The organism is Paracoccus saliphilus, assembly GCF_028553805.1.
GTDB lineage: Bacteria > Pseudomonadota > Alphaproteobacteria > Rhodobacterales > Rhodobacteraceae > Paracoccus > Paracoccus saliphilus.
This window is the reverse complement of the sequence record NZ_CP067140.1, coordinates 3,830,001-3,943,732: the sequence shown is the minus strand read 5'-3', so window position 1 is coordinate 3,943,732 and position 113,732 is coordinate 3,830,001. Positions and strand designations below refer to the sequence as shown.

The 113,732-nt window shown below is 61.9% G+C and carries 107 protein-coding genes, 1 tRNA gene, 3 pseudogenes and 1 riboswitch (1 of these 112 only partly in view); of the genes and pseudogenes, 71 read left to right on the top strand and 40 right to left on the bottom strand.

Annotation, left to right across the window (positions count from 1 at the left end):
- Positions 1-141, bottom strand: the 5' portion of a protein-coding gene (locus tag JHX88_RS18905) for a TlpA family protein disulfide reductase (protein WP_176011476.1). The gene continues 408 nt to the left of window position 1, outside the view; only the first 141 of its 549 coding nucleotides appear in the window; it begins with the start codon at positions 139-141; its stop codon lies beyond the left edge, outside the window.
- A gap of 21 nt (positions 142-162) precedes the next feature.
- Between JHX88_RS18905 and argH the strand changes: the two genes are divergently transcribed.
- The 4 genes from argH to JHX88_RS18885 all read left to right on the top strand — a co-directional run bounded on the left by argH (position 163) and on the right by JHX88_RS18885 (position 5,526).
- Complete coding sequence (gene argH, locus JHX88_RS18900; protein WP_076527380.1) at positions 163-1,569, top strand: argininosuccinate lyase; 1,407 nt, start codon at positions 163-165, stop codon at positions 1,567-1,569.
- Positions 1,566-1,703 carry a hypothetical protein gene (locus JHX88_RS18895; protein WP_176011477.1) on the top strand — a complete coding sequence of 46 codons (138 nt, stop codon included), beginning with the start codon at positions 1,566-1,568 and terminating at the stop codon, positions 1,701-1,703. Before argH ends, JHX88_RS18895 begins: the two co-directional genes overlap by 4 nt.
- The gene (gene lysA / locus JHX88_RS18890) at positions 1,703-2,968 is read left to right on the top strand and encodes a diaminopimelate decarboxylase (protein ID WP_076527331.1); all 1,266 of its coding nucleotides are present in this window, start codon (positions 1,703-1,705) and stop codon (positions 2,966-2,968) included. The genes JHX88_RS18895 and lysA overlap by 1 nt, the downstream gene beginning before the upstream one ends.
- Before the next feature lie 116 nt (positions 2,969-3,084).
- Positions 3,085-5,526 carry a DUF4175 domain-containing protein gene (locus tag JHX88_RS18885; RefSeq protein WP_084203243.1) on the top strand — a complete coding sequence of 814 codons (2,442 nt, stop codon included), beginning with the start codon at positions 3,085-3,087 and terminating at the stop codon, positions 5,524-5,526.
- 23 nt (positions 5,527-5,549) lie between these two features.
- Here JHX88_RS18885 and JHX88_RS18880 read toward each other — a convergent pair whose 3' ends face one another.
- Positions 5,550-6,314, bottom strand: coding sequence for a zinc-ribbon domain-containing protein (locus tag JHX88_RS18880; protein ID WP_076527332.1), 765 nt, complete (start codon positions 6,312-6,314; stop codon positions 5,550-5,552).
- A gap of 92 nt (positions 6,315-6,406) precedes the next feature.
- Between JHX88_RS18880 and JHX88_RS18875 the strand changes: the two genes are divergently transcribed.
- From JHX88_RS18875 to JHX88_RS18860, 4 genes are read left to right on the top strand one after another with little or no spacing between them, the layout of a single operon-like run.
- Entirely contained in the window at positions 6,407-7,081 is a 675-nt protein-coding gene (locus JHX88_RS18875; RefSeq protein ID WP_076527333.1) for a cell division ATP-binding protein FtsE, read from the top strand.
- A 20-nt stretch (positions 7,082-7,101) separates the two neighbouring features.
- Positions 7,102-8,007, top strand: a complete 906-nt coding sequence (locus tag JHX88_RS18870; protein ID WP_176011479.1) for a cell division protein FtsX — start codon at positions 7,102-7,104, stop codon at positions 8,005-8,007.
- Entirely contained in the window at positions 8,004-8,771 is a 768-nt protein-coding gene (locus JHX88_RS18865) for a lysophospholipid acyltransferase family protein (RefSeq protein ID WP_076527335.1), read from the top strand. Before JHX88_RS18870 ends, JHX88_RS18865 begins: the two co-directional genes overlap by 4 nt.
- On the top strand, positions 8,768-9,370 hold the full coding sequence (locus JHX88_RS18860; protein ID WP_076527336.1) for a pyridoxamine 5'-phosphate oxidase family protein: 603 nt from the start codon (positions 8,768-8,770) through the stop codon (positions 9,368-9,370). Before JHX88_RS18865 ends, JHX88_RS18860 begins: the two co-directional genes overlap by 4 nt.
- 88 nt (positions 9,371-9,458) lie before the next feature.
- On the opposite strand, the gene JHX88_RS18855 is transcribed toward JHX88_RS18860, so the two are convergent.
- The 4 genes from JHX88_RS18855 to JHX88_RS18840 all read right to left on the bottom strand — a co-directional run bounded on the left by JHX88_RS18855 (position 9,459) and on the right by JHX88_RS18840 (position 13,090).
- Positions 9,459-9,689 carry a hypothetical protein gene (locus JHX88_RS18855; protein WP_076527337.1) on the bottom strand — a complete coding sequence of 77 codons (231 nt, stop codon included), beginning with the start codon at positions 9,687-9,689 and terminating at the stop codon, positions 9,459-9,461.
- 635 nt (positions 9,690-10,324) lie between these two features.
- Positions 10,325-11,284: an acetyl-CoA carboxylase carboxyltransferase subunit alpha gene (locus JHX88_RS18850; RefSeq protein WP_076527338.1), complete on the bottom strand. Its 960-nt coding sequence runs from the start codon at positions 11,282-11,284 to the stop codon at positions 10,325-10,327.
- 76 nt (positions 11,285-11,360) lie between these two features.
- The gene (locus tag JHX88_RS18845) at positions 11,361-11,909 is read right to left on the bottom strand and encodes a L,D-transpeptidase family protein (RefSeq protein WP_076527339.1); all 549 of its coding nucleotides are present in this window, start codon (positions 11,907-11,909) and stop codon (positions 11,361-11,363) included.
- Positions 11,906-13,090 (bottom strand): MalY/PatB family protein, encoded by a 1,185-nt coding sequence (locus JHX88_RS18840; protein WP_076527340.1) that lies wholly within the window; start codon positions 13,088-13,090, stop codon positions 11,906-11,908. The genes JHX88_RS18845 and JHX88_RS18840 overlap by 4 nt, the downstream gene beginning before the upstream one ends.
- An 82-nt stretch (positions 13,091-13,172) precedes the next feature.
- Between JHX88_RS18840 and def (JHX88_RS18835) the strand changes: the two genes are divergently transcribed.
- The 3 genes from def (JHX88_RS18835) to fmt all read left to right on the top strand — a co-directional run bounded on the left by def (JHX88_RS18835) (position 13,173) and on the right by fmt (position 15,210).
- Positions 13,173-13,694 (top strand): peptide deformylase, encoded by a 522-nt coding sequence (gene def, locus JHX88_RS18835; protein WP_076527341.1) that lies wholly within the window; start codon positions 13,173-13,175, stop codon positions 13,692-13,694.
- Positions 13,695-13,709: 15 nt separating this feature from the next.
- The gene (def, locus tag JHX88_RS18830) at positions 13,710-14,213 is read left to right on the top strand and encodes a peptide deformylase (protein ID WP_076527342.1); all 504 of its coding nucleotides are present in this window, start codon (positions 13,710-13,712) and stop codon (positions 14,211-14,213) included.
- 103 nt (positions 14,214-14,316) lie between these two features.
- On the top strand, positions 14,317-15,210 hold the full coding sequence (gene fmt, locus JHX88_RS18825; RefSeq protein ID WP_076527343.1) for a methionyl-tRNA formyltransferase: 894 nt from the start codon (positions 14,317-14,319) through the stop codon (positions 15,208-15,210).
- Between the two features lie 243 nt (positions 15,211-15,453).
- On the opposite strand, the gene JHX88_RS18820 is transcribed toward fmt, so the two are convergent.
- A complete protein-coding gene (locus tag JHX88_RS18820) occupies positions 15,454-15,882 on the bottom strand; it encodes an NUDIX hydrolase (RefSeq protein WP_076527344.1) in 429 nt (142 codons plus the stop codon).
- Positions 15,883-15,886: 4 nt separating this feature from the next.
- On the bottom strand, positions 15,887-16,483 hold the full coding sequence (locus tag JHX88_RS18815) for a GcrA family cell cycle regulator (protein WP_076527345.1): 597 nt from the start codon (positions 16,481-16,483) through the stop codon (positions 15,887-15,889).
- 116 nt (positions 16,484-16,599) lie between these two features.
- Here JHX88_RS18815 and JHX88_RS18810 point away from each other — a divergent pair, with 116 nt between their 5' ends.
- The 6 genes from JHX88_RS18810 (at position 16,600) to JHX88_RS18785 (ending at position 23,013) form a co-directional block, all read left to right on the top strand.
- Positions 16,600-17,418 (top strand): ABC transporter permease, encoded by an 819-nt coding sequence (locus JHX88_RS18810; protein WP_076527346.1) that lies wholly within the window; start codon positions 16,600-16,602, stop codon positions 17,416-17,418.
- Positions 17,419-17,562: 144 nt separating this feature from the next.
- Positions 17,563-18,735 (top strand): aspartate aminotransferase family protein, encoded by a 1,173-nt coding sequence (locus JHX88_RS18805; RefSeq protein WP_076527347.1) that lies wholly within the window; start codon positions 17,563-17,565, stop codon positions 18,733-18,735.
- Positions 18,728-19,204, top strand: coding sequence for a GNAT family N-acetyltransferase (locus tag JHX88_RS18800; RefSeq protein WP_076527348.1), 477 nt, complete (start codon positions 18,728-18,730; stop codon positions 19,202-19,204). The genes JHX88_RS18805 and JHX88_RS18800 overlap by 8 nt, the downstream gene beginning before the upstream one ends.
- Before the next feature lie 135 nt (positions 19,205-19,339).
- Positions 19,340-20,266 carry an ornithine carbamoyltransferase gene (gene argF / locus JHX88_RS18795; RefSeq protein WP_076527349.1) on the top strand — a complete coding sequence of 309 codons (927 nt, stop codon included), beginning with the start codon at positions 19,340-19,342 and terminating at the stop codon, positions 20,264-20,266.
- Between the two features lie 205 nt (positions 20,267-20,471).
- A complete protein-coding gene (locus JHX88_RS18790) occupies positions 20,472-20,828 on the top strand; it encodes a VOC family protein (protein WP_076527350.1) in 357 nt (118 codons plus the stop codon).
- A gap of 190 nt (positions 20,829-21,018) precedes the next feature.
- A complete protein-coding gene (locus tag JHX88_RS18785) occupies positions 21,019-23,013 on the top strand; it encodes a PhoX family protein (protein WP_076527351.1) in 1,995 nt (664 codons plus the stop codon).
- A 194-nt stretch (positions 23,014-23,207) separates the two neighbouring features.
- Here JHX88_RS18785 and JHX88_RS18780 read toward each other — a convergent pair whose 3' ends face one another.
- On the bottom strand, positions 23,208-24,803 hold the full coding sequence (locus tag JHX88_RS18780; protein WP_076527352.1) for a phosphoenolpyruvate carboxykinase: 1,596 nt from the start codon (positions 24,801-24,803) through the stop codon (positions 23,208-23,210).
- Positions 24,804-24,999: 196 nt separating this feature from the next.
- Between JHX88_RS18780 and JHX88_RS18775 the strand changes: the two genes are divergently transcribed.
- The 7 genes from JHX88_RS18775 to JHX88_RS18745 all read left to right on the top strand — a co-directional run bounded on the left by JHX88_RS18775 (position 25,000) and on the right by JHX88_RS18745 (position 28,903).
- Positions 25,000-25,422 (top strand): HPr kinase/phosphorylase, encoded by a 423-nt coding sequence (locus JHX88_RS18775; protein WP_272848106.1) that lies wholly within the window; start codon positions 25,000-25,002, stop codon positions 25,420-25,422.
- Between the two features lie 26 nt (positions 25,423-25,448).
- Positions 25,449-26,438: an RNase adapter RapZ gene (rapZ, locus tag JHX88_RS18770; RefSeq protein ID WP_419182350.1), complete on the top strand. Its 990-nt coding sequence runs from the start codon at positions 25,449-25,451 to the stop codon at positions 26,436-26,438.
- Positions 26,439-26,466: 28 nt separating this feature from the next.
- On the top strand, positions 26,467-26,889 hold the full coding sequence (locus JHX88_RS18765) for a PTS sugar transporter subunit IIA (RefSeq protein WP_076527354.1): 423 nt from the start codon (positions 26,467-26,469) through the stop codon (positions 26,887-26,889).
- The gene (locus JHX88_RS18760) at positions 26,886-27,164 is read left to right on the top strand and encodes an HPr family phosphocarrier protein (RefSeq protein WP_076527355.1); all 279 of its coding nucleotides are present in this window, start codon (positions 26,886-26,888) and stop codon (positions 27,162-27,164) included. Before JHX88_RS18765 ends, JHX88_RS18760 begins: the two co-directional genes overlap by 4 nt.
- 12 nt (positions 27,165-27,176) lie before the next feature.
- On the top strand, positions 27,177-27,794 hold the full coding sequence (locus JHX88_RS18755; protein ID WP_076527356.1) for a TetR/AcrR family transcriptional regulator: 618 nt from the start codon (positions 27,177-27,179) through the stop codon (positions 27,792-27,794).
- Between the two features lie 85 nt (positions 27,795-27,879).
- The gene (locus tag JHX88_RS18750) at positions 27,880-28,383 is read left to right on the top strand and encodes a hypothetical protein (protein WP_141225890.1); all 504 of its coding nucleotides are present in this window, start codon (positions 27,880-27,882) and stop codon (positions 28,381-28,383) included.
- 115 nt (positions 28,384-28,498) lie between these two features.
- Positions 28,499-28,903: a DUF2852 domain-containing protein gene (locus JHX88_RS18745; protein WP_084203239.1), complete on the top strand. Its 405-nt coding sequence runs from the start codon at positions 28,499-28,501 to the stop codon at positions 28,901-28,903.
- A 41-nt stretch (positions 28,904-28,944) separates the two neighbouring features.
- Here JHX88_RS18745 and betC read toward each other — a convergent pair whose 3' ends face one another.
- From betC to JHX88_RS18700, 9 genes are all read right to left on the bottom strand, one after another.
- The gene (betC, locus tag JHX88_RS18740; protein WP_076527384.1) at positions 28,945-30,414 is read right to left on the bottom strand and encodes a choline-sulfatase; all 1,470 of its coding nucleotides are present in this window, start codon (positions 30,412-30,414) and stop codon (positions 28,945-28,947) included.
- A gap of 20 nt (positions 30,415-30,434) precedes the next feature.
- Positions 30,435-31,379, bottom strand: a complete 945-nt coding sequence (gene choX, locus JHX88_RS18735; RefSeq protein ID WP_076527358.1) for a choline ABC transporter substrate-binding protein — start codon at positions 31,377-31,379, stop codon at positions 30,435-30,437.
- 73 nt (positions 31,380-31,452) lie between these two features.
- On the bottom strand, positions 31,453-32,328 hold the full coding sequence (locus JHX88_RS18730; protein ID WP_076527359.1) for a 3-hydroxybutyryl-CoA dehydrogenase: 876 nt from the start codon (positions 32,326-32,328) through the stop codon (positions 31,453-31,455).
- A gap of 173 nt (positions 32,329-32,501) precedes the next feature.
- On the bottom strand, positions 32,502-33,428 hold the full coding sequence (locus JHX88_RS18725) for an electron transfer flavoprotein subunit alpha/FixB family protein (RefSeq protein ID WP_076527360.1): 927 nt from the start codon (positions 33,426-33,428) through the stop codon (positions 32,502-32,504).
- A complete protein-coding gene (locus JHX88_RS18720) occupies positions 33,428-34,186 on the bottom strand; it encodes an electron transfer flavoprotein subunit beta/FixA family protein (protein ID WP_076527361.1) in 759 nt (252 codons plus the stop codon). Before JHX88_RS18720 ends, JHX88_RS18725 begins: the two co-directional genes overlap by 1 nt.
- A gap of 112 nt (positions 34,187-34,298) precedes the next feature.
- On the bottom strand, positions 34,299-34,871 hold the full coding sequence (locus JHX88_RS18715; protein ID WP_076527362.1) for a cob(I)yrinic acid a,c-diamide adenosyltransferase: 573 nt from the start codon (positions 34,869-34,871) through the stop codon (positions 34,299-34,301).
- The gene (locus JHX88_RS18710) at positions 34,871-35,071 is read right to left on the bottom strand and encodes a twin transmembrane helix small protein (RefSeq protein ID WP_076527363.1); all 201 of its coding nucleotides are present in this window, start codon (positions 35,069-35,071) and stop codon (positions 34,871-34,873) included. The genes JHX88_RS18715 and JHX88_RS18710 overlap by 1 nt, the downstream gene beginning before the upstream one ends.
- A gap of 24 nt (positions 35,072-35,095) precedes the next feature.
- A complete protein-coding gene (locus tag JHX88_RS18705; RefSeq protein ID WP_272848105.1) occupies positions 35,096-35,929 on the bottom strand; it encodes an SDR family NAD(P)-dependent oxidoreductase in 834 nt (277 codons plus the stop codon).
- A complete protein-coding gene (locus tag JHX88_RS18700; protein WP_176011478.1) occupies positions 35,919-36,443 on the bottom strand; it encodes an SH3 domain-containing protein in 525 nt (174 codons plus the stop codon). Before JHX88_RS18700 ends, JHX88_RS18705 begins: the two co-directional genes overlap by 11 nt.
- A 145-nt stretch (positions 36,444-36,588) precedes the next feature.
- Here JHX88_RS18700 and parC point away from each other — a divergent pair, with 145 nt between their 5' ends.
- From parC to arsJ, 4 genes are all read left to right on the top strand, one after another.
- Positions 36,589-38,811 (top strand): DNA topoisomerase IV subunit A, encoded by a 2,223-nt coding sequence (gene parC / locus JHX88_RS18695; protein ID WP_076527385.1) that lies wholly within the window; start codon positions 36,589-36,591, stop codon positions 38,809-38,811.
- Between the two features lie 416 nt (positions 38,812-39,227).
- Positions 39,228-40,067 carry an arsenate reductase/protein-tyrosine-phosphatase family protein gene (locus tag JHX88_RS18690; RefSeq protein ID WP_272848104.1) on the top strand — a complete coding sequence of 280 codons (840 nt, stop codon included), beginning with the start codon at positions 39,228-39,230 and terminating at the stop codon, positions 40,065-40,067.
- Entirely contained in the window at positions 40,064-41,065 is a 1,002-nt protein-coding gene (locus tag JHX88_RS18685) for an ArsJ-associated glyceraldehyde-3-phosphate dehydrogenase (protein ID WP_076529225.1), read from the top strand. Before JHX88_RS18690 ends, JHX88_RS18685 begins: the two co-directional genes overlap by 4 nt.
- Before the next feature lie 65 nt (positions 41,066-41,130).
- Positions 41,131-42,339, top strand: a complete 1,209-nt coding sequence (gene arsJ, locus JHX88_RS18680; protein ID WP_084203295.1) for an organoarsenical effux MFS transporter ArsJ — start codon at positions 41,131-41,133, stop codon at positions 42,337-42,339.
- Between the two features lie 260 nt (positions 42,340-42,599).
- Here arsJ and glnA read toward each other — a convergent pair whose 3' ends face one another.
- On the bottom strand, positions 42,600-44,006 hold the full coding sequence (gene glnA / locus JHX88_RS18675; protein WP_076528173.1) for a type I glutamate--ammonia ligase: 1,407 nt from the start codon (positions 44,004-44,006) through the stop codon (positions 42,600-42,602).
- 72 nt (positions 44,007-44,078) lie between these two features.
- Positions 44,079-44,417, bottom strand: a complete 339-nt coding sequence (locus tag JHX88_RS18670; RefSeq protein ID WP_076528175.1) for a P-II family nitrogen regulator — start codon at positions 44,415-44,417, stop codon at positions 44,079-44,081.
- Positions 44,418-44,572: 155 nt separating this feature from the next.
- On the opposite strand from JHX88_RS18670, the gene JHX88_RS18665 reads away from it, so the two are divergent.
- Complete coding sequence (locus JHX88_RS18665; RefSeq protein ID WP_076528177.1) at positions 44,573-46,207, top strand: bifunctional ADP-dependent NAD(P)H-hydrate dehydratase/NAD(P)H-hydrate epimerase; 1,635 nt, start codon at positions 44,573-44,575, stop codon at positions 46,205-46,207.
- Positions 46,208-46,325: 118 nt separating this feature from the next.
- On the opposite strand, the gene JHX88_RS18660 is transcribed toward JHX88_RS18665, so the two are convergent.
- Entirely contained in the window at positions 46,326-47,393 is a 1,068-nt protein-coding gene (locus JHX88_RS18660; RefSeq protein WP_076528179.1) for an alkene reductase, read from the bottom strand.
- A gap of 142 nt (positions 47,394-47,535) precedes the next feature.
- A riboswitch (TPP riboswitch) is annotated at positions 47,536-47,659 on the top strand.
- 97 nt (positions 47,660-47,756) lie between these two features.
- Here JHX88_RS18660 and thiC point away from each other — a divergent pair.
- The 12 genes and pseudogenes from thiC to gfa form a co-directional block, all read left to right on the top strand.
- Positions 47,757-49,580, top strand: coding sequence for a phosphomethylpyrimidine synthase ThiC (gene thiC, locus JHX88_RS18655; RefSeq protein WP_076528181.1), 1,824 nt, complete (start codon positions 47,757-47,759; stop codon positions 49,578-49,580).
- Positions 49,581-49,633: 53 nt separating this feature from the next.
- On the top strand, positions 49,634-50,563 hold the full coding sequence (locus JHX88_RS18650; RefSeq protein ID WP_076528183.1) for an FAD-dependent oxidoreductase: 930 nt from the start codon (positions 49,634-49,636) through the stop codon (positions 50,561-50,563).
- Complete coding sequence (gene thiS, locus JHX88_RS18645) at positions 50,553-50,750, top strand: sulfur carrier protein ThiS (RefSeq protein WP_076528185.1); 198 nt, start codon at positions 50,553-50,555, stop codon at positions 50,748-50,750. The genes JHX88_RS18650 and thiS overlap by 11 nt, the downstream gene beginning before the upstream one ends.
- Before the next feature lie 3 nt (positions 50,751-50,753).
- On the top strand, positions 50,754-51,512 hold the full coding sequence (locus JHX88_RS18640; protein WP_076528187.1) for a thiazole synthase: 759 nt from the start codon (positions 50,754-50,756) through the stop codon (positions 51,510-51,512).
- Between the two features lie 2 nt (positions 51,513-51,514).
- Entirely contained in the window at positions 51,515-52,126 is a 612-nt protein-coding gene (locus JHX88_RS18635) for a thiamine phosphate synthase (protein WP_076528252.1), read from the top strand.
- Positions 52,113-53,081, top strand: a complete 969-nt coding sequence (locus JHX88_RS18630; protein ID WP_076528188.1) for a HesA/MoeB/ThiF family protein — start codon at positions 52,113-52,115, stop codon at positions 53,079-53,081. The genes JHX88_RS18635 and JHX88_RS18630 overlap by 14 nt, the downstream gene beginning before the upstream one ends.
- 159 nt (positions 53,082-53,240) lie before the next feature.
- Positions 53,241-55,760 (top strand): cation:proton antiporter, encoded by a 2,520-nt coding sequence (locus JHX88_RS18625; RefSeq protein ID WP_076528190.1) that lies wholly within the window; start codon positions 53,241-53,243, stop codon positions 55,758-55,760.
- Positions 55,761-55,820: 60 nt separating this feature from the next.
- Positions 55,821-58,145, top strand: coding sequence for a Tex family protein (locus JHX88_RS18620; RefSeq protein WP_076528192.1), 2,325 nt, complete (start codon positions 55,821-55,823; stop codon positions 58,143-58,145).
- 14 nt (positions 58,146-58,159) lie between these two features.
- Positions 58,160-59,404 carry an AGE family epimerase/isomerase gene (locus tag JHX88_RS18615; protein ID WP_076528194.1) on the top strand — a complete coding sequence of 415 codons (1,245 nt, stop codon included), beginning with the start codon at positions 58,160-58,162 and terminating at the stop codon, positions 59,402-59,404.
- A gap of 292 nt (positions 59,405-59,696) precedes the next feature.
- Complete coding sequence (locus tag JHX88_RS18610) at positions 59,697-59,861, top strand: hypothetical protein (protein ID WP_176011498.1); 165 nt, start codon at positions 59,697-59,699, stop codon at positions 59,859-59,861.
- Positions 59,862-59,911: 50 nt separating this feature from the next.
- Entirely contained in the window at positions 59,912-60,436 is a 525-nt protein-coding gene (locus JHX88_RS18605) for a CAP domain-containing protein (protein WP_272848103.1), read from the top strand.
- 120 nt (positions 60,437-60,556) lie between these two features.
- Positions 60,557-61,132, top strand: a pseudogene (gfa, locus tag JHX88_RS18600) (S-(hydroxymethyl)glutathione synthase); the annotation flags it as partial.
- 170 nt (positions 61,133-61,302) lie between these two features.
- Here gfa and trpS read toward each other — a convergent pair.
- Positions 61,303-62,337, bottom strand: coding sequence for a tryptophan--tRNA ligase (gene trpS, locus JHX88_RS18595; protein ID WP_076528196.1), 1,035 nt, complete (start codon positions 62,335-62,337; stop codon positions 61,303-61,305).
- Positions 62,338-62,412: 75 nt separating this feature from the next.
- Here trpS and JHX88_RS18590 point away from each other — a divergent pair, with 75 nt between their 5' ends.
- Positions 62,413-63,114, top strand: a complete 702-nt coding sequence (locus JHX88_RS18590) for a rhomboid family intramembrane serine protease (RefSeq protein ID WP_076528198.1) — start codon at positions 62,413-62,415, stop codon at positions 63,112-63,114.
- Between the two features lie 174 nt (positions 63,115-63,288).
- Here the strand turns inward: JHX88_RS18590 and murJ are convergent, their stop codons facing one another.
- Genes murJ through JHX88_RS18575 form a run of 3 tightly spaced genes read right to left on the bottom strand, consistent with a single transcriptional unit; the run spans position 63,289 to position 68,817 of the window.
- Positions 63,289-64,815, bottom strand: coding sequence for a murein biosynthesis integral membrane protein MurJ (murJ, locus tag JHX88_RS18585; protein WP_076528200.1), 1,527 nt, complete (start codon positions 64,813-64,815; stop codon positions 63,289-63,291).
- 4 nt (positions 64,816-64,819) lie between these two features.
- Positions 64,820-67,558: a [protein-PII] uridylyltransferase gene (locus JHX88_RS18580; RefSeq protein ID WP_419182371.1), complete on the bottom strand. Its 2,739-nt coding sequence runs from the start codon at positions 67,556-67,558 to the stop codon at positions 64,820-64,822.
- 47 nt (positions 67,559-67,605) lie between these two features.
- A complete protein-coding gene (locus JHX88_RS18575) occupies positions 67,606-68,817 on the bottom strand; it encodes a penicillin-binding protein activator (RefSeq protein ID WP_076528204.1) in 1,212 nt (403 codons plus the stop codon).
- A 177-nt stretch (positions 68,818-68,994) separates the two neighbouring features.
- Here JHX88_RS18575 and rsmI point away from each other — a divergent pair, with 177 nt between their 5' ends.
- The 3 genes from rsmI (at position 68,995) to gshB (ending at position 71,366) form a co-directional block, all read left to right on the top strand.
- Entirely contained in the window at positions 68,995-69,873 is an 879-nt protein-coding gene (gene rsmI / locus JHX88_RS18570) for a 16S rRNA (cytidine(1402)-2'-O)-methyltransferase (RefSeq protein ID WP_076528257.1), read from the top strand.
- Positions 69,874-69,906: 33 nt separating this feature from the next.
- Positions 69,907-70,353, top strand: a complete 447-nt coding sequence (locus tag JHX88_RS18565; RefSeq protein WP_084203292.1) for a YraN family protein — start codon at positions 69,907-69,909, stop codon at positions 70,351-70,353.
- A gap of 65 nt (positions 70,354-70,418) precedes the next feature.
- A complete protein-coding gene (gene gshB, locus JHX88_RS18560) occupies positions 70,419-71,366 on the top strand; it encodes a glutathione synthase (RefSeq protein ID WP_076528206.1) in 948 nt (315 codons plus the stop codon).
- 71 nt (positions 71,367-71,437) lie between these two features.
- On the opposite strand, the gene JHX88_RS18555 is transcribed toward gshB, so the two are convergent.
- Positions 71,438-72,952 carry a YifB family Mg chelatase-like AAA ATPase gene (locus tag JHX88_RS18555; RefSeq protein WP_076528208.1) on the bottom strand — a complete coding sequence of 505 codons (1,515 nt, stop codon included), beginning with the start codon at positions 72,950-72,952 and terminating at the stop codon, positions 71,438-71,440.
- Positions 72,953-73,076: 124 nt separating this feature from the next.
- Here JHX88_RS18555 and coaBC point away from each other — a divergent pair, with 124 nt between their 5' ends.
- The 11 genes from coaBC to uvrB all read left to right on the top strand — a co-directional run bounded on the left by coaBC (position 73,077) and on the right by uvrB (position 85,617).
- Entirely contained in the window at positions 73,077-74,306 is a 1,230-nt protein-coding gene (gene coaBC, locus JHX88_RS18550) for a bifunctional phosphopantothenoylcysteine decarboxylase/phosphopantothenate--cysteine ligase CoaBC (RefSeq protein WP_076528210.1), read from the top strand.
- Positions 74,303-75,346, top strand: coding sequence for a cysteine desulfurase family protein (locus JHX88_RS18545; protein WP_076528212.1), 1,044 nt, complete (start codon positions 74,303-74,305; stop codon positions 75,344-75,346). Before coaBC ends, JHX88_RS18545 begins: the two co-directional genes overlap by 4 nt.
- A gap of 30 nt (positions 75,347-75,376) precedes the next feature.
- Complete coding sequence (gene sufB / locus JHX88_RS18540; RefSeq protein ID WP_076528214.1) at positions 75,377-76,897, top strand: Fe-S cluster assembly protein SufB; 1,521 nt, start codon at positions 75,377-75,379, stop codon at positions 76,895-76,897.
- Entirely contained in the window at positions 76,894-77,205 is a 312-nt protein-coding gene (locus JHX88_RS18535; RefSeq protein WP_076528215.1) for a heavy metal-binding domain-containing protein, read from the top strand. The genes sufB and JHX88_RS18535 overlap by 4 nt, the downstream gene beginning before the upstream one ends.
- 9 nt (positions 77,206-77,214) lie before the next feature.
- Positions 77,215-77,970, top strand: a complete 756-nt coding sequence (gene sufC / locus JHX88_RS18530; protein WP_076528217.1) for a Fe-S cluster assembly ATPase SufC — start codon at positions 77,215-77,217, stop codon at positions 77,968-77,970.
- A complete protein-coding gene (locus JHX88_RS18525; RefSeq protein WP_084203293.1) occupies positions 77,970-79,316 on the top strand; it encodes a SufB/SufD family protein in 1,347 nt (448 codons plus the stop codon). Before sufC ends, JHX88_RS18525 begins: the two co-directional genes overlap by 1 nt.
- 26 nt (positions 79,317-79,342) lie before the next feature.
- Positions 79,343-79,816 (top strand): hypothetical protein, encoded by a 474-nt coding sequence (locus JHX88_RS18520; protein ID WP_076528219.1) that lies wholly within the window; start codon positions 79,343-79,345, stop codon positions 79,814-79,816.
- Positions 79,813-80,412: a YIP1 family protein gene (locus JHX88_RS18515; protein WP_076528222.1), complete on the top strand. Its 600-nt coding sequence runs from the start codon at positions 79,813-79,815 to the stop codon at positions 80,410-80,412. The genes JHX88_RS18520 and JHX88_RS18515 overlap by 4 nt, the downstream gene beginning before the upstream one ends.
- Complete coding sequence (locus JHX88_RS18510) at positions 80,409-81,620, top strand: cysteine desulfurase (protein ID WP_076528225.1); 1,212 nt, start codon at positions 80,409-80,411, stop codon at positions 81,618-81,620. The genes JHX88_RS18515 and JHX88_RS18510 overlap by 4 nt, the downstream gene beginning before the upstream one ends.
- Positions 81,621-81,721: 101 nt before the next feature.
- Complete coding sequence (locus JHX88_RS18505) at positions 81,722-82,936, top strand: NAD(P)/FAD-dependent oxidoreductase (RefSeq protein WP_076528227.1); 1,215 nt, start codon at positions 81,722-81,724, stop codon at positions 82,934-82,936.
- Positions 82,937-83,433: 497 nt separating this feature from the next.
- Complete coding sequence (uvrB, locus tag JHX88_RS18500) at positions 83,434-85,617, top strand: excinuclease ABC subunit UvrB (RefSeq protein WP_076528229.1); 2,184 nt, start codon at positions 83,434-83,436, stop codon at positions 85,615-85,617.
- Between the two features lie 48 nt (positions 85,618-85,665).
- On the opposite strand, the gene JHX88_RS18495 is transcribed toward uvrB, so the two are convergent.
- Complete coding sequence (locus tag JHX88_RS18495) at positions 85,666-85,929, bottom strand: I78 family peptidase inhibitor (protein WP_076528231.1); 264 nt, start codon at positions 85,927-85,929, stop codon at positions 85,666-85,668.
- A 144-nt stretch (positions 85,930-86,073) separates the two neighbouring features.
- Here JHX88_RS18495 and JHX88_RS18490 point away from each other — a divergent pair, with 144 nt between their 5' ends.
- Positions 86,074-86,385, top strand: coding sequence for an ETC complex I subunit (locus JHX88_RS18490; protein ID WP_076528233.1), 312 nt, complete (start codon positions 86,074-86,076; stop codon positions 86,383-86,385).
- A 458-nt stretch (positions 86,386-86,843) separates the two neighbouring features.
- On the opposite strand, the gene JHX88_RS18485 is transcribed toward JHX88_RS18490, so the two are convergent.
- The 4 genes from JHX88_RS18485 to JHX88_RS18470 form a co-directional block, all read right to left on the bottom strand.
- On the bottom strand, positions 86,844-87,125 hold the full coding sequence (locus JHX88_RS18485) for a sulfatase/phosphatase domain-containing protein (RefSeq protein ID WP_076528237.1): 282 nt from the start codon (positions 87,123-87,125) through the stop codon (positions 86,844-86,846).
- A gap of 32 nt (positions 87,126-87,157) precedes the next feature.
- Positions 87,158-87,475 carry a hypothetical protein gene (locus JHX88_RS18480; protein WP_141225924.1) on the bottom strand — a complete coding sequence of 106 codons (318 nt, stop codon included), beginning with the start codon at positions 87,473-87,475 and terminating at the stop codon, positions 87,158-87,160.
- A gap of 1,014 nt (positions 87,476-88,489) precedes the next feature.
- Entirely contained in the window at positions 88,490-88,984 is a 495-nt protein-coding gene (locus JHX88_RS18475; RefSeq protein WP_076528241.1) for a GNAT family N-acetyltransferase, read from the bottom strand.
- Positions 88,985-89,358: 374 nt separating this feature from the next.
- On the bottom strand, positions 89,359-90,255 hold the full coding sequence (locus JHX88_RS18470) for a LysR family transcriptional regulator (RefSeq protein ID WP_272848102.1): 897 nt from the start codon (positions 90,253-90,255) through the stop codon (positions 89,359-89,361).
- A 143-nt stretch (positions 90,256-90,398) separates the two neighbouring features.
- Here JHX88_RS18470 and JHX88_RS18465 point away from each other — a divergent pair, with 143 nt between their 5' ends.
- The 4 genes from JHX88_RS18465 to JHX88_RS18455 are packed head-to-tail and all read left to right on the top strand — an operon-like array spanning position 90,399 to position 93,207.
- Positions 90,399-91,172 (top strand): SDR family oxidoreductase, encoded by a 774-nt coding sequence (locus tag JHX88_RS18465; RefSeq protein ID WP_076528245.1) that lies wholly within the window; start codon positions 90,399-90,401, stop codon positions 91,170-91,172.
- Positions 91,150-91,353: a DUF924 family protein gene (locus tag JHX88_RS22385; RefSeq protein ID WP_084203294.1), complete on the top strand. Its 204-nt coding sequence runs from the start codon at positions 91,150-91,152 to the stop codon at positions 91,351-91,353. The genes JHX88_RS18465 and JHX88_RS22385 overlap by 23 nt, the downstream gene beginning before the upstream one ends.
- A gap of 26 nt (positions 91,354-91,379) precedes the next feature.
- Positions 91,380-92,552, top strand: a complete 1,173-nt coding sequence (locus JHX88_RS18460) for a low temperature requirement protein A (protein ID WP_076528247.1) — start codon at positions 91,380-91,382, stop codon at positions 92,550-92,552.
- Between the two features lies 1 nt (position 92,553).
- Positions 92,554-93,207 carry a potassium channel family protein gene (locus tag JHX88_RS18455; RefSeq protein WP_076528249.1) on the top strand — a complete coding sequence of 218 codons (654 nt, stop codon included), beginning with the start codon at positions 92,554-92,556 and terminating at the stop codon, positions 93,205-93,207.
- 77 nt (positions 93,208-93,284) lie between these two features.
- On the opposite strand, the pseudogene JHX88_RS18450 reads toward JHX88_RS18455, so the two are convergent.
- Together JHX88_RS18450 and JHX88_RS18445 are read right to left on the bottom strand one after the other, a co-directional pair.
- A pseudogene (locus tag JHX88_RS18450) lies at positions 93,285-94,684 on the bottom strand (IS3 family transposase).
- Between the two features lie 52 nt (positions 94,685-94,736).
- The gene (locus JHX88_RS18445) at positions 94,737-95,057 is read right to left on the bottom strand and encodes a hypothetical protein (protein WP_272848101.1); all 321 of its coding nucleotides are present in this window, start codon (positions 95,055-95,057) and stop codon (positions 94,737-94,739) included.
- 71 nt (positions 95,058-95,128) lie between these two features.
- On the opposite strand from JHX88_RS18445, the gene JHX88_RS18440 reads away from it, so the two are divergent.
- Positions 95,129-95,886, top strand: a protein-coding gene (locus JHX88_RS18440) for an IS5 family transposase (protein WP_272848100.1) whose coding sequence is annotated in 2 segments (ribosomal slippage) — positions 95,129-95,453 and positions 95,453-95,886 — 759 coding nt in all. Because the reading frame shifts where the segments join, the coding sequence is not laid out codon by codon here.
- 476 nt (positions 95,887-96,362) lie between these two features.
- Here the strand turns inward: JHX88_RS18440 and JHX88_RS18435 are convergent.
- Both JHX88_RS18435 and JHX88_RS18430 read right to left on the bottom strand, forming a co-directional pair.
- A pseudogene (locus JHX88_RS18435) lies at positions 96,363-97,270 on the bottom strand (IS5 family transposase); the annotation flags it as partial.
- 436 nt (positions 97,271-97,706) lie between these two features.
- Positions 97,707-97,781: transfer RNA gene (locus JHX88_RS18430), tRNA-Gln, on the bottom strand.
- Between the two features lie 93 nt (positions 97,782-97,874).
- On the opposite strand from JHX88_RS18430, the gene JHX88_RS18425 reads away from it, so the two are divergent.
- Entirely contained in the window at positions 97,875-99,059 is a 1,185-nt protein-coding gene (locus JHX88_RS18425; RefSeq protein WP_076529024.1) for a BaiN/RdsA family NAD(P)/FAD-dependent oxidoreductase, read from the top strand.
- Between the two features lie 24 nt (positions 99,060-99,083).
- Here the strand turns inward: JHX88_RS18425 and kdsA are convergent, their stop codons facing one another.
- The 3 genes from kdsA to JHX88_RS18410 are packed head-to-tail and all read right to left on the bottom strand — an operon-like array spanning position 99,084 to position 102,332.
- A complete protein-coding gene (gene kdsA / locus JHX88_RS18420; protein ID WP_076529026.1) occupies positions 99,084-99,926 on the bottom strand; it encodes a 3-deoxy-8-phosphooctulonate synthase in 843 nt (280 codons plus the stop codon).
- Positions 99,923-101,695 carry a KpsE/RkpR family capsule polysaccharide export protein gene (locus JHX88_RS18415; RefSeq protein ID WP_076529028.1) on the bottom strand — a complete coding sequence of 591 codons (1,773 nt, stop codon included), beginning with the start codon at positions 101,693-101,695 and terminating at the stop codon, positions 99,923-99,925. Before JHX88_RS18415 ends, kdsA begins: the two co-directional genes overlap by 4 nt.
- The gene (locus JHX88_RS18410) at positions 101,679-102,332 is read right to left on the bottom strand and encodes an ABC transporter ATP-binding protein (RefSeq protein WP_076529053.1); all 654 of its coding nucleotides are present in this window, start codon (positions 102,330-102,332) and stop codon (positions 101,679-101,681) included. The genes JHX88_RS18415 and JHX88_RS18410 overlap by 17 nt, the downstream gene beginning before the upstream one ends.
- Before the next feature lie 153 nt (positions 102,333-102,485).
- Here JHX88_RS18410 and JHX88_RS18405 point away from each other — a divergent pair, with 153 nt between their 5' ends.
- Entirely contained in the window at positions 102,486-103,067 is a 582-nt protein-coding gene (locus tag JHX88_RS18405; protein ID WP_076529030.1) for a uracil-DNA glycosylase family protein, read from the top strand.
- 77 nt (positions 103,068-103,144) lie between these two features.
- On the opposite strand, the gene JHX88_RS18400 is transcribed toward JHX88_RS18405, so the two are convergent.
- Complete coding sequence (locus tag JHX88_RS18400; RefSeq protein ID WP_076529032.1) at positions 103,145-103,690, bottom strand: carboxymuconolactone decarboxylase family protein; 546 nt, start codon at positions 103,688-103,690, stop codon at positions 103,145-103,147.
- Positions 103,691-103,732: 42 nt separating this feature from the next.
- On the opposite strand from JHX88_RS18400, the gene JHX88_RS18395 reads away from it, so the two are divergent.
- From JHX88_RS18395 to JHX88_RS18365, 7 genes are all read left to right on the top strand, one after another.
- A complete protein-coding gene (locus JHX88_RS18395; RefSeq protein WP_076529034.1) occupies positions 103,733-105,064 on the top strand; it encodes an aspartate aminotransferase family protein in 1,332 nt (443 codons plus the stop codon).
- Positions 105,065-105,261: 197 nt separating this feature from the next.
- On the top strand, positions 105,262-106,233 hold the full coding sequence (locus JHX88_RS18390) for a TAXI family TRAP transporter solute-binding subunit (RefSeq protein WP_076529036.1): 972 nt from the start codon (positions 105,262-105,264) through the stop codon (positions 106,231-106,233).
- Positions 106,234-106,339: 106 nt separating this feature from the next.
- Positions 106,340-109,201 (top strand): TRAP transporter permease, encoded by a 2,862-nt coding sequence (locus JHX88_RS18385; protein ID WP_076529038.1) that lies wholly within the window; start codon positions 106,340-106,342, stop codon positions 109,199-109,201.
- Positions 109,194-109,619 carry a universal stress protein gene (locus JHX88_RS18380; RefSeq protein WP_076529040.1) on the top strand — a complete coding sequence of 142 codons (426 nt, stop codon included), beginning with the start codon at positions 109,194-109,196 and terminating at the stop codon, positions 109,617-109,619. The genes JHX88_RS18385 and JHX88_RS18380 overlap by 8 nt, the downstream gene beginning before the upstream one ends.
- Positions 109,620-109,666: 47 nt before the next feature.
- Positions 109,667-110,644, top strand: coding sequence for a threonine dehydratase (locus tag JHX88_RS18375; RefSeq protein WP_076529042.1), 978 nt, complete (start codon positions 109,667-109,669; stop codon positions 110,642-110,644).
- 42 nt (positions 110,645-110,686) lie between these two features.
- Complete coding sequence (locus JHX88_RS18370) at positions 110,687-112,354, top strand: formate--tetrahydrofolate ligase (protein WP_076529055.1); 1,668 nt, start codon at positions 110,687-110,689, stop codon at positions 112,352-112,354.
- Positions 112,355-112,442: 88 nt separating this feature from the next.
- Positions 112,443-112,913, top strand: a complete 471-nt coding sequence (locus tag JHX88_RS18365) for a GFA family protein (RefSeq protein WP_076529043.1) — start codon at positions 112,443-112,445, stop codon at positions 112,911-112,913.
- Positions 112,914-112,930: 17 nt separating this feature from the next.
- On the opposite strand, the gene JHX88_RS18360 is transcribed toward JHX88_RS18365, so the two are convergent.
- Entirely contained in the window at positions 112,931-113,716 is a 786-nt protein-coding gene (locus JHX88_RS18360; RefSeq protein ID WP_076529045.1) for an enoyl-CoA hydratase, read from the bottom strand.
- Between the last annotated feature and the right edge of the window lie 16 nt (positions 113,717-113,732).

The window sequence follows — 113,732 nt, the reverse complement described above, 5'->3', positions numbered from 1 at the left end:
ATCGGGCAAGGCGGGCGCATCTTCGGAAGGCACCAGCTTGGCCAGCCCGCCCTCTTTGACAGCGTCCCAATCGACTTCGCCCGCGAAGGCGGCGTTTGCACCTAAAACCAGTGCCGTATAAAGCAGAACAGAACGCAGCATTTGACCTCCGAAGGACTGACAATGACCGACCGGCCCGAAAACAAGGATGCCGCCAACAGCATGTGGGGCGGGCGCTTCGCCGCCGGGCCCGATGCGATCATGGAGGCGATCAACGCCTCGATCGGATTCGACCGGCGGCTCTACGCCCAGGATATCCGGGGCAGCCGGGCCCACGCCGCGATGCTCGCCGCGCAAGGCATCATCAGCGATAACGATGCAAGCGCGATCGGGGAAGGGCTCCTCACGGTCTTGTCAGAGATCGACGCCGGCAATTTTCCGTTCCAGACGGCGCTGGAAGACATCCACATGAATGTCGAGGCGCGGCTGAAGGAGATCATCGGAGAACCGGCGGGGCGCCTGCATACGGGGCGTTCGCGCAATGATCAGGTGGCAACGGATTTCCGGCTATGGGTGCGCGACCAATGTGATGCGGCAATCGAAGGGCTGGGTGCGCTGATCCGCGCTGCATTGTCGCAGGCAGAGGCGGGGGCGGATTGGGTCATGCCGGGCTTTACCCATCTGCAGACTGCGCAACCGGTCACATGGGGCCATCACATGATGGCCTATGTCGAGATGTTCGGGCGCGACCTGTCGCGGTTCCAGGACGCCCGCCGTCGGATGAACGAATCTCCCCTGGGTGCTGCCGCCTTGGCCGGGACGGGCTATCCCATAGACCGCGACGCCACGGCGCAGGAGCTTGGCTTTGACCGGCCCATGGCCAACAGCCTCGACGCCGTCAGTGACCGCGACTTCGCGCTGGAATTCCTGTCTGCGGCCTCGATCTGCGCGGTGCATCTGTCGCGATTGTCCGAAGAACTGGTGATCTGGTCCTCGGCGCAGTTCCGTTTCGTGTCGATGTCGGATAAATGGTCCACCGGGTCCAGCATCATGCCGCAAAAGCGCAATCCCGACGCCGCCGAATTGATCCGCGCCAAGATCGGTCGGATCCTGGGGGCGACGGTGGCGCTGTTCACGGTGATGAAGGGGCTGCCCTTGGCCTATTCCAAGGACATGCAGGAGGACAAGGAACAGGTATTCGACGCGGCCGACCACCTGATGCTGGCACTGGCCGCGATGGCCGGGATGCTGTCGGATCTGAGCGCCAATCGCGAGAACATGGAGGCGGCGGCATCAAGCGGCTTCTCGACCGCGACCGATCTGGCCGACTGGCTGGTGCGTGAGGCCGGGCTGCCCTTTCGTGAGGCGCATCATGTGACCGGTTCGCTCGTTGCGCTGGCCGAGAAAAAGGGCTGCGATCTGGACGATCTGTCGCTGACCGAGATGCAGTCGGTCAATCCGGCGATAAATCAATCGGTCTACTCTGTTCTTGGTGTTCACAATTCCGTCGCTTCGCGGCAAAGCTATGGCGGGACAGCACCCGATCAGGTTCGCGCGCAGATTGCGCGTTGGAAGGAGAAACTGGCATGAAATTCTTGGCATTGTTTGCGATACTCGCCGTGACCGCTTGCGGCGTTGATGGTCCGCCCGAACGCCCGGTCGAAAAGAACCCCAATCTATCCATTAGCGGTCATGCGACGGTCGGAGCCGTCACCGAACTCTGATGGATCACTTTAATTACCACGACGGCGCTTTGCATGCCGAAGAGGTGCCTCTGTCGCGTATTGCGGCAGAGGTAGGCACCCCGGTCTATGTCTATTCGGCAGCAACCCTGACGCGGCATTTCGGGCTGTTCCGGCAGGCGCTGGACTGGACCGGTCATCTGGTCTGTTTCGCGGTCAAGGCGAATTCAAACCTCGCCGTTCTCAAGCTGATGGGCGATATGGGCGCCGGGATGGATGTCGTCTCGGGCGGGGAATACGCGCGGGCGCGGGCGGCGGGCGTTCCGGGAGAGCGGATCGTGTTCTCGGGCATCGGCAAGACACTGGTCGAGATGCGGCAGGCCATCGAGGGTGGTATCCGCCAGTTCAACATCGAAAGCGAGCCCGAGATGCGGGCCCTGTCGGAGCTGGCCGTCTCGATGGGGGTCGAGGTTCCGGTGGCGATCCGGGTGAACCCGGATGTGGATGCCAAGACTCATGAAAAGATTGCTACGGGTAAATCCGAGAACAAGTTCGGCATCCCTATTTCTCGCGCTCACGAGGTTTATGCCGAGGCGGCAGGTCTGCCCGGCTTGCGCGTAGTTGGCGTTGACGTCCATATTGGCAGCCAACTAACCGATCTGGAACCCTACCGGCTGGCCTATCGCAAGGTCGCGGAACTGACCCGTGCCTTGCGTGCCGAAGGTCATTCCATCACGCGGCTGGATCTGGGCGGCGGATTGGGGATTCCCTATCGCCGCGACAACAATGCCCCTCCCTTGCCGCTCGAATACGGGCAGGTGATCCGCGATACCGTGGGGGATCTGGGCTGCGAGATCGAGATCGAACCGGGCCGCAATATCGTCGGCAATGCCGGGGTTCTGCTGACCTCGGTGATCTATTTGAAAGAGGGTGAGGGTCGCGATTTCCTGATCGTGGATGCGGCGATGAACGACCTGCTGCGCCCGTCCATGTATGGCGCGCATCATGATATCGTGCCAGTGACCGAACCTGCCCTTGGGGCCGATGTCCGCGCTTTCGACGTGGTCGGGCCGGTATGCGAATCGGGGGATACCTTCCAGAAGGGCACTCAACTGCCCGCCTTGGCCTCCGGGGACCTGGTCGCATTCCGCTCGGCTGGTGCCTATGGTGCGGTCATGGCGTCGGAATACAATTCCCGACCCCTTGTGCCCGAAATTCTGGTCAGTGGCGATCAATTCGCCGTCATCAGGGCAAGACCGACATTTGAGGAAATGCTGGCGCGCGATACCATCCCGGAATGGCTTTGACGCGGCGCAGGGATCGGATGTCACAGCCGGGGGCTGTCTGCCCCCGGACCCCCGAGGATATTTTTCTGAAGAAGAACGGGCGGGTTTTCCTTGCCCTCCGATTGACCCGTTGGGGCATGGTCTGGGAGCGTGCCGCACGGGCTTTCTGGCCATTGGCCGGGCTGCTGGCCTGTCTCTTCGCGGCATTCGCCTTTGGCGGAGTCGCTGCGGTGCCGTCTGCCGTTTTGCCATGGTTGGCGGGGGTAGCATTGGCTGCCTTGCTTGCCGCGGCAATATGGGGGGGGCTGCGTTACCGCCGGGTGGGTGAGGCCGAAGCGATCGGACGGTTGGATCGAACCATGCCGGGGCGTCCCCTGGCGGCGCTGCGGGACCGGGCGGCGATCGGCGGCGAGGGGGCCCTGTGGCAGGCGCATCTGGTGCAGATGCAGCTGCGGGCGGCCGAGGCGAGGGCGGTGCGGCCCGATGCGGACCTGGCGCGACGTGACCCTTTTGCCCTGCGGTTGGCTTCACTTGTCGCGCTGGTCATGGCGCTGCTTTTCGGTGGTGCCGCGCAGATGGGGCAGGGGATCTCGGCCATTGCGGCTACCATCAACCGGCCATTGGCGGAGAGTGAAGCGGGGGCAGACGGTCCCGGTTGGGAGGGCTGGGCCGAGCCGCCCGCCTATACGCGCCGTCCGACGATCTATCTTAATGCCCTGCCCGAAGGCGAGATGCTGGAATTGCCCAAGGGCAGCGTTGTAAGTTTCCGGTTATATGCCGAGACGACGAACCTGACGCATGATATCGGGCCGGAGCAGGGCGAGGATGCGCGCGCACCTGAAATCCGGGCCGAGCAATCGGGAATGATCGAAGTCTCCGGACGGCGCTTCGATGTGACCGTCCTACCGGATCGGCCACCTGTCATCCGTGCCGGATCGGTGGAGGCGCGTCGTGCCGATGGGCGGATGGTGCAGCCATTCGAGGCCGAGGACGATCACGGAATTGTCTCGGCCAACGCCCGGATCGAACTGGACTTGCCGCAAGTGACACGGCAATTCGGGCTTGCGGTGGCGCCCGAGCCGCGCGAGGCCCTGTCTCTTGATCTGCCCTTGCCGCGGTCGGGCAATCGCAGCGATGTGCAGGGCCGGCTGGTCGAGGACCTGTCTCGCCACCCCTGGGCCAACATGCCGGTCAAACTGACCTTGCGGGCAATCGATGGGATCGATCAGGAAGGGCAGGCTGCTCCGACGCAGTTGGTTCTGCCGGGCCGGCGGTTCTTTGACCCGCTGGCCGCCGCATTGATCGAACTGCGCCGCGACTTGTTGTGGTCGCGTCAGAATGCGGGGCGGAGCGCCGAGATCCTGCGTGCGGTCACCTGGCAGCCGGAGGGCTTCGTTGAGGAACCTCTATATCTGCAATTACGGGGTGCGGTGCGGATGCTGGAATCCGACTCGCTGAGCGAGGAAGCGCGCGACAAGCTGGCCGAGGCCTTGTGGAAGGCGGCCGTGCTGATCGAGGATGGTGGGCTGACTGACGCCCTGGAACGGATGAAGCAGGCGCAGGAGAAGCTGTCCGAGGCGATCCGCAACGGCGCCAGCCCAGACGAGATCCAGCGGCTGATGAACGAGTTGAAGGAAGCCACCGACGCCTATACCCAGATGTTGGCCGAGCAGGGCAAGGAGGACCCGTCCGAGAGATTTACCCAAAACCAGCAGCGGCAGGAAATCACCGGAGATCAGATCCAGCAGATGATGGACGAGATCCAGAGGTTGATGAACGAGGGTCGGATGGCCGAAGCCCAGCAATTGCTGGAGCAGTTCAACCGCATGATGGAAAATCTGCAGGTAACGCAGGGTCAAGGTGGCGAGGGCCGGCAAGGCAGCGGTCAGGGTAATCAATCGATGAACGGTCTCGCCGATACCTTGCGTGAACAGCAACGCCTGTCGGATGAAGCTTTCCGCGAGATGCAGGAACAATTCGGGCAAGGTGAGCTTGGAAATACCCCTGAAAATGCCGACGAGCTGGCGCGGCGTCAGCGCGAGCTTCGGGAGGAGCTGGGCCAACAGCGGGGCCTGCTGCCGGGGCAGGGCTCCGAGCCGGGCGATGACGCACGTCAGCGGCTGGACGATGCCGGGCGCGCCATGGAAGATGCCGAACAGGCCTTGCGCGACGGCGATCTGGGCGGGGCGTTGCAGCGACAGGCCGATGCGATCCAATCGATGCGCGAGGGTATGCGGGCGCTTGGCGACCTGCTGGGTCAGGACGGACAGCGCCGCCGCGCAGGCGATGATCGGGAAGGGCAGCAGGATCAGCCCGGTCAGCCATCCGGACCGTCCGGAGAGCAGGATCGGCAGAGCGGGTCGGCAACACCCCGCGATGGCCGCCCGATGCTGGACCCGTTGGGACGCCAGCAGCCTGGAAATGGCAACGTGATTACCTCGGGCGATCCTCTGTCCGAGGGGACCGATCCAGCGGCGCGGGCACGCGATCTACTGGATGAAATCCGGCGCCGCAGCGGCGAGCGTGAACGGTCGCAGGATGAACGTGACTATCTGGGGCGGTTGCTGGACCGGTTCTGATATTTTCTGGTCCGCGATATGCCTCAATCGCGCCGGATCAGGGCCGAGCCCTGTTGCTGCAACCATTGCCGCCCGGCATCCACATGCTGGCGATATTGCATCAACTGCTTGCCGAAATTCCCGTTCCCGGCCATCCCCGGCGCCATGACATACAGGGCAAGCGCGACTGCGGCGATCGCCGCCGCCAGTCCGAAACCAGCGAAATAGCCGCTGCCGGTTTTTCGGGATGGTTCGGCCTTGTCCTGTGCGACTGGCACGGGAATGTCGGTTGCGGGCCTGGATGCGGAAGGTGCAGCCACGGAAGGCGCCACGCCCGGATCGGTATGCGCACCCGTTGCGATATCCCCTGTGGGCAGGCTGTGGGGTAGGTCGCGAATGTCCGGGGTGATCCCGGGATCGGTTACGGTCGTCGCGGGCCAGTCTGGATCGGGAGCTTCCGATGAACTCTGCGTGATATTCTGTCCCTGCCGGGCACGGCGTTCGTATTCCACCTCCTCGCGGAGGATGTTGAGGACATTGTCGGGAAGGCGGCGCCTGAGTGGCGGAATATCGCCGGGAACGGGAGAGCGGCTCTCGTCGTCATCCGTCGTGGGAGGGGGGGCAGAGGGCGCGTGCCGCACGACAGTGGGGCTTTCTGATTCGGAAGTCGTTCCGGAGGTGGGAATGGTCGCCAGCCAGACCCGACCGCAGGCAGTGCATTCCACCTCTCGCCCGGTTTCGGGGATCGCATGTTCGGGCAGGCGGTATTCGGTTCCGCATTTCGGACAACCCAACCGTATTTCACCCATGCCACCCTCTCGCATTCGCTGTGCGCCTGTTCTATCAAGCGCGAGGCCGGCTTCCAAGCGGAAGACCGAGGGACAGGAATGGGAGAGCGCGCTTGATCGAGATGCAGGATGTGAGCTTTGGCTATCGTGCCGGCTCCGAACTGTTGTCGGGGATGACGCTGAGTTTGCAGCCGGGCATGTTTCATTTCCTGACCGGACCGTCGGGATCGGGCAAGACCACGCTGCTGCGGCTGTGCTATGCCGATCTCTTGCCGACGACCGGGCGACTGAGTGCTTTCGGCCAGGATGTCGCGGGGCTCTCGCGCGATGACATCGCCATGCTGCGCCGCCGGGTGGGGGTGGTTCACCAGGACACGCAGTTTCTGGACCACCTGCCGGTGGCCGAGAATGTCGCATTGCCTCTGAGCGTTTCGGGACAGGCAGTGGACATGGCTGCGCTGCGCGATCTGCTTGGCTGGGTCCAGCTTGCGCAACATGCCCGCGCGCTGCCGCCATCGCTCTCGGGCGGGGAACGGCAGAGGGCGGCCCTGGCGCGGGCGGTGATCCTGTCGCCCGATGTGGTGCTGGCCGACGAGCCGACGGGGAATCTGGATTGGGACATGTCGATGCGGCTGATGCAATTGCTGATCGAGTTGAACAAGACGGGCAAGGCCGTGCTGGTCGCAACCCATGATCTGAACCTGATTCGTGCCGTCAAGGCGCAGGTCTCGGCACGGGTTTTACGGATCGCGGGCGGTACGTTGCAACTGGCGGGGGCGGATCTGTGAAACGCGGTGAATTCCGGACGCTGAACATCAAGGCCCTGTGGCAGGGACTGGTCGGGCGCGATGGCGGGGCGGGAAACCGCATCGTCCCGCCGACCGGGTTCACTGCCCACCTGACCCTGTTCTCAGCCGGTGCGATGGCATTTCTGGCGGTGTTCGCCCTGGCCCTGGCGCTGGCGACGGGGCGGCTGGCCGAGCGCTGGTCGTCGGAACTGGCCCAGTCCGTGACGGTGCGAGTCAGCGCGTCGGAAGGAAACCAGGACACGCTGACTCAATCCGTCATGCAGATCCTGCAGACCACACCGGGGATCGATCAGCCCAAGCTCTTGCCCGATGAAGAGGTGGCGGAACTGCTCACGCCATGGTTCGGCCCGGACATGCCGGTAGATGCCCTGCCGGTGCCCGATCTCATCGAGGTACCGATCGCCAGCCCGGATTTCGATTCGGAGGGGCTGCGGCTACGGCTGGAGGCCGAGGCCCCGGGGGCGATCCTGGACGATCATACCGAATGGCGGCGACCGTTGGTGTCGGCCGCGCAACGCCTGCGGGCCCTGGGCGTGATATCGCTGATATTGATCGCGGCGGCTTCGGCGGCGATGATCACCCTTGCCGCCAAGGCTGCGCTGGCCGCGAACGGGCAGGTGATCCAGGTGCTGAGACTGATCGGTGCGCGTGACATCACCATCGCCATCGCTTTCGTGCGCCGCTTTACCCATCGTGCTGCCATCGGTGCCGGGGCGGGAACCGTATTGGGCATGGGCGCGATGGCATTAATGCCGAGTATGAGTGCTGCCGGAGGATTCCTGACGGGACTTGGGTTTCATGGCTGGGGCTGGCTGATGCCGCTGCTGATTCCTGTTGTGGCTGCCGCTGTGGGCTTTTTTGCGACCAAATGGGCGGCATTGAAAATGCTGGAATCGGTGCGATGAGCCGCAGGGATATGCCGCAGCCGGGCCCCTTGGGGCCGTGGCAATATCTGCAGAACCTGCTGTTCTATCTGCATGTGGGCGTGGCAACCCTGCTGATGGGGCTGGCCGGTATTCCCGAGGTGATGCGGCATGGCCGAACCGGGGCGAACCGGGTGGCGACGCGCTGGATCGGCTATGTGCTTTGGGCAGCGCGGATACATATGGGTGTCACTTGCGAATTGCGGGGCACGCCGCCGACCGGCGATTGCATCGTCGCTGCCAAGCATCAGTGTTTCCTCGATATCCTGGCTCTTGCCCATGCCCTGCCCGAGCGCAATTTCATCATGAAACGCGAGGTGATGCGGGTGCCGGTGATGGGCTGGTATGCCTACAAGGTGGGCTGCATCCCCATCGACCGGGCGCGTGGCCGCGATGCGATGCGCGCGATCGGTGCGACGATCAACAAGCGGATGGCGGGCGAGGGTCTCGGGCAGCTGATCATCTATCCCGAGGGTACGCGCACCCGTCCGGGCGAGCGCAGATCCTACAAGCATGGAGCCGGTACTATTCGTGGTGCGACCGGTTTGCCGGTGGTACCTGTCGCGGTGAATGCCGGATTGTTCTGGCCGCGCAAGGGCTGGGGCGTGCGTCCGGGGCGCGCGGTGATCGAGTTCCTGCCTGTCATTGGGCCGGAATTACCAACGGCGGCCTTCATGGCGGAATTGTCGACGCGGATCGAGGACAATTCCGACCGCCTGATGGCAGAGGCGGGGTTTCGTGCATGAACTGGCTTGAAGAGACTGATCTTGCAGGAATTTACGGCACTCCTGGTCCGGCGTCGACGCGCAAGGTGGCGGACCGGCTGACCCCGGATTACGCGCGCTTCATCGCGGCGGCGCGGTTCTGTGTCCTGGCGACGGTCGGGCCCGAGGGAACCGATGCCAGTCCTCGCGGCGATGGTGGGTCGGTGACGCGGGCGTTGGACGAGCGGCACTTGGCGATTCCCGATTGGCGCGGCAATGACCGGATCGACTCGATCCGTAATATCGTCCGCGACGGACGGGTCAGCCTGATGTTTCTGGTGCGCGGCTCTGGAAATGCTATCAGGATCAACGGGACGGCGCGGCTGACCGATGATGCGGAACTGCGCGATAGCTTTGCGCATCGGGGCAAGTTGCCTCGTACGGTGATCGTGGTGCGGGTGGCCGAGATATATTTCCAATGCGCGCGGGCGGTCATTCGCTCCGGGCTGTGGGAAGATCGCGACGATAGCAACGGGCTGCCGACGCCGGGGCAAATCCTTGCGAATATGACCGAAGGCGAAGTCGGTGGTGCGTCCTATGATGCCGAATGGCCACAGCGGGCGGCCAAGACCATGTGGTGAATTCGTTCAACTATCTGCTTTTCAACGATTTGATTCGCGAGGCCAGTGACCGGCCCCGCGATTCTTCATCGCGACCTGTTACGCCCGATTATCTCAGCTCGTAATATTTCGGCACATGCGGCGGTTCTGGAGGGATGCCGATGTCGCGCCGCAGATGCGGGCTGAGATGGTAGGGGTCGGGCGGCCTCGGCCGCCTTTTCCGTGGCATCAGGAGTGCCCGGATTGTGGCCCATAAGACGGGCATCGCACCATAACGATGGATCAGGCGCTCGATGGTGGGGCGCGGCGTCAGCACGCGTGCGGGAAGTTGCGCAATCATTGCGGTCTCCATATTTACCCATGCCGGGGCATGAGTTGCAGCTTGTTGAGATTGTTGAGAAATTGACATGAAGAGGCGCCGCGCAGGACGCGGTGAGTCAGATCATGTCAGTTCGGAATCTGCCCTTGCGGGACGGTTCAGCCTTGTCGGTTTACCGACAGGAAATCCGCCATGGGAAGGGTGTATGCGATGAAGCATTTAGTCATGCAGGCCCCTCCTTTTCAGCTTGAACAATGGGCAGGGTTATTGAGTGCCGCAGAGAGGGGAATACGGCAAGCTTTCAAGGCAAGGTTGAGATGAAAGAGCGAAAACTGTTGCCAGAATGTCGCAGCCGGATATTTAACCGGCTGCGCAACGCTTGCGTACGCCGCACGGTGCAACAGGGGGCCTGCAACGGCGTCGGGGCCAGCATTTTCCGGAGATTCCGGCTGCACAGCGCGTACACCGGATGTGCACAGACCGTACACCGCGCGTACACAGCTGTTGCGTCCCGCGAGGACGGGGATTTCGCACTTCGTCCCCGTATGACTCACGAAGCACCGCCGCGACCTGACGGCGAAGCCCGAAAGGTATTTGGGCAAAGAAGAAGAGCGCTTCGAAGCGGCGAACGGATTGCCCGAGAATGACGGCCAGTCTCAGGCCAGCGATTTCGAGCCCATCGACAGGAATTTCTGGCGGCGATCCTTGATCAGCTCGGCGGGTTTCTTCCCTGACAGGTCTTTCAGCATCGCGGCGATGCCTTCCCCGACGGATTTGATCGCGTCTTCGGGCTTGCGCTGTGCCCCGCCCAAGGGCTCGGGGATGATGCGGTCGATCACCTCGAGCTTCTTCAAATCTTGCGCGGTCAGGCGCAGGGCAGAGGCAGCGTCGCGCATCTTGTCGGAATCCTTCCACAGGATCGAGGCGCAGCCTTCGGGCGAGATCACCGAATAGATGGAATGTTCCAGCATCGCGATGCGGTTGGCGGTCGCGAAAGCCACTGCGCCGCCCGAGCCGCCTTCGCCGACGATCACGCTGACCAGCGGCACGCCGATTTCCAGGCATTTCTGGGTGCAGCGTGCGATGGCCTCGGATTGGCCACGCTCTTCGGCGCCCTTGCCGGGATAAGCGCCGGGTGTGTCGACGATCGAGATGACCGGCAGGCCGAACCTGTGCGCCATGTCCATCAGGCGAATCGCCTTGCGATACCCCTCGGGGCGGGCCATGCCGAAATTATGATCGATTCGGGACTTGGTATCGTGCCCCTTTTCATGACCGATCACCACGCATGGCGCGTCGTTGAACCGGGCAAGGCCGCCCATCACGGCATGGTCGTCGCCAAAGGCGCGGTCGCCAGCCAATGGGGTGTATTCGGTGAACAGCCCGTCGATATAGTTGCGGCAATGCGGCCGGTCGGGATGGCGGGCGACCTGCGTTTTCCGCCAGGGATCGAGATTCTTGTACAGGTCCTTGAGGAGATCGCCGGCCTTCTTGTCCAGCGCCGCCGCTTCCTTGTCGACATCGACCGCGTCTTCGGATTTCCGGGCCATGACGCGGAGTTCCTCGGCCTTGCCTTCGACATCGGCCAGCGGTTTTTCGAAGTCCAGATAAACCATACGCGAGATGCTCCGGGCTTGTTCGCTTTGGGCCTCTATATGCTTGTCTGCGACACGGATTGCAACGTGGGTCGCTTCACGGCCGGATCTCGACCTCGGTGCCGATGGCGGTGGCGGCGAAAAGTTCGCCGATCTCGGCATTCGAGATCGCGATGCAGCCTGCCGTCCAGTCTCCGGGCAATAAAATCCCGCGCGGCAACTGGTTGGGCTGGCCGTGGATGAAGATGTCGCCGCCGGGGTCGATGTCCTCGGCGGCGGCGCGGGCGCGATCCTCGGCTTGCGGATAGTCGATGCCGAGCGACAGATGATAGGCGCTGGCGTCATTGCGGCGGTCGATGCGGAAAATGCCTTCGGGGGTCTTGCCGTCGCCCTGCTGGCTCTTGTCGCCCTCGGGGGCGAAGCCAAGGGCGATACGGTAGGTTTTCAGTGCAGCGCCATCGCGGAAGGCGGTCATCTTGCGGGCGGATTTCTCGATCAGGATGCGGTCCACCGGCCCGGTCAGTGTTGTTTGATCGGAAGGGAGGCGATCCGGCGTGGTAGGGCGCTGAGGAAGCAGCGCAACCCAGATGGCACAGATCAGCGCCACCAGCGTCAGTGCCGAGAAAAGTCGGGCGAGCAGGTTCATTGCAGGTCGGAGAATGCGTCCTGAAGCCGTTTGACCGCCTCGGTCACGCGGGCACGGGGCGTGGCGATGTTGAAGCGCAGGAAGCTTTCTCCGCCCTTGCCGAAGCTCGTGCCGTGATTGACGGCGATGCGGGCGGTCTTTTCGACGCGGGCAGTGAACTCGGCGGTGCTCATCCCGGTGCCGGAGAAATCGACCCATGACAGGTAGGTCGCCTGCAGCGGCATCGAGCGCAGGCCGGGAATGGCGTTCAAGCCCTCGTCGAAGAGGCGGCGGTTGCCGTCGAGATATTCGACCAGTGCATCGACCCATGCCGCGCCCTCGAGGGAATAGGCGGCCGCGACCATATCCATGCCGAACAGGCCCGGAGAGACGCCGCGCGCCATCAGCGCGCCCTTGAATTTTGCGCGAAGGTCGTCATCGGCGATGATCGCGTTGCCGATATGGGCGCCGGCGATGTTGAATGTCTTGGTGGCGGCGGTCAGTGTCACCAGCCGGTCGCGGATATCCGGCACGACATTGGCGATCATGCGATGGCGCTGGCCGGGCATGAGCAGGTCGCAATGGATATCGTCCGAGACCAGGATCAGCTCGTGGCGGGTGCAGAAATCGGCTACCTCGCGCAGTTCCTCCTCGGTCCAGACGCGGCCGCCGGGATTATGCGGCGAGCACAGGATCAGCAGCCGCTCACCACCCGTCAGCATGGTTTCCCATTGAGACCAGTCCATGCGGTAGCCGCCATCCTCGATGGCCAGGGGCAGCTCGATCAGCTCGCGCCCGCTGGCGCGGATGACGCGGCCGAAGGCGTGATAGACCGGGCTCATCACGATCACACCGTCACCGGGGCTGGTATAGGCGTCCAGTGCCATCGCCACGCCATTGACCAGGCCGGCGCAGGTCAGGAGCCATTCGCGCTCGATCTGCCAGCCATGCCGGTTCGCCATCCACCACTGGATGGAGTCGAGATAGGGGGCATTCGCGCCCGGATAGCCATAGACGCCATGCGCCGCGGTCGCCTCGACGGCGCGCTGGACGGCGGGGGGGGGGCGGAAATCCATATCGGCTACCCACATCGCCAGCCCGCCCTGGCTGGGCGAGACGCCATAGGCGCCCTCCATGTCGTCCCATTTCGAGCAATGCGTGCCGATGCGGTCGATCACCTCGTCGAAATCGGGTTGGGTCATGGCGGGCTCCCTCGTTTTCGCGTTTCGTCATATGCATACGCTGCTTGTTGCGTAAGGTGAAGCCATCGCCTAAATCGCTGTCATGAACATTAGACCGATCCTGATCCATCCCGATCCGCGCCTGAAAAAACTGGCGGAGCCCATCGCAAGCGTCACGCCCGAGATCGAGGCGCTGGCCGATGACATGCTGGCGACGATGTATGATGCGCCGGGGGTCGGGCTGGCCGGGCCGCAGGTGGGCGTGCTCAAGCGGATTTTCGTGATGGATGCGAATCGCGATCCGGATGCAGAGCGCCAGCCGATGGTGCTGATCAATCCCGAGGTGACGTGGGCGTCGGAAGAGGCCAACACCCATGACGAGGGCTGCCTGTCCATCCCCGAGCAATATGCCGAGGTGACCCGTCCCGCGCAGGTGAAGATGCGCTGGCTGGGGCTGGACGGCAAGACGCATGAGCAGGAGTTCGACGGGCTTTGGGCGACCTGTGCGCAGCATGAGCTGGACCACCTGAACGGGGTGCTGTTCATCGATCACCTGTCGGCCATCAAGCGGCAGATGATCACCCGCAAGATGGTCAAGCTGAAGCGCGAGATGGCGCGTGGCTGAGGCGTGGGGCCGGGAATGACGGCCCGCCCCTTCCTTCCCTATGCCGACCGCCGGTTGCATATCTCTGCCGATCCGGTCGAGGCGGTGACCGAGACCGTGCGGATGATCTGGGACGACATGATCGACACGATGGAGGCGATGCCCGGTGTAGGGCTGGCCGCGCCGCAGATCGGCATCATGTTGCGGCTGGCGGTGGTGGATGCGTCCGAGGCGCGGGGGCAGGTGGTGCGGATGGCCAATCCCGAATTGCTGCATGCCAGCGTGAAAATGCGCAGCCACGAGGAGGCCAGCCCGAATCTGCCCGGCGTGTCTGCGCGGATCGAGCGGCCCCGTGCGGTGACGGTGCGGTTCCTCAACATGGACGGAGAGATCGAGGATCGCGATTTCGTCGGGCTCTGGGCGACCAGCGTGCAGCACCAGATCGACCATCTCGACGGGCGGATATATGTCGATCGCCTGTCGCCGCTGCGGCGCAAGATGCTGGTCCAGAAATCGGCCAAGTTGGCACGGCGGGGGTAATCAGGCCGGGGGGGAGCGCCCCGTCGTCGGCTGGTCGCCCGAACCAGTGGCGCGACTTGCTGGCGGGCCCCAAGGTATTTGGACAAAGAAGAAGGAGGCGGGCATGCGCGTTGTATTCATGGGAACTCCGGATTTTTCGGTTGCTGCCCTGCGGGCGGTGGCCGCAGCACATGAGGTCGTTGCCGTGTATTCGCAGCCCCCGCGCGCAGCGGGACGGGGCCAGAAGCTGCGACCCTCACCGGTACATGCCGAGGCGGGACGCTTGGGGATCGAGGTTCGGACGCCGTTGCAGTTGCGCGACCCTGAGGCGCAAGAGGCCTTTGCCGCATTAAAGGCGGATGTCGCGGTCGTGGTGGCCTATGGGCTGATCCTGCCGCAGGCGGTTTTGGACATGCCGAATTTCGGTTGCCTGAATATCCACGCATCGCTGCTGCCACGCTGGCGCGGTGCGGCGCCGATCCATCGCGCGGTGATGGCCGGCGATGCCGAAACGGGCGTCGCGATCATGCAGATGGAGGCCGGGCTGGATACCGGACCCGTGCTGGCTGAGGCGCGGACTCCGATTGGAGCGGGAGAGACAACCGCCGATCTGCATGACCGGTTGGCGGAAATGGGAGCTGACCTTGTCGTCGAGGTGCTGGCCGGACTGCCCATGCAGGCGCGCGCGCAATCCGAGCAGGGCGTGACCTATGCGGCCAAGATCGACAAGGCCGAGGCGCGTATCGACTGGAACCGCCCCGCGACAGAGCTGGATCGCCAGATCCGGGGCCTCTCACCTTTTCCGGGGGCATGGTGCGAGATCGACGGAGAGCGGGTCAAGCTGCTGCGCAGCCGGTTATCCGAAGGACAGGGCGCACCAGGGCAGGTTCTGCCCGGCTTCCGGATTGCCTGCGGCGAAGGTTCCATCGAAATCCTGCAGGCGCAGCGGTCAGGCAAGAAACCGATGGATGCTGCCGAATTGCTGCGCGGTTGGGAATTGCCTGACCGGCTTGATTGAACGCGGTCTGCCTGCAGTTGATCTGCGGGCCACGCGGTTTGATTCTCGGCAGCTATTTTGGCGCGGATGGTCCTGTCTTGCTCCCAACAAGATCAGGAGCACCGAATTTCTTCTTCACGTAAATATCCTCTGGGGGTCCGGGGGGCGAAGCGCCCCCGGCTATCGCGCGACGCAATCAAGCTTTGTCGCGTTTCGCCTCATATGCGCCGACATTCCTGATGCAAGCATTGCTGTCCGGCAATCTCAGGCCAGCTCCCGATGCCTGACGGCGCGGCGCAGGATGTCGGTCACATGCGCGCTGAGTGGTATATCCCCGTCAAGGACATCCGCGATTCTCCACCATCCGGCGTCCAGCGCGTCATCGGCGGCCACCGGCTCGCCCGAGACATAGTCGCATAGCACTGCCGCCAGCAGAAAATGAAACTCGATCTCACCGTCGGGACCGCGCCGGATCAGGTCGACATTGTCGAGATACAGTCGGGGAATCGCGGTGATGCCGGTTTCCTCGGCAAGTTCGCGGGCGGCGGCGGCCAACGCGGTCTCTCCCGGATCGACATGGCCGCCGGGAAAGCCCCACATCCCGGCATCGGGCGGGTTGCGCCGACGCGCGAGAAGAACCTGGTCACCGCGAAGCATGACGGCGAGTGCAGCCAGCCGGGGAAAACCGGGCATCGGATCAGCGACGGCGGTCGCGGCGCGAGCTCATCGGCTGGAAGGCAACCCCGACATGCGCCTCGCAATAGGGTTTGCCGGGCTGGCTCGGCAGGCCGCAAAACCAGAACTTGTCGGTTGCGGGGTCGCCGATCGGCCATTTGCAGGTCCGCTCGGTCAGCTCCATCAGCGACAGTTTGCGGGCCTTCTTCTCGACTTCGCGCACCGATGCCAGCGCCTCGGGGCTGATCTCGTTGGCCGAGGGCTGCGGCGGCAAGGGCTGGCCCGCCGGAACGATGGGACGGCGCGGCGAAGGGGTGAAGGCGGGCTGCGGCGCCTCCTCTTTCGGGGTGGCGGCAGGCTCGGGTTTGGCAGCAGCCGGTTCTGGCGCGGGCTCAGGCTTGGCCGCCGCCGGCTTTTTCTCGGGCCTTTTCTCGGCCGCCGGGGCAGGGGCGGGCTTGACCTCGGCCTCGTCATTGCGGTTCGACAGGCCAAGGCGATGCACCTTGCCGATCACGGCATTGCGGGTCACCCCGCCCAATTCCTTGGCGATGGCACTGGCCGACTGGCCTTCGGCCCACATGCGCTTCAGTGTCTCGACACGTTCATCCGTCCAGGACATGGTTGCCTTTCCGGGCGGACTCATCTGCCGCCCCATCTTGAAACCCGCGATTGACCCCGTCACAAACGGGATGCCGAGATTTAGCCTTCACGCGACGGGAATTCAAGGACAGCAGCATGAGCGGAATGATGTCAGAAAAGCAAACCGCCATGGGCGTGCGCAGATTCGGCCGGGTAAACTGGTTGGGGCTGCGCACGCTGGCGACCCGCGAGGTGATGAGATTCGTGGCGGTGTGGCAGCAGACGGTCTTTGCGCCGCTGATGACGGCGGGGCTGTTTGTACTGGTTTTCGCCCTCGCCCTTGGCCGCGGCCGGAGCGAGGTGATGGGGTTGCCCTACCTGCAATTCCTGGGTCCGGGCATCCTGATGATGACGGTGATCCAGAACGCCTTCGCCAATACCTCATCGTCGATCACCGGGGCCAAGGTGCAGGGCAATATCATCGATACGCTGATGCCGCCCCTGTCGGCGGGCGAGCTGCTGGCCGGTTACCTTGCTGGTTCAGTCGCGCGGGCCGGGCTTGTCGCCGTTGTGATCGGGACGGGCATGATGCTGGTGACCGGAGCGGGAATCACACATCCCCTCTGGGCGGTGACTTTCGTGCTGCTGGCGGCCCTGCTGTTGGGAGGGCTTGGTATCCTGGCCGGGATCATGGCGCAGAAATTCGACCAGATGGCGGCGATCACCAATTTCGTCATCACCCCGCTATCCTTCCTGTCGGGCACCTTCTATTCGGTCGAGGCGCTGCCCGAGCCCTTCCGCAGCTTGTCGCATTGGAACCCGATCTTCTACCTGATCGACGGGGCGCGCTATGGCGTGACCGGCGTCAGCGATGCGTCGCCATTGCGGGGGCTGCTGATCTGCCTGCTGGTGGTGGTGGCGGTGTTGTATCTGTGCTGGCGCTGGCTGAAATCGGGCTATCGGATGAAACCGTGATTGCAAGACCGGCAAAAGCACGCTATTGGCGTTGCCATGATCGCATGGACCGCCAGTTTTGCTCGCTCCCGACGTTGACGCTTCGTCACCGTCCGATCACTCCTGCCCTTCCTAAAATCTGTCATGCCATCCGGGGAATCCGCCATGATTTCGCATGTTCTGCCGACCTATAACCGTGCCCCCCTTGCGTTCGAGCGGGGGGAAGGAGCTTGGGCTATCGCCACGGACGGGACCCGATATCTTGATCTTGGCGCCGGGATCGCGGTGAATGTGCTGGGTCACGCCAATCCCGACCTGGTGGCCGCGCTGACCGAACAGGCGGGACGGATCTGGCATGTTTCGAATCTCTACCAGATCCCGGAACAGGAAAAGCTGGCCGGTCTGCTGGTTGAGAAAACCTTTGCCGACACGGTCTTCTTCACCAATTCCGGCACCGAGGCGGCGGAACTGGCGATCAAGATGGTGCGCAAGTTCTGGAGCGATGAGGGCGATCCCGAGCGCATCGAGATCCTGACCTTCGACGGCGCCTTCCACGGCCGCTCGACCGGGGCCATCGCGGCGGCCGGATCGGAAAAGATGGTCAAGGGTTTCGGCCCGCTCATGCCCGGTTTCCGACAATTTCCCTGGGGCGATATCGAGGTGCTGAAAGCCGCCATCACCGACCGCACCGCCGCGGTGATGCTGGAACCGATCCAGGGAGAGGGCGGCATCCGCCCGCTGGACGATGCGGAACTGCGCGAGATCAGGCAGCTTTGCGACCGGACCGGCACCCTGCTGGTCCTGGACGAGGTGCAATGCGGCATGGGCCGGACTGGACGGCTCTTCGCACATGAATATTCGGGGATCACGCCCGATATCATGATGGTCGCCAAGGGCATCGGCGGAGGGTTCCCCTTGGGTGCGGTTCTGGCGACCGAAAAAGCGGCGGCGGGGATGGTCGCGGGCACGCATGGTTCGACCTATGGCGGCAATCCACTGGCCTGCGCGGTCGGCGCTCGGGTGATGGAGATTGTCGCCGATGATGCCTTCCTCGCCGAGGTGAACCGCAAGGCCGCCCTGTTCCGGCAAAAGCTGGAAGGACTGGTCGCCGCGCATCCCGACCTGTTCGAATCCGTGCGCGGACAGGGATTGATGCTGGGCCTGAAATGCAAATCCGCGCCTGCCGATCTGGTCAAGGCGGGCTATGACCAGCATATCCTGACTGTGCCCGCCGGTGACAACACGCTGCGCCTGCTGCCGCCGCTTAACATCTCGGAGGAGGAAATCGCCGAAGCCGTGGCAAGGCTCGACAAGGCGGCGGAAAGTCTCGATGCCTGATTATGGCTTCAGGCCGGTGCGTCGTGACGACCTGCCGATGCTGGCCGAATGGTTGCGCGATCCGCTGGTCGCCGAATGGTGGACGACTCCCGATCACCAGCTGGCACTGGTGACCGAGGATCTGGATAATCCCGCGATGCGGCAACTGATTGCGCTGCACGGTGAAACCCCCATCGGCTATGCCCAGCATAGTCCGGCGCATGAGTGGAAAGCCCCGCATTTCCACGACCTTCCAAAAGATGCCATCGCCATCGATGTCTTTACCGCGCCTGAAGGACAGGGCCATGGCGGCGCATGGCTGCGCGCGCTCGGAGATCTGCTGCTGCGCGAGGTCTCGCTTCTGGTCATCGATCCTTCCCCGGAAAATCTCCGCGCCATCCGCGCCTATGAAAAGGCCGGCTTCGCGGGCGATACCATCCGTCTCGATTCCGAGGGGCAGCCCGCCAGGATCATGACCCGCCTCCGATGACACCCCTTCTTCTTCATGCCTTCTTCTTCATGAAAATATCCCGGGGGGGCCGCCGGAACGGCGGCGGGGGCAGCGCCCCCTTGACCCCGCTGCCACAAGCGGGCTTGTTGGCCCAAATCGCTGAAAGACATCCAGATGAAACATTTTCTAGACATCCACGCGACTTCCAAGGACGAACTCCGCTCGATCATCGATCAGGCCCATGCCATGAAGACAGCCCGCAACGGGCGGCCCAAGGGTACGCCGGATGACGAATTGCCGCTGGCGGGACGCATGGTCGCGCTGATCTTCGAGAAGCCCTCGACCCGTACGCGCGTCAGCTTCGATGTCGGCGTGCGGCAGATGGGCGGGCAGACCATGGTGCTGTCGGGCTCGGAAATGCAGCTTGGCCATGGCGAGACCATCGCCGACACGGCGCGGGTGCTGTCGCGCTATGTCGATCTGATCATGATCCGCACCTTTGAAGAGGCGACCTTGCAGGAGATGGCCGAATATGCGGATGTGCCGGTCATCAACGGGCTGACCAACCGCACCCATCCCTGCCAGATCATGGCCGATGTGATGACATTCGAGGAACATCGCGGCCCGATCCGGGGCCGCAAAGTGGTCTGGGTGGGCGATGGCAACAATGTCTGCGCCAGCGTCATCCATGCCGCCGGGCAATTCGGCTTCGACTTCACCTTCACCGGCCCTCCGCCCTTGGACCCCGAGGGCGGGGCGCTCGAATTCGCGCGGAAACAAGGGGTTGGCGTCACGATCGAGCGCGATCCGCAGAAGGCGGTCGAGGGCGCCGACCTGGTCTTTGCCGATACATGGGTCAGCATGCACGATCCTCAATCCGCCAGGGAGCGTCGCCACAACCAGCTTCGCGGCTACCAGGTGAACGAAGAGCTGATGGCGGGTGCCAAGCCCGATGCGCTGTTCATGCATTGCCTGCCCGCTCATCGCGAGGACGAGGTGACCAGCGCCGTCATGGACGGTCCTCATTCGGTGATCTGGGACGAGGCCGAGAACCGGCTGCATGCGCAGAAGGCGGTGATGCGGCACTGTCTCGGACTGTAAACCGGAGCCAAATAAACGGCCGCAACGGGAGCGTGCGTTGCGCGGTGCAACACCTGCCCGCGCGACGCGATTCCAGCCAGCAAATGCTGGGTTTTAACCTGCACAGCGCGTACACAACCCGTACACAGCCTGTACACAGGGCGTACACAGACAACGCGCGCTGCGATAGGGTTTGGGAAAGACTGGGCTGTCTGAGGAGGCGAACATGACCGTCAAACGCATCGTTTCCAACATTGCCGCAGATTCCGTCGAGGAGTTGCGCAAGTTCTATTCTGACCTGTTCGATCTGGATGTCGTCATGGATCATGGCTGGATCGTGACCCTGGCGTCGGGCGAGACGGCGCTGACCCAGGTCAGCATTGCCAGCGAGGGCGGCTCTGGCACAGCGGTCCCTGATCTTTCGATCGAGGTCGACAACGTTGATGCAGTTTACAGGCGCGCCAAGGACCTGGGCCATCGCATAGAATACGATCTGACGGACGAGCCATGGGGTGTTCGTCGCTTTTATCTGCTGGATCCGACCGGGAAGCTGATCAATATCCTCTCTCACGGCACCGGGTAAACTTGCTTCGGTCGCGCGATCCAAGGCGCCTTCAGGCCGGGCGCGGCACCGGCCAGGGCAAGGAACTCGAATACGCCATCTCCGTCACAAATCCTTCACGCGATATTTGCGGTCATGTTACATCGCGCCCCTAACTCTCTGGCGAGCGGCCCGCTTTGCGGGCCTGTTTTCCGTCAGCCAGGAGAGCGCCATGAGCGATCGCGAGCCTTCCCGTCATGTGTTCCGGACCAGCCAGCTTGAAGAAGCCGACGGTCCCGGCCTGAACCCCACCAATAACCGCACCATGGGCGAGATCATCGCCGCCCGTTTCTCGCGCCGCGGATTCCTGCGCGGCTCGATGGCGGCGACGGCGATCTCGGCCACGGTCAGCCCGATGGCGCTGCTGGCCGCCGATGATGCCCATGCGCAGGGCGCGGTCGAGGGTTCTGTCTTCAACTTCCCCGAGGTCAAGGCGGGGGTCGATGCCGATCACCATGTCGCCGAGGGCTATGACGCCGATGTGCTGCTGCGTTGGGGTGACAAGGTCTTTGCCGATGCACCGGATTTCGACCCGGCGAACCAGTCCGAGGCCGCGCAGGAACGCCAGTTCGGCTATAACAACGATTTCGTCGGATTCATCCCGCTGGAGGGGGCCGACGATCACGGGCTCTTGGTGGTCAATCACGAATATACCAACGAGCACCTGATGTTCCCCGGCATCGTGACCGTCCGCGATGGCGAGATCACCGTGAGCGAGGCGACCGAGGATCGCGTGAATATCGAGATGGCCGCGCATGGCGGTACGGTCATCGAGATCCGCAAGGAAGGTGGCAAATGGCAGCCGATTCTGGATGGCAAGCTGAACCGCCGGATCACCGCCAAGACCCCGATGACCATCAGCGGCCCCGCCGCCGGTCATGCCCGCCTGCAGACCAAGGCCGATCCGACCGGGACAGAGGTCCTGGGCACGATCAACAATTGCGCCGGGGGTGTGACGCCCTGGGGCACCTACATCATGGCCGAGGAAAACTTCCACGGCTATTTCACCGGCACCCTTCCCGAAGGCCATGGCGAGACGCAGAATTACCAGCGTTTCGGTGTGCCGGGCGGAAGCTATGACTGGGGCAAATACCACGATCGCTTCGACCTCTCGAAGGATCCGAACGAACCGAACCGCTTTGGCTGGGTCGTCGAGGTTGACGTGAATGACCCGAACTCCAAGCCGAAAAAGCGCACCGCGCTTGGCCGCTTCAAGCATGAAGGCGCGGAAAGCGCCTTGGCCAAGGATGGCCGTGTCGTCTTCTACCTCGGCGATGACGAGCGTTTCGACTATGCCTATAAATTCGTGACTTCGGGGACATACAATCCCGATGACCGCGCCGCGAATATGGATCTGCTGGATGAAGGCACGCTTTATGTCGCCCGTTTCCACGAAGATGGCTCGGTCGAATGGCTGCCGCTGGTGCATGGCGAGGGCCCGCTGACTGCCGAGAACGGTTTCGAGTCCCAGGCCGATGTGCTGATCGAAACCCGCCGCGCTGCCGATCTGCTGGAAGCGACGCCGATGGATCGCCCCGAGGATATCCAGCCGGATTCCGAGACGGGCCGCGCCTATGTCATGCTGACCAACAATACCAGGCGCGAAGAGGCCAATGCCGCCAATCCGCGCGTCGAGAACGCCTTCGGCCATATCATCGAGATCACCGAGGATGGTGGAGACCTCGCCGCGACCAAGGGCACATGGGAAATCCTGGTGCAATGCGGCGACCCTGCGATTGCCGATGTCGGCGCGACCTTCTCGACCGCGACCAGCGAGGACGGCTGGTTCGGCATGCCGGACAATTGCGCCATCGACAGCGACGGGCGGCTATGGGTCTCGACCGATGGCAATTCGGTGTCCAAGACCGGGCGTACCGATGGGCTGTGGGCGATGGATACTGAAGGCGCGGCCCGCGGAACTTCGCGGCTGTTCTATCGCGTGCCGGTTGGGGCCGAGATGTGCGGACCTTGTCCGACGCCGGACTTGACCACCTTTTTCTTGGCGGTGCAGCATCCGGCCGACGGTGGCGAGGATTGGGAAGAGTTCGGACGTCCGTCCTATTACGAAGATCTGTCGACCCGCTGGCCGGATTTCGACGATGCGATGCCGGTGCGCCCCTCGGTGGTGGCGATCACCAAGCAGGGCGGCGGGAAGATCGGCGCCTGAGCCGCATCCGGTTCATTCGTCACGTTGGAAACAAGCGAGGCCCGCGCAACGTCGCGGGCCTCGTGGTTCAAGGGGAGGGGACTCGGCTTGACCAGGTTCCGCAGCCCAATGCCCCTTCTTCTTCATGTAAATATCCCCGGGGGGTGCCGGGGGGCAGGCAGCCCCCCGGTCGTCGCGGGACGCAATAGGGACCGTCAGCCGATGGCCGCCGCACGGACCTCGTCATCGATACCGGGCAGATACTGCGCGAAATTGTCGCTGAACATCTGCACCAGTTTCCGGGCCTGTTCGTCATATGCTTCCGGGTCGTCCCAGGTCTTGCGCGGATCGAGCAGGACATCCGAGACATTCGGCACGCTGACCGGAACCTCGAAGCCGAAATTCGGATCGCGACGGAACTCGACACCGTTCAGGCTGCCATCCAGAGCAGCGGCCAGCAGGGCGCGGGTCGCCTGGATCGGCATGCGCGAGCCGGTGCCGAAGGCGCCGCCGGTCCAGCCGGTATTGACCAGCCAGCAGCTTGAACCGTGCTTGGCGATCTTTTCCTGCAGCAGCTTGCCGTAAACCTCGGGGCGGCGCGGCATGAAGGGGGCGCCGAAGCAGGTGGAGAAGGTCGGGATAGGTTCTTTCACGCCAACCTCGGTGCCCGGCGTCTTCGAGGTGAAGCCCGAAAGGAAATGATACATCGCCTGCGCCGGGGTCAGCCGGGAGATGGGGGGCAGCACGCCGAAGGCATCGCAGGTCAGCATGATGATGTTCTTCGGATGCCCGCCAAGACTGGTTTTCGAGGCATTCGAGATCGCGTCGAGCGGATAGGCGCAGCGCATGTTGTCGGTGATCGAGTTGTCCTCGAAATCCAGCTCCAGGCTGTCCTCGTCATAAACCATGTTCTCGATCACGGTGCCGAAGCGCGAGGTGGTGGCGTAGATCTCGGGTTCGGCCTTGGGCGACAGGCTGATGGTCTTGGCATAGCAGCCGCCCTCGAAATTGAAGATGCCGCGATCGGACCAGCCATGTTCGTCATCGCCGATCAGCACCCGCGACGGATCGGCCGAGAGAGTCGTCTTGCCGGTGCCCGAAAGGCCGAAGAAAACGGCGCTGTCATCGGGATTGCCCGGGGCGTGGTTGGCGCTGCAATGCATGGCCATGATGTTCTTGGTCGGCAGGAAGTAGTTGAGCAGCGTGAAGACGGATTTCTTGTTCTCGCCCGCATAGGCCGAATTGCCGATCAGGATCAGCTTCTTCTCGAAATTCAGCGCGATCACCGTTTCGCTGCGGCAGCCATGACGCTCGGGATCGGCCTTGAAGCTGGGGCAGTTGATGATGGTGAATTCGGGAGTGAAACCGGCCAGTTCGTCGGCTTCGGGACGGCGTAGCATGTGGCGGATGAACAGGCCGTGCCAAGCCAGTTCGTTCACGACCCGGACATCCAGCCGTTCCTCGGGATCGGCGCCGCCGAAGAGATCCTGCACGAAATAGTCGCGCCCCTTCATATGGTCCAGCATGTCGGCATGTAGCCGGTCGAAGGCTTCGGGTGTCATCGGCTTGTTGTTTTCCCACCAGATCGAATCCTCGACGGCGGGGGTGCGGACGACGAACTTGTCCTTGGGTGAACGGCCAGTATGCGCGCCAGTCGTGACGAGAAAGGTGCCGCCAAGGCCGATCTTGCCCTCGTCGCGGGCGACGGCCTCGGTCATCAGGGCAGGTTCCAGCAGGTTGTAATAAACCCGGCCGAGTCCCTCGATTCCCTGATCCTCCAACCGGCAATTCGGGTTTACGCGCGTGGTCATGTGATGTTGCTCCTGACTTACTGGGCGCCTGCAAGGAAATGTGACGCAGTAATTCGGGCCTATAGCACAGGGTTCCCATGAAAAAAGAAGCTAGCGATCCCAGTTAGCGCAAACTTTAAATGTTAACGCCATCATATGGCTTGCAGAGTGGTTAAAGCTGGAAAAGCTGGCAAGCTCGCCGATGATCGGAGGCAATGTGATTCGGACCGAGCAGCTACATGGAACCGCGGTCGCGCTGGACGGCAGGGGGCTTTTGATCCTCGGCCCGTCCGGTTCGGGGAAATCCACACTCGCGATGCAGCTCATGGCCGTAGGGGCCGCGCTGGTGAGTGACGATCGGACCGATCTGCACAGGGAGGGGGACAGGATCATCGCCGAGGCCCCCGCTACGCTGTCCGGCCGGATCGAGGCGCGAGGGGTGGGAATCCTGCACGCCACGGCCGCGGGGCCGGTGGCGTTGTCGCTTGTGGTGGACCTGGGGCAGAGCGAGGATATGCGTCTGCCGCTTCCCAGGTACTACGATTTGTTGGGAACCCGGCTGCCACTTGCACTGGGCCCCTATCGGTCGCATCTTTATGCCGCATTGCGGCAGTGTTTGCTGGCGGGACGCGCCGAATAGCAACGAGCGGAAGGAGACTGGATCGCATGGCCGAAAACCGGATGGTTCGCGAGGGTGACCGAAACGATCTCGACCCGACGGCGATGCAGCGCGTTGTCCTGGTGACGGGGCCGTCAGGTGCAGGACGTTCGACGGCTATCAATGTTCTGGAAGACCTGGGTTTCGAGGCGATCGACAACTTGCCCCTGTCGCTGGTTCCGCGCCTCTTGGACGGGCCGTCGCGTCCGGGTCCGCTGGCCCTGGGGCTGGATGTGCGCAACCGGGATTTCTCGGCGACGAACGTGATCGAGTTGATCGACCGCCTGACCCGCGATCCGCATTATGCGCCCGAGGTGCTGTATCTCGACTGTGCGCCGGACACCTTGCTGCGCCGCTATAACGAGACGCGGCGCAGGCATCCGCTGGCCCCTGACGGATCGCCGCTGATGGGGGTCACGAGCGAAATCGATCTTCTGGCACCGATCAAGGGGCGGGCGGATGTGCTGGTCGATACGACCGAATTGTCGCCGCATGATCTCAAGGCCGAACTTGCACGGTGGTTCGACACGCGCCCCGACCGGCGGCTGAGCGTTTCGGTTCATTCCTTTTCCTACAAGCGGGGCGTGCCGCGTGGTCTGGACCTGATGTTCGATTGCCGCTTTCTGGCTAACCCGCATTGGGAGGCGGGGCTACGTGAACTGAACGGAACGCAGGCCGAGGTCCAGGACTTCGTCTGTGCCGATTCGCGCTACGAGGAATTCTTCTCTCGGATACGCGATCTGATTCTCTTTTTGCTCCCGGCGCATATCGAGGAAGGCAAGACTCACCTCGCAATTGGCTTCGGGTGTACCGGAGGGCAACACCGTTCGGTTACTTTGGTTGAAAAAATGGCAGTAGCGCTTGCAGATGCGGCATGGCCGGTGTCAATAAGGCACAGGGAACTCGAACGCCGCATGACGGTGCCCTCGGCTATTGGCGATAACATGCCTGTCAGCAAGGCAGGTCAGGTGCCCAGTAACCCGGGGAACGCGTCGTGATGCATGGCTTTAGTACTGGTGGAACGCGTTGATCGGAATTGTCATCGTCGCACATGGTGGACTTGCACGGGAATATCTGTCCGCGGTCGAGCATGTGGTGGGGCCGCAAAGCGGCATCGCCGCGGTTTCGATCGAGGATGATCACGACCGGGCGGTAAAGACGGCCGAGATCCAGGCCGCCGCGAATGCCGTCGATCATGGCGATGGTGTGATCGTGGTGACGGATCTGTTCGGTGGCTCGCCCTCGAACCTGTCTGTGCCTGCTTGCGCGATGCGAAATCGTACGATCCTTTACGGCGCCAATCTGCCTATGCTGGTCAAACTGGCCAAGTCGCGGCATTTGCCTGTGCCCGACGCGGTGACTTTCGCCAAGGAGGCGGGCCGTAAATATATCAACTCCTACAACGTCCCGATCGAGGCCTTGCTCAACACGGGAACCCATGCAAGATGAGTTCTTCCGTTACCCGTGACCTGTCCATCATCAACGTCAAGGGTCTGCATGCGCGGGCCAGTGCGAAATTCGTCGATGTGGTCGAGCGTTTCGATGCGCAGGCCACGGTGGAAAAGGACGGGATGAGCGTATCGGGTGATTCGATCATGGGGCTCTTGATGTTGACCGCTCCGCGCGGCAGCGAGATCACCGTGACGACAATCGGACCCGATGCGGCGGCGCTGGCCGATGCACTTGAGGAACTGGTGGCCGATTATTTCGGCGAAGGCATGTAGGGCGGCAGTGAATTGGCTGACCGCAAGAGCTATCATCACGGAAATCTGCGGCAAGCGCTGGTCGAGGCGACTGCCGCGCTGATCGAGGAACTGGGCTCGCAGGCCTTCACCATGTCCGAGGCGGCGCGCCGGGCGGGGGTATCGCCTGCCGCACCTTATCGGCATTTCAAGGGGCGCGATGATCTGATCGAAGAGGTCGCGCGTCTAGGTTTCCTGGAATTCACCGAACGGCTGGACATGGCCTTTGACGATGGTCATCCCCGAACCCTGACCGCGTTCCTGCGGATGGGGCAGGCTTACCTGGATTTCGCGCGGGAACGGCCCGGTTATTACATGGCGATGTTCGAGTCCGGGATCTCGATTGCCGGGAACGCTGAATTGTCGCAGGCATCCGAGAAGGCGCAAGGCGTGTTGCTGCGCGCGGCAGAGGCCTTGGCCAGCCGCTTGCCCGAGAGCCAGCGCCCGCCTGCCCGGATGGTCGCCAATCATGTCTGGGCGATGAGCCATGGCGTGGTCGAATTGTTCTCAAGGGGCAGGCCCGGCAGGCGGGCTCCGGTCGAACCGGCAGAGATGCTGGAAAGCGGTGTAATCATCTATCTGCGTGGGTTGGGGCTGATCCCCGACGATTGATCGGTTCAAATGCTTTGCCATTATAGGCCAAGCCTTGTGTTGAGGCCGTCAAAAACCGTGGTGGAAAATGATGCGTGATATCCTGATGACATCGCTTGTGATCAGCTTCTGTGCTGCGACAGCTTTTGCTAAGGAAGCTTCGGACTGTTTTGGCCGAACCTATGATCTTGCGCATTTGAAGGCGAATCCAGAACAGAATGCTCGTGATATCAGGGCCAAACTGACGACCATTGAAGAGACCGGGGTTAGCGCCATCCATATGCGTATCCTGTTCCGTGACGATCCACGGGAATTTACGGCATATCCGGCTTGCTACATGGAGGATGGAAGCTGCGGAATCGATTGCGACGGAGGTCACGTCAAGCCGGAACTGATGGAAGATGGGCGTCTTCGCCTGACGACCGGTCATTTGCGCGCGGAAACATTCGAAACCTTGCCGGGAGACGATGACGAGGGCGGATGTGCCGGACCGGTGACCCGCAATATTGCCGACGGCCCCGGATACAGCGATGGCATGGACAAGCCGACGGTCTTTATTCTCTACCCGCGTGACAGCCGCGAATGTGGCTGGGAAGATGGCGACGGTTGAGGGATTGCTCTCCGAATTTGAGTTCAGGCAAAAAATCCGTAGAACCTCTTGACCTGCATATCACGACCCCTATCTATGTAAATGTGATTTACATTAACATGGAAGGATCACGGAAATGCACAGTGCCTCGCACAGCTTGCCCAACTATCAAATGCCGCGAAATGCGGGTCCGGGGCCTATCGGACGGGCGCGCGACTGGCTGGACGAACGCGGCAAGGCCGCATGGCTCATCGCCATGATTCTGGGCTTTGTCGTCTTCTGGCCCATCGGCCTCGCCCTTCTCGCCTATATGATCTGGAGTAAACGTATGTTCGGATGCAACAAGCGCAGTCACGGTTCCCGTTATCACGCGGTGCCGACCGGAAATTCGGCTTTTGACACCTATCGCGATGAAACGCTGAAGCGACTGGAGGACGAACACAGCGAGTTCATGAGCTTCCTGCAGAAACTGCGTGAAGCCAAGGACAAGGCAGAGTTCGACCAGTTCATGGAGCAGCGCGACACCAAGGCCGATCACTGATCGTGCAAGATGAAAGGGGCCGGGAGAACCGGCCCCTTCGCTTATTCACCGCGCGGAAACCTCTGGTTCTCTTCCAGAACGTTCAGGTCCATGTGGTTGCGCATGTAACGCTCGGAGGCCTGCATGAGCGGTTGGTAATCCCACGGGTAGTAGGAACCGTTCCGCAACGCCTCGTAGACGATCCAGCGCCGGGCCTGTGATTGCCGCACCTCGGCATCATATGCCGCCAGATCCCAACGCTGATGTGCCATCTCCCGCAAGCGAGCCAGTATATCCGCATGGCCGGGATCGACGGCCAGATTTTGCCGCTCGTCCGGATCGGCCTCCAGATCGAACAGCATCTCGGGATCGGCGTCACAGGCGATATATTTCCACCGCCCGTCACGGATCGCGACCAGTGGCGTGATACTGCCTTCCGCCGCGTATTCCATCGGGACCGGTCCGCGATCCGCACCGCCATCGGCCAGGGATTCACCATCGGTCCATGGCGCAATCTCGTCCATCGGCAGGTCTGCAAGATCGCAGAGTGTTGGCAGGACATCGATGGTGCTGACTGGTCGATCGACCCGCCCCGGCGCCATCGAGGGGGCCGAGATCATCAGCGGCACCCGCGCCGAGCCTTCGTAGAAGCTCATCTTGAACCACAAGCCGCGCTCGCCCAGCATATCGCCGTGATCGGATACGAACAGGATGATCGCTTCCTGCCCGGTCGTTTCCAACACGTCGAGGACTTCGCCGATCTTGTCGTCGATATAGCTGATATTGGCGAAATAGCCCTGCCGCGCCCGGCGGATGTGATCCTCGGTGATGTCGAAGGCCCGCCAGTCCGATGCATCCATCAGCCGCTGCGAATGCGGATCCTGGTCCTCGTAGGCGACGGCCTCGGGCGGAGACAACTCGGGCGCGTCCTCGTACAGGTCCCAGTACTTGCGCCGCGCGACATAGGGATCATGCGGATGGGTGAAGCTGACCGTCAGGCACCAGGGGCGTTCATCGGCCCCGCGAGCGAGATCATAGAGCTTGCGGCAGGCGTTATAGGCAACCTCGTCGTCATATTCGAGCTGGTTGCTGATTTCGCCCACACCCGCCCCGGTGACCGAGCCGAGATTGTGATACCACCAGTCGATCCGTTCGCCCGGCTTGCGGTAATCCGGCGTCCAGCCGAAATCGGCGGGATAGATGTCGGTCGTCAGCCGCTCCTCGAAACCGTGCATCTGGTCCGGGCCGACGAAATGCATCTTGCCCGACAGGCAGGTCTGATAGCCCGCGCGGCGCAGGTGATGCGCATAGGTCGGGATGTCCGAGGCGAACTCGGCGGCATTGTCATAGACCTGCGTTCGACGGGGCAATTGACCCGACATGAAGCTTGCGCGGCCGGGCGCACAAAGCGGGCTGCCAGTATAGGCATTGGCAAAGCGTGTCGAACGCTCCGCCAGTTTCTTCAGATTCGGGGTGTGCAGGAAAGAGGCGGGGCCATCGGGGAACAATACCCCTGACAGCTGATCCGCCATCAGGATCAGGATATTCGGTTTCACTCTGCCTCCGCTGCCATCAATGCGTCTTCCGCCGGTTCACCGTCCAGCGTGGTAACGCCGTCGAGCCATGGTTCGACCGCATCGGGGTTCGCTGCGATCCATTCCTTCGCCGCGTCCTTTGCGTCCATGCCGTCATCGAGGATCTTGCCCATCAGGACATTCTCCATGCCGATGTCGAAGGTCAGCTGGCTGAACAGCTTCGCGGCATTGGGGCAGGTGGCAGCCCATTCCTTGCGCGCCAGCGTATGCACGGTCGCGCCACCGAAATCCGGACCGAACTGTTCGTCGCCGCCCGACAGATAGGTGATGTCGATCGCTTCGTTCATCGGATGCGGAGCCCATGCCAGGAAGACCGTGGGTGTGCCTGCATCCTCGTTCCGGCTTACTTGCGCGAGCATGGCCTGCTCGCCGCTTTCGACGAGGTCCCAGTCTCCGAGCCCGAATTCATCCGACTCGATCATCGCCTGGATCGATTGGTTCGCGGGGGCACCCGGCTCGATACCGTAGATCTTGCCCTCGAAAGCGTCCTTCTGGGCATCGAGATCAGCGAAATCGGCCACGCCCGCATCGGCGCCGGCCTTGTTCACGGCAAGGGTGAATTTTGCGCCTTCGAGGTTCTGGACCAGTTCCTCGATATCGCCGGTCGCGTCTAGGTCGTCGCGGAATTTCTGCTGCGCGGGCATCCAGTTGCCCAGGAAGACATCGGTCTGGCCGTTCTTCAGCGCCTCGTAGCCCACCGGGACGGACAGCGTGGCAATGTCGGGCGTATAGCCAAGCGCCGAGAGGACAACGGCGGCGACGCCATTCGTGGCGGTGATATCGGTCCAGCCCGGATCGGATAGATGCACCGTGCCGCATGTCGCGGGGTCATCGGCCATCGCAGGTATCGCCGCGCCGACCGTCAGGATCAGCGCGGCGCTCATGCGTTTCAGAATCGGCATTGGTTTTCTCCCGTCGGTTTTTGATTGACTGTCCAATCAATGACAGATTCCCGACAAGATTTCATCCAAAAAGTTAACGTGTCGGAACCGGGGTTTCTCCGCGGTAATCATAGAAGCCGCGACCCGTCTTGCGACCAAGCCAGCCAGCCTCGACATATTTGGTCAAAAGCGGGCAGGGGCGGTATTTCGTGTCCGCCAACCCATCATGCAGCACGTTCATGATCGCAAGGCAGGTATCGAGCCCGATGAAATCCGCCAGTTCCAGCGGTCCCATCGGATGATTGGCGCCCAGTTTCAGAGATTCGTCGATCGATTTGACGTTGCCCACGCCTTCATACAGCGTATAGACCGCCTCGTTGATCATCGGCATCAGGATTCGGTTCACGATGAAGGCCGGGAAATCCTCGGCCGAGGCGGCGGTCTTGCCCAGTTTCCTGACGACCTCGTGCAGCGCCTTGTAGGTTGCCTCGTCCGTTGCGATGCCGCGAATCAGCTCGACCAGTTGCATCACCGGGACCGGGTTCATGAAGTGGAATCCCATGAATTTCTCGGGCCGGTCGGTGCGGCTGGCCAGCCGGGTGATCGAGATCGACGAGGTGTTCGATGTCAGGATCGTGTCGGGTTTCAGATGCGGCACCAGATCCTCGAAGATCGCCTGCTTGACCGTCTCGCGCTCGGTCGCGGCCTCGATCACCAGGTCGGTCTGGCCAAGATCGGTGAGGGTCAGCGTCGTCGAGATCCGGCCCATCGCGGTCTTCTTGTCCTCGGCGCTGATCTTTTCGCGGCTGACTTGGCGCTCCAGGTTGCGGTCGATCAGCGCGACGGCCTTGTCCAGGGCGTCCTGACTGATGTCATTGAGCAGCACCTCGAAGCCCGCCAGCGCAAAGACATGGGCGATGCCGTTGCCCATCTGACCTGCTCCGATCACGCCTACCTTTTCAATCGCCATGTCCGCCTCTCTTGTTTGATCGCCGCGACGATAGGGTGGCCGATCCGGTGTCGCAATGCAAAACCGCCCCCGATTGGTCGGAGGCGGTCGTGGTCAAAGAAGGGAGGGGCGCTGCCCCCGCCCAGCCCGGGAGGGCTGGCCTCCCCCGAGGTATTTTCACAAAGAAGAAGCGATCAGAGCTTTTCCGTCAGTTCCGGGACGACGTTAAAGAGGTCGCCAACCAGACCGTAATCGGCGATCTGGAAGATCGGCGCCTCTTCGTCCTTGTTGATCGCCACGATGACCTTGGAGTCCTTCATCCCGGCCAGGTGCTGGATCGCACCGGAGATGCCGACAGCCACGTAGAGTTCAGGCGCGACAACCTTGCCGGTCTGGCCGACCTGCCAGTCATTCGGCGCGTAGCCCGAATCGACAGCGGCGCGCGAGGCGCCCACGGCGGCGCCCAGCTTGTCGGCCAAAGCCTCGATGATGGCGAAATCGTCCTTGGAGCCGACGCCGCGGCCGCCCGAGACCACGCGGCCAGCCGAAGTCAGTTCCGGACGGTCGCTTTCGGCGAACTCGTCGGCAACCCATTTCGACAGGCCCGGATCATCCGCCAGAGTGGCGTCCTCGACAGGTGCCGGGCCGCCTTCGCCTGCCGCGTCAAAGCTCGCGGTGCGGACGGTCAGCACCTTCTTGGCATCCTTCGATTTTACCGTCTGGATCGCGTTGCCGGCATAGACCGGGCGCTCGAACGTATCCGCATCGATCACGGCCGAAACATCCGAGATCACCATCGCATCCAGCAGCGCCGCAACGCGCGGCATGATGTTCTTGGCGTCGGTGGTGGCCGGTGCGACGATATGATCGTAATCGCCCGCCAAGCTGACCAGCAGCGCTGCCGTCGGTTCGGCCAGACGATGGCCGTAGCGGTCATCCTCGGCGACCAGTACCTTGGCGACGCCGTCGATTTTAGCGGCTTCCTGCGCGGCATCCTTGGCCGCCGATCCGGCACAGAGCACCGTCACATCGCCGAGCGATTTCACAGCGCCCACGGCTTTCGAGGTAGCGTCGCGGTTCAATTCACCGCCGGTCACTTCTCCCAATAGCAGAACAGCCATTACACAACCCCCGCTTCTTTCAGTTTCGATACCAGTTCATCGACCGATTCGACCTTGATCCCGGCCTTGCGGCCCTCGGGCTCGCCGGTCGAGACGATCTCGAGGCGTGGGGTCACATCGACGCCGTAATCCGCCGCCGTCTTTTCATCGAGCGGTTTCTTCTTGGCCTTCATGATGTTGGGCAGCGAAGCATAGCGCGGCTCGTTCAGGCGCAGGTCGGCCGTCACGATGGCAGGCAGCTTGACTTCGATGGTCTGCAACCCGCCATCGACTTCACGGGTGACCTTGGCGGCTTCGCCCTCGATTTCGATCTTCGAGGCGAAGGTGGCCTGGCTCCAGCCCAACAGCGCCGAGAGCATCTGCCCGGTGGCGTTCATGTCGTTGTCGATGGCCTGCTTGCCGGCGATGACCAGCCTGGGGCTTTCCTCGTCGATCACGGCCTTGAGGATCTTGGCAACCGCCAGCGGCTCGATATCCTGGTGAACGTCATCGGCGGCAACCACCAGGATGGCGCGATCTGCGCCCATGGCGAGCGCGGTGCGCAGCGTCTCGGCCGCCTGTTTCACGCCGATGGACACGGCGACGACCTCTTCGGCCACACCCTTTTCCTTCAGGCGGATCGCCTCTTCCACGGCGATCTCGTCGAACGGGTTCATCGACATCTTAACATTCGCAAGATCGACACCCGATCCGTCCGCCTTCACGCGGGCTTTCACGTTGTAGTCGATTACGCGCTTGACCGGCACGAGAACCTTCATCGGCCTCTCTCCCTTAGTTTGCGTCATCTGTCGGGGGGCAGTGTTATCGACAGATTCTGCGGATTTACAGTATAAAAACGCCATCCGACGCGACGTTTGCGGCTGTCATCCGCTAACGGCTGGCCCCGGGGACCCACAGCACATCCTCGGTGCCGCCCCCATTCGCCTGACGGGCGGCCACGAAGAGCCAATCCGACAAGCGGTTGAGATAGCGTACCGCCGCCTGATTGACGTCGCCGTTCCGGGCCAGTTCGGTCGCGCAACGCTCGGCCCGGCGGGCCACGGTGCGCGACAGGTGCAGATGCGAGGCCAGCACCGAGCCGCCCGGCAGGATGAAACTGCGCAACGGTTGCAGATCGGCGTTCATCTCATCGATTTCCTGTTCCAGCCGTTCCACTTGCGATTGAATGATTCGCAGAACCGGATAACCCGCCTGATCGTCCGCCTCCATGTTCGGGCGGGCCAGGTCGGCGCCCAGGTCGAACAGATCGTTCTGGATGACCGACAGCCTTGCAGCCAGTTGGTCGGCGGCATGAAGGCGACACAATCCGAGCGTCGCATTCAACTCGTCCACGGTGCCATAGGCTTCGACGCGGGGATCGTGCTTGGCGACGCGGCTGCCATCGGAGAGCGCCGTGTCGCCCTTGTCGCCGGTGCGGGTATAGATCTTGTTCAGAACGACCATCAGGAGGACCTCATCCAGATAAACAACATGATCAGCGCGACGGCGATCGCCTGCGCGATGATCCGCCAGCGCATCAGCCGGTTGCCGTGCTTGCGATTGAACTCGCCGCCGCGGGCGAAGCCGCCGATCCCGGTTGCCAGAATGGCCAAGACCACCAGCCCCGCGAGGATGACGAGAAAGAAGAGGGGTTTGTCTTGCATGGGAACCGCCTTTCCCGCGCGAGCCTAGCTGCGGCGCGCGAACCAGTCCAGTGCGCGGGTCGGTAAAAGCCTGCGGCCGATCCCGGAAATCCAGGTCGGTGTTGTGACATAATAGCGTGGGGCGGGATTGGCCGCTGTCAGTGCCTGCAGGATTCGGTCGCTGACGGCCGAAGCGGGTAGTTCGAAACGATCCTTGCCGCTTGGTTCGTAGAGCCGTTTCAGTAGGTTGGCGCGATATTGATCCGCCCTTGCGCTATCCTGCCAGTTCACCCATCGCTCGAAATGCGGGATGGCGTTTTCGCGAATCCGGCTGGTGACCGGGCCGGGCTCGATCAGAACGACCTGAACGCCGGTTCCCCGCATTTCCAGTCGCAGCACATCCGTCAGCCCTTCCAGCGCGAACTTGGTTGCGACGTAGGGGCCGCGCCATGGGATGCCGACCAATCCGAGGACCGAACTGATATTCACGATCCGTCCGCCATTTTCTCGGAAATGCGGGATGAGCCGGACGGTCAGGTCATGGGTGCCGAAAAGGTTGGCCTCGAAAATTGCGCGCAAGGCACCGCGCGGCATGTCCTCGACCGCGCCGGGCAGGGCGAAAGCGGCATTGTTGACCAGCGCGTTCAGAGGGCCATCCGCCAATACCCGGTCCGCCAGTTCCGCGACGCTGTCGGGATCGGCAAGTTCCAGGTGATGGCATTGCATCCCCTCGGACCGGCGGGCGGCGATATCCTCGTCCTTGCGGCAGGTGGCGATGACCTGCCAGCCCTCGGCCTGCATCCGCCGCGCTGCATCCAGCCCGATACCAGAGGAGCAGCCAGTGATGAGAACCCGTCTTGCCATCCCGTTACGGGGCATCGGGGGACAGGAACTGTCCCGACATGTAGCCGATGCGCCCATCCATATCGCGGATATGCACCCAGTCACCGTCGTTCGGCCCCAGGGCCTCGACTGCCGCGCCACCATTCAGTGCGCCGATCACCCGGTCACCGGTAGACGGCCCCGAGCGGAAATTCACCCGTGAGCCGGTGATGTAGAGGATCGGCCCTTCCGCATCCGCGGGTGGCGCGGCCTGATCCGGGGTTTCGCCTGCATATTCAGGCGATGGGCGCAACTCCGGGCCGGGGAACTTCTGCACGCGTTCAGGGGTTTGCGCGGCCGCCTGAACAAGATCGGCGGGAGGTGCGCCATCCGCGCCGTTCGATTCGGGTGCTTTGGAAAGGTCGGGCAAGAGGTCCGTTGCGATTCCGCTCTCTTGCGATGCGGCCTGTTCGGTTTCGCTCGGCTGATTTTCTGTACGCAGGTTGCCCGTGCCGTAAACCGACAGCCCGATGAGAATCACCGCCAGTGTCGTTACCAATAAAAAAAACAATCGTATCATTCCGCTGCCATAATTCCTTGTTGGCCCGTAACGGCTTCGTTACCTTATTCGCGCTCCCAACGCCAATATCCGGCAGGATGTTCCCGGTATGAATTTCCGTCTGGACCGCCGGCGCGCGTCGGCCTATCCAAGCGACATGTCAGATGATCTGCCAATCGACCCCGAACGGAACACCCAGGCCGAGCCGCTCAGCCGCGCAATCGGCGAGCGCTACCTGACCTATGCTCTGTCCACGATCATGAATCGTGCCTTGCCCGACGCGCGCGACGGGCTGAAGCCGGTGCATCGCCGCATCCTTTACGCGATGCGCGAATTGCGATTGTCTCCGAATGGCGCCTTCCGCAAATCCGCCAAGATCACCGGCGACGTGATGGGCAATTACCATCCGCACGGCGATGCGGCGATCTATGACGCCATGGCGCGCCTGGCCCAGGATTTCGCGATGCGCTACCCGCTGGTCGACGGGCAGGGCAATTTCGGCAATATCGACGGCGATAACCCCGCCGCCGCCCGTTATACCGAGGCGCGGCTGGCGATGACCTCCGAGGCGCTGATGGACGGTCTGGCCGAGGATTCGGTCGATTTCCGGCCCAATTACGACGGCACCCTGACCGAGCCCGTGGTACTGCCCTCGGCCTTTCCGAACCTGCTGGCAAATGGCGCATCGGGGATCGCGGTGGGGATGGCGACGAATGTCCCGCCGCATAACCTGCACGAGGTAATCGACGCCTGCCTGCATTTGATCAAGACGCCCGATGCGCGTGACGACACGCTCGCCGGGATCATCCAGGGACCGGATTTCCCGACCGGCGGGGTGGTCGTCGAAAGCCGCGAATCGATTGCCGAGACCTACCGGACCGGCCGCGGGGCCTTCCGGGTTCGTGCCCGTTGGGAGCAGGAGGATCTGGGCCGCGGCCAATGGCAGATCGTGGTCACCGAGATTCCCTACCAGGTCCAGAAATCCAAGTTGATTGAACGGCTTGCCGAGCTGATCCAGACCCGCAAGATCCCGATTCTCGCCGATGTGCGCGATGAATCCACCGAAGATGTCCGCATCCTGCTGGAGCCGAAATCGCGCAGCGTGAATCCCGACCAACTGATGGCGGCCCTGTACAAGGTCAGCGATCTCGAGGTCCGTTTCAGCCTGAACATGAACGTGCTGATCGACGGGCGGGTACCCAAGGTCTGCAGCCTCAAGGAGGTTCTGCGGGCGTTTCTCGATCACCGCCGCGAGGTGCTGGTCCGGCGCGCGAATTTCCGGCTGCAGAAGATCGCCGCGCGGCTGGAGGTGCTGGAAGGGTACCTGATCGCCTATCTGAACCTTGACCGGGTGATCGAGATCATCCGCAACGAGGACGAGCCCAAGAAGATCATGATGGCCGAATTCGGTCTCAGCGATGTGCAGGTCGAAGCGATCCTGAACATGCGCCTGCGCGCATTGCGCAAGTTGGAAGAGATCGAGCTGCGGGCTGAGCGCGACAACCTGCTGGAAGAGCGCGAGGGGCTGGAAGCGATGCTGGCCGATGAGGGCGCGCAATGGGCGCGGATCGCGGACCAGCTGAAAGAGGTGCGGAATCTCCTTGGAAAATCAACGCCCGAAGGTCAGCGCCGCACGCAGATCACCGAGGCCGAGGATGTTGCGCCGATCGACATGGACGCCATGATCGAACGCGAACCGCTGACCATCATTCTGTCGAAGATGGGCTGGATCCGGGCGATGAAAGGGCATCAGCCGCTGGATGCCGAACTGAAGTTCAAGGATGGCGACGGGCCGGGCCTTGCGCTGCATGCCGAGACCACCGACAAGCTGATGGTGTTCGCCTCGAACGGACGTTTTTATACCTTGCCCGCCAATGGCTTGCCCGGAGGTCGCGGGATGGGAGAGCCGCTGCGGCTGATGGTCGATCTGCCCAATGAGGCCGAGGTGATCTCGGTCTTCCCGTGGCGCGAGGGCGAGAAATACCTGGTGGCTTCGAAAGAGGGCAACGGATTCGTGGTGCAATCGGGCGATATCCTGGCGCAAACCAAGACCGGCAAGCAGGTCCTGAATGGCGAGGCGCTGCTGTGCAGGCCGGTCAGCGGCGATCATGTCGCAGTGGTGGGCGAGAACCGGAAAATGCTGGTGTTTCCGCTGGATGAGCTGCCCGAGATGGGTCGCGGCAAGGGCGTTCGGTTGCAGAAATACAAGGATGGCGGGTTGTCGGACGCGATCTGCCTGACCCTGACCGACGGGCTGAGCTGGCCTATGACGGGCGGCAAGACGCGCACCGAAAGCGATCTTGGTGAATGGCTGGGCAAGCGTGCCGGGGCGGGCCGGATGGCGCCACGTGGGTTCCCGCGCGACAATAAATTCGCCTGACGCAACAGCAGCGTGCGTCGCTGTTGCGGGCGTGCGCAATTGATCATGCGATTGACACAGCAAATGCTGGGATTTTGGCCGCACAATGCGTACACCGCGCGTACACAACCTGTACACAGAACGTACACAGATTGCGCCTGTTGCGTGGCTGACGCTACGTAATCTGTGAACGCTTGGTGAAAAAACTGTTTCTTCTGGATTAACCGGGACGTAGCGCTCGCTTGGGCGGCCGTCGGGCGATTAGAGCAGGTTGAAGCTTCTCAGATTCTGATATTTCTTCTTCATGGAAATATCCCGGGGGTCCGGGGGCAGCGCCCCCGGCCATCGCGGGACGCAACCATCCCCCGCAGCCGATAGCGTGCGACCTGTTCAAGAAACGAGCTTGCCAATCCAAATATATCGAATATTCTCGAAATATGGATACGAATCGCATAGATCAGCTCGCCTCGCTCGCCCATCCGCAACGGCTGGCCCTGTTCCGCCTGCTGGTGCGGCGCTATCCCGACCAAGTTTCCGCCGGAGAGCTGGCCGAGGCAATCGATGCGCGACAGAACACCCTGTCATCCTACCTGGCCTCGCTGCGCGCGGCCGGGTTGATCTCGCAGGCCCGCGAGGGCCGATCATTGCTTTACCGTGCCGAGATCAGGCAATCCGCGGCGCTGATCGGCTACCTGGTCGCAGATTGCTGCCGTGGCCGCCCCGACCTTTGCCAGCCATTCATTCAACCCACCCTTTCCGGAGAAAGACCCATGTCCGATCGGAAATACAATGTCCTGTTCATCTGCACGGGCAATTCCGCCCGCTCGATCTTTGGCGAATCGATCCTGCGCTTCGAGGCCGGGGACCGTTTCAACGCCTATTCCGCCGGCACATATCCCTATTCCGAACTGAACCCGTTCGCCGTCGAGATGCTCGATCACAAGGGGCATGACATCAGCGCCCTGCGGGCCAAGAATATCGCCGAGTTCCAAGGGGATGATGCGCCAGTCATGGATTTCGTGTTCACCGTCTGCGACCGTGCCGCGAACGAGGAATGCCCGGCATGGGCAGGCCAGCCGATCAGTGCGCATTGGGGCATGCCCGATCCGGTGAAGGCAGAGGGGACCGAGGCAGAGAAGAGGCTGGCCTTCCAGCAGGCCTATGCCGGTTTACGCAACCGTATCCTCGCCTTTACCGCCTTGCCGCTGGACAGCCTTGATCGCATTTCGCTGCAACATCGCGTGGACGACATCGCCCGCGACCTGGAGGCACAATGACCGTCACCTATGCGCTGAACGGGCTTGGCCGGATCGGCAAGCTGGCGCTGCGGCCACTGCTGGAAAGCGGGGCAGAGATCGCCTGGATCAACGATGCGACAGGCGATCCCGAGATGCACGCCCATCTGCTGGAATTCGACAGTGTGCATGGCCGCTGGCCCGCCGAGTTCAGCCACGATGCGAAGAGTATCAGCGTCAATGGCACCCGCCTGCCGGTGCATAACGTGAAGCGCATCGAGGATTTGCCATTGGGTGGGGTCGATGTGGTGATCGATTGCACCGGGGTGTTCAAGAGCGAGGCGAAACTCGCCCCCTATTTCGCCGCCGGGGTGAAGAAGGTGATTGTCAGCGCGCCGGTCAAGGATGGGCCGGTCGCAAATATCGTGTATGGCGTCAATCACGCGACCTACGACCCCGCCCGGCATGACATCGTCACGGCGGCAAGCTGCACGACGAACTGCCTGGCCCCGGTGGTCAAGGTCATCCATGAGGGGCTGGGTATCCGCCACGGCTCGATCACCACGATCCATGATGTGACCAATACACAAACCATCGTGGACCGCCCGGCCAAGGATCTACGGCGTGCCCGCTCGGCGTTGAATTCGTTGATCCCGACCACGACCGGCTCGGCCACGGCGATCACGCTGATCTATCCCGAGCTCAAGGGGCGGTTGAACGGTCATGCGGTGCGGGTGCCGCTGCTCAACGCTTCGCTGACCGATTGCGTGTTCGAGGTGGCCCGCGAGACCAGCGCCGAAGAGGTCAACGCGATGTTGCGCGCCGCCGCCGAGGGGCCGCTGCAAGGCATCCTTGGCTTCGAGGACCGCCCGCTGGTCTCGGCCGATTACGTGAATGACACAAGGTCGAGCATCGTGGACGGGCCGTCGACGATGGTTGTCGCGGGGACGCAGGTCAAGATTTACGCGTGGTATGACAACGAGATGGGCTATGCCCATAGGCTGGTCGATGTCGCGCGCATGGTCGGGGCGTCGCTGTGAGTGCCGCAGCCCGGCCCGAGGGGCTTACCGCCTATATCACCGTGACCGCCGCCTATTGGGCCTTCATGCTGACCGATGGCGCCCTGCGGATGCTGGTGCTGCTGCATTTCCATACGCTCGGTTTCTCGCCGGTGCAGCTGGCCTATCTGTTTCTGCTTTATGAGTTGGCGGGCATCGTCACGAACCTGTCGGCGGGCTGGATCGCCGCGCGTTTCGGCCTGACCTCGACGCTTTATGCAGGTCTCGGCATTCAGGTGCTGGCGCTTCTGGCGCTGGCGGCGCTCGATCCGGGCTGGAGCCTTTGGGCCTCGGTTATCTATGTCATGGCGGTGCAGGGTGCGTCGGGCGTCGCCAAGGACCTGTCCAAGATGAGCGCGAAAAGCGCTGTCAAGCTGCTTGCCCCCTCGGGCGAGGGCGGGCTGTTTCGGTGGGTGGCGCTGCTGACCGGCTCCAAGAACGCGGTGAAGGGGGCGGGCTTCCTGCTTGGGGCGGTGCTGCTAGCCGTTCTGGGCTTCGTGCCCGCGATCCTGGCGATGGCTGCCGTGCTGGCGTTGATCCTGCTGGCGGTGCTGCTGAAGATGCCGGCGGGGCTGCCGCAGGGCAGGAAAGGCGCGAAGTTCCGCGAAGTGTTTTCCAAGGACCGGAACATCAACCGCCTGTCGGCAGCGCGGTTGTTCCTGTTCGGTGCCCGCGATGTGTGGTTCGTCGTCGGCATCCCGATCTATTTCTACGCGGTGCTGTCCGACGGGTCGGAAGAGGGCAACCGCGCCGCCTTCTTCATGATCGGCACATTCATGGCAGTCTGGACGATCCTTTACGGGGCGGTGCAGGCGGCTGCGCCGCGCATGCTCGGGGCCGCAAAACGCCCGGAGGCGGAATTGATCCGGGAAGCCCGGCGTTGGGCCGGGTTCCTGTTCGTCGTCCCGGCGGCTTTGGCCGTGCTGATCTGGAGCGTGGGCGCACCGGGTGCGGGACTGACCGCCGCGATCGTGATCGGCCTGCTGGTCTTTGGGGCCATCTTCGCGGTCAATTCCTCGCTGCATTCCTACCTGATCCTTGCCTTCTCGACCTCCGGGCGGGTGACGATGGATGTGGGGTTTTACTACATGGCCAATGCCTCTGGCCGGTTGCTGGGCACGCTGTTGTCGGGGCTCAGCTATCAGCTTGGGGGGCTGGCGCTTTGCCTTGCAACTGCTGCCGCGCTGATTGCCCTCAGTTGGGTGGGGGCAGGGCGGTTGCAGCCGGCCTGCTCTGCCGGGCATGGTGGCACCTGACCTCGGCGCCGGAATGGTAAAAACCGCTGGGGTTGCGAAAAAACGCCGTATAGCGCTCGCTGCCGGTGTACGCCCTGTGTACGCCCGGTGCACAGCTTGTGCAGGCGAAATCCCAGCAATTTCTGGCCTGAACCGCGTCCCGCGGCCAGCTGTTGCACCACGCAACGCACGCAGCCGTTGCCCGTGCGATGCAACGCATCACGGAATGCAAAAAGGCGCCTCCGGGGAGGCGCCTTTTCCTTTAATCCGTCCGCGCCGGATCAGACCGAGTAGTAAAGCTGATACTCGACCGGGTGAGGCGTGTGCTCGTAGGCATAGACCTCTTCCCATTTCAGTTCCATGTAGCCTTCCAGCTGATCGCGGGTAAAGACATCGCCCGCCAGCAGGAAGTCCATATCCTTCTCCAACTCTTCCAGCGCTTCGCGCAGGCTGCCGCAAACGGTTGGAATCTCGGCCAGTTCTTCCGGCGGCAGATCGTACAGATCCTTGTCCGAGGCCGAACCCGGATCGATCTTGTTCTTGATCCCGTCCAGCCCGGCCATCAGCAGGGCGGCAAAGCACAGATAGGGGTTCGCCGCCGGGTCGGGGAAGCGGGCCTCGACGCGCTTGGCCTTGGGGCTTTCCGTCCACGGAATCCGCACGCAGCCGGAACGGTTGCGGGCCGAATAGGCGCGCAGGACCGGTGCCTCGAAGCCCGGGATCAGCCGCTTGTAGCTGTTGGTCGAGGGGTTGGTCAGCGCGTTCAGCGCCTTGGCATGTTTTAGGATGCCGCCGATGAAATACAGCGCCTCTTGGCTGAGATCGGCGTATTTGTCGCCTGCGAACAACGGCTTGCCGTCCTTCCAGATCGACATGTTGACATGCATCCCCGAGCCGTTGTCGCCCTTCATGGGCTTGGGCATGAAGGTGGCCGACTTGCCATAGGCGGCAGCGACATTGTGGATGACATATTTGTATTTCTGCAGGTTGTCCGCCTGTTCTGTCAGCGAACCGAAGATCAACCCGAGCTCGTGCTGCGCCGAGGCGACCTCGTGGTGGTGCTTGTCCACCTTCATGCCCATGCGCTTCATCGTGGACAGCATCTCGCCGCGGATATCCTGGCAGGCATCGACCGGGTTGACCGGGAAATAGCCGCCCTTGTGTCCGGCGCGATGGCCCTGGTTGCCCATCTCGTATTCGGAATCGGTGTTCCAGGCGGCGTCAACGGCGTCGATCTCATAGGCCACTTTTTGCGGTGTGACCGAGTAACGCACGTCGTCGAACAGGAAGAACTCGGCTTCCGGGCCGAAATAGGCGGCATCGCCGATGCCCGAGGATTTCAGGTAAGCTTCTGCTTTCACGGCTGTTCCGCGGGGGTCGCGGCTATAGGGCTCACCCGTGTCCGGCTCTGCCACGTTGCAATGCACGCAAAGCGTCTTTTCGGCATAGAACGGATCGATATAGGCCGAGGCGGTATCCGGGATCAGTTTCATGTCGGACTGGTCGATCGATTTCCAGCCGGCGATCGAGCTGCCGTCGAACATGAAGCCTTCCTCGAAGAAGTCCTCATCCACCAGATCCTTGTCCAGCGTCACATGCTGAAGCTTGCCCTTGGGGTCGGTGAAACGGACATCGACATAAGCGACGTCTTCGTCCTCGATCAGCTTCAAAACCTCTTTGATCTGCATCTCTTCCCTTTCTTCGTAGATGCGGCCCGGCAGTCATCACGGCCGGGCGCAGATATCAGTCGTGGGTTATCCTTAAACTGCGTCGTCGCCGGTTTCGCCAGTCCGGATACGGATGGCCTGTTCGACGGGCAACACGAAAATCTTGCCGTCGCCGATCTTCTCGGTGCGCGCGGCATCCACGATGGCGTCGATGGCCGATTCGACCTGATCGTCGGGCAGCACCATCTCGATTTTCACCTTGGGCAGAAAATCAACGACATATTCAGCGCCGCGATAAAGTTCCGTGTGGCCCTTCTGACGCCCGAAGCCCTTGACTTCGGTGACCGACAGCCCCTGCACGCCCACTTCCTGCAGCGCCTCTTTCACGTCGTCCAGTTTGAACGGCTTGATGATCGCCTCGATCTTTTTCATCGCTATTGATCCTTCCTCGCGGCTTGCCTGAAGCCTGATTGGCGGGTTTCATGGCGCGGGTAAATGCGGCACGCTCAGGATCGGGCAGCAGAAACCGCGCTCTGGGCTTGTATGGCTATTTTTTAGGCATAATGCCCTCAATATAGGCAGATGCGATGCTATTTGGCACTGAAATTCTCACCACCGCCCAAATGCGCGCCATCGAATCCGCCGCCATGGAGAGCGGCGAAGTGACCGGGTTGACGCTGATGGAGCGGGCAGGCGCGGCTGTGGCAGGACAGATTCGCCTGCGCTGGCCCAAGCCGGGAAGCGCGACGATCCTGTGCGGGCCGGGCAATAATGGCGGCGACGGTTATGTGATCGCCCGGCTGCTGGCGCAAGCGGGTTGGCATTTGCATGTCCTGGGGGTGGATAATATTCCGGGCCCGGATGCTGCCGAGATGAAACGCCGCTGGAAACGGATCGGCCCCATCGCGCCGCTGACCGAAGGCGAACTGCGGCGGATTCCCGACAGCGATATTTGTATCGACGCGATTTTCGGCACCGGCCTGACCCGTCCACCAGAGGGCGAGATTGCGGCGGTCCTGCGTCGCCTCGGCCAGATGACGGCCAATGGCGATGGGCGCCCGCGTCTTGTCACCGTCGATTGTCCCTCGGGCCTCTGCATGGATAGCGGGGTCTGGTTGCATTCCGGCCTGGGGGATGATGCGGACCCGATGCCGCTGAACGCCACTTTGACGGTCGCCTTCGACAGCCCCAAGCCCGGACATCTCCTGCAGCGGGGCCCCGCTGCCTGTGGCAAGCTGGTAATCGCAGATATCGGATTGCGGCATTGGCGCGAAAGGCAAGTGGATCAGGCGGCGAATGCGAGGCGTTCGCCCATGCTTGGCGCCATCTGGCCGGAGTTTCCCGTCCGGGACAGCCGCATGGGCGATTTCAGCACGCGCGCCCGGATTGCCTTGGGCAAGGGGGGTTCTGCGGGACATCCCGCCGGGCACAAATACAGCCATGGGCATGCGCTGGTGGTGGCTGGTCCTGCAGGGCATGGCGGAGCGGCGAGGCTGGCCGCGCGGGCTGCGCTGCGTGGCGGGGCCGGTTTGGTGACGCTCTGCCCGCCCTCCGCCGCCATGGCGGAACATGCGGGACCGCCCGACGCGCTGATGCGGCGCAAATTGGACGATGCCGGGCAGGTGCGGGCGATGCTGACGGATCCGCGCGTTGCCGGGCTCTGCCTTGGTCCCGGCTGTGGTGTGGACCGAGCGGCAAGCTTGCTGCCGGTCGTGCTGGATCACGCCCGACCCTGCGTGCTGGATGCCGACGCGCTGACGGCGTTGGCACAGGCGCCGCATTGGCCGGAGGGGCTTTCGGATAACTGCGTTCTGACGCCCCATGCCGGAGAATTCGCACGGCTCTTTCCCGATCTCGCCGGACGGCTGGCCGAGACGCCCCGGCGCGGCCCCGCCTTTTCCCGCGTCGACGCATTGCGCGAGGCGGCGAGGCGCTGCGGTGCGGTCGTGCTTCTGAAAGGCCCCGACACGGTGATCGCCGCGCCCGACGGGCAGGCATATATCCATTCGGCCAGTGATGTACCATGGCTGGCCACGGCAGGGACGGGCGATGTCCTCGCCGGATTGATCGTCGGATTCCTGGCGCGCGGGATCGCGGCATTCGAAGCAGCCGCGCTTGGTGTCGCGATCCACGCCAAGGCTGCCCGACGCTTTGGCCCCGGTCTGATTGCCGACGATCTGCCCGAACAATTGCCCTTTCTGTTCCGGGAACTTGGACTCTAGGCCGGGGCAGATTTCGCCTGATTTCTGGTCGGCCCATGCACCGATCACGGTTTCCGGCATAGAGGTAATCTTAATGCCCGACTGCGCCCACCGGGGTGGCAGGCGCAGGAGGCGGTTCTTACTCTGCGGCGATCGATTCCGCGACCGGGTAATCGGTATAGCCTTCCGCTCCGCCGGCATAGAAGCTGTCCGGCCTCGCCTCGTTCAGCGTCAGGCCCTTGCGAAACCGCTCGGACAGGTCGGGCGTCGTGATGAAGTCGCGCCCGAAGGCGGCGGCGTCGGCATGACCCTCTGCCAACAATTGCGAGGCGCTTTCACGGGTCAGGCCTTCATTGGCGATGACCACGCCGCCGAAAGCCTGCTTGATCTTGGGCAGAAGGCTGTCTTCGGCGATCCGCTCTCGCAGGGCGAGGAATGCCACGCCGCGAGCCGCCATGTCGCGGGCGACTTGCGTGAACAGGGCGGCGGGATCGCTGTCGCCCAGGTCATGACTGTCCCCACGTGGCGCCAGATGCACGCCCACGCGCTTCGCGCCCCAGACATCGATCACCGCATCGGTGATCTCGTTCAGCAGTCGCACCCGGTTCTCGATCGAACCACCATAGCGGTCGCTCCGTTTGTTGCTGCGATCCTGCAGGAACTGGTCGATGAGGTAGCCATTGGCGGCATGGATTTCGACCCCATCGAAACCGGCGCGTTTGGCGTTCTCGGCGCCCTGGCGATAGGCCTCGACGATGCCAGGGATTTCATCGGTTTCCAGCGCACGTGGCGTCACATAGGCGGTTTTCGGACGCACCAGGCTGACATGGCCCGCGGGCTGGATGGCACTTGGCGCGACGGGAAGCTCTCCGTCCAGGAACATCGGATGAGAGATGCGTCCGACATGCCAGAGCTGCAGGAAAATCGTCCCGCCCGCCTCGTGCACTGCGCTGGTGACAGCCTTCCAGCCCTCGACCTGTTCTTCGTTCCAGATGCCGGGCGTGTCGGCATAGCCGACGCCCATCGGGGTGACGCTGGTTGCCTCGGACAGGATCAGTCCGGCTCCGGCACGCTGGCGGTAATATTCGGCCATCAGCGCATTGGGGACACGTTTGGCACCGGCACGGCTGCGGGTCAGCGGGGCCATGATGACGCGGTTCCTCAGGCGCAGCGGGCCCAGTTGCAACGGATCGAAAAGGGAAGCCATCGAACGTCCTTTCATCGTGACGAAATGCTTTGCCGATATGAACTGTGCCCGCCGGGAAGGGCTTTCAACGTGCTGCTGCGCATATCCGCTTCCCGCGTCGCGCAAAGCCGCGCTTGACAAGTCCTGTCGTGTTTGTGACGTTGCGTCACGTCAGGGGAGTCCCGCCCGAGGGACTGAGAGGCTGATTGGTGACGCGAGTCACGGTGCAGCGACCCTTTGAACCTGACCCAGTTGATACTGGCGTAGGAAGACCGAAGGGCATCCGCTCTTTGGGCCGTGGCGGCCCCGCAAGGACCGCAGTTCGGTCGCTTTCTGCCTCAACCATCATTCTGGGTCTTTTCGAGTGATGCTTGAGGAGACGCCATGAATAAGCACAGCCAGCCCGCCGCACCTGAAATCACCACCGGACCTCTGCCCGCCTCGCGCAAGGCCTGGCATCCGGGAGAGATGCATCCCGATATCCGCGTGCCGATGCGCGAGATCGAGCTGCACCCCTCGGCCATGGAGCCGCCGATGAGTGTATATGACAGCTCGGGGCCCTATACCGATCCGCAGGCGGTGATCGATATCGCCAAGGGATTGCCGCGCCTGCGCGAGGACTGGATCACCGGACGCGGGGATGTCGAGCGTTACGATGGCCGCGTGGTCAAGCCCGAGGATAACGGCTTTGCCACGGGTGAGCGGCTGGTGCCGGGATTCCCGCTGCGGCATGAACCGCTCAGGGCGAAAAGCGGGGCGGTGACGCAGATGGCCTATGCCCGCGCCGGTATCGTTACGCCAGAGATGGAATTCGTCGCCATCCGTGAGAACCTTGGCCGGAAAGCGGCGAAGGAAAAGCTGGTCCGCGACGGAAATGACTGGGGCGCAGCCATTCCCGATCACGTCACGCCGGAATTCGTGCGGCAGGAAATAGCCTCGGGCCGCGCAATCATCCCCGCCAATATCAACCATCCCGAGATCGAGCCGATGGCCATCGGCCGCAACTTCTTGGTCAAGATCAACGCCAATATCGGCAATTCGGCGGTCACCTCCTCGATGGAGGAAGAGGTCGAGAAGATGGTCTGGGCGATCCGTTGGGGCGCCGATACGGTCATGGACCTGTCTACTGGGCGCAACATCCACAATATCCGCGACTGGATCATCCGCAACAGCCCTGTGCCGATCGGCACCGTGCCGATCTATCAGGCGCTGGAGAAGGTGAACGGGGTGGCCGAGGACCTGTCATGGGAGGTGTTCCGTGACACGCTGATTGAGCAGGCCGAGCAGGGGGTGGATTATTTCACCATCCATGCCGGTGTGCGGCTGCCCTTCATCCACCTGACTGCCGAGCGGGTGACGGGGATCGTCAGCCGTGGCGGCTCGATCATGGCGAAATGGTGCCTGCATCACCACCGCGAGTCATTCCTGTATGAGCATTTCGACGAGATCTGCGACATCATGCGCGCCTATGATGTCAGCTTCAGCCTTGGCGACGGGTTGCGCCCCGGCTCTATCGCGGATGCCAATGACGCAGCGCAATTCGCCGAGCTGGAAACCCTGGGCGAGTTGACGCAGATCGCGTGGGAAAAAGACTGCCAGGTCATGATCGAGGGCCCCGGCCATGTGCCGATGCACAAGATCAAGGAGAACATGGACAAGCAGCTGACCCATTGCGGCGAGGCGCCTTTCTACACGCTTGGGCCGCTGACGACGGACATCGCGCCGGGATATGACCATATCACCAGCGCCATCGGTGCGGCGATGATCGGTTGGTTCGGCACGGCGATGCTGTGCTATGTCACACCCAAGGAGCATCTGGGCCTGCCTGACCGTGATGACGTGAAGACCGGCGTGATTACCTACAAGATTGCCGCCCATGCCGCCGATCTGGCCAAGGGCCACCCGGCGGCCAAGCTGCGCGACGATGCGCTGTCCCGCGCCCGGTTCGAGTTCCGGTGGGAGGATCAGTTCAACCTTTCGCTCGATCCCGATACCGCGCGTGACTTCCACGACCAGACCCTGCCGAAAGAGGCCCATAAGGTGGCGCATTTCTGTTCGATGTGCGGGCCGAAATTCTGCTCGATGAAGATCAGCCATGACATCCGCGCCGATGCGCGCGCCAAGGGCATGGAAGAAATGGCCGGGAAATATCGCGAGGGCGGTGATCTCTACATGCCGGTCGAAGACGTCGAGAAGGTCGAGGGATGACTCTTTCCTTCAAAATCTTCCCGCGGTGCCTGTTCGTGCGGGGGGACTGACTGATGTTTTCAGTCATCGGCTCCGGTGTAGCGGGCCTTTGCGTCGCGACCGTTTTGGCCGAGCGGGGCCTGCCCGTCGAGATTCTGACGGATGATGCAACCCCGGCCTCGCATTGGGCCGGGGGGATGCTTGCGCCGGGATGCGAAGGCGAATCCGCGCCGCCCGAGGTCGTCAGCGCCGGTGCAGGCGCCGCCGATTGGTGGGCGGCGCGAGTGCCGGGTGTGGTCAGGCGCGGCACATTAGTCGTGGCTCCGCCACGCGATGGCGCGGAGTTGGATCGCTACGCGCGGATGACAACGGGGCATGTGGGGACCGATCCGGGCAAGCTGGAGCCGGATCTTCAGGGTCGGTTTGTGCGCGGGCTGCTCTTTGCCGAAGAGGCACATCTGGACCCGCGCGCTGCCATGACCGCCCTGCGGGACCGCTTGACCGGCGAGGGCGTGCCAATCCGGCGGGGAGAGGCGCGCGGGCGGGTGATCGATTGCCGGGGGATGGCCGCGCGCGATCTGCTGCCCGATTTGCGCGGGGTCAGGGGCGAAATGCTGATCGTCGAGGCGCCGGAACTGGAGCTGACCCGAACGGTCCGGCTTCTGCATCCGCGCTTTCCCTGTTATGTCGTGCCACGCGGGCAGGGGCGCTACATGATCGGCGCGACGATGGTCGAGACCGACGATCCCGACCCGATCACTGCCCGTGCGATCATGGAACTGCTGTCTGCCGCCTATACCCTGCATCCCGGCTTTGCCGAGGCGCGGTTGGTCGAAGCGGGCGCAGGGCTGCGTCCGGCGTTCCCCGACAATATTCCTGCGATCCGCGAGGAAGGCGGGCGTATCCATGTCAACGGCATGTATCGCCACGGTTTCCTGATGGCTCCGGCTCTGGCCGAAGCCCTGGCGGATCGCCTGCAGATGGAGATGCGAGATGCGAGTTGAACTGAATGGCGAGCAGGTCGAGACCTCCGCCGCCACACTGTCCCAACTGATCGAAGAGCGGGGCCTTGCAGCGCCCTCGGTCGCAACCGCGGTGAACGGCGAATTCGTGCCGCGCGGCATGCGGGATGGAAAGGCACTGACCGAGGGCGCCCGGATCGAAGTGCTGTCACCGATGCAAGGGGGCTGAGCGATGTTTTACGGGATCACTCCGAAATCGCGGCTGATGCTGGGGACCGCGCAATATCCCTCGCCCAAGGTGCTGAGCGATGCGATTGCCGCCTCGCAGGCAGAGATCATCACCGTCAGCCTGCGCCGGGAAGGGGCGGGGGGCGCGGGGTTCCGCGACCTGATCAAGACCAGCGGTTGCCGGCTTTTGCCCAATACGGCGGGCTGCCATAGCGCTCGCGAGGCGATCACCACGGCGCAGATGGCGCGCGAGCTGTTCGACACCAACTGGATCAAGTTGGAGGTGATCGGCCATGCCGATACGCTACAACCCGATCCATTCGCGCTGGTAGAGGCGGCGCGAATCCTGTGTGCCGATGGCTTCGAGGTGTTTCCCTACACGACCGAGGACCTGATCCTGGGCGAGAAGCTGGTCGAGGCCGGGTGCAGGGTGCTGATGCCATGGGGCGCGCCGATCGGCTCGGGGCAGGGGCTGCGGCACGAGGATGCGCTGTGCACGATGCGGGCACATTTCCCGGATATTCCGCTGGTGATCGATGCGGGCTTGGGCGCACCGTCGCAGGCGGCAAAGGCGATGGAGATGGGTTTTGATGCGGTGCTGCTGAACACTGCCGTGGCCAAGGCAGGCGATCCAGTGACAATGGCCCGGGCTTTTGCCGGGGCGGTCGAGGCCGGGCGACTGGCACATGAGGCCGGGTTGATGGGGCAGCGCGATATGGCGGTGGCCTCAACCCCGATTTTCGGCATGGCGGCGCTGTCATGACGCTGGACCGGTTTTATCTCATCACTGCGAATGCCGATCTGTTGGAGCGGTTGGTGCCTCTGGGCGTGCGACTGGTGCAGTTGCGGGTCAAGGACGCCGAGGGCGCTGCTCTGCGCGATCAGGTGGCGCGGGCCCGCGATTGCTGCGCGGCGCATGGGGCGCAGCTGGTGCTGAACGATTTCTGGCAACTGGCATTGGATATGCGCGTGGATTTCGTTCATCTGGGACAAGAGGATATGGACGACGCCGATTTTGACGCGCTTCGGCGGGGAGGCGTGCGCTTTGGCTTGTCCACGCATGATGAAGTGGAACTGGATCGCGCGCTGTCCTTCGGCCCGGAATATGTCGCTCTTGGGCCGGTTTATCCGACGTTGTTGAAAAAGATGAAATGGGGTCCGCAGGGGTTGGACCGTGTCCGTGGCTGGAAGCGCCGGGTGGGTGATGTGCCACTGGTTGCCATCGGCGGACTCACACCCGAGCGCCTGCCCGGTGTTTTTGCTGCGGGCGCGGACAGCGCGGCCGTGGTGACCGACATTCAGACGGCCCCCGATCCCGAGGCGCGCTGCCGGGAATGGATCGCGGCCACGCGGGAGGGTGCTCATGTCCCGTTATGATCGCCAGATGATCCTGCCTGAAATTGGGGCAGAGGGGCAGGCACGGCTGGCCGCTGCCGATGTGCTGATCGTCGGTGCCGGGGGCTTGGGCGCGACCGTGATCCCGGCGCTGGCCGGGGCCGGAGTGGGGCGGTTGCGGATCGTGGATGGCGATTGCGTCGATGAGAGCAACCTTCATCGCCAGACGCTGTTTCGCAATGCCGATATCGGCAAGCCTAAAGCCGATTGCGCTGCACGCGAGGCCATGGCGCTGAACCCGGAAATCGCGATCGAGGCAATCCACGGGTGGCTGGACCCGGTCACGGTCGGCGCAATGCTTGAGGGTGCCGATCTGGTCATTGATGCGGCGGACAGCTTTGCGGTGAGCTATATCCTTTCGGATGCCTGCATGAGCCGCAGGCTGCCACTGATCGCTGCCTCGGTGCTTGGGCGGCAGGGATATATGGGCGGTTTCTGCGGCACCGGCCCAAGCTTGCGGGCATTGTTCCCGGATCTGCCGCAGCGGGCACAAAACTGTGCGACGGCAGGCGTAATGGGGCCGGCGGTCGCAGTGATGGGGGCGTTGCAGGCGCAGATGGCGATGTCCGTCCTGCTGCGAATGGAGCCTTCGCCCATCGGGCAGGCGGTGACGGTCGATCTGGCAGGGTGGCGATTTGGCGGCTTTCGCTTCGACGACGCCCCGGAACCCGACGGCCCGGCGCTGCCTTTCATCTCACGGAGTGATCTGCGCGACGCCGATTGCGTGGTAGAGCTACGCCCGGAAAGCGAGGCTCCGCGTGCTGTCACGACCGGTGCCCTGCGCCTGCTGCCCGAAGCCATGTCCGCGTGGCAACCTCCGGCCGGGCGGCGTGTGGTGCTGTGCTGCCGCAGCGGTATGCGCGCATGGGGTGCGGCAACGGAACTGGCCGGGCGTGGCCATCGAGACCTGGCGTTGCTGGCAGCCGGGATTAGCTGACGCCCAGAATAATATTGTCTGGCGATACCTATAGGGCCGGGTATCAATCCCTCCGGGGTTCGCCTGACACGCCTCGATGCAAGGCAGATTTCAAAATATCCGCCCTCCCAAGTGCTCCGTGATATTCCCTGCCCGGGTTTTTCCCGCTATCGCAGGGATATGGACATCGTTCTTTTGACCACCATCGCGGCATCGCTCTTCGTTGTCATCGGCCTCGCGGAACCGTTGGCGGCGCGATTATCGCTGCCTTACAGTGTGATCCTTGCCGTTCTCGGCACGATGATCGGCGCGGGGGCGATCTTTTTCCTGCGCACAGAGCTGACCGATGCGCTGAATCCGGTGGCCGAGGCGATCCTGGGGCTGCCGATCCGATCGAACGTGTTTCTCTATGTCTTCCTGCCCACGCTGATCTTTCAGGCCACATTGGGGATGAATGTCCGGCGGATGCTGGATGACTGGGTGCCGATTCTCACATTGGCGGTGGTGGCGGTTTTCGTCGCCACGGTGACCATCGGCTATGCCCTCTCCTGGGTCAGCGGGCTGCCGTTGGTGGTCTGTCTGCTGATTGGCTCGATCGTGTCGACCACAGACCCTTCCGCCGTAGTAGGGATCTTCCGGTCGCTGTCCGCTCCGCGCCGACTGGCGCGGATCATCGAGGGCGAGAGCCTGCTGAACGATGCGGCGGCCATCGCGTTGTTTGGCCTGTTCATGGGGTTCGTCATGCTCGGGCTGCCCGATCCGGGGCTGGGCGACGCGATCCGCAGTTTTCCCATGCTGTTCGTCGGCGGCACTGCCGCAGGATGGCTGACCGCGCGCATTGCCGTTGCCATGATGGCATTGTTCGCGCGCTTCGAGCTGGCGCAGATTTCGGTATCGGTCGCGGTGCCCTATCTGGCCTATATCATCTCGGAACAGCTTTTCGGCGCTTCGGGCGTGATCGGGGTGGTGGTCGCTGGACTGACCATGAATATCATCGGGCCGGGACGGCTTTCACCCGCCTTCTGGACCAATCTGCGCGAGGTCTGGGACCTGCTGGCGCATTGGGCCGGGGCGCTGATCTTTATCCTCGCTGCGCTGTTGATTCCCCGTCTTCTGGGCGAGGTGCGGCCCGGTGATTTTGCCTTGGTGCTGGTGGTTATCGGGGCGGCCACATTCGCCCGTGCCGTCGTGCTGTTCGGGCTGATGCCGCTTCTGTCGGTTCTGGGTGTCTCGCCGCATGTGGACAGGCGCTATCGCAGTGCGATCCTTTGGGGCGGTCTGCGCGGGGCGGTTACATTGGCGCTGGCGCTGGCGGTGACGGAAAGCTTGCGTGTGCCGGTCGAGACCAAGCGGCTGGTGGGTATCCTGGCGACCGGCTTTACCCTCTTCACGCTGCTGGTGCAGGGCACGAGTTTACGTTGGGTGATCGGCAAGCTGGGGTTGGACAAGTTGTCTCCCCTCGACGTGGCGCTGTCGAACCAGGTCATCGCAGTTTCCTTGCAGACAGTGCGCGAAGAGGTTGCCGAGACCGCCGAAAACTACAAACTGACCCGAGAAACCGTCCGCTCCGAGGCCAAGCGTTTTGCGGAACGGCTGGACGAAGCGGTAGAGCGGGCGGAAGCCGAGGACAACACCGAGATCCTTGACCGCGACCGTATCACCTTAGGGTTGATCGCACTGGCGGGATATGAACGCGAAGTGATCCTCGAACGCTTCCGCGAACGTGCCATCAGTGCACGGCTGTCCGAGCAGATGCTGTTTGACGCCGACAGGCTGATAGAGGCGGCGCGGACGGGCGGGCGCACGGGTTATCAGCGGGCTGCAAGGCGTAATCTGCGCTACGGCAAGGATTTCCGGCTGGCGGCGTTCCTGCGTAACCGGCTGCGGATCGCACGGCCCTTGGCACGGATGACTGCTGACCGGTTCGAGATGCTTTTGGCCAAACGGCTGATCCTGCGAGATTTGCACGGTTTCATTGATCACCGTATTCGCCGCATTCACGGCAAACGGGTGGCGGAATTGCTGCATGAGTTGTTGAACCGCCGGGTCGAGGCCGTAGGCACGGCAATCGAGGGGCTGAGGCTGCAATATCCCGGCTATGCCGAGAAGCTGGAGCGCCGGTTCATCCGTCGCACGGCCCTGCGGCTGGAAGAGCGTGAATACAATGCCATGCGCGAGGATGGGTTGATCGGAGCGGAGCTGCACACCGCCTTGATGCAGGATATCGGTCGCCGACGTACCGAATCCGAGGGGCGTCCGCATCTGGACCTCGCACTTCGCAAGGAGGAGCTGGTGCGGCAGTTCCCGCTTTTTGCCGATCTGGACGAGGCCGAGCTGCGACGCCTTGGCCGCGCCTTGCGCACCCGCTATGTCAATGCGGGCAAGGTCATCTCGCGCAAGGACAGTCCTTCCCGCAGCGTGTTTTTCGTGGCCTCGGGCGCTGTCGAACAGGAGGTTGCCGGTCAAACCACCCGCCTTGGCCGTGGCGACATGTTCGGGCAGATCGGGGTTCTGACCGGAAAGCCACGCAGGGCCGAAGTCACCGCGATCACGCCGACCAGCCTGCTGGAACTCAACGAGACCAGCTTTCGCCGGGTGCTGAAACGCTCCCGTGCCCTGCGGAAGGCGGTGCGTGACAGTGTCGGCGGCAAGGTCTTGCAGGAGGAGGCGGCGAAGCTGCCGGAGCTGCAGCTTGATTAGATGCTTGGCGCGAATGCTTGGCAACGCTAAGAGTTCGATCCCGGAATGAGAGAGGACCATATGGACTCAACCCAACGCATCGCTCGCCTCATCGCGACCGAGATCAACGCCAGTCCCGCGCAGGTGACGGCGGCGGCCGAGCTTCTGGATGGGGGCGCGACAGTCCCCTTCGTGGCGCGTTACCGCAAGGAGGTGACGGGCGGGCTGGATGATACGCAACTGCGGAACCTGGCCGACCGTTTGGGTTATCTGCGCGAGATGGAGGCGCGACGCGAAACGATCCTCGGTTCGATCCGCGAGCAGGGCAAGCTGACCGACGAACTGGCCCGCGCCATCGCCGGAGCCGGGACCAAGGCCGCGCTCGAGGATATTTACCTGCCCTTCAAGCCCAAGCGCCGCACCAAGGCGATGATAGCCCGCGAGAACGGACTGGAACCCCTGCTGCGCGCGATTCAGGACGAACGCGGCGCAGATCCGCAGGAATTGGCACAGAGCTATGTGACCGAGGCGGTGCCGGATGTGAAAATGGCGCTGAACGGCGCGCGCGACATTCTGGTCGAGGAACTGTCCGAGAATGCCGCGCTGTTGGGGGCCTTGCGCGAATTCATGCGGACCGAGGCCTTTATCGCGGCCAAGGTTGTGACGGGCAAGGAAGAGGTGGGGGCAAAGTTCTCGGATTACTTCGACCATCGCGAGAAATGGGCCGATATACCCGCGCACCGGGCCTTGGCCATCCTGCGGGCCGCCAAGGAAGAGGTCGTGACCATCGACATCGCTCCCGATCCCGAGGCGGGGGCAGTGCGAGCCGAAGGAATCGTCGTGCAGGCCATGGGTAAGCTGGGCGATCAGCCGGGCGATCAATGGCTGCGGCAGGTCGCGGGATGGACCTGGCGGGTGCGATTGTCCAACACCATGTATATCGACCTGTTGACCGAATTGCGGCACCGCGCCCATGACGAGGCGATCCGGGTCTTCGGCCGCAACCTGCGGGATTTGCTGCTGGCCGCGCCTGCCGGCGCCAAGGCGACTATCGGGCTTGATCCCGGGATCCGCACCGGCGTCAAGCTGGCGGTGATCGATGCGACCGGCAAGCTGCTGGACACCGCGACTCTGTATCCCTTTCCGCCCAAGAAAGATGTTGCGGGGGCAGAGGCTACTCTGTTGGCGCTGATCTCGCGCCACGATGTGGATTTGATCGCCATCGGCAACGGCACCGCCAGCCGTGAGACCGAACGGCTGGTTGCCGATGTGTTGAAGCGTCTGCCCAAGGGGGTGAATGCCCCGACGAAAGTGGTTGTGTCCGAAGCGGGGGCCTCGGTCTATTCGGCCTCTGAACTGGCTGCCAAGGAATTCCCTGACCTGGACGTGTCGCTGCGTGGTGCGGTCTCGATTGCACGCCGCTTGCAGGATCCGCTGGCGGAACTGGTCAAGGTGCCGCCTGAATCGATCGGCGTCGGGCAGTATCAGCATGACGTGGACCAGCGGCAGTTGACCAAGGCGCTGGAAGCGGTTGTCGAGGACGCAGTGAACGCGGTCGGCGTCGACCTGAACACGGCGTCGAGCGCGTTGCTCGCGCATGTGGCCGGGTTGGGGCCGCGTCTTGCCGAATCGGTCGTGGCGCATCGCGACGGCAATGGCGCGTTCCGCTCGCGTGCGGCGCTGAAGGATGTGACGGGCCTTGGTCCCCGCGCCTATGAGCAATGCGCCGGCTTCCTGCGTATCCGCGAGGGCGACGAGCCGTTGGATGCTTCGGCGGTCCACCCCGAGGCTTATGGCGTGGCGCGCCGGATCGTGAAGGCTTGCGGTCGTGATATTCGCGCGATCATGGGCGACGGCTCGGCGCTGAAGGGCCTCAGGGCCGAGGATTTCGTGGATGCGCATTTCGGCCTGCCTACCATCCGCGACATTCTGACCGAGTTGGAAAAGCCGGGGCGGGATCCGCGTCCCAGCTTTGTCACTGCGTCATTCGCGGATGGGATCGAGGATATCAAGGACCTGCGTCCCGGCATGTCGCTGGAGGGCACGGTGACCAATGTTGCGGCCTTCGGGGCGTTCGTCGATATCGGCGTGCATCAGGACGGGCTGGTGCATATCAGCCAGCTTGCCGATCGTTTCGTCAAGGATCCGGGAGAGGTCGTCAAAGTCGGCGACGTGGTGAAGGTGCGGGTGACCGAGGTGGATATCCCCCGCAAGCGGATCGGGCTGACGATGCGCAAGGACGGCGGCGCCCCGACGGAACGCCGTGATCCGGGACAAAAGGGCAAGCCCGCGCAAAAAGTCAAGACGGGACAGGGCAGGTCCAAGGGCGGCAAAGCTGCAACGCAAGGCGATGGCGGGCAGGGGTCTTTCGGAGCCGCGCTGATGGACGCCATGCGTAAACGCTGAATCTGGAGGAAGAGATGACAGACGGCCCCGGTGATATCGCAGCTTCGGGCTGCTGGCTGGAAGACGAGAAGCACCGCGCTTACCTGGTGCGGGATGCGCGGTGGGCGCTGGATTTCTTCGATGCCAGCCCGCGCGAAACCGACGGTTTCCATACGCTGGATCTGGCAGGCAAGCCTCTGGCCGGAGGCGTGCGGGAATTGCATGTGACCACCCGGCTGGTGCATTCCTATGCGCTTGCGCAGATGGCTGGGCGAAAGGACCGTGCCAGGATCATCGATCAGGGAATGGCCTATCTGTGGCAGGGGCATCGTGACAGGCAGCATGGCGGTTATCTATGGGCGGTCGATGGCGATGGCGTGACCGATGGCACCAAGCTGGCCTATGGCCATGTCTTCGTGCTGCTGGCCGCGTCCAGCGCGAAAATGGCGGGCCACCCGGATGCCGACCGGTTGCTGGCCGACATCGCCGAAGTGCTGAACCGGCATTACTGGGACGAGGAGCACGGGCTGTTCCGCGACGAGTTCACCCGCGACTGGCAGCCCTTTTCGACCTATCGCGGCATGAACGCCAATATGCATGGTGTCGAGGCGCTGCTGACCGCTCATGAGGCAACGGGAGAGGGGGAGTATCTGGCCCGCGCCGGTCGTATCCTGAACTTTTTCATCGCCGGACAGGCAGCGAATGAGAACTGGCGCATCCCCGAGCATTACGACGAGAACTGGCAACCCGATCGTGGATATGCGGGAAATCCGATGTTCCGGCCTGCCGGAACCACTCCGGGTCATTCCTTCGAGATGGCGCGGTTGCTACTGCAATACTGGGATCTGGCGGGACGGCCGGATGCCGAGATGCCCACGCATGCACGCGCGCTGGTCGAACGTGCCCTGGCGGATGCCTGGAACGAGGAAAGGCAGGGCTTCGCCTACACGCTGAAATTCGGCGGAGAGGTCGATAATCCGGCCCGCTACTGGTGGCCGGTGACCGAAGCCATCGGGGCACTGGCCGCGCTGAGCAAGCTGGAGCGCCGGGACAGCGATGAAACCTGGTATCGGCGGCTCTGGCAATTTGCCGATTCTTGCCTGATCGATCATTCACGCGGCGGCTGGTTCCCCGAACTGGGTGAAGACAATCGTCCTGCAGCGACGCAATTCGCGGGCAAGCCGGATATCTACCACGCCTTGCAGGCTGATCTGCTGCCATTGGCACCCGGGCTGTCGCGCACGGCAGAGGCGTTGAGTGAAACCCGGCCGTTAGCCTGACGGGTAGGTATACCCCGGTCTTTGCGCTTGTTGCGCGGCGGTTCGCTTGCCGATGCGGACATTGCTCTGCTCGCCGCGGTTCGGTCTCGATCTGCCATTTCTCATTCATGAAAATATCCCCGGGGTCCGGGGTGGAACCCCGGGCTTCGCAGGACATGAATTCCGATAGCTACTCCGTCTCGCATCGGCTCCAGCAAAAGGCTGCTCACCCTGGCGTGGGCTTTGCGCAACATCCGGCCATAGTGAAATCAACCTACTGCCGTTTCACAACTTCACGGGGTATCCTGCGCAGATGCCTATTCTGTTTTTACTTCCCATCGCGGTGATCGCCGCATTGCTGGCAGGGTGGGACCGCCAGGGTCTGCCCCGCTTCCTGTTGTTGACGCTTGGCGTATTCGCAGCCGCAATTTGGCTGTGGGTCGCGATTGCCTTTCTCGCCGTGAACAGGCCACTGTGACGGATGACAGGTCTTGTCTCGCGGTATATTTCCCTTGCTCATGGAGGGGGATGAGCCCGTCAGGCAGGTCGTCGTTGGCGGCACTGTGCTGCGTGGCACTTGGCGCATGCGCCGGGACGGTTGTCCCGGATGGTTCCGCGCCAAGGGAAAGCCTGCGGGGAGAGGTGACTTGCCTTGGAACCACGGCGGAGATGAACGGCGCGGCGGTGCAATCCACTAACGCGACCCGTGGTCGCGGCGGACTGCCACCGCTCCGTCCCAGCATGGTGCTGGCCGAGGTGGCGGCCGGACATGCCTGCGATATGGCCAAGCGGGGGCGCATGAGCCATCGCGGCAATACGACCAGCGGTCCGGGTGACCGTGTGAAAGCCCGGGGGTACAGGCCGAGCATGACGGCCGAGAATATCGCAGCGGGCCCATATGAGCGGGATCAGGTTCTGCGGATCTGGGCCGGTTCAGGGGGGCATATCGACAATATCATGATCCCTCAGCTGCGGGATTTCGGAATCGGGCAGGCGATTGGCTCGGACGGGAAGACACACTATTGGTCAGCGGTTTACGCGGCGCCCGGATAACCGTTATTTAGTTTTTCCAGCGTCATTATCAGCTTCGGGATGCTGCCACTTTCCGCTGACTTGCCGACTCTTCCCGTCTGCGCGACGCTATGCCATGCTCGGTCATCGGAGGAGAGGACCATGGCGAATACAGATGGGGTGATGATTCATCCCGCCGTTGATAACGGCATCAAGCAAACCGACTCGAATTTTTCGGGCGGAGTCCTGAGTTGTCATTGCAGCACCAATCCGGTCAAAGTTCGCATCAATGCCCAAACGGCGCATAACCATGTTTGCGGCTGCACCAAATGCTGGAAACCGGAAGGGGCGGTCTTCAGCCAGATCGCCGTCGTCTCGCGAGACGCGGTCGAGGTGATCGAAAACGAAGACAAGCTGGAAATCGTGAATGCCGACGCACCGATTCAGCGGCACCGCTGTCGGGATTGCGGCGTGCATATGTATGGTCGGATCGAGAACACGGATCATCCGTTTCACGGTCTGGATTTCGTGCATACGGAACTGTCATCCGAGGATGGCTGGTCAGCGCCGGAATTCGCGGCTTTTGTCAGCTCGGTCATCGAGTCCGGGGTAGACCCGTCGCGGATGGACGGCATTCGGGCGCGCCTGCGCGAGTTGGGCCTGCACCCTTTTGACACATTGTCGCCGCCGCTGATGGACGCGATCGCATCGCATGTGGCGAAAAGCTCTGGTGTCGTCAGTAGAGCCGCGCCGCGAGAAGAGCCGCCTGCCACGGCTCAGAGCGAGGAGGCGGCAGGGTCAAGTGCAACGCAAGGCGCAGCCGCGGCCAGCGCGCCGCAGCCTGCCGAAACCGGTTCGATCTTCAGCAAGCTTTTGAATCGCTTGTTCGGAGGCGGCCGCTAAAAGGATCAGGCGCGGCTGCGCAGGAGGCCCATGATCTCTTTCGTGCGTTCGAGAATCGGGGTTGCCAGTTCATCCGCGCGGTTAGCGCCATCGCCCAGGATCCGGTCGATCTCGGCCGGATCGTCCATGAATTCGCTCATCTTGCGGGTGATCGGTGAAAGCGCCTCGACGGCGACTTCCGCCAACGCAGGCTTGAATGCGCCAAAGCCCTGCCCTTCGAACCGGGCGAGAACCTGGTCTGGGGTCTGATCCGCGAGGGCAGCAAAGATATTGACCAGATTCCGCGCCTCGGGACGATCCTTGAGGCCCTCGATGCTGCCGGGCAATGGCTCGGCATCGGTGCGGGCCTTGCGGATCTTTTGCGCGATGGCATCGGCATCGTCAGTCAGGTTGATACGGCTGGCATCCGACGGATCGGATTTGGACATCTTCTTCGAGCCGTCGCGTAGCGACATGACACGGGTGGCGACGCCTTCGATCAAAGGCTCGGTCAGTGGGAAATGCTCGACCTTGTAGTCATGGTTGAACTTGGCGGCGATGTCGCGGGTCAGTTCCAGATGCTGCTTCTGATCTTCGCCCACGGGAACGGCGGTGGCCTGGTAGACCAGGATGTCGGCCGCCATCAGCGCCGGATAGGCCAGCAGGCCGAGACTGGCATTCTCGCTGTTTTTGCCCGCCTTGTCCTTGAACTGGGTCATCCGGTACATCCAGCCGACCCGCGCCACGGTGTTGAACAGCCACGCCAATTCGGCATGGGCGCTGACCTGCGACTGGTTGAACAGGATCGACTGTCGAGGATCGACGCCCGAGGCCATGAAGGCCGCAGCGCCTTCGCGGATACGCTGGCGCAGGATATCCGGCTCCTGCCAGACGGTGATCGCGTGCAGGTCGACGATGCAGTAGATCGTCTCTGAGCCGCTGCCCTGTAGTGCCGCGAAACGCTTCAACGCGCCCAGATAATTCCCGAGTGTCAGCCCGCCCGAGGGTTGAATCCCCGAAAAGATGCGGGGGGTAAAGCGCGTATTGCTTGTCTCGCTCATGTCTGGCCTGCTTGGCATTTCATCGAGCTTGGCTTAGCTGTTGGCCGCCGCAACCGCAACCGTGAAGGAGCGCCCATGCACCAGGGGACCAATGAATCACCCATCAACCCGCTGCCCGCCGTCGTTTGGCTGCTGGCGATGCCCATCATTGCCAGCGAGGCGGTATTCGGCTTGGGCCGACTCGGGCTGATCGGTGGGGCCGAAGGGGTGGGGCTGCGTCTGTCCGGGCTGCAGATGAGCGCCTATGCGCCCGAAATGGTGGAACGGATGTGGGCCATGGGTGCCATCGATTGGGGACAGGTTTACCGGCTGCTAAGCTATCCCTTCGTCAATTCCTCGATGGTACAGGCTTTGTTTGTGCTGGCCTTCACGCTGGCGCTCGGCAATCTGGTCGCGCGGGAGTTCCGGCCCTGGGCGGTCATCGCGCTGTATCTGGGATCGGCGGTTGGCGGGGCGCTGGTCTATACCGTGGCGATGTCCTTCCTGCCGGGACGGCCCGCGCCGCTGATCGGCGGCTATCCTGCTATCTATGGCCTGGTCGGCGCCTTTACCTTCCTGCTCTGGACAAGATTGGCTGCGGCGAACGCGAACCGGATGCGCGCCTTCACGCTGATTGGCATGCTGCTACTGTTTCAACTGGTTTTCGGTATCGTCTTCGGTGGCACGGGTTATGGCTGGATCGCCGAAATATCCGGTTTCGCAATGGGCTTCGGGTTGAGCTTCCTGCTGGTCGATGGCGGGGTGGCGCGGGCCTTGCGGCAGCTTCGGCAACGGTGACGTCGTGACGATACGGGCAGGGGCTTACCCTCGTCTGTTCTTCTTCATGCAAATATCCACCGGGGTCGTCGGGTGGTGCGCCACTGGTTCGAGAACCACCCGGCGACGGGGCGAAGCGCCCCCGGGCATCGCGGGGCGCAATGAGCAGCCGGTTCCATTTGGCCCCGACCTTTCCTATCGACGAACCGCGGCCTTCAATTCCGACAACCGATAGGCGCCGGTGACGAAGGCCAGGGTAAAATAGATCGCGGCGCCGCCGAAGACGAGGATCGCAAGTCCAAGGATGCGGCCGATTCCCGCGGCGTCGATCCAGCTCTCCATGAACCAAAGGGCGAAGGCCATCAATGCAGCGGCCAGTGCGATCCGTGGGGCTGCACGCAGCAGGCGAGCATCGGCGCGGGCAGCCTGCCCCATGTTGCGGGTGCCCCACCAAAGCTGACCGACCATGACCCATGCCGCGACCGTCGTACCGATCGCGGCCGCGAGGAAGCCGATCATCGACATCAACCCGAAGGCGACGACTGCGTTCACAACCATCGACATGGCGGCGAAGCGGAACGGGGTCCTGGTATCCTCGCGCGCGAAATAGAGCGGCTGCAGGATCTTCTGTAGCACGAAAGCGGGCAGGCCAAGGGCGTAGACGATCAGCGCCTTGGCAGTCTGGCTGGTGTCATGGGCCGTGAATTCGCCCCGCTCGAATAGTGTCGCGACCATCGGTTCCGCGATCACGGCGATGGCAAAGGCGGCGGGCAAGGTCAGGAACAGCCCGAATTCAGTGGCGCGGGAATAGGCGGATTGACCGCCCGCGTGATCCTCGGCCCGCAGGCGGCGGGCCAGCTCCGGCAACAGGACCACGGCGACTGCCGCGCCGACAACGCCGAGCGGCAGTTGATAGAGGCGGTCGGAAAAGGCGAGCCAGCCGATAGCACCCTCGAAACGCGAGCCGACCTGGCGTCCGATCAGCAGGTTGAGCTGTACCACGCCCCCGGCAAAGGCGGCGGGTAGGGCCACGGCCAGGAGCCGGCGCATATCGGGCGAGAAGCGTGGGCGGCGCGGCCAGAAGGTCCAGCCATTGCGATGCGCGTCCCACCAGACGAGCCCGAGTTGCGAGATCCCGGTCAGCGGGGTGGCCCATGCCAGCGTCAGCCCCAGATCCCAGCCCAGCCAACGGCCCAGCCCCATCGCCACGATGAACAGCAGGTTCAGCAGGACGGGCGCTGCCGCGGCGGCGGTGAAGCGGCCATTGGCGTTCAGCACGCCCGAGATCATCGAGGCCATCGAGATCAGCAGGATATAGGGAAAGGTGATGCGGCCATATTCCACGGCCAGCGCAAAGCGTTCATCTCCGGCAAAACCCGATGCCATCAGCCAGACCAGTCCCGGCATGGCGATCATCGCCAACGCGGTCAGGACCAGAACGACCGTGAACAAACCCGAAAATGCTTGGGCAGCAAATCGCTCGGCATCGGCACGGTCTTCCAGTTTCTTGGAAAAGATCGGCACGAACGCGGTATTGAACGCGCCTTCCGCGAAAAAGCGGCGGAACATGTTGGGCAGGGACAGGGCGATCAGGAATGCCTCGGCCACTGGGCCGGTGCCAAGCCATGCCGCGATCAGGATGTCGCGGATGAAACCCGACACGCGGGAAATGAAGGTCCAGATCCCGACCGACAGGAACCCGCGCACCAGCCCCGATTTCATTCGCCTATTCCTCTGCCCGTTTTGCCCCATCGGCGATTGCCGAGCGCAGTTTCTTTTCCAGCGAGAGACGCTTGGTCTCGCTGTGCAGCTTCAGTCCGAACATGTCCTTGACGTAGAAACTGTCAACCACCTGCGCGCCATAGGTGGCGATCACCGCGCTCACGATCTGGATATGATTGACTGCGAGCGTCCGGGTCAGGTCGTAAAGCAGGCCCGGACGGTCACGCGTATCGACCTCGATGATCGTGTAGATGTCGCTGCCCTCGTTATCGAAGGTGACATGGGTCGGGAACCTGAATTCCCGGTTTCGCTTTCTCGGCTTGTCGCGGGTGGCGAAAGCGTCGCGCGTGACGATTTCTCCTTTCAGCGTGCGCAGGATGGTCTGGCGCAGGCGCGGCAGCCGGTCCTCGGCGAAAGGGTGGCCCTCGGCGTCCTGAATCCAGAAGACTGCCGTGGCATAGCCGTCGCGGGTCGTGTAGGTGCGCGCATCCACGACATTCGCCCCCATCAGTGTCAGTGCCCCGCAAAGGCGTGAAAAGATGCCCGGATGGTCGGCCAGCACGAAAGCCGTGCGGGTCGCGTCACGATCGATATCGGGATGCAGATCGATACGGATCTCGTCATGACCGATCTGGTGCAAAAGCTGAGCGAAAACCGCCTGTGTCTCGGTCGGCAATCCGGGCCAATAGGCATCGTAATGGCGTGCGATCTCCGAGCGGATCGCCTTGGCTTCCCATCCCTTGGCGATCAGCAGATGACGCAAGGCGCGTTTTGCCTCGTTCTGACGCTTGTCGCGGTTCAGTTCTTCCAGCCCGTTATCCAGGGCGGCGGCGGTCTCTTGGTGAAGCCTGCGCAGCAGAACTGCTTTCCAGTTGTTCCATGTATTCGGCCCGACACCGCGAATGTCGCAGGTGGTCAGCACCAAAAGCAGGTCCAGCCGCTTGCGGGTTTTCACCGCCTTGGCGAAATCGCGCAGGGTGCGGGGATCCGAGATGTCGCGCTTCTGCGCCACGTCCGACATCAGCAGGTGATTGCGCACCAGCCATTCCACCGTCTCCACATCCTCGGGAGAAAAGCCGAAGCGGGTGGCTATGCGGCGGGCGATACGGGCGCCGAGGATCGAGTGATCCTCGGGCCGGCCCTTGCCGATATCATGCAGTAGGGTCGCCAGGTAGAGGACCCGGCGGTTGATGCCCTCCTCGATGATCTCGCTGGACAGCGGCAGGTCCTCGGGATGCTCGCCCCGTTCGATCTCGGCCAGGGCGGCGACGCATTGGATGGAATGCTCGTCCACAGTGTAGTGGTGATACAGGTTGAACTGCATCATCGCCACGACCGGCTCGAATTCCGGGATGAAGGCGGCCAACACGCCAAGCTCGTTCATCCGGCGCAGCGAGCGTTCGGGATTGCCGTGCTTGAGCAAAAGGTCCATGAAGATGCGGATCGCCTCGGGAGCCGAGCGGACATTTTCGTCGATCAGATCCAGATTGGACGCGACAAGGCGCATGGCGTCGGGATGGATCAGGATGCCGGTGCGCAGCGCCTCTTCGAACAGGCGCAGGATGTTCAGCGGGTCCTGGAGGAACGCGGTCTCGTCCTGGATCGCCAACCGACCATGCTGATCGATAAAGCCTGCCTTCAGCTTGCGCCGCCTGCGGAAGAGGCGGCCGAGGAATGGCGCGCTGCGGACATGCCGCGACTCGAGTTCGGTCAGGAAAACCCGTGTCAGTTCGCCGACGCGTGTGGCGTGGCGGAAGTAATCCTGCATGAAATACTCGACCCCGCGCCGGGCGGCGCTGTCGGCATAGCCCATGCGTTTCGCCACCTCGACCTGCATGTCGAAGGACAGCATGTCCACAGGCCGACCGGCGATCAGGTGAAGATGACAGCGTACCGCCCAGAGGAAATCCTCGGCTTGCCAGAAGGCAAGATGCTCTTCGCGGGAAAACACACCCAGATCGACCAGTTCCACGGCGCGATCGACATGGTGGATATATTTCGCGATCCAGTAGAGAGTCTGCAGATCGCGCAACCCGCCCTTGCCCTCCTTGACGTTGGGCTCAAGCACATAGCGCTGACCGCCCTGCCGCTGGTGCCGAGCATCCCGTTCCTCCAGTTTGGCCTCGACGAATTCGGGAACGGTCTTATTGAACAGTTCCGACCATAGCCGGGCGTCTAGTTCCTGCGCCAGTGGGGCATGGCCAGTGACGAGCCGGTGCTCCACCAGAGAGGTACGGATCGTCATGTCGCTGGTGCCGAGGCGCAGGCAATCATCGACGGTGCGGATCGAATGGCCGATCTTCAGTTTCAGGTCCCAGAGCATGTAGAGCATGGATTCGACCACGCTCTCTGCCCAGGGGGTGATCTTGTAGGGGGTGAGGAACAACAGGTCGACATCGGACGCCGGAGCCATCTCGGCCCTGCCATACCCCCCTACAGCCAGAACGGCCAACCGCTCGGCATCAGAGGAAGAGTGCAGTGGGTGCAGATGGGTTATGGCGACGTGGTGGATGGCCGTGACGATGCCATCGGTCAGCATTGCGATGGCGCGGACGGATTCGCGCGCGGCGCGCGGATGGCCCTGAAAGCCAGCCTCGATATCGGCCATCGCAGTGGCGCGCGCATCGGCCAGCGCCGAGACCGTCGCGACCCGGATGTCGCGTGGCTGATCCAGCTCCGACAATATTGCGTCAAGCTGGGGCAGGAAATTGTCGGGATCGAATATGGCATGCGCCCCGGGCAGTGCCGGGGCGCTTTGAACGACGGTGTCGGTGTTCGCGTCGCTCAAGATCAGAAGCCGAAGCCGCCAAAGCCGCGGGGAGCCGGATCAAGGACAACCAACTGGTTGCCGCGGATCGTTGCCACGGCCAGTCCCCGTTCGACCGTGCGGTCGGGCCGGAGCCGGAATACCCCGCCGACACCCGAGAAGCCCGAGCGCTGAGTCAGTCCGCTGGTGGTCAGGGCATTGCGCTTGCCGGCGCGAACCTGCGAGGCGATCGCCGCGATGCTGTCATAGGCAAGGCTGGCCAGATCATGCGGGGCTTCGCCATAAGCGGCCTGGTAGCGGGCGTTGAACTGCTGAGCGAGCCTCTGATCGGGTATCGCGAACCAGCCATTCTGCAATTGTTGCAACGTCATGCGCGACCTGGGCTCGTCCCAACGTGTCAGCCCCATGAACTGGGTAACCTGCGAGGTGACGCCGGCGGCCGCCAGCTTCTCAGTGAGATAGGGCAGCACCGCCTGATGATTGGCGGTCATGAAGATCGCATCCACCTGACCCGATTTGGCTGCCGCGGTGATCTGCGGGGTGACGGAGTCGATGCCGGTGATCGAGACCGGGTGATTGCTACGCCCGGCCAGGCGCGCGCCATTGCGGGCGATGGCGGCTTCGATGGCACGCCCCCCGATCTGGCCTGCGACGTCGTTCTCGGCCACGACATAGACATCGCGTTTGCCCTGGCGAACACCATAGCCAACCAGCCGGTTGGCGATATTGGCGAAATTGGTGCCCATCACGAAGACATTGCCACCCGCGACCTCGGTGTTGTTGGAGAAGGACAGGACGTTGATATTGCGAGGCATCATGGCGTTGCCGACGGCATTCGCAGCTTCGGCGTAAAGCGGACCGACGATGATCTTGGCCCCGGCATCGGCGGCGGCATTCGCCCGTGCTACGGCTTGTTCGGTGCTTCCGCCGGTATCGTAAATGCTGAGATCGATGCTCGCTCCCTGGGCATCGGCGGCAGCCATCCGGGCGGCGTTCTTCAGGCTGCGCGCCAGGGTTTCGATACTGGGGTTGCCGCTGCCTCCGGGTACGAGCAATGCCACCTTCACCGGCTGGTTCGGGTCGATCATCTGGCCGGCCTCCGGCCCCACCGACGTCACATTGCCCCCACCGGTCGGCTCGCAAGCGGCGATGACGAAAGCGGACAGAATGGCCCCGGTGCGCAATGCCAGGCGGCGAAACATCTCTGGTCCCCGGCTTGTGATAATTGCGGACATGTGAAATTTCCCTGATGTAATGTAGATATCGGCGGATCACGGGCAGCGTATGTCTATCGCCCGCGAATGGCAATCAGGCGGAAGGTCCGAGAGCGACAAAAGGAGATGCCTGTGAGCGAATATCCGGCAAGCAGAAACCAAGGCGAGCGCCCGAAAGCGGATGAGCCGCCCCGACGTATCGCGGCGCATGTCGAGGCAGTCACGCTGGAGCCGGGCCTTCACCTGGTCGCCACTCCGATCGGCGCGGCGCGGGACATCACCCTGCATGCGCTGGACGTGCTGAATTCGGCGGAATTGCTGGCGGCCGAGGATACAAGGGTGATGCGGCACCTGATGGACATCCACGGTGTGCCCCTGCGCGGGCGCAGGATCATAGCCTATCACGATCACAATGCGGAACGGCAGCGTCCGGCGATTCTGGCCGCGCTGCGCGATGACCGCAGCGTGGCCTATGCGTCGGATGCGGGCACGCCTCTGGTGGCCGATCCCGGTTACCGGCTGGCACGGGATGCTGCGGCACAGGGCAGCCGCGTGCATGTGGTTCCCGGCCCCTCAGCCGCGCTGGCCGCACTGAGCCTGTCGGGCCTGCCAAGCGATCGCTTCCTGTTTGCCGGCTTCCCGCCCTCGACCAAGGCGGCACGGGCGTCATGGTTACGGCAATGGGCGATGATCGATGCAACCGTGATCCTGTTCGAAAGCCCGAGGCGGGTTAACCAGACAGTGCAAGAGTTGTTCGAAATCGAGGCGAATCGAGTTATCGTGATGGCCCGGGAACTGACAAAGAAATTTGAAGAGGTGATTCGGGGAACGGCGGCAGAATTGGCGGCCGATCCACGTATGAAGAACCTGAAGGGCGAGGTGGTCCTGATCCTAGATCGACCGACTCCGGTTGTCGCCGGTGAGGATCAGGTCCGGGCGGCTCTGCAGGAAAGGCTGAAGAACATGACGGTCAAGGATGCTGCACGAGAGGTGGCGCGCGATCTGGGGCTGCGCAGAAGAGATGTGTATCAGGCAGCTCTTGCTCTCTCGGCGAGGGACGGGACCTGCGAGGATTAAGGCGATTTCTTGCCTTTAGTGAGGGTATTTGGGATGGGTTATCAAGCGCGGAGTTTCGACGGGCAGGCTTATATCCATGGCGAGCGTGACATCGGGCGATCGCGCCGGAAATCTGTGGGCCGTGCAAGGCGAGGCGCGGTCGCAGCGGTATCGGGGTTGCTGGCGGAGGATCGGGTGGCCGCCGATTACGAGACGCGCGGTTACAATATGCTGGCAAGGCGATGGCGCGGCAAGGCGGGCGAGGTTGATCTCATCTGCCAGAGAGGTGGTTGCCTGATCTTTGTCGAGGTGAAATCCGCACCCACCCACGCGGAGGCTGGACAGCGCCTGTTCCGAAAGCAGATGGATCGCATCTGCATGGCGGCCTGTGAATTCTGCGGGGATCGTCCCGCCGGATTGTTGAGCGAGATGCGCTTTGACGCAGCGCTGGTCGATGCCATGGGCCGCATAGAGGTGATCGAGAACGCCTTCGGCGGTTAGCATGGGCCACTTGCATCCGTCCCGTTGCCGGGCGACAAGCGAGCGACGAATTTCAGGAGGGCGAGATGAGCCTTTACGTCGCATTGCAGATGGACCCGATTGAGGCTGTTGATATCAACGGCGACAGCACCTTCCGGATCGGATTGGAAGCCGAGGCGCGGGGGCATCGGCTCTTTCAGTACACGGTCGATCAACTCCGCTATGACGAGGGTCGCGTTCTCGCACGGGGCCGTCCGGTCACATTGCGGAGCAGCAAGGGTGACCATGTTACCTTCGGCGATTGGGCAGAGGTCGAACTGACGGAATTCGACGTGGTCTGGCTTCGGCAGGATCCTCCGTTCGACATGGGATATGTTACCTCGACCCATCTGCTGGACCGGGTGCATCCCGGGACATTGGTGGTCAATGATCCGTTCTGGGTGCGTAATTGTCCTGAAAAGCTGATGGTCCTGGATTTTCCGGAACTGACCCCGCCCACCATGATCGCACGCGATCTGGCGGATTTCCGGTATTTCCGCGAGCGTCACGGAGAGATTATCGTCAAACCGCTTTATGGAAACGGCGGGGCAGGGGTGTTCCACCTTCGTCCGGAGGACCCGAATCTTTCCGCCCTGCTCGAGACCTATGCCGGAATCAATCGGGAGCCGATGATCGCGCAGAAATACCTGTCGGCGGTTAAGCGCGGCGACAAGCGGATCATTCTTGTCGATGGCGAGCCCGTCGGGGCGATCAACCGTGTTCCGCAAGAGGGTGAGGCGCGGTCGAACATGCATGTTGGCGGGCGAGCCGAGAAGGTTGATCTGACGGATCGGGAACGCGAAATTTGTCAGCGGATCGGGCCGATGCTGCGCGAAAAGGGACTGATCTTTACCGGTATCGACGTCATTGACGGCTGGTTGACCGAGATAAATGTCACTTCGCCGACCGGGATCCAGGAACTGGAGCGTTTCGATGGAATCAACGCGGCGGGCTTGATCTGGGAAGCAATCGAGAGGCGGGTTTCCGGGAAATAGTATAATGGCAGCCTCAATCCCGACGCTGTCGCCGCCGTGAGGCTCCCCGATCAGTTCTGACAAGAAACCTCTCAGCCGCCCGCGATGAAGGGCAGGCGGTAGCTGATGGCTTCGGCCAGATGCGGCGCCCGGATACTCTCGGCACCATCGAGATCGGCGATCGTGCGGGCTGTACGCAGGATGCGATGATAGCCGCGAGCTGTCAGCCCGAGCCGTTCGGAGGCCTTGGCGATCAGGTCGCGCCCTTCGCTGTCGGGGCTGGCGATGTCGTCGAGGATCGCGCCGGAGGCCTCGGCATTCACGCGCAGGCTGGGATGATCACGGAAACGTCGTGTTTGAACCGCGCGAGCGGCGGCGATCCGGGCGGCTATCTCGACCGAGCTTTCGCCGTCGGTGGTCAGTTCGAGATCGTGGAAGCTGACAGCGGGGATTTCGAGACGCAGATCGAAGCGATCCATCAACGGGCCGGAAATCCTGCCCAGGTAGTCGGTGCCGCAATTCGGTGCGCGCGAGCAGGCCCGTGCTGCGTCCGCCAGGTATCCACAGCGGCAGGGATTGGCGGCGGCGATCAACAGAAAGCGGCAAGGGTAGCGGATATGGGCGTTTGCGCGGGCGACCGTGACTTCGCCTGTCTCGATGGGCTGGCGCAGGGTCTCCAGCACTTGCCGGGGGAATTCGGGGAACTCGTCCATGAACAGCACGCCGTTATGGGCGAGGCTGATCTCGCCGGGTTTGGCGCCGCGCCCGCCTCCGACGATCGCGGCCATCGAGGCGGTATGATGAGGTTCACGAAACGGGGCGAGGCGTGATATGCCCCCGTCCTTCAGTTGACCGGCCAAGGAGTGGATCATCGAGGTTTCCAGCGCCTCGCTTGGGGCAAGTGGCGGCATCAGGCCGGGCAAGCGGGCGGCCAGCATGGATTTTCCCGCTCCGGGCGGTCCGACCATCAACATATGATGTCGCCCGGCTGCGGCTATCTCGGCAGCGCGCTTGGCACGTTCCTGCCCCTTGATCTCCGACAGGCAGCCAGTGGTCGGAATATCGCCGATCGTGCCGGGAGCGGCGCGGGCCAACGGGCGTCGATCGGTCAGGTGATCGACCGCATCGCGCAGCGTGGCCGGGGCAAGGACCGGAACCGCTTCGACCCATGCCGCCTCGGCACCGCAGGGGCGGGGGCAGATCAGGGCACGGTCGTCTTCGGCAGCCGCCATGGCGGCTGGCAGGGCACCCGCGACTGAAACCAGACGGCCGTCCAGCGCCAGCTCCCCCAGGCAGACGCAGCGGGCCAGCTCGTCGGCCGGAACGATCTCGAGCGCGGCAAGAATCGCTAGGGCGATGGGCAGGTCGAAATGCGAGCCCTCTTTCGGCATGTCGGCGGGAGACAGGTTCACCGTCAGCCGCTTGCTGGGCATGGCGATGGATAGCGCACCAAAGGCGGCCTTGACGCGTTCGCGGGCTTCGCTGACGGCCTTGTTGGGCAGCCCCACGATGGCAAAGCCCGGCAGCCCGGCCGTGACCGAACATTGCACCTCGACCAGGCGCGCCTCGACCCCTTCGAAGGCGACCGAATAGGCGATTGCGACCATCTTGTTTCCTGCTGCATCCTTCGTGCAGGTGTAACGGCCCACGCTTAAGAAGGTGTTAATATCCGGCTTTCCTTGCGGGGGGGCGGTTGGGTCGCTATCTGTTTGGGCAGGATTTGGGGGCGACATGAACGGCAAGCGTATCCTTCTGATCATCGGCGGCGGTATCGCGGCCTACAAGCTCCCGCAGCTGATTCGGCTGATCCGTGCCGAGGGCATGGCGGTCACGCCCGTGCTGACGCGGGCGGGGTCCGAATTCACCACCGCAATGACCGTCTCGGTCCTAGCCGGAGAGGCCGCGCATGAGGGGCTGTTCGACATCAGGGCAGAAGCCGAGATCGGGCATATCCAACTTACCCGCGATGCCGATCTGGTGGTGGTCGCACCTGCAACGGCCGATCTGATGGCCAAGATGGCGCATGGACTGGCCGATGATCTGGCCTCGACTCTGCTTCTGGCGACCGACAAGCGGGTGCTGATCGCGCCGGCGATGAATGTGCGGATGTGGAATCACCCGGCCACGCAGCGCAATCTGACGACGCTGCGCGATGACGGAATCCTGACCGTAGGGCCGGACGAAGGCGACATGGCCTGCGGCGAATTCGGGCCGGGTCGGATGGCCGAACCCGAGGCGATCATGGCGGCGATCCGCGAGGCTTTGGACGCTCCGCTGAAGTTGCTACCGGAGGCGCAGGTGGTTCCGGGGCCGCTCTTGGGGCGGCATGTGGTCGTGACCTCGGGGCCGACGCATGAGCCGATCGATCCGGTGCGCTATATCGCCAACCGCTCTTCGGGTGCGCAGGGGACGGCAATCGCGGCGTCGCTGCGTGATCTGGGCGCGAAAGTCAGCTTTATCACTGGACCTGCGACCGTCCCGCCGCCCGATGGTGTCGATGTGATCCGGGTCGAGACGGCGCGGCAGATGCGCGATGCCGTCGAGGCGGCTTTGCCTGCCGATGCCGCCGTCATGGCGGCGGCGGTGGCCGATTGGCGCGTCATCAATGCTGTGGACCGGAAAATCAAGAAGGACGGCTCGGACAATCCTCCGGCGCTGGAGATGACGGAGAATCCCGATATCCTGTCCTGGGTCAGCGGGTTGGAGCAGGGCAGGCCTGCGCTGGTCGTGGGGTTCGCAGCGGAAACCCATGACGTGATCGAGAACGCTACTGCCAAGCGCGGGCGCAAGGGCTGCGACTGGATCGTCGCCAATGATGTCAGCCCCGAAACCGGGATCATGGGCGGGGACGAGAACGCGGTTACGCTGATTCGTCCGGATGGGGTAGAGGCATGGCCGCGCATGGGCAAGGATGCAGTTGCCCGGCGTCTGGCCGAGGCCATCGCGGGCGCGCTGGAATGAACCGGGCCTATCTTGATTGGAACGCGACCACGCCGCTGCGGCCCGAGGTCAGGGCGGCGATGACTGACGCGATGGACCTCACGGGCAACCCGTCCTCGGTCCATGCCGAGGGGCGGGCGGCCAAGATGGCGATAGAACAGGCGCGCGAACGCATCGCCGCCGCTCTCGGGGCCGAAGGGGCAGATATCGTCTTTACCTCCGGCGCGACCGAAGCGGCGGCGATGGTTTTGGCCGAGGCCGGGATGGCCTGCGCGCCGGTCGAACACGAGGCGGTCAAGGCATGGTGCGCGCCATCCCTGCCGGTTGATCGTGACGGCGTCGTGACGGTTGCCCATCCAGGCCGTTCTGCCTTGCAGCTTGCCAATAGCGAGACGGGCGTGATCCAGTCCCTGCCCGAGGGGCTGGCCGTCAGTGACCTGACCCAGGGGTTCGGAAAAATTCCCTTTGCCTTCAACTGGCTGAATGTGACGGCCGGCTTTGTCAGCGCGCATAAGCTGGGCGGCCCGAAGGGGATCGGGGCGCTGATCCTGAAGAAGGGTACCGATATCGAGGCGCGGATTCGCGGCGGCGGACAGGAACAGGGCCGCCGCGCGGGAACCGAGAACCTGATCGGCATCGCCGGATTTGCCGCCGCCGCAGAGGCAGCGCAGCGCGATCTGGAGGCCGGATTGTGGGACGAGGTCGCCGCCCGTCGCGACGCGCTGGAGGCACGATTGGCCGCTTTCGCGCCGGAAACGATTATTGTCGGAAATACCAACAAGCGCTTGCCGAACACGACATGCCTTCTTACATCGGGGTGGAAGGGTGAAACGCAGGTCATGCAGATGGATCTTGCGGGTTTTGCCGTGTCGGCAGGTTCGGCCTGCTCATCGGGCAAGATTCGGGCCAGCGGGACGCTTCAGGCAATGGGTTTTGACGACGCGCAGGCGCAGTCCGCGATCCGGATCTCGATAAGTCCAACTTTGGACGAGGATCAGATGAACCGATTTGCGGATGCGTGGGAATCCGCGTATTCACGCTGGCGCGACAGGAATGGTTAAGCTGCTGCTTGACCCGAGGAAGGACAAGAGATGACCGAGACCACCGATCTTGACGTTCGCGAAGGCGTAGACCGCGAAACGGTCGAGACTGTCCAGAACATGGGCAGCTACAAACACGGCTGGAATACCGAGATCGAGATGGAATATGCCCCCAAGGGGCTCAGCGAGGATATCGTCCGCCTGATCTCGAAGAAGAACGAAGAGCCCGAATGGATGACCGAGTGGCGTCTGGAAGCCTATCGCCGCTGGTTGACCATGAAGGAACCGGGATGGGCGATGCTGCACTATCCCAAGATCGATTATCAGGACCAGTACTACTATGCCCGTCCGAAGAGCATGGAAGAAAAGCCCAAATCGCTGGATGACATCGATCCCAAGCTGCTGGCCACCTATGAAAAGCTGGGTATCCCGCTGCAAGAGCAGATGATCCTGGCCGGGGTCGAGGGCGCGGCCGACACGCCGGCCGAAGGCCGCAAGGTCGCCGTCGATGCGGTTTTCGATTCGGTCAGCCTGGGCACGACCTTCAAGGACGAACTGGCGAAGGCCGGGGTGATCTTCTGTTCGATCTCCGAGGCGATCCGCGAACATCCCGAACTGGTGAAGAAATATCTCGGCACGGTGGTGCCGCAATCGGACAATTACTTCGCCACGCTGAACTCTGCGGTCTTTTCGGACGGTTCGTTCGTGTATGTCCCGCCCGGCGTGCGCTGCCCGATGGAGCTGAGCACCTATTTCCGCATCAATGCCGAAAACACCGGTCAGTTCGAACGGACGCTGATCATTGCCGACAAAGGGTCGCATGTCAGCTACCTGGAAGGCTGCACCGCGCCCAAGCGCGATACGCACCAGCTTCATGCCGCGGTTGTCGAGATCGTCGTGCTGGAAGATGCCGAGGTGAAGTATTCCACCGTCCAGAACTGGTTCCCCGGCGACGAGGAGGGCAAGGGCGGCGTCTACAACTTTGTCACCAAGCGTGCCGATTGCCGCGAGGCACGGGCCAAGGTGATGTGGACGCAGGTCGAGACCGGTTCCGCGATCACTTGGAAATACCCGTCCTGCATCCTGCGCGGCGACGAAAGCCAGGGCGAGTTCTATTCGATCGCCATCGCCAACAACTATCAGCAGGCCGACACCGGCACCAAGATGGTGCATCTGGGCAAGAATACCCGCTCGCGGATCGTCTCCAAGGGGATCTCGGCGGGGCAGGCGCAGAATACCTATCGCGGGTTGGTCAGTATGCATCCGCGTGCCTCGAACAGCCGAAACTATACGCAATGCGACAGCTTGCTGATCGGCGACAAATGCGGCGCGCATACAGTGCCCTATATCGAGGTCAAGAACACCAGTAGCCGGGTCGAGCACGAGGCGACGACCAGCAAGGTGGATGACGACCAGCTGTTCTATTGCCGCTCGCGCGGGATGGACGAGGAAGAGGCTGTTGCCCTGGTAGTAAACGGTTTCTGCCGCGAGGTTCTTCAGGCGTTGCCGATGGAATTCGCCATGGAGGCGCAAGCCCTAGTGGCAATTTCTCTGGAGGGCAGCGTCGGATGATCGTTACCACGACCAATACCGTCGAAGGCCACAAGATTACCGCCTATCACGGTATCACGACGGGCGAGACCATCATCGGTGCGAATGTGTTCCGCGATGTTTTCGCCGGCATCCGCGATATCGTTGGCGGCCGGTCGGGTGCTTATGAGACCGCGCTGGCCGAGGCGCGCCTGACTGCCCTTGCCGAGATGCAGGATTACGCGACGACCCTGGGCGCTAATGCCGTGGTCGGAGTCGATCTCGATTACGAGGTCATCAACAATATGCTGATGGTGTCGGCCTCCGGCACCGCCGTCACCATCGACTGAGGTAAGAAAATGCTGAAGATCAACAATCTGCATGTGAAACTGGAAGAAGAGGACAAGCAAATCCTCAAGGGCCTTTCGCTGGAGGTCCCCGCCGGTCAGGTCCATGCGATCATGGGGCCGAACGGGTCGGGCAAATCCACGCTCTCCTATGTGCTCTCGGGCCGCGATGGCTACGAGGTGACCGAGGGCGGGGCGACCATGGATGGCGAGGATCTGTTGGATATGGAACCGGAAGAGCGCGCCGCGGCGGGCCTGTTCCTTGCATTCCAATACCCGGTCGAGATCCCCGGCGTAGGCAACATGACCTTCCTGCGCACCGCGGTGAATGCGCAGCGCAAGGCGCGGGGGCAGGAAGAAATGTCCTCGGGCGAGTTTCTCAAGGTCATCCGCGCGCGCGCCGCCGATTTGAAGATCGACGCCGAGATGCTGAAGCGTCCGGTGAATGTCGGCTTCTCGGGCGGTGAAAAGAAACGCAACGAGATCCTGCAGATGGCCATGCTGGAGCCGCGCATGTGCATCATGGACGAGACCGACTCGGGTCTTGATGTCGATGCGATGCGGCTGGTGGCCGACGGCGTGAACGCCCTGCGCTCGCCTGACCGCAGTTTCCTGGTCATCACCCATTACCAGCGTCTGCTGAACCATATTCAGCCCGACGTGGTGCATATCATGTCGAATGGCCGGATCGTGAAGAGCGGCGGGCCGGATCTTGCGCTGCAGGTCGAGGATGAAGGCTATGGCGATCTGTTGGCGGAGGCCGGCTGATGACAGAGGCCGCCGTCAAGAACAAGGATGTGACTCCGCAGGTCAGCGGTGCGCCCAAATCCGTCGACGCCTTGCAAGCGCGTCTGGATGCGATGTCCCTGCCCAAGGGCGGGTTCACCGCCGGTGCCCGTGCCGACGCATTGGCGCGGCTGCGCGAGATGGGGCTGCCGGGGCCGCGTGACGAATACTGGCGCTACACCGATCCGCGCCCCTTCAACGCGCCGCTGCCAGAGCCCGTTGCAATCGAGACGGATCCTCCGGTGCATGCCGAAGGCATGTTCGCCGAAAACGATAGCCTGTCATTGGTTTTCGTCGATGGTGTCTTCGACCCCGATGCATCAGACGCGTTGGAACTGGCAGGGATCGAGATCGACAGCCTCGCGCAGGCAGACCAAAACGGCGAGCATTGGGCGTGCGATTACTATGGCGTTCTCGAGGCGTCGGGCCAGAAGCCAGTCTACCGTCCGTTTGCGGCCCTGAATACGGCTGCGGCGCGTGATGGCGTGCTGATCCGCGTGATCTCCAGTCCCGCCAAGCCAGTCCACATCATCCATCGCCGTGCGACCGAGGACGCCGATTCCATCTGGCACCACCTCGTGCGCCTCGAGGGAGGTGCCGAACTGACCTTGCTGGAAACCGGAATGACCGGTGCACGCTCCAATTCTGTGCTCGAGGTCGATATGGCCGCGTCCTCGCGGATGCATTACATCTCGACCAGCCGGGCCGGACCGGAAAAGCTGAGCACTGCGCATATCTTTGCCCGTGTCGAGGCCGAGGCGCAGTTCAAGGCGTTCTCGCTTGCGATGAACGGCACGCTGATGCGCCACGAGGCGGTCATAGATATCGTCGGCGACGATGCGGGCGCGCATATCGCGGCGGCCGTTCTGGGCGATGGGAATCGCGGCCCGTTCCACCATGATGACACGGTCTTCATCACGCATGCGGCGGAACGCTGCGAAAGCCGTCAGGTCTTCAAGAAGGTCCTGAAGAACGGCGCCGAGGGCGTGTTCCAGGGCAAGATCCTGGTCAAGCCCGGTGCGCAGAAAACCGATGGCTACCAGATCAGCCAGGCATTGCTTCTGGACGAGCGCAGCCAGTTCCTCGCCAAGCCCGAACTCGAGATCTATGCCGACGACGTGCAGTGCTCGCACGGTTCGACCACCGGTGCCATTGACGAGACCGCGCTGTTCTACCTGCGTTCGCGCGGGGTGCCGAAGGAGCGCGCCATCGTGTTCCTGATGCTGTCCTTCCTCGCCGATGCGCTGGAAGAGATCGAGGACGAGGTGCTGCGCGGACAAATCAACGATCGGCTGGAAGCTTGGCTGACCCGGCACGGCAACCAGTGACGCACCGCTCCGGTGCAGGGGGCGGCATGCTGCCGCGCATCCTGCAAAGCTGGTGGGCCCCGCGCCGGGTGGTGCGGGGGTTGTCCGCTATGCCCGAGCGGGTCAAGCTGGTGGTGCTGATGGCCGCGATGCTGATCTTTCTCATCGCGCAGACCCCGATGCATGCGCGGGCGGCAGCGCTGGATCCGTCGGTGCCTTTCGAGGCGCGCATGGGTGGCTCGCTTCTGGCGGTGATGTTCCTGATGCCGCTGATCGCCTATGCCGTCGCCGGGCTTCTGTCATTGCTTTCACGGGCGACGCCGTGGCGGTTGACGCAAGAGGATTCGCGGTTGGCGCTGTTCTGGGCCTTCCTGGCGGTGGCCCCCGCGGTGCTGCTGTCCGGGCTGGTCGCCGGGTTGATCGGGCCGGGCGCGGCACTGACCTTGACGCGAGCCCTGTCGGGGATCGGTTTTCTGATGATATGGGGTGCCGGTATCGCGGCGTTGGCGAGGCGAGCATGACTTTCGACGAATTCAAGACTCTGGTCGGTCTGACCTTCCGCAATCCCGAAGCCGCCGCCACGGCGCTGCTCGGGGCCGGTTGGCCGGTCTCTGCCCGCTGGATGGGGCTGATGCTGGCGGTGACGGTATCGGCCTTGCTGGCCTGGCTGTCCTCGCAATTGTTTCCCTTGCCGCAGGGCACGGCTGAGGGCAGCCCGATCCTGACCCTGACCTCGCAACCCATGGTGCTGGCCGGGATGCAACTGGTGGCGGTACTGTTGGCCGCCGGGTTGCTGGCCGGGGTGGGGCGGATGTTCGGCGGCCATGGCACATTCGAGGATGCCCTGCTGCTGACCGTCTGGATCGAGGTGGTGCTGCTTCTGGTGCAGGCGGTGCAGATCGCCGCCACGCTCATCCTGCCGGGAGTGGCGGGCATCCTGGGCATCCTTGCCATTGCCCTATTCTTCTGGCTGACCGTGCAATTCGCCAAGGCGCTGCATGGTTTCACCAGCGGCCCCAAGGTTTTCCTCGGCGTGATCGGCACCGCGTTCGCCGTGGGCTTCGTTCTTTCCCTCTTGGCCGCCGGTTTCGGCCTCATACCCGAGGTGCCGCAATGAACTATGATCTCGCGAAAATCCGCGCCGACTTCCCGATCCTGTCGCGGCAGGTGAATGGCAAGCCGCTGGTCTACCTGGACAATGGCGCCAGCGCGCAGAAACCCCGGCAGGTGATCGAGGCGATTACACGCGCCTATGAGGACGAATATGCCAATGTCCATCGCGGGCTGCATTTCCTGTCCAATCTCGCCACCGATAATTACGAGCGTGTCCGGGCTACCATCGCCCGCTTCCTGAACGCCCCGCGCGAGGACGAGGTGATCTTCACCTCGGGCGGGACCGAGGGGATCAATCTGGTCAGCTATGGCTGGGCCGCCCCGCGCCTGCAGCCGGGCGACGAGATCGTGCTTTCAGTGCTGGAACATCACGCCAATATCGTGCCCTGGCATTTTCTGCGCGAACGTCAGGGCGTGGTGCTGAAATGGGTCGAACCCGAAGCCGATGGCAGCCTGCCGCCCGCCAAGGTGTTGGAAGCCGTGGGGCCAAGGACCAGGCTGATCGCCGTCACCCATATGTCGAACGTGACCGGCACCATCGTCGATGTCTGCGCCATCGCGCGTGGGACTGATGTGCCGGTGCTGGTCGATGGTTCTCAGGCGGCGGTGCATATGCCGGTCGATCTGTCGGCGCTCGGCGTCGATTTCTACTGCATCACCGGGCACAAGCTTTACGGTCCCTCGGGCTCGGGCGCGATCTGGATCCGGGCGGATCGCCAAGCCGAGATGCGCCCCTTCATGGGCGGCGGCGACATGATCCGCACCGTTGCCCGCGACGAGGTGACCTATGCCGATCCGCCCCTGCGCTTCGAGGCGGGCACCCCCGGCATCGTCAACCAGATCGGGCTGGGCGCGGCGCTGGAATACATGATGGATATCGGCATGGAGAATATCGCCGCGCATGAGCGCGTGCTGCGCGACCATGCCCGCGCCCGGCTGCGCGAGTTGAACTGGCTGAGCGTGCAGGGCGACGCGCCGGACAAGGGGGCGATCTTCTCCATGACCATGGAGGGGGCACATGCACATGACCTCTCGACCATCCTCGACAAACGCGGCATCGCGGTGCGCGCGGGGACCCATTGCGCGATGCCGCTGATGGAGCATTATGGAATCACCGCCAGTGCCCGCGCCTCCTTCGGGATGTATAATTCCGTCGAGGAAGTGGACGCCCTGATCGAAGCTTTGACCTTTTGCCGCGAGCTTTTCGCCTGAATCTTGCAAATTTTCGGGTCGATGCCGAAGATTGCCCGATATTTCTTGCCGCCCACGGTAGAAATCTGCATCCGTGATACAAGTTGTTCAAGGAGGCAGGCATGGCCGAGATTCTGGTTCTGGGTGCGGGCATGGTCGGCGTCAGCACGGCGCTGGCGTTGCAGGCTCGTGGACATGATGTCACCATCGTCGATCGCAATGCGCCGGGGCGCGAGACCAGCTATGGCAATGCCGGGCTGATCCAGACCGAGGCGGTGGAACCCTATGCGATGCCGCTGGCCCCCGGCGCGCTGCTACAGATCGCCATGGGGCGCGGCTATGACGTGAAATGGAACATTCCCGGCCTGCTCGATCAGGCATGGGCGGTTCTGGCCTATGCGTGGAACTCTCTGCCCGCCGCGCATAAACGGGCCTCGAAGGTCTGGGGCAAGCTGATCCGGCAATCCACCGACCATCACGGCCCGCTGATCGAGGCGGCGGGGCTCGACAATATCATCCGCCGCAACGGCTATATCGAACTTCACCGTACGCCCGCCAAGCTGGACAAGGCCCGCGCCGCGGTCGAGCGTTTCAGGACGGAATTCGGTGTCGAAGGCACCATGCTGGACAGTGCGGAACTGCGTGCATTGGAACCCTCGATCAAGATCCCGGTCGAAGGCGCAACCCATTGGTCCGATAGCTGGAACTGCTCGGATCCCGGCGGGCTGGTCGCCGGCTACGCGGCGCTGTTCCAGAAGCGGGGCGGGCGGATTCTCAATGGCGATGCGGGCGATCTGCATCGCAAGGGCGCGGCATGGGTGGCGGACGAGGCCTCGGGCGAACATGCCGTCATCGCGCTCGGGCCTTGGTCGCCGATGATGCTGGCGCGCTACGGGCTGAAAGTGCCGATGGTCTTCAAGCGCGGCTATCATCGTCATTTCCACATGGACGCGCCGCCGCATCACCCGGTTGCCGATTTCGCCAATTCGGTCGTTCTGTCGCCTATGCGCCGGGGCTTGCGCATCGCCACCGCGGCCGAGCTGACCCGCAATCCGCGCCTGACCCCGCCTCAGTTGAAACATGGCGAAGAGGCCGCGCGCGAGTTGTTCGATATTGGCGCCCCGGTCGAGGCCGAGCCCTGGACCGGCCGCCGCCCCTGCATGCCCGACATGCTTCCGGTGGTGGGGGCCGTTCCCGATCAACCCGGCCTCTGGGCGCATTTCGGACATGGGCACCAGGGGTTCACCCTTGGCCCCGTCACGGCGGAGGTCCTCGCCGAAGAAATGGATGGCGGGCAGGGCTGGGCAGAACTGCAACCCGGCAGGCTGAAGCGGTAAGGCTGCGAGGCTGGCGTGGGGTTGCGCAATGACGCAGCCTGCGAGAACGCGTCAGGGTTCAGCCGGGCCCACCAATTTGCGTCCCGCGACGGCCGGGGGCTGCCTGCCCCCGGACCCCCGGAGGTATTTGGACAAAGAAGAAGGGGCAGTCATGAGTGCTGCCCCGTCCAGTATGTTTTTCGTACTGGATTTGGCGTGCTGGCAGCAGGTTCGGGCGTCCGGCGCTTCCGGGAAGCATTCCGGTTGCGTATTTCCGCCAGCGGCGTGCGCTGCCTGTGTACGCCCTGTGTACAGGCTGTGTACATCCGGTGCACGGGTTGTGCAGCCAGATTCCCAGCATTTGCTGGCCGCAACGCGCTCCTGTTGCGCATGGTGACCGATGCAACGTACGGTGGCGTTGCATCCGCTTGGCCTGCTGCCCTGTTCTGACAGCAACCCCGGTTGACTTTCCCGCCCGAAGTCACAGGTTGGAAGCATCCGTCCGGTTCGGAAGTACCATGGCCCATAACAACACCAACGCCCCCACGACACGCTTTCCCGAAGTCACCCGCCCCAAGCTCGAGGGCGGCAAGCGCTTTGTCATGCATAGCGAATTCCAGTCCGCAGGCGATCAACCTACCGCGATCACCGAACTGGCGCAGGGCGTGCGGGATGGCGAGCGCGACCAGGTGCTGCTGGGAGCGACGGGGACGGGTAAGACCTACACCATGGCCAAGGTGATCGAGGAGACTCAGCGCCCCGCGATCATCCTTGCCCCCAACAAGACCCTGGCTGCGCAATTATACGGGGAATTCAAGGGCTTCTTCCCGGAAAACGCGGTCGAATATTTCGTCAGCTATTACGACTACTACCAGCCCGAAGCCTATGTCGCGCGCTCGGATACCTATATAGAGAAGGAAAGCCAGATCAACGAGGCCATCGACCGGATGCGCCACTCGGCCACCCGCGCATTGCTGGAGCGCGACGATGTGATCATCGTGGCCTCGGTCTCCTGCATCTATGGCATCGGCTCGGTCGAGACCTATTCGGCGATGACGCAGGACATGGTCGTCGGCGACAGCTATGACCAGCGAGAATTTCTCGGGCAATTGGTGGCGCAGCAATATCGCCGCCTCGACGGCTCGTTCCAGCGTGGCGGCTTTCGAGTGCGCGGCGATCTGGTCGAGGTTTGGCCCGCCCACCTCGAAGACCGGGCATGGCGTTTCGATTTCTTCGGCAACGAGCTGGAGGCTATCACCGAGTTCGATCCGCTAACCGGTTCAAAGACAGACAATTTCCGCCAAATCCGCATCTATGCGAACAGCCATTACGTCACCCCGCGCCCGACCATACAGCAGGCCATCAAGGGTATCCGAACCGAGTTGCAGCACCGCCTGAAACAGTTCCAGGACGAGGGCAAGCTGCTGGAAGCGCAGCGGCTTGAGCAGCGGACGAATTTCGATCTGGAAATGCTCGAAGCGACAGGCGTCTGCAATGGCATCGAGAATTATTCCCGTTATCTGACCGGGCGCGCGACGGGCGAGCCTCCGCCGACGCTATTCGAGTTCATCCCCGACAATGCCATTGTTTTCGCAGACGAATCCCATGTTTCGGTGCCGCAGATCGGCGGCATGTATCGTGGCGACTTCCGGCGCAAATCGGTGCTGGCCGAACATGGTTTCCGGCTGCCGTCCTGCATGGATAACCGGCCGTTGAAATTCGAGGAATGGGACGCGATGCGGCCGCAATCGGTCTTTGTCAGTGCCACGCCGCAAAGATGGGAGATGGACCAGACCGGCGGTGTCTTCACCGAACAGATCATCCGCCCGACCGGGCTTTTGGACCCGCAGATCGAGATCAGACCGGTCGAGATGCAGGTAGACGATCTTTTGGACGAAGTGCGCAAGGTCACTGCCAAGGGCTATCGCACGCTCTGCACGACGCTGACCAAGCGCATGGCCGAGGACCTGACCGAGTATCTGCACGAGCAGGGGATCAAGGTCCGCTACATGCACAGCGACATCGACACGATAGAGCGCATTGAAATTCTTCGGGATTTGCGCCTTGGCGCATTTGATGTGCTGATCGGGATCAACCTTCTGCGCGAGGGGTTGGATATTCCCGAATGTGGTCTTGTGGCCATTCTGGATGCCGACAAGGAAGGCTTCCTGCGCTCCGAGACCTCGCTGATCCAGACCACCGGGCGTGCGGCGCGGAATGCCGATGGCCGGGTAATCATGTATGCTGACCGCATTACCGGCAGCATGGAGCGAGCGATTGCCGAAACCGAGCGACGCCGTGTCAAGCAGATGGCCTATAACAAAGAGCACGGCATCACCCCGCAGACGGTTCGCAAGAATGTCGAGGATGTGCTGGCGGGTCTCTGGCAGGGCGATACCGATCAGTCGAGGATCACCACTCAGGTCGACAAGCCGCTCGTGGGTGCCAATCTTGCCGCCCATCTGGACGCGCTGAGAACCGAGATGCGCAAGGCAGCCGAGAACCTGGAATTCGAGGAGGCCGCCCGGTTGCGTGACGAGGTCAAACGCCTGGAAGCGGTCGATCTGGCGGTGGCCGATGATCCGCTGGCGCGTCAATCTGCCGTCGAGGCTGCTGCTGAGGCGGCGGTCAATGCCTCGGGCCGCTCGACGGCGGGCAGGGCCGGGCAACGGGGCGGAAACAAGCGGCGAAAACGTAAGTAACTTGCTGATAAACCGTGCTTATCGTTTCTTGCAACCGTTTGGCTTCACTCAACCGCAGCTGACCCGTCCGATCCAGCCCTTGGGATCGACGAATATGTTCAGCCGTGCCGGGTTGTAATCCTGCGTGACCATATCACCCGGGCTGATGACGCGCTGCGGCAGCTCACTCGGCAAACTTACCTCGCCGATATTCTTGCCAACCAGTGTCTGATGCGCTTGCGGGTCGCAAACGGGTTTCGACACGGTTTCACTAGGCTCGCAGGCGGCGAGCACGGATGCAGCGGCGATCAGCGGAATCATGCGGCATGTCATCTTCAGACCCTCCTGTCTCGGGAGGGAACTCTGGTTCAGGCCATTGTGTTCCCACGCCGGGTGTTAAGGTTGGTATTTCTGGGGCTTGATCCGGCTGCCGCTATTGGCGATAACTCGGGCGGTTCAAACCGAAGGAAGCCCGCCATGCGAATCCGCATCTATCAGCCTGCCCGCAACGCCATGCAATCCGGCACTGCGCGCTCGAAGGGATGGGTGCTGGAATTTCCGCCGGCCGACCCGCGCGAGATCGACCCGCTCATGGGCTGGACAAGCAGCGATGATACGCAAAGTCAGGTGCACCTGCGCTTTGATACCCGCAAGCAGGCAGAGGATTACGCCAAGGAACGCGGGCTCGATTATATCGTGCAGGAACCCCACAAGCGCGCCGTGAATGTGCGTCCTCGCGGCTACGGAGAGAATTTCGCCACTGACCGCCGTGTACCCTGGACGCATTAGGGGTTTGTGAATCGGGGTAAAGTTACCGCCGACTGGGGCAAGGTTTGTCCAGCCCTTGGCTCCAATCAAGATATGATGTCATCTGAGAATTTCATCATTATGTAGGATTGCTGTAGGAAGGCATTTGCACCAGCAGAGTGCGTCATCCTGCTCCCGCGAAGACGACCCTGCACCCGGCAAACGTTCAGATGGTATGTGCAAAGTTTTCCGAGCCGATATTTCAAGCATCCTCGCCCCCGATCTCCGGTCAGGGCGCGAAACCCACGAATAAAATGCTTGCAAAACTCGCTGCGATTAGACGACGTCATCAGCAGGGCCCGGACCGAGGCAAAATACGTATCCGTCGTTGTTTTCGAGGTGATAATCGTCTTGATCGTGCCTGTAATGTCTCGGTGAAAAACCGCGCGGACATCGCTGACAATCCAAACCATGCCATTCGGCGATTTTTCATACGCGTGTCAGCTACTCGGATCTTGCGTGTCTAGATCAAATCGATTGGGAAGGCGCAGCCCCTTATCCATGTGATGTTCCACGGCCCGCACGGAAATCCCGTCCCTATAGAACCACGGATCGAGCGTGTCCTGTTGCCAGGTCTCAAGCTCTTCACGAAATCCAGCGAGCAATGCTGCGTAATCCGGATCATCGGCCAGATTGTGGACCTCTGCGGGATCGTCGGTGAGGTCGTAGAGTTCCTCCGGCGGGCGATGCACATAGTTCCTCAGGCTACGCTCTCCGATCATGACAATATCTAATCAAAAAATATAAGTTATACTCAGTTATTCAGATCGACGACACTTCCTTGCTCGACGAAATGCACAGGGAGGTAGTGGATTTGTGGTGACGGCCCCTCGCCACACATACGGGACCAGACAACCTCTTCGAATAGATTGGGCAAACCCTCCGAGGCACAGAGCCGCTTGTATTCCCGCCGGGCCATGGCGATCTGCCGTGCGGGATGGCCCGAAGTGAAATACGCGATCTTCTCATGTCCCGCGTTGCGCAATCGTCGGAATGCCTGGGCGAGCGGTTCGCGCCAGTTCGTTCCGATTGCATCTACTCCGATACCCGTGGCAGAAATTCCGTCAAGCACTATAGAATCGGCATGAGTGCTCAGCGCTGCCAGAAAGCTGATCGGAAGCGGTTCGAAATGTAGCTGTATGAGGCAACATCTGAACCGACCCATGCGGCTCATAACAGCCTGTGCTTGTTCTTCCGAGGAATAGCCGAGCTTCAGGATCGACGCCCCGTGCCTTCAAACGCTGCTCGAGTTCATGAAGAAGCGTGTTGGCGAGGCGGCTATCCGAAAGTCGATAAAGGATAAGCAGATCCGCGTCATGTTTGCCTTGTCGCCCGGCAGGCTCGGCTATGGTTAAGCCCGCACCACGGCGTGACATCAGTCGGCCAGCGGCAACATGCGGTTTCAGCACGCGTTCCACGACCCGCTGCGCGATCCCAAACCGCTTCATCAAATCGCGCATCGTTGGCAGCCGATCACCAGTGCTGCCGTTCTCCAGGCATCCGGTTAACCAAGCGGCCATAGCGGCCTCACCACGCGATCGCTTCATCCATTTACCTTTTCAGTGCCAAGCCTGAGTGTGTCCCGAGAGGCATCCAATGGCAATCCGGACGCACATGGTGATCTGAGTTCCGCGGCACTGACGCCATCTCTCGGCATTTATGTGGGTTGGATAGCCCCTCCTGGCGGCATCTGTACTAATCATGATTCAGGATCACTTTTTCTGTCCGCCGCACCCGCGTGCTCCGCCATGAAGTGCCATCAGACCTGCCAGTGTTTGACACGGGTCGCCTGGCAGACTCTGCCGGGGCGGGGTTTGTGCCGCTGGTGTAGACTGCGTGACCGGAAACAGCTCGAGTGGTGTCGTCAACTTGTGCGGCATTGGGCCCACTCCGAGTCTCGTATTCAGAGTCCAATGGCGTTGATGATGTAACCGCCCGCCGACGGCATTGATGTGCCAATGTCGGTCTGCAACGATCCACCGGCGAGGTTTGATCCGCGTTCAGTCGGCACGTGGATCAGGTTCTCACTTTCGGGCCAGATCGTTCTCGATTCTGGCAGCCAGCTTTCGTGGCAATTCCGCGAGCGCTACGCTCCAAGGTCCGAGACGGTTTTCTCATAGCGCCATACTTCAAGCTCGAAAATGCCATCAGGTGTTTTCAGCGCACTGATCATCGGGCCGACGCGGCACCAGCCTTGCTTTTCGTAGAATCGCGCGGCTCGCTCGTTGCCGATTGCGCAGGCGAGCCACGCTCTGGCCACCCCAGCTACGGCCAAGTGGTTTTCGGCATCTGCTAGAAGCGTCTTTGCCACGCCTGTTCCCCTGGCGTTCTTCGAGACATAGAGTTGATAGAGTTCGTCCTGCCTGACCATGCTGAATCCCGTCGGCCGGCCCGGTGCACCCGCCACGCGAACAGTCGTCAGATCCTCCTCAAGCCTTTGCCGGAAACTTTCGAGCGTACGATGCCGGGCCAACTCTGAGGGCAGGATGCTGGCATGGGCGTCCTGCCAGCCATCATGCCAAAGCTGTGCAAGTAGGTCGATTTCGCCAATTTGCGCTGATCGTATTTCGACGGAGTGCATGAAACCTCACGTTAGAGAACTTCTGGCAACAAGCTAACATTCATCAACCCACACAGCGATTTCAATTTAGGCTTGGAGCAACCATGCGGCGGAGCGGCGCATCGTGTGGGACATTCTTGCTTGGCAAAATGACGGGCTCGGCCTTCACCTGCCTTGACCACTCTTTGAAGATACCACAGGGTGGCCATTCGTGCATGGTACAGCATTTTGTCGGCCGAGACGACGATGTACAGGACATAGGATGAATTCGCTGCAAGCGCGCAATGGCGATAAACTACAGATTTCGAATGCAGCGAAGGATTGCATGGGCGGCTTCCGCAGATATGTTGCGCCGGAAACAAGGCGCGACGGTTCCCCAAACGCTACAACAACTTTCATCTCCGGGCCTCCACGAAGCCTTCATCGCGCAATAATTCCGCCAGCCAGTCCATGAATGCCCTCAAGCGCGGCGCGAGATGTCGCCTGCGTGCATAGAGGATGGAAATCGGAATCGGTGTGGGGCGGAAATCGGCCAGAACCTCTACCAGACTTCCGGCGGCTATGTCCTCGGCGACGTCATGCGCTGGAACCTGGATCAAGCCATGTCCATGTAGCGCCCCGGCGACATAGCTTTCGGCATTGTCGACGCAGAGGTGGCTGCGCATGGCAACAGTGATCCCACGCCCGTTTTCCAACCCATCCCATTCGATCGAGAGCGCAGGCATACGCTGCGCGTAGTTGACGAGATGGTGATCCTTCAGATCCCCGGGCAATTTCGGTACTCCGTGGTGAGCAATGTAATCGGTACTGCCGCAGGTCAGAATCGGTACATCTCCGATCTTGCGGCAGATCAATTCGCTGTCTTCCAGCTCGGCCAATCGGACCACTGCGTCCACTCCCTCGGATACGAGATCGATCATTCGGTCCGTGGCACTGATGTCCAGCGTCACCGCCGGGTAACGGGTGCGGAAGTCGTGCAGATGCGGGATCACCATACGCCGGGCAATCCGACTCGGCATATCTATGCGCAGCCGACCAGAGATTTCTTCGGGGCGGTGCCGAAACTGCGCTTCGGCCTGTGCGACAGCGTCAACCAGATCACGGGCGGTGCCTGCGAATTGAAGCCCCTCCTGCGTCGGGCGCACCACGCGGGTCGTGCGCTGCAAGAGCTGCACGCCAAGCCTGTCCTCCAGCGCTTGCACCGTGCTGGAGACGGTAGAGCGCGGCAGGCCGAGCGCTTCGGCCGCACGGGTGAAGTTCCCGCTTTCCACGACTTGAACGAAGACTTGCATCTGATGAATCCGGTCCATGCCGATTGTTCGCTATTTCTGGCGAATGATGTCAAGAACTGCATGTTTATCTACGCAACGAGACAGGTCATCTCATGTGCAAGACGCCGAACCGAGCGGCGTTCTCAGAGCGGAAAGGAAATGACATGTCGAGAAACGGGATCGAAGGAAAAGTGGTTCTGATCGCTGGCGGGGCGAAGAACCTGGGCGGGCTGCTCGCACGGGAATTCGCAAACTCCGGTGCCAGGGCCGTCGCCATTCACTACAACAGCGATGCCACCAAATCCGCAGCGGAAGAAACCGTGGCAGCGGTCAAATCCGCGGGTGCCAAAGCCGTCGCCTTCCAGGCCGATCTGACTAGCGCCGCGGCAATGGAGAAGCTTTTTGCGGATACGGTTGCCGCAGTCGGGCGCCCCGACATCGCTATCAACACCGTCGGCATGGTGGTGAAAAAGCCGATGGCCGAGATAACCGAAGAGGTCTTCGACCAGTCCTGCGCAGTCAACGTCAAATCCGCCTTCTTCTTCCTGAAAGAGGCGGGCAAGCACATCAATGACAACGGCAAAATCTGTACGATCGTCACCTCGCTTCTGGGTGCCTATACGCCCTTCTATGCCGCCTACGAGGGGCTGAAAGCGCCGGTGGAGCATTTCACTCGTGCCGCTTCGAAGGAACTGGGCGATCGCGGCATATCTGTTACCGCGATCGGGCCGGGGCCGATGGACACCCCGTTCTTCTACCCGGCGGAAGGCGAAGATGCGGTTGCCTATCACAAGACGGCTGCGGCTCTCTCTCCCTTTTCGAAGACCGGCCTGACCGACATCGAAGATATTGCGCCGTGGATCATCTTCATGGTCTCTGCCGGATGGTGGATAACCGGTCAAACGATTCTCGTGAATGGCGGCTACACGACCAAGTAATCGGTGTGCATGGCGACGGAGTGGCCGCCGTCGCCATCTTCCATCCGGGTTGCACAGGGCCAGACGTTATCGTGACATTATCGCTCGTTTCGGCCGGTTTCCTCATCGGCAGCCGATTTTCGGCCGTCCCCTGGCGCCCGAAGAAATCGGATATTTGAATGCCGGTGGATTTCAGGGATAATTTCGCAAACATCTCAGGGAGCATTCATGTCCAGTATATTGTACCGCCTCGTACCGCTCGGAGCTCTTCGTGACCTCGCCCCCGAAGAAACACCCCGCGTCACAACGATGGAGCTGTTCTTCGACCTCGTTTACGTTTTCACGATCATCCAGCTGTCTCACTACCTTCTGGAACACGCCACCTGGCTCGGCGCGCTGGAATATGTGACGCTCTTCGCCGCAGTCTGGTGGGCGTGGAACTACACTGCCTGGGCCGCGAACTGGGTGAATCCGGACCATCCTAGCGGACGCGGGTTGATGATCGTGCTGATGGGGTGCGCGCTGTTAATGGCGGTGGCGGCACCGCAGGCCTTCGGCGATCGCGCGGGGCTTTTTGCGGTCGCCTATGTCGCGATGGCACTGATCCGCGCAGGCTACATGGCTTTGGTCTTTCGCGGTCAGGTCATGGGGCGCAACTATACGCAGCTTGGCACATGGAGCGTGATTTCCGGTGTCTTCTGGATTGCTGGCGCGCTTATCGAACCCGTTCGGCTGGAGCTTTGGATTGTCGCCGTTCTGATCGACTACGCCGCGCCTTATGCCGGGTTCTGGCTGCCAGGCAAGGGTGCGACCCCGATGTCAAGCTGGACGCTGAGGGGACTGCACCTGTTCGAGCGCAACCAGTTGATCTTCATCATCGCACTTGGCGAATCCATCCTGCTTCTGGGCGGTTACCTAGTCAGCCATGAAGTTCATTTCGACACCGGCCTGGCCGCACTGATCGGTTTTCTGCTGATCGTGACCTTGTGGTGGGTTTATTTCGTGGATCTGTCCGAACCCGGCGAGCATCGGTTCGAGCACGAGACCGACCACACCAGCCTTGCCCGCGCAGGGTTGGCCTATGCCCACGGTGTCGCTGTCTGCGGCGCCATCGTCACTGCCGTCGCCATCGAGATGATCGTGGCGCATCCGCTCGATTCGATCCATGCCGAGACCGCGCTCATCGCCTTTGCCGGACCTTCACTGTTCCTGCTGGGCTGCACGATTTTCCACCGGGTCACGGCGGAACGGCTACGGATGCTCTACCTTCTGGCGTTGGCAGCGTTGGCGGCGTGGGCTTGGATGGCCTTGAGCTTCCATCTGAACGGGCTGTGGCTGGGCGCGGGAGTCCTTTTGATCATGATGGCCATGGCCGCGCTCGGTCACCGGAAGGCGGGCTGAGATGCTGTCTCTGCCCACGGCCCAAAACAAGGTCACTGCCAATGCAGTTTTTCTTGCCGCGCTCCTGATCCACAACCTGACCTATCCGCTCTCGGCGGCGGGTGGGCCATGGCCCACCCTGTTCTATGGCTTCTACGCGGCAATCTTCGTTGCAGCGACATGGGCGCTGACGGAGCTGAAGCAGCTGCGCCTCTTCGTCGGATGTGCCGGGCTGGCGGTTTTCGTCGCCGGAGTGCTGAACTCCTACGCCCCGTCCTCCGGCGCAGCCCTGACCGTCTACCTGACCTCCATTGCCTATCACCTCGGCATGATCGTTGTGCTGGCACGCTATACTTTCGGGGCCCGCACAGTGATGACCGATGTGCTTTTATCGGCGACTTCGCTCTATCTCGTGATTGGATCGGGTTTTGCCGCGGCGCTGGCGTTGATCGAATGGTGCTCACCGGGATCCTTCATAGCCAGCTCCGGCACGGCGATAGACTGGCAACAGATGATCTATTTCAGCTACGTGAGCCTGACGACCCTGGGCTATGGTGACATCACCCCGGTCGGATTTTACGCCCAGTCCTTTGTCACCTTCGAGGCAATTGGCGGCACGCTCTACACTGTGATCCTGTTGTCTCGCCTGGTGGGATTGCATGCCAGTCGAGGCTAGTCCTGTCCGTCGTCAGAACATTATGCGCAGATGGTTGCGTAAATTAGCGGAGTATAGGCCTCGTCATTGGGTTAATGTTACGCGGCGAGCTTGCGGTGTTGCAAGCGCCGGTGTTGGATGGTCTTTCGCTTGATCCTTTCGCGTTGTTTGATGATGGTGTCGGCCTTGTCAAAGTAGGCGTCGGCGGGTGTTACGTTGTTCAGGCTCTCATGGTATCGCCGGTGATTGTAGTGTTCGACGAAGGCCTCGATTTGGGCTTCGAGATCGCCCGGCAGGAAGTAGTTTTCCAGCAAGATGCGATTTTTGAGTGTCTGGTGCCAGCGCTCGATCTTGCCTTGGGTCTGGGGATGCAATGGAGCGCCACGCACATGGCTCATGCCTTGCGCCTCGATCCATTCAGCCAGTTCGCCGGCGATATAGCTCGGACCATTATCGCTGAGTAGCCGAGGCTTGTGGCGCACATGGGCCTGATCACAGCCTGAAGCACAGAGCGCCAGTTCCAGCGTATCGGTCACATCCTCGGCACGCATGGTGGTGCAGAGTTTCCAGGCGATGATGTAGCGCGAGTAATCGTCGAGCACGGTCGACAGATACACCCAGCCCCAACCGATGATCTTGAAATAGGTGAAATCGGTTTGCCACATCTCGTTGGGGCGGCTGGTCTTGCGTTTGAACTCATCAGCCGCCTTGATCACCACGAAGGCTGGGCTGGTGATGAGGTCATGTGCCTTGAGCAGGCGATAGACCGTGGCTTCCGATACAAAGTAGCGCTTTTCGTCGGTGAACCGCACTGCCAACTCTCGGGGGGACAGCTCGGACTGCTCCAGCGCCATCTCGATGATCTGGTCATGGATCGCAGTGGGGATTCGGTTCCAGACCCGGCCTGGCGCGGATGGACGGTCCTCCAGCGCTTCAGGGCCGCCTGCCAGATATAGATCATACCAGCGGTAAAAGGTTCGGCGTGCGATGCCCAACTGCTCCAGCGTGCGCTTTGTCGGCAGGTGGGATTGCTCGACGATCCGGATAATCTCGAGCTTCTCAGCTGCGGGATACCTCATTCGTCGACCTCCCCATCCGCGATCATGCTTTTTTTAAGCAGCCGGTTTTCCAGCGTCAGATCGGCGACGCATTCCTTCAGGTCATGTGCCTCACGGCGCAAGCCCTTCACCTCGTCGGTGGTTGCTGCCCGGACCGTGTCACCAGCCAGCCGACGCTTGCCGTTCGGCGTGGCCTCGAACCGGTGGCGGCTCACGCCTCACTCCATGAACTCCTTGGACCATGTGTAATACAGGCTTTGGGCGATCCCTTCGCGGCGGCATAGCTCCGCAATGCTGTCATCGCCACGTAAGCCTTCCAGCACGATCCGGATCTTGTCCTCCGCCGAGAAGTGGCGCCGCGTCTTGCGGCGGATATCTTTCACCACCTGTTCGGCGGGGGCTTTGGAGGGTGATTTCGATTTTGAGGATTTGGGTCTCATCTGCGTTCCTTCGTCACTCCGACGAGACCCAAATCCTCCTTAAATCACAACCTCAAATCTGTGCCATGGGTGCTGACGGCCAACAAATTCCCATACTCAAGTTTTTTTCGCCGGCGAAAGGGTCGAGACTGGCTGGCTGTTTGAGTCTTGCCGCAGTATTTGATAAGTGGCTTCTAAGTTTTTTCAAATCCTCTTGGGTTGATGGTCCAAGGTATTCATTGTTGTACCCAAATGGTTGATAATTGTTTTCGCGCCAAACTTTTGGGTCAAAAGGGCGATTGTCCTCAGGCTTGATGATTCCGTACTGTTTTTCATATTTGTCAAATAAATCATGCTCTCCCAAAGTCGTTCTTTTAACAAGAATATCCAGCATTCCATTTAGGCTCAGGACCCATTGATTGACTTTTGGGTTTGTGATTCATCGCCAGAAAAAAGAGCGGTGACATGAGCAATCTCTTCTGGCTGACTGACGCGCAGATGGCGCGCCTCGAACCTTACTTCCCGAAGTCGCATGGTCGCCCCCGGGTGGATGACCGACGTGTTCTGAGCGGGATAATATTCATTAATCGCAACGGCTTGCGGTGGTGCGATGCACCGAAGGAATATGGCCCGGCGAAGACACTCTACAATCGCTGGAAACGTTGGAGCGACCGCGGGGTCTTTGCGAGGATCATGATGGGCTTGGCCGCCGAAAGCACGGACCACAAGACGATCATGATCGACGCGACATATCTGAAAGCGCACCGCACGGCCTCGAGCCTGCAGGTTAAAAAGGGGGGCGAAACCGCCAGATCGGGCGCACAAAAGGCGGCATGAACACCAAGCTGCATGCGGTCACAGATGCGAAGGGCCGCCCGATCCGGTTCTTCATGTCGGCGGGACAGGTGAGCGATTATACCGGCGCGGCGGCCCTGTTGGACGGCTTGCCGAAGGCGGATTGGCTCCTGGGGGACCGGGGATACGATGCCGGCTGGCTGCGAGAAGCATTGAAAGACAAGGGGATAAAGGTTTGCATCCCGGGTCGAAAGTCCCGCAAGAAGCCGGTGAAATACGACAAGCGGCGATACAAACGCCGCAATCGGATTGAGATCATGTTTGGTCGGCTGAAGGATTGGCGGCGAGTCGCAACCCGATATGACCGCTGCCCGGAGACCTTCCTCTCCGCCATCGCACTTGCCGCGACGATCCTATTTTGGCTCTGAAACGCAATGAGTCTGGAGCCTAGAGCTTGCTTATCAACTGTATTGCTCATTTTTTTGTTCCATTGATAAGAGATTTCACCGACCTATAAATAGTGAAGGAAGTTATTGCTATTAATACAAGGATTTCAAGAAATGAATCTGATTCGCTTGACCAGTGAAGTATTATCCAGAATGAAAATGGATATAGCGTCAACACTATCATCCAATGAATCAATCGGGCTATTGATCCCCTTCCCTCCTTTAAAGAAGTGAGAGCCTTGCCAATAATGGCAAACGGATTATCAGCCATACCCATGCACCTCCATCAATGACCTGCCTTCTGACATTTCCAATGTACTCTTTCATCCCACCTTTGAAAGAAGAAATGGGAAGTCTGATTAACGCGTTCGGCGGTGCTAAGATGGCGGCTTGATCGCCTTTTGGGACTGGAAGCCGGGTTCTGGGGGCGGATTTCGCCCCATCAAGCGCGCCGGAGTGGCGGTCTGGCGGTCGGGGTCTCGTGACATGATCCTCTCGCCGAAGAGCCTAAGGCAGCTCATCCTAGCCTCGACCCTGCTTCAGACATGGTATCGCGCCCATTTTCTCCAGAGCGCCCGACCCAGATGCTGGGCTGCCCGCAAGATCCCGCTTCGCGCAATGGCAGCGGGACAATCTGCCTTCCAGACGCGAGTGTTGCGGCGGATCGGTATGACCGCATCGGCACCTCGTTCAATGATCGCACCATGGCACCGTCGTGTGTCATAGGCCCCATCTGCGGTGACGGTCTCCATCGGTCGGTCCGCCGGGATCTGCGCCAACAGCTCTGGTAGCAGGGGGCTGTCGCCCTGGCGACTTGACGTGAACTCAACCGCGCGCACATCTCCCGTGCCCGTGCCCGTGCCCGTGCCCGTGCCCGTGCCCGTGCCCGTGCCCGTGCCCGTGCCCGTGCCCGTGCCCGTGCCCGTGCCCGTGCCCGCGTCCATGGCGATATGGACCTTCCTCGATTGCCTCCGCCGCGAGGAACCATGCTTGCGAACCAGCCACTCACCATCGCCGCGAAACTTGATGCCAGTGCTGTCAATCAGCAGGTTCAGCGGTTGTCCGGAGGCGCGATCCGTGCCCGGGCAGTCGGCAAAGTGTCGAGAAGTCCGGTACCGGCCAATCGAGCCCAGCCATCCGGATCAAGCTCTCGACCAATTCAGCCGTCTGGCGCAGCGGAAGACCGAAAAGCACTTTGATCGTCAGGCAGGTTTGGATCGCGGCATCCAAGAAGGTCTCTGGGCATCCCCGCATGCCAGGCCATGTCGGGATCGAACCAGACCGACAGAGAACCCCGTTTGCGCAGCAAGGCGTTGTAGGCTGACCAGTTCGTTGTACGGTAACGGGTCGGAGAAGGCTTTGGCATGTGCCAGATCTAACTGTCAGGATTTACCAAGTGAATCCCTCAAAGCGATTTGCGCAACAACGCTCTACCCACATACTAACAAATTCGTAAAATATAGTGCAGTCATGTGCTGATCCTGTCAAGCTGGCATGGTTTTCACCCTGCAGGAAGAATCGGGTGTGGCTGGCGACGAAGCCTTGGCTGGCTGGGATATCGTTGAAAATAAGGAATGCGTAAGTTTGCCAGTTCTTTCACGCTATCGCAGAGGTGGTGCGAAAGTGCCGCCTTTGTTCATTTGGGACGGGTAATCGCATGATCACACTTCCCCGCGTGATAGCATGAAGATGCTTCGCTGGGTGGACCAGAATCGGAACAAAAATGTAAAATAGGCTGTAAAACAGTCCGTATAGGGAGCAATGCTCTCCCGTCTAGTTGCTTGATGTTCATGCGAAAAGTCTGGCTGGGGCGGTAGGATTCGAACCTACGGTACACGGTACCAAAAACCGACGCCTTACCACTTGGCTACGCCCCAACTGTCGGGGCTGAATAGCCAAGACGACGGGAGGGTTCAAGCCGAAATTTACACCGACTTGCCCGTCACTGGCGATCTCGTTATGCGCAGCATATGGATCAGGTAGATATCGCAATTCTTGGAGCCGGAGCGGCAGGGCTGTTCTGTGCGGGCTCGGCTATGACACAGGGTTGCCGTATCCTTGTCGCGGAGCATTCCCGCAAACCCGGCGAGAAGATTCGCATCTCTGGTGGGGGGCGGTGCAACTTTACCAATCTTGCCACCTCTTGGGATCGTTTCCTGTCGCAGAACCAGCGCTTTGCGGCCTCGGCCCTGGCGCGATATTGTCCGGAGGATTTCGTGGAACTCGTGGATCAAGCGGGAATCGCTTGGCATGAAAAGACGCAAGGGCAGCTATTCTGCAATGGTAAGGCCACGCAGATCATCGACATGTTGATGTATCGCATGCGCGGCGTCGAGCTGAGGTTGGAAACTGCGGTCGAAGATGTTCATCGCAATGCCGACGGGTTCGTCGTCACCACGAATGGGGGGCAGGTTCGGGCGAAATATGTCGTGGTGGCAACAGGCGGGAAGTCGATCCCGAAAATGGGTGCGACGGGCATTGGTTATGCAATCGCACGCAAATTCGGGTTGCGCATCGTAGAGCCTCGCGCCGGGCTGGTCCCGCTGACATTCGCCGAGCAGGATTTGGCACTATGCCGTCCGCTGGCCGGGATTTCGCTCGAGGCAGAGATCTGTCACGGAAAGGCACGGTTCCGCGACGCGTTGCTGTTCACCCATCGGGGGCTGAGCGGTCCGGCGATCCTGCAGATTTCCAATTATTGGCAGCCGGGAGAGGTTCTGGAAATCAATCTTTTACCTGAGATCGATATTTCCGAGGCGCTGATGATGGCACGAAAAGACGCGGGGCGCGTGGCCGTTGCGACGATATTGTCGCAATGGCTGCCGGAGCGGTTGGCACAGGCCATCGCGGCCGAGCAGGGGCTGACCGATGCACGGTTGGCGGATCAATCAAATGGCGTATTGCAACGATTGGGGCGGCGTATCAATCGCTGGCAGTTGCGGCCGGTTGGAACCGAGGGATATCGAACTGCCGAGGTGACGCTTGGAGGCGTCGACACTCGTGAGTTGGATGCAAGAACCATGCAGGTTCGCGACGTTCCCGGACTATATTTCATTGGCGAATGCGTTGATGTGACCGGCTGGCTGGGCGGCTATAATTTCCAGTGGGCCTGGGCATCCGCGGAGGCCGCCGGGCAAGCACTGAAGGTGTCGTGATCTTCGGCGAAAGTCCGTTCCCGATCAGATTTCGATCGGATCGGCCTTGGCCATCGCGTCGAATTTCATCAGCGACGCGATCAGCGCAGGCATTTGATCCAGCGGGATCATGTTCGGTCCGTCCGATGGGGCGTTGTCGGGGTCTTCATGCGTTTCGATGAAGACACCTGCAACACCCAATGCTACCGCTGCCCGCGCCATGACCGGGGCGAATTCGCGCTGACCGCCAGATGAACCGCCTTGACCACCCGGCTGTTGCACGGAATGGGTGGCGTCCATGATCACGGGATAGCCGGTGCGCGCCATGATCGGCAGTGCACGCATATCCGCAATCAGGGTGTTGTAGCCAAAGCTTGCCCCACGTTCGGTCAACAGGATGTTCTCATTTCCGGTGGATGCGACCTTGGCCGCGACATTCGGCATGTCCCATGGAGCGAGGAACTGGCCTTTCTTGATATTGACTACCGCGCCGGATTTACCGGCGGCCAGCAGAAGATCCGTCTGGCGAGACAGGAAGGCGGGGATCTGGATGACATCCACTGCCTCGGCGGCCATTGCCGCCTGGCGGGAGTCATGTACATCAGTCAGAACAGGGCATCCCAGCCTTTCGCGGATGGTTGCGAGAACCTGCAGCCCTTCCTCGATCCCCATACCCCGCCGACCTTGCAACGAGGTGCGGTTCGCCTTGTCATAGCTCGCCTTGAATATATAGCTGGCTCCGGCAGCCTCGCAGGCTTTGGCCATCGTCTCGCCTATATGCAATGCGTGATCCAGGCTTTCCAACTGGCAGGGTCCCGCGATGACTGTCAGAGGCAGGTCGTTGCCACATTTCAGATCGCGGATGCGGACATGGCGTTGTGTGGTCATGTTGATACCTGTTCACGCAAGATCGAAACTGTCAACGACAGCATGAGATAGATGGCCATGAAAATCAGGAAAGCCACAAGCGTATTCTGGAAAGCCTTGGGATAGGTCGGATCATCCGGCGGCACGGGAGAGACGGAAAGCGACAGGTAGCGGACTTGCTTGTTGGCCTCTATCTGTGCGGCTTCCATCTGTTCGGCAGCGCTTGCGAGCAGCCCTTGCCGGGTTTCCAGATCACCCTCGGCTATGCGTAATTCACCGGTGATTGCCGCCAGCGAATTACGTGTATCGTTTTTCTGCGTCAACTGGCGCCTGGTGTCCGCGATCATTCCTTCCAGCCGGGTAATGTCGCCGCGCGTCGCCTCGACCCGGCTTTTCACAGGCTGCGGATTGGCGAGCAATTGACCAAGTTCCAGCCGCTTCTCTGTCAACTGTCCCTCGAGCTGTGAAACCTGTCCCATGACGACCGAGCTTTCCGCCTGAGGATCCAGTACTCCCAGTTGGGTTTGCAACTCCTGCACACGGCGCTGTGCGGCCAGGACATTAGCCTCGGCATCTTCATAGTTCTTCCGCGCACCCTCCATCTGATCATCGCGCAGGCGGGAGGTCATGTGATCTACCTGCTCTTCCGCATAGTGGATCAGTGTCAGGGAAATCTCTTTGCTGAGTTCGGGGTCCGGTGCGATCACCTCCATATTGATTACCCCTTCGGTCGGATCGTATCCGATAAGGACAGAATCCTTGTAGACTGCGTAGACGTCTTCGTTCGAAGCGTCCGGAGGAAGGCGTTTGATCGGATCGATATTCGGGTCCTGGAAGGTCTTTTTGAAGCCGATTTCCTTGTCCAGCCGGACCATTGCTTCGCGTGATGTAAGATAACTCTGGACACCGACCGCATCGGTATTGGTTGCCAGAGGAGAGCTGCCCAACAACCCGCCGCCACCGGTTGCACCGGTCGGTTCGGCCATCTGAATTCGAAACTGGGAATCGGTCGCATAAAGCGGTGTGGCGATTGTGAAATAATACCACCCGGCAATGATCGTGGGCAGGGCGACGAAAAACAGCAGCCGCAAACCCAACATGATCAGTCGTCGACGCCGTCTTCGCGATATATCCTGCTGAATACGATAAATTTCGGCTGCCCGCCGTTCCTCGGTCATCGCTTCCCGAGAGGGTAGGGCTGTATCGGGTTTCAACGCGGGAGTTGCGGCCGGTGCCCGGACGGCGGGTGTATTCGCAGCCGGAGATGTCCCGGCCCGGTGGCCCTCATTCGAAAGGATTTGCTTCAGCGCGGTGCGATGCGACGGGTCTATCCCACGTTCCCGCAATTCCAGCACCGCTTCCTCGTCCGAGTTCACCTTGATCTGGTGGAGCGAGGCAATGCGACGCGCAATACGAAGCTGGCGTTCCGACAGCTTCTCTGCTCGTATCGCATCGAGCTTGGCATCACGCTCTTCGATGGACATCGCCTTGGTTCGTTCCGTCTTGGCGGTTTCGGTGGATGCATTGTCCGCCGCCTTTTCGGTGAGACGAAAATCACCAAATCCGTCATCCGTCGGTTCGGTGCGCATGAAACGATCACGTACCTCTGCATCGGATTCCGTGGGTGACTTGGGCGCGCTTGCCGTGGCAGCATCATTCGAGTGTTTCTTGCGCAATTCCACCCGAACTCTCGGCGGTGCCTTGGCGGAATCTGCCTGATCCGAGGCCTCGGGGCGGACGGATTCATCAGCGGAGGCGTGGAAACGTCGCGCCTTAGGCGGTGTAGTCATAATACTGCTTTGCCTCGTCAAGTGTCTCGAACATATATAACTTTCCGTCACGCATTATTGCCGCGGTACGGCAGAATTTCTCGATGGTTCCTGGCTGGTGCGAAACGATGATCACTGTCGAACTTCGCAACCTGTCGAAAAGCACCGAGCCAGCCTTGCGATTGAATTCGACATCGGTGGTTTGGGGCATTCCCTCGTCAATTAGGTAAATGTCAAATTCCAGTGCGAGCAGGAGCGCAAAATTGAAACGCTGGCGCATCCCTGCAGAATAGGTTCCCACGGGCATCTCGAAATATTCATCGATACCGGCAAGCCAACGGGTGAACCCCTCGACATAATCCGGATCGAGGCCGTAAATACGGGCGATGTAGCGCGAGTTTTCGACCGCCGAATGCTTGGTGGCCACGCCTCCCATGAAGCCAAGAGGGAAAGAGACGCGGCAATCCGAGCGGATTGCGCCCTCGTCCGGCTTTTCCAACCCGCACATCATGTTGATCAGCGTGGTCTTCCCGGTGCCGTTGGGGGCAAGGATGCCAAGCGAGTTTCCCAATTCGACCCGAAATGACGCTTGGTCGAGAATCACCTTGCGCTGCAGCCCGGTCCAGAAGGACTTGGAGACGTTCTCAAATTCCAGCATATGATGCCTGTCATCATCCTTCGCAAATCGCCAAACCGGCGATGTCGGCGGACCATAGGTGCCAGTCGACATGCTGTCCAGTTGCCTGAAGGATACATGAGAAAACGTGATGGCGCGGGTTCTTTCGCGTTCTATTTGTATTAAATTGAACAAATGACATCCTTGCCGCAAGATATCAGATCCTGCACATTGTGTGCCAAGCGCTTTGCAGCCACGGCGACGGGCCATCAACCGCGCCCGGTGGTCTGGTTCCGCAGCGACGCGGGGTTGTTGGTTGCGGGGCAGGCGCCGGGAATGCGGGTGCATGAAAGCGGGCGCCCCTTTACCGACCGCTCGGGAGAGCGGTTGCGGCAATGGATGGATGTCGATGAGGCGACATTCTACGACCGCGACCGGGTTGCCATCGTGCCCATGGCATTCTGTTTCCCGGGATATGACGCAAAGGGCTCGGACCTGCCTCCGCCACCGATTTGCGCGAGGACATGGCGGGCGCGGGTCATGGAGCATCTGCAACCGCGATTGACACTCCTTGTCGGGGGGCATGCGATAAAGTGGCACCTGGGGACCCCGAACGTGACCGACACCGTCCGCCAATGGCGGGATCACGCGCCGTCGGTCTTTCCCTTGCCGCATCCTTCCTGGCGCAATACCGCATGGCTCCGCAGGAATCCGTGGTTCGAGGCTGAACTGCTGCCTGCGCTCCGCAAGGCCGTCGTGAAGGAACTGGGGCAATAGGCTGGCGCCGATCCGCCGGGCGGGAACGCGATCAGAGCGATTTTCCGCCCTCAAGCCGCCCAGCCCGACCGGGTCTGCTATGAAATCGGATTCGCGGCCATCTCTGCTGCCACCTCTTCGTCGATGGGTACATCGAGGCTGTTTACGATGAAGCCCAGCACCGAGTAAAATCCGACCGTAGCCATCAGGTCGAACATCCCTTCCGCACCAATCTCTTCGATCAATTCCTCGCGGGTGCCGGGGAGCAGGCGGGCATCCGTCGTCAGTTCGTCCACGGCGCGGGCCAGTATACGATCGGCGTCGGACATGTCCTCCAGCGGGCCGGCCAAAGTGGCGATACGCAGATCATCCATGCCCACGGCACGCCCCCGGCTGACATGGTGAGCCCACTCGTAGGGCGCACGTAGATTATGGCCGGTGCGCAGGATCACCACCTCGCTCTGCTGATCCGACATGGCCCGCTGTCGCACGACATGTTCGCGCAAGGGCGCCCAGGCCGCCAGCAAGTCGGGATGGTGGGCCATCATGCGATAGACATTCAGCCGCCCGGCAAAGCCTTCGCGCAACTCCGCGACAGATTCCGGCCATTCGCTGTTCGTCAGGGGTTTCAACTTCGTGCTCACCGGGACATCCTCATTGCGACGAAAGACTCAGGATATTTGATCATGTCGCATGTATTCCCACGCAACTGCCATGTCCAACCACCTATCGCCGTCGGGGGCGAGGGGGTCTGGCTGATCGATTCGGAGGGGCGCCGCTATCTGGATGGATCTGGCGGCGCGGCGGTGTCCTGTCTTGGCCATGGCGACGAGCAGGTGATCGAGGCGATCAAGGCGCAGCTGGACAAGCTTGCTTTCGCCCATACCGGCTTTTTGACCAGCGAACCGGCGGAGGCCTTGGCAGATCTGTTGGTTGCTCATGCGCCGGGCGATCTGGACCGGGTCTATTTCGTCTCGGGTGGTTCCGAGGCGACGGAGGCGGCGATCAAGCTGGCGCGCCAATACTGGGTCGAGAAGGGGCAGTCGCAGCGGTCTCGCCTGATCGCCCGGCGGCAGAGCTATCATGGCAACACCATTGGCGCCCTCTCGGCAGGCGGGAATGAATGGCGGCGGCAGCAATTCGGGCCGCTTCTTCTCGATATGAGCCATATCGAGCCCTGCTATGAATATCGTAACCGGGAGGAGGGGGAGACCCCGGAGGAATATGGCATCCGCGCGGCCGAGGCCTTGCGCGAGGAAATTGAGCAAGTGGGCCCCGAGACGGTCATGGCTTTCATGGCCGAGCCGGTCGTGGGAGCCACCGCGGGGGCCCTGCCGCCCGCGCCGGGATATTTCAAGCATATCCGCAAGATCTGTGACGAATACGGCATCCTGCTGATCCTTGACGAGGTGATGTGCGGCATGGGGCGGACCGGCACGCTCTTTGCCTGCGAGCAGGATGACATTGCGCCGGATATCCTTTGTATCGCCAAAGGTTTGGGGGCGGGATATCAACCGATAGGCGCGATGCTTTGCAGCGCCTCGGTCTATGATGCGGTGGCGCGGGGCAGCGGGTTTTTTCAGCACGGGCACACCTATATCGGTCATCCTGTTGCCACGGCGGCGGGGCTGGCGGTGGTCAGTGCCATTCTGGATCGCGGGTTGCTGCCGCAGGTGCAGGCCAAGGGCACTGCGCTGCAGCAGGCTCTGGAGGCGCGTTTCGGTCAGCATCCCCATGTCGGCGATATCCGGGGGCGCGGGCTGTTTCGCGGGATCGAGATTGTCGCGGACCGGGCAACCAAGGCGCCTTTCGATCCGGCGCTCAAACTCGCTGCAAAGCTGAAGAAGGCGGCCTTCGCACGCGGATTGATCTGTTATCCCATGTCCGGCACGATCGACGGACAGCATGGAGATCATATCCTGTTGGCACCGCCCTTCATCATCTCGGAGGATGAGATGGGGCAGCTGATCGAGAAGTTGGCCGGGGCGATGGATGAAGTTCTGGAGGCGGTAATGTAGTGGCGGATTCTGTGGCGCAGCCCGAATCAGAAGCCGAATGAACTGAGTAGTTTAACCTATAGACAGTCCCGTGTTTCCGGAATTCAGTTGTTAGGCATTGCCAAACCGCATGACTGCGCTACCGTAAACGAGAGCCTGTGCCGAAAGGCGCGGGGTAAAGCCGATACGATGGCAGAATAACCTAGGGAGATAGCTGCATGAGCAAGTTCAAACCGATTCTTCTGACGGCGGCCTTTGCGCTTGGCGCAAGCGCGGCCGCGGCTCAGGAAGAGCGTTTCATCACCATCGGTACGGGTGGCCAAACCGGCGTTTACTATGTCGTCGGGCAGTCGATCTGCCGTCTGGTTAACCGAAATACCGCTGAAACCGGCATCAAGTGCACCGCGCCTTCGACCGGTGGCTCGATCGCCAATATCAACGCGATCCAGGCCGGTGACATGACCATGGGCGTGGCCCAGTCCGACTGGCAGTTCCACGCCTATAATGGCGATGTACCCGAATTCGAAGGTGACAAGAAATTCGAAGATCTGCGGGCTGTCTTCTCGGTCCATCCAGAGCCGTTCAACGTGGTTGCCCGCGCCGATTCCGGCATCGAGACCTTCGAGGATCTCAAGGGCAAGCGGGTGAATGTCGGCAATCCCGGTTCGGGTCAGCGCGGCACGATGGAAGTCGTGCTGGACGCGGTCGGCTGGACGATGGGGGATTTCTCGCTCGCCTCCGAACTGAAACCGGCAGAGCAGTCGGCTGCGTTGGGTGACAACAAGGTAGACGCGATCATCTACACCGTGGGCCATCCCAACGGCTCGATCCAGGAGGCGACCTCGACGGTGGATGCGCGGCTGATCCCGGTCACGGGCGAAGCGATCGACAAGCTGGTCGACGACAACCCCTATTATGCCAAGGCGACGATCCCCGGTGGCATGTATACCGGCAGCGACGAGGACGTCGAAACCTTCGGCGTGAAGGCGACCTTCGTCACATCCGCCGATGTCCCCGAGGACATGGTCTATGAAGTCGTGAAGTCGGTTTTCGACAATTTCGATCGCTTCAAGGGGCTGCATCCGGCATTCGCCAATCTTGAGCCCGAGGCCATGATCGCGGAAGGCAACAGCGCTCCGCTGCATCCGGGGGCCGAGAAATATTACAAGGAACAAGGCTGGATCGAATAACAAGCCGGACTATTTTGGGGCGGCCTTTCCGGGCCGCCCCTCGCTCGTGAAGATAAAAAGACTCGTGAACACAATAATATAACGCCCAAACGGGGAGGGTGACGCGATGAGCGAGAATGACGATAATCCGAAATCCGGCGGCCATCAGTTCGAGGCCAGCAGGGTCGAAATGGAAGCTTCCGGCAAGGGCGGTCTGTCTCAGGCCGAACTGGATGAACTTGTTGCCTCTTCGGATACGGGGGCGAGAAGTCCGCAGGGCGCCGTAGGCACGATCATCCTGCTTGTCGCCTTCTTCTGGTCGCTGTTCCAGCTCTGGATCGCTTCGCCTCTGCCATTCGTTGTTACCGGGTTCCTCAAAAGCATCGGCTTTTCGGGGGCAAATCTGGTGATGAACGATACCGAGACCCGGTCGATCCATCTCGCTTTCGCGTTGTTCCTTGCCTATATGGCCTATCCGGCACAGCGCTCTCCGTTCCAGCTTGTGCTGGGGGTCGGTATTCCGGTGTTGATGACGGTGCTGTTCATCGAGGGCGCAAAGTCCGGTGTGCCGGTCTGGTGGATTCCGGTCGTGGGGATCGCGGTAATTGCTGCGGTTCTGCTTGGCAGCCCGAAGAACTGGGTGCCACCCTGGGAATGGGCACTTGCGGTGGTTGCGGCAATCGCGGCGCTTTATATCCTCATCTTCTATGACGCCATCGGAACCCGTGTCGGGGCTCCGATCATGCAGGATTTCGTTATCGCCGTGATTGGCCTGATGCTGCTGCTTGAGGCTACGCGGCGCAGCCTTGGCCCGGCGCTGATGATCGTGGCCAGCGTGTTTCTGGCCTATACTTTCCTTGGTCCCTATATGCCCGATATCATCGCGCATAAGGGCAATACCCTGTCCGAAGTGGTCAATCATCAATGGATCACGACCGAGGGTGTCTTCGGCATCGCCTTGGGTGTTTCGACCAGTTTCGTGTTCCTCTTCGTGTTGTTCGGCGCGCTGTTGGACAAGGCGGGCGCGGGTAATTACTTCATTCAGGTGGCCTTTTCACTGATGGGGCATATGCGGGGCGGACCGGCCAAGGCCGCCGTCGTGAGTTCCGCCATGACCGGACTGATTTCAGGCTCGTCCATCGCGAATGTCGTGACCACCGGCACCTTTACCATTCCGCTGATGAAAAAGGTTGGTTTCAGTTCCGAAAAGGCGGGGGCGGTCGAGGTCGCGTCATCGGTCAATGGACAGATCATGCCACCGGTGATGGGGGCCGCGGCCTTCCTGATGGTCGAATATGTGGGAATCCCGTATTTCGACGTGGTCAAGCATGCATTCCTGCCTGCCTCGATCAGCTATATAGCGCTGGTCTATATCGTCCATCTCGAGGCGATGAAGGCCGGACTGAAAGGCTTGCCGCGCGCCTATGTGCCGGGGCCGCTGATGCGTCGCCTTGTCGGTTTCGTGTTCGGTGTCGTCGTCGTCTGCGCCTTGGCGCTGATCGTCAAATATTCCATGGGCTGGATCCGTCCGACATTCGGCGACAACGCGGCCTATGTCGTTTTCGCGATGCTGACCATGGCTTATATCGCCCTGCTCTATGTCGCTTCGCGCGAGGAACCGCTGGAACTGGACGATCCGAACAAGCCGGTGACGCAGCTGCCGCTGCCCGGGCCGACCGTGCGCTCGGGACTGCACTTCCTGCTTCCGGTCGTGGTGCTGGTCTGGGCACTGATGGTGGACCGTCTGTCACCCGGCCTGTCGGCCTTCTGGGCCACGGCCTATATGATCTTCATTCTGCTGACGCAGCGGCCGCTGATGGTGATGATGCGTGGCATGGATCGCACCGGCAATCGCAGGATCGGCGCGGCGCTGCAATCGGGTTTCAACGACCTGATCGATGGCATGATCTCGGGTGCGCGCAACATGATCGGCATCGGTATCGCCACGGCGACCGCGGGGATCATCGTCGGCGCGGTCAGCCAGACGGGTGTGGGTTCGGCGCTTGCCGATGTGGTCGAGGCGCTGTCGGGCGGTCATCTGCTGGCCATCCTGTTCCTCACCGCGATCCTGTCACTGATCCTTGGCATGGGCCTGCCAACCACGGCGAACTATATCGTCGTCTCGGCCCTGCTGGCCCCGGTCATCGTGACGCTCGGCCAGCAGAACGGGCTGATCGTGCCATTGATCGCGGTGCATCTCTTCGTGTTCTATTTCGGGATCATGGCGGATGTGACTCCACCCGTGGGGCTTGCCTCATTCGCGGCAGCGGCCGTGTCGGGCGGCGATCCGATCCGGACCGGGGCGGTCGCCTTTTTCTACAGCCTTAGGACGGCGGCGCTGCCCTTCCTGTTCATCTTCAACACCGACCTGCTGTTGATCAATGTCGACTGGATCCACGGAATCTTCGTTTTCATCACGGCGACGTTGGCGATGTTGCTCTTCGCTGCGGCGACACAGGGCTGGTTCCTGACCCGCAACAGGATCTGGGAATCGGCCTTGCTGCTGGTGATCGCCTTCGCGATCTTCAGACCCGGCTTCTTCATGGATTACGTCTATCCGCCCTATGAAGACCTGCCGCCCGCCCAGTTCGAGGAAGCGCTTGGCAATGCCGAGCCGGGTGCGCCTCTCAGGCTGCGGATTGCCGGGTTGAACGATGTCGGTGATCCGATCGAGTTCACGGCATTGCTTGAGGTGCCCGAGGGGGGCGATGGAGCGGAAAAAATGCAGGCTCTGGGAATCGAGACCATCCAGAACGGCGAAGAGGTCATCATCGACAACGTGGCCTTCGACAGTCCGGCGCAAGCGGCGGGCCTGGATTGGGATCAGCAGGTTCTGCTGGTTCGCGCTCCAGCCCCTGCTCCATCGAAATACTGGGTCTATATTCCGGCGGCGCTGATCCTCGCGCTGGTCGTCTGGATGCAAAAGATGCGCGCGGGTCCCGGTGCCGGGGTCATCCGCCGTGAAGGTGAAGGAGTGAGCCATGCCTGAGAACGTCCTTCTACCCATTGACCTGCAACAGGCTGAAAGCTGGGAAATGACCCTGACAGCTGCCCGGCGGCAGGTCGACGAGGGGGGCACGATCCACCTGTTGGGGATCGTGCCCGATATCGGCAGTTCAATGGTTGCGACCTATCTGCCAAAGGGCTATGAGGTGCAGGCCCTGCAGGCCATGAAAGACGGCCTGGACCGTTTTGCGAAAGAGCATTTCCCGGAAGGCGCAAAGGTCGAGACTCATGTCGGTCATGGCCATGTTGCCGAGACGATCCTGAAAATCGCCAGGAAGGCTCGGGCCGACATCATCGTGATGGCCAGCCCGCAACGTGACGAGTTACGGAGCATCCTGATCAGCAGCCATACCAATGCCGTGGTTCGGCACTCGCCCTGCTCGGTCCTGGTCGTGCGCTGACCCCGCTACTGGGAAGGCAAAAGGCCGGATCGAATGCGAGGATCGCCGTGAGATTCACCATCGACGATTTGCAGCAGGCCGCGCAGCTGGTCTACACGCAGATGCAGCCAACGCCTCAATATGCCTGGCCGCAATTGGCGCGTCGGCTTGGATGCGAAGTCTGGGTCAAACATGAGAACCACGGGCCTACGGGCGCCTTCAAGACGCGAGGTGGAATCACCTTCATCGACTGGATGCGGCGCGCCCGTCCAGAGTTGAAAGGGATCTGCACGGCGACACGGGGAAATCATGGGCAATCACAAGCGCGGGCTGCTTCTGCCGCCGGATTGACCGCGAAGATATATGTGCCTTTCGGCAACTCGGTCGAGAAGAACATGGCGATGCGTGCCTTCGGGGCCGAACTGATCGAATTCGGCGAGGATTTCGACGAGGCGCGCGTGGAAGCCTTTCGCGTCGCCGAGGAGGAGGGGCTATTGATCGTGCCGCCCTTCCACCGGGAACTGGTGCGCGGTGTCGCAACCTATGCCTATGAATTGTTCACTGCCGTTCCCGATCTCGACACGGTCTATGTGCCGATCGGCTGTGGTTCGGGTATCTGCGGCACCATCCTGGCCCGTGACGCCCTTGGGCTTTCGGTCGAGGTGGTGGGCGTGGTTTCAGCTGAGGCACAATGCCCGAAGCTTTCGGTGGAGGCGGGCAGGCTCATCGAGACGGGCTCTCCCCGGACGATCGCCGACGGGATGGCGGTCCGGGTTCCCGTTCCCGAGGCGCTGGCGATCTATGGCCCCGGCGCGGCGCGTTTCGTGACCGTGACCGATGCCGAGTTGGCTGCGGCCATGCGGGTCTATTACACCGATATTCACAACATTGCCGAAGCCGCTGGTGCCGCATCTCTGGCCGCACTGATGCAGGACAAAGAGAGGATGCGGGGCAAGAAGGTCGGTGTCATCCTTTCGGGTGGAAACATCGATAAGGGCTGGTATCTTGATGTTCTGCAAGGCAGCCTGCCACAGATTCAGGGATAGGTGCTTGTCTATCCCGACATCAATAAGACTGTGGGGAGGAAGATGACTTCAGATATCCAGATCGCGCGGGCCGCGACCAAGCGCCCCATCGCAGAGATCGCCGAAGGCTTGGGCTTGGGGGTGGATCAGATCCTGCCTTACGGCCATGACAAGGCCAAGATTACCCATGACGCTATCGCTACCTTGACGGATCGTCCCATGGGGCGCCTGGTTCTCGTCACCGCAATCAGCCCGACTCCGGCGGGCGAAGGGAAGACGACGACGACCGTGGGTCTTGGCGATGCGCTGAACCGGATCGGCAAGCGCGCCACCATCTGCATACGTGAGGCCAGTCTTGGTCCGAATTTCGGCATGAAGGGCGGCGCGGCAGGAGGAGGCCGTGCGCAGATCGTGCCGATGGAGGAGATGAACCTTCATTTCACTGGCGATTTCCACGCCATCACCTCGGCCCATAACCTGCTGGCCGCGATGATCGACAATCACATCTATTGGGGTAATGCGCTGGATATCGACACGCGCCGGATTACATGGCGGCGGGTGATGGACATGAATGACCGGGCCTTGCGCGACGTGGCGCTCGGGCTGGGGGGGGTGGCGAATGGCTTTGTGCGGCAAAGCGGGTTCGATATCACGGTGGCCTCCGAGGTGATGGCGATCCTGTGTCTTGCCAGCGATCTGGGCGATCTGCAGGAAAGGCTGGGCCGGATCGTTATAGGCTATAGCCGCGATCGCCAGCCTGTCACGGCGCGCGATCTAAAGGCCGATGGTGCCATGACCGTGCTGCTCAAGGATGCGTTGCAACCGAATCTCGTCCAGACGCTGGAGAATAACCCGGCGCTGGTGCATGGCGGGCCTTTTGCCAATATCGCCCATGGCTGCAACAGCGTGACGGCCACGCGAACGGCGCTGCACCTTTCGGATTACGTGGTTACCGAGGCAGGCTTCGGCGCCGACCTGGGGGCCGAGAAGTTCCTGGATATAAAGTGCCGTCTGGCCGAACTGTCTCCCTCTGCCGTGGTGCTGGTTGCTACGATCCGCGCGTTGAAGATGAACGGTGGGGTCGCCAAGGCCGATCTGGGAGGCGAGGATGTGGCCGCGGTCACGCGCGGCTGTGCCAATCTGGGCCGGCATATCGAGAATCTGCGCGGCTTCGGCTTGCCTGTCGTGGTGGCGCTGAACCATTTCGACGGTGACAGCGAGGCTGAAGTCGCGGCCTTGCAGACATATTGTGGGCACCATGGTGTAAAGGCGGTGATCGCGCGGCATTGGGCCCAAGGCGGGGCAGGTGCCGAGGATTTGGCTCGCGAGGTGGTGGCACTGTCCGAGGGCGAGGTGGATTTTCATACGCTCTATCCCGATTCGATGCCGCTATGGCAAAAGATCGAAACGATCTGCACACGCATCTACCGCGCCTCGCATGCCGAGGCAGCGGCGGGAATACGTGAACAGCTCGAAACTTGGGAAGAGGCAGGATATGGTCATCTGCCTGTCTGTATCGCCAAGACCCAATATTCCTTCTCGACCAACCCGGCGCTGCATGGCGCACCCGAGGGTCATATCGTCCCGGTCCGCGAGGTTCGCCTGAATGCGGGGGCTGGTTTCATCGTGGCCATCTGCGGACAGATCATGACCATGCCCGGCCTGCCTCGGCAGCCAGCGGCGGAAAGCATCGGCATCGATGAGGATGGTTGGATCGAAGGGTTGTTCTGAGCCTCTTTCCCAAGGGATTGCTCCTGAAGCGGCGTGATGCAACGGTATCGTCGATGAGGATGTCATCGTTGCTACCGAGGAGGGTGTGATGGTGAAGCTTACCGGAGGCTGCACCTGTGGGCGGATTCGCTATCGGATGTTGGAGCGGCCGTTATTCACGCATTGTTGCCACTGCAGTTGGTGCCAGCGCGAAACGGGAAGCGCCTTCGTGCTCAATGCGCTGATCGAAACCGATCTGCTGCAAGTCGAGGGAGAGGCAAAGAAAACTCTCACACCCTCCGCCTCGGGAAAGGGGCAGCGGATCATCCGTTGTCCCGATTGCCGCGTTGCGCTTTACAGTCATTATGCAGGGGCCGGCGCACGTTTCGCCTTTTTGCGCGTGGGAACGTTGGACGATCCGTCCAGTTGCCCGCCGGATGTTCACATCTTTACATTGACCAAGCTGCCTTGGCTGCAATTGCCCGAAGATGTGCCGGTCATGACGGAATATTACGACCGTGAAGTGCTATGGTCAGCCACATCCCTTGCGCGCCGGAATGCGGCGCTGGCGCGGGAGTGATGCGAGGCTGGGCTATCTCAGCCCCAGTTCGGCTTGCGTTTTTCCAGGAAAGCATCAATGCCTTCGTCTGTGTCCGGCAGCATCATGTTCTCGCACATCGTGGCACCCGCGCTGTCATAGGCGGCCGACAGGCCGAGGCGGATCTGCTCGTGGAAGGCGCGTTTTCCCATGCGTACGGCCGAGGGTAGTTTCGAGGCGATCAGGCGTGCCATGTTCATTGCCGTATCGGCCAGTTCATCGGCGGGAACGACCCGGTTGACAAGCCCCAGTTCGCGGGCGCGGTCCGCCAGGATGAACTCGCCGGTCGTCAGCATCTCGAACGCCGCTTTCGGAGGCACCGCCCGGGTCAGCGCGACCATCGGGGTCGAGCAGAAGAGCCCGATATTCACACCGTTGACACCGAAGCGAACTCCTTCGGCGGCAACTGCCAGATCGCATGAGGCGACGAGCTGGCAGCCCGCGGCTGTAGCTATACCCTGAACCTCGGCGATGACCGGTTGGGGCAGGGCCGGGATCATCTGCATCATCCCGGCGCAGCGCCCGAACAGCTTGTCATACGCCGCTCGGCCCGCATCCTCGTTTTGACGAGCCGCCTGCATCTGCCGCAGATCGTGGCCAGCCGAGAATGCCTTGCCTTCCGCTGCCAGAATCACCGCGCGAATCGTATCGTCGGCCTCGATCGCCCGGAAGGCATCCGACAGGGCGTCGATCATTTCCAGCGACAGGGCGTTGAAGTTCGATGGGCTGTTCAGCACCAGCCGCGCCACGTGATCGGTATCTTCGCGCAAGACGAGGTCTGCCATCTTGATCTCTCCTCCG

Coding starts and splice junctions, on each gene's coding strand:
- argH (WP_076527380.1), top strand. CDS start 163: ATGACCGACCGGCCCGAAAACAAGGATGCCGCCAACAGCATGTGGGGC.
- JHX88_RS18895 (WP_176011477.1), top strand. CDS start 1,566: ATGAAATTCTTGGCATTGTTTGCGATACTCGCCGTGACCGCTTGCGGC.
- lysA (WP_076527331.1), top strand. CDS start 1,703: ATGGATCACTTTAATTACCACGACGGCGCTTTGCATGCCGAAGAGGTG.
- JHX88_RS18885 (WP_084203243.1), top strand. CDS start 3,085: ATGGTCTGGGAGCGTGCCGCACGGGCTTTCTGGCCATTGGCCGGGCTG.
- JHX88_RS18880 (WP_076527332.1), bottom strand. CDS start 6,314: ATGGGTGAAATACGGTTGGGTTGTCCGAAATGCGGAACCGAATACCGC.
- JHX88_RS18865 (WP_076527335.1), top strand. CDS start 8,004: ATGAGCCGCAGGGATATGCCGCAGCCGGGCCCCTTGGGGCCGTGGCAA.
- JHX88_RS18860 (WP_076527336.1), top strand. CDS start 8,768: ATGAACTGGCTTGAAGAGACTGATCTTGCAGGAATTTACGGCACTCCT.
- JHX88_RS18855 (WP_076527337.1), bottom strand. CDS start 9,689: ATGATTGCGCAACTTCCCGCACGCGTGCTGACGCCGCGCCCCACCATC.
- JHX88_RS18850 (WP_076527338.1), bottom strand. CDS start 11,284: ATGGTTTATCTGGACTTCGAAAAACCGCTGGCCGATGTCGAAGGCAAG.
- JHX88_RS18845 (WP_076527339.1), bottom strand. CDS start 11,909: ATGAACCTGCTCGCCCGACTTTTCTCGGCACTGACGCTGGTGGCGCTG.
- JHX88_RS18840 (WP_076527340.1), bottom strand. CDS start 13,090: ATGACCCAACCCGATTTCGACGAGGTGATCGACCGCATCGGCACGCAT.
- def (WP_076527341.1), top strand. CDS start 13,173: ATGAACATTAGACCGATCCTGATCCATCCCGATCCGCGCCTGAAAAAA.
- def (WP_076527342.1), top strand. CDS start 13,710: ATGACGGCCCGCCCCTTCCTTCCCTATGCCGACCGCCGGTTGCATATC.
- fmt (WP_076527343.1), top strand. CDS start 14,317: ATGCGCGTTGTATTCATGGGAACTCCGGATTTTTCGGTTGCTGCCCTG.
- JHX88_RS18820 (WP_076527344.1), bottom strand. CDS start 15,882: ATGCCCGGTTTTCCCCGGCTGGCTGCACTCGCCGTCATGCTTCGCGGT.
- JHX88_RS18815 (WP_076527345.1), bottom strand. CDS start 16,483: ATGTCCTGGACGGATGAACGTGTCGAGACACTGAAGCGCATGTGGGCC.
- JHX88_RS18810 (WP_076527346.1), top strand. CDS start 16,600: ATGAGCGGAATGATGTCAGAAAAGCAAACCGCCATGGGCGTGCGCAGA.
- JHX88_RS18805 (WP_076527347.1), top strand. CDS start 17,563: ATGATTTCGCATGTTCTGCCGACCTATAACCGTGCCCCCCTTGCGTTC.
- JHX88_RS18800 (WP_076527348.1), top strand. CDS start 18,728: ATGCCTGATTATGGCTTCAGGCCGGTGCGTCGTGACGACCTGCCGATG.
- argF (WP_076527349.1), top strand. CDS start 19,340: ATGAAACATTTTCTAGACATCCACGCGACTTCCAAGGACGAACTCCGC.
- JHX88_RS18790 (WP_076527350.1), top strand. CDS start 20,472: ATGACCGTCAAACGCATCGTTTCCAACATTGCCGCAGATTCCGTCGAG.
- JHX88_RS18785 (WP_076527351.1), top strand. CDS start 21,019: ATGAGCGATCGCGAGCCTTCCCGTCATGTGTTCCGGACCAGCCAGCTT.
- JHX88_RS18780 (WP_076527352.1), bottom strand. CDS start 24,803: ATGACCACGCGCGTAAACCCGAATTGCCGGTTGGAGGATCAGGGAATC.
- rapZ (WP_419182350.1), top strand. CDS start 25,449: ATGGCCGAAAACCGGATGGTTCGCGAGGGTGACCGAAACGATCTCGAC.
- JHX88_RS18760 (WP_076527355.1), top strand. CDS start 26,886: ATGAGTTCTTCCGTTACCCGTGACCTGTCCATCATCAACGTCAAGGGT.
- JHX88_RS18750 (WP_141225890.1), top strand. CDS start 27,880: ATGACATCGCTTGTGATCAGCTTCTGTGCTGCGACAGCTTTTGCTAAG.
- JHX88_RS18745 (WP_084203239.1), top strand. CDS start 28,499: ATGCACAGTGCCTCGCACAGCTTGCCCAACTATCAAATGCCGCGAAAT.
- betC (WP_076527384.1), bottom strand. CDS start 30,414: ATGGCGGATCAGCTGTCAGGGGTATTGTTCCCCGATGGCCCCGCCTCT.
- choX (WP_076527358.1), bottom strand. CDS start 31,379: ATGCCGATTCTGAAACGCATGAGCGCCGCGCTGATCCTGACGGTCGGC.
- JHX88_RS18730 (WP_076527359.1), bottom strand. CDS start 32,328: ATGGCGATTGAAAAGGTAGGCGTGATCGGAGCAGGTCAGATGGGCAAC.
- JHX88_RS18725 (WP_076527360.1), bottom strand. CDS start 33,428: ATGGCTGTTCTGCTATTGGGAGAAGTGACCGGCGGTGAATTGAACCGC.
- JHX88_RS18720 (WP_076527361.1), bottom strand. CDS start 34,186: ATGAAGGTTCTCGTGCCGGTCAAGCGCGTAATCGACTACAACGTGAAA.
- JHX88_RS18715 (WP_076527362.1), bottom strand. CDS start 34,871: ATGGTCGTTCTGAACAAGATCTATACCCGCACCGGCGACAAGGGCGAC.
- JHX88_RS18710 (WP_076527363.1), bottom strand. CDS start 35,071: ATGCAAGACAAACCCCTCTTCTTTCTCGTCATCCTCGCGGGGCTGGTG.
- JHX88_RS18705 (WP_272848105.1), bottom strand. CDS start 35,929: ATGCCCCGTAACGGGATGGCAAGACGGGTTCTCATCACTGGCTGCTCC.
- parC (WP_076527385.1), top strand. CDS start 36,589: ATGTCAGATGATCTGCCAATCGACCCCGAACGGAACACCCAGGCCGAG.
- JHX88_RS18690 (WP_272848104.1), top strand. CDS start 39,228: ATGGATACGAATCGCATAGATCAGCTCGCCTCGCTCGCCCATCCGCAA.
- JHX88_RS18685 (WP_076529225.1), top strand. CDS start 40,064: ATGACCGTCACCTATGCGCTGAACGGGCTTGGCCGGATCGGCAAGCTG.
- arsJ (WP_084203295.1), top strand. CDS start 41,131: ATGCTGACCGATGGCGCCCTGCGGATGCTGGTGCTGCTGCATTTCCAT.
- glnA (WP_076528173.1), bottom strand. CDS start 44,006: ATGCAGATCAAAGAGGTTTTGAAGCTGATCGAGGACGAAGACGTCGCT.
- JHX88_RS18670 (WP_076528175.1), bottom strand. CDS start 44,417: ATGAAAAAGATCGAGGCGATCATCAAGCCGTTCAAACTGGACGACGTG.
- JHX88_RS18665 (WP_076528177.1), top strand. CDS start 44,573: ATGCTATTTGGCACTGAAATTCTCACCACCGCCCAAATGCGCGCCATC.
- JHX88_RS18660 (WP_076528179.1), bottom strand. CDS start 47,393: ATGGCTTCCCTTTTCGATCCGTTGCAACTGGGCCCGCTGCGCCTGAGG.
- thiC (WP_076528181.1), top strand. CDS start 47,757: ATGAATAAGCACAGCCAGCCCGCCGCACCTGAAATCACCACCGGACCT.
- JHX88_RS18650 (WP_076528183.1), top strand. CDS start 49,634: ATGTTTTCAGTCATCGGCTCCGGTGTAGCGGGCCTTTGCGTCGCGACC.
- thiS (WP_076528185.1), top strand. CDS start 50,553: ATGCGAGTTGAACTGAATGGCGAGCAGGTCGAGACCTCCGCCGCCACA.
- JHX88_RS18640 (WP_076528187.1), top strand. CDS start 50,754: ATGTTTTACGGGATCACTCCGAAATCGCGGCTGATGCTGGGGACCGCG.
- JHX88_RS18630 (WP_076528188.1), top strand. CDS start 52,113: ATGTCCCGTTATGATCGCCAGATGATCCTGCCTGAAATTGGGGCAGAG.
- JHX88_RS18625 (WP_076528190.1), top strand. CDS start 53,241: ATGGACATCGTTCTTTTGACCACCATCGCGGCATCGCTCTTCGTTGTC.
- JHX88_RS18620 (WP_076528192.1), top strand. CDS start 55,821: ATGGACTCAACCCAACGCATCGCTCGCCTCATCGCGACCGAGATCAAC.
- JHX88_RS18615 (WP_076528194.1), top strand. CDS start 58,160: ATGACAGACGGCCCCGGTGATATCGCAGCTTCGGGCTGCTGGCTGGAA.
- JHX88_RS18610 (WP_176011498.1), top strand. CDS start 59,697: ATGCCTATTCTGTTTTTACTTCCCATCGCGGTGATCGCCGCATTGCTG.
- JHX88_RS18605 (WP_272848103.1), top strand. CDS start 59,912: ATGAGCCCGTCAGGCAGGTCGTCGTTGGCGGCACTGTGCTGCGTGGCA.
- trpS (WP_076528196.1), bottom strand. CDS start 62,337: ATGAGCGAGACAAGCAATACGCGCTTTACCCCCCGCATCTTTTCGGGG.
- JHX88_RS18590 (WP_076528198.1), top strand. CDS start 62,413: ATGCACCAGGGGACCAATGAATCACCCATCAACCCGCTGCCCGCCGTC.
- murJ (WP_076528200.1), bottom strand. CDS start 64,815: ATGAAATCGGGGCTGGTGCGCGGGTTCCTGTCGGTCGGGATCTGGACC.
- JHX88_RS18575 (WP_076528204.1), bottom strand. CDS start 68,817: ATGTCCGCAATTATCACAAGCCGGGGACCAGAGATGTTTCGCCGCCTG.
- JHX88_RS18565 (WP_084203292.1), top strand. CDS start 69,907: ATGGGTTATCAAGCGCGGAGTTTCGACGGGCAGGCTTATATCCATGGC.
- gshB (WP_076528206.1), top strand. CDS start 70,419: ATGAGCCTTTACGTCGCATTGCAGATGGACCCGATTGAGGCTGTTGAT.
- JHX88_RS18555 (WP_076528208.1), bottom strand. CDS start 72,952: ATGGTCGCAATCGCCTATTCGGTCGCCTTCGAAGGGGTCGAGGCGCGC.
- coaBC (WP_076528210.1), top strand. CDS start 73,077: ATGAACGGCAAGCGTATCCTTCTGATCATCGGCGGCGGTATCGCGGCC.
- JHX88_RS18545 (WP_076528212.1), top strand. CDS start 74,303: ATGAACCGGGCCTATCTTGATTGGAACGCGACCACGCCGCTGCGGCCC.
- sufB (WP_076528214.1), top strand. CDS start 75,377: ATGACCGAGACCACCGATCTTGACGTTCGCGAAGGCGTAGACCGCGAA.
- JHX88_RS18535 (WP_076528215.1), top strand. CDS start 76,894: ATGATCGTTACCACGACCAATACCGTCGAAGGCCACAAGATTACCGCC.
- sufC (WP_076528217.1), top strand. CDS start 77,215: ATGCTGAAGATCAACAATCTGCATGTGAAACTGGAAGAAGAGGACAAG.
- JHX88_RS18525 (WP_084203293.1), top strand. CDS start 77,970: ATGACAGAGGCCGCCGTCAAGAACAAGGATGTGACTCCGCAGGTCAGC.
- JHX88_RS18520 (WP_076528219.1), top strand. CDS start 79,343: ATGCTGCCGCGCATCCTGCAAAGCTGGTGGGCCCCGCGCCGGGTGGTG.
- JHX88_RS18515 (WP_076528222.1), top strand. CDS start 79,813: ATGACTTTCGACGAATTCAAGACTCTGGTCGGTCTGACCTTCCGCAAT.
- JHX88_RS18510 (WP_076528225.1), top strand. CDS start 80,409: ATGAACTATGATCTCGCGAAAATCCGCGCCGACTTCCCGATCCTGTCG.
- JHX88_RS18505 (WP_076528227.1), top strand. CDS start 81,722: ATGGCCGAGATTCTGGTTCTGGGTGCGGGCATGGTCGGCGTCAGCACG.
- uvrB (WP_076528229.1), top strand. CDS start 83,434: ATGGCCCATAACAACACCAACGCCCCCACGACACGCTTTCCCGAAGTC.
- JHX88_RS18495 (WP_076528231.1), bottom strand. CDS start 85,929: ATGACATGCCGCATGATTCCGCTGATCGCCGCTGCATCCGTGCTCGCC.
- JHX88_RS18490 (WP_076528233.1), top strand. CDS start 86,074: ATGCGAATCCGCATCTATCAGCCTGCCCGCAACGCCATGCAATCCGGC.
- JHX88_RS18485 (WP_076528237.1), bottom strand. CDS start 87,125: ATGATCGGAGAGCGTAGCCTGAGGAACTATGTGCATCGCCCGCCGGAG.
- JHX88_RS18475 (WP_076528241.1), bottom strand. CDS start 88,984: ATGCACTCCGTCGAAATACGATCAGCGCAAATTGGCGAAATCGACCTA.
- JHX88_RS18470 (WP_272848102.1), bottom strand. CDS start 90,255: ATGCAAGTCTTCGTTCAAGTCGTGGAAAGCGGGAACTTCACCCGTGCG.
- JHX88_RS18465 (WP_076528245.1), top strand. CDS start 90,399: ATGTCGAGAAACGGGATCGAAGGAAAAGTGGTTCTGATCGCTGGCGGG.
- JHX88_RS22385 (WP_084203294.1), top strand. CDS start 91,150: ATGGCGGCTACACGACCAAGTAATCGGTGTGCATGGCGACGGAGTGGC.
- JHX88_RS18460 (WP_076528247.1), top strand. CDS start 91,380: ATGTCCAGTATATTGTACCGCCTCGTACCGCTCGGAGCTCTTCGTGAC.
- JHX88_RS18455 (WP_076528249.1), top strand. CDS start 92,554: ATGCTGTCTCTGCCCACGGCCCAAAACAAGGTCACTGCCAATGCAGTT.
- JHX88_RS18445 (WP_272848101.1), bottom strand. CDS start 95,057: ATGCTGGATATTCTTGTTAAAAGAACGACTTTGGGAGAGCATGATTTA.
- JHX88_RS18425 (WP_076529024.1), top strand. CDS start 97,875: ATGGATCAGGTAGATATCGCAATTCTTGGAGCCGGAGCGGCAGGGCTG.
- kdsA (WP_076529026.1), bottom strand. CDS start 99,926: ATGACCACACAACGCCATGTCCGCATCCGCGATCTGAAATGTGGCAAC.
- JHX88_RS18415 (WP_076529028.1), bottom strand. CDS start 101,695: ATGACTACACCGCCTAAGGCGCGACGTTTCCACGCCTCCGCTGATGAA.
- JHX88_RS18410 (WP_076529053.1), bottom strand. CDS start 102,332: ATGCTGGAATTTGAGAACGTCTCCAAGTCCTTCTGGACCGGGCTGCAG.
- JHX88_RS18405 (WP_076529030.1), top strand. CDS start 102,486: ATGACATCCTTGCCGCAAGATATCAGATCCTGCACATTGTGTGCCAAG.
- JHX88_RS18395 (WP_076529034.1), top strand. CDS start 103,733: ATGTCGCATGTATTCCCACGCAACTGCCATGTCCAACCACCTATCGCC.
- JHX88_RS18390 (WP_076529036.1), top strand. CDS start 105,262: ATGAGCAAGTTCAAACCGATTCTTCTGACGGCGGCCTTTGCGCTTGGC.
- JHX88_RS18385 (WP_076529038.1), top strand. CDS start 106,340: ATGAGCGAGAATGACGATAATCCGAAATCCGGCGGCCATCAGTTCGAG.
- JHX88_RS18380 (WP_076529040.1), top strand. CDS start 109,194: ATGCCTGAGAACGTCCTTCTACCCATTGACCTGCAACAGGCTGAAAGC.
- JHX88_RS18370 (WP_076529055.1), top strand. CDS start 110,687: ATGACTTCAGATATCCAGATCGCGCGGGCCGCGACCAAGCGCCCCATC.
- JHX88_RS18365 (WP_076529043.1), top strand. CDS start 112,443: ATGGTGAAGCTTACCGGAGGCTGCACCTGTGGGCGGATTCGCTATCGG.
- JHX88_RS18360 (WP_076529045.1), bottom strand. CDS start 113,716: ATGGCAGACCTCGTCTTGCGCGAAGATACCGATCACGTGGCGCGGCTG.